Origin of the sequence: Paenibacillus sp. E222 (assembly GCF_013401555.1) — a bacterium.
In the GTDB taxonomy this organism is placed as follows: domain Bacteria; phylum Bacillota; class Bacilli; order Paenibacillales; family Paenibacillaceae; genus Paenibacillus.
In genome coordinates, this window is sequence record NZ_CP058552.1 from 3,402,448 (window position 1) to 3,517,790 (window position 115,343).

At 46.6% G+C, this 115,343-nt stretch carries 121 protein-coding genes, 3 tRNA genes and 1 other annotated feature (1 of these 125 running past the window's edge); of the genes, 115 read left to right on the top strand and 9 right to left on the bottom strand.

What is annotated here, in order from left to right:
- The first annotated feature begins 154 nt into the window (after nt 1-154).
- From HW560_RS15185 to HW560_RS15365, 37 genes are all read left to right on the top strand, one after another.
- Nucleotides 155-805: an RsfA family transcriptional regulator gene (locus HW560_RS15185; RefSeq protein WP_063567002.1), complete on the top strand. Its 651-nt coding sequence runs from the start codon at nt 155-157 to the stop codon at nt 803-805.
- A gap of 141 nt (nt 806-946) precedes the next feature.
- Complete coding sequence (locus HW560_RS15190; protein WP_090901535.1) at nt 947-1,909, top strand: ketopantoate reductase family protein; 963 nt, start codon at nt 947-949, stop codon at nt 1,907-1,909.
- Nucleotides 1,909-2,283 (top strand): DUF3397 domain-containing protein, encoded by a 375-nt coding sequence (locus HW560_RS15195; RefSeq protein WP_090901531.1) that lies wholly within the window; start codon nt 1,909-1,911, stop codon nt 2,281-2,283. The genes HW560_RS15190 and HW560_RS15195 overlap by 1 nt, the downstream gene beginning before the upstream one ends.
- Before the next feature lie 151 nt (nt 2,284-2,434).
- The gene (locus HW560_RS15200) at nt 2,435-4,132 is read left to right on the top strand and encodes a peptide ABC transporter substrate-binding protein (RefSeq protein ID WP_090901528.1); all 1,698 of its coding nucleotides are present in this window, start codon (nt 2,435-2,437) and stop codon (nt 4,130-4,132) included.
- A 189-nt stretch (nt 4,133-4,321) separates the two neighbouring features.
- Nucleotides 4,322-5,254: an ABC transporter permease gene (locus HW560_RS15205; protein ID WP_090901526.1), complete on the top strand. Its 933-nt coding sequence runs from the start codon at nt 4,322-4,324 to the stop codon at nt 5,252-5,254.
- Nucleotides 5,255-5,301: 47 nt separating this feature from the next.
- Nucleotides 5,302-6,183: an ABC transporter permease gene (locus HW560_RS15210; RefSeq protein ID WP_371121656.1), complete on the top strand. Its 882-nt coding sequence runs from the start codon at nt 5,302-5,304 to the stop codon at nt 6,181-6,183.
- A gap of 17 nt (nt 6,184-6,200) precedes the next feature.
- Nucleotides 6,201-7,964, top strand: a complete 1,764-nt coding sequence (locus tag HW560_RS15215) for an ABC transporter ATP-binding protein (RefSeq protein WP_090901523.1) — start codon at nt 6,201-6,203, stop codon at nt 7,962-7,964.
- Nucleotides 7,965-8,119: 155 nt separating this feature from the next.
- Nucleotides 8,120-9,751: a bacillithiol biosynthesis cysteine-adding enzyme BshC gene (gene bshC, locus HW560_RS15220; protein ID WP_179263754.1), complete on the top strand. Its 1,632-nt coding sequence runs from the start codon at nt 8,120-8,122 to the stop codon at nt 9,749-9,751.
- A gap of 45 nt (nt 9,752-9,796) precedes the next feature.
- Nucleotides 9,797-11,062 (top strand): adenosylhomocysteinase, encoded by a 1,266-nt coding sequence (locus HW560_RS15225; protein WP_076288121.1) that lies wholly within the window; start codon nt 9,797-9,799, stop codon nt 11,060-11,062.
- A gap of 276 nt (nt 11,063-11,338) precedes the next feature.
- A complete protein-coding gene (gene mraZ, locus HW560_RS15230) occupies nt 11,339-11,776 on the top strand; it encodes a division/cell wall cluster transcriptional repressor MraZ (RefSeq protein ID WP_017687291.1) in 438 nt (145 codons plus the stop codon).
- A gap of 18 nt (nt 11,777-11,794) precedes the next feature.
- A complete protein-coding gene (rsmH, locus tag HW560_RS15235; protein ID WP_090901516.1) occupies nt 11,795-12,745 on the top strand; it encodes a 16S rRNA (cytosine(1402)-N(4))-methyltransferase RsmH in 951 nt (316 codons plus the stop codon).
- 27 nt (nt 12,746-12,772) lie between these two features.
- A complete protein-coding gene (locus tag HW560_RS15240) occupies nt 12,773-13,201 on the top strand; it encodes a hypothetical protein (protein WP_090901513.1) in 429 nt (142 codons plus the stop codon).
- A 50-nt stretch (nt 13,202-13,251) separates the two neighbouring features.
- Nucleotides 13,252-15,582, top strand: a complete 2,331-nt coding sequence (locus HW560_RS15245; protein WP_179263755.1) for a penicillin-binding transpeptidase domain-containing protein — start codon at nt 13,252-13,254, stop codon at nt 15,580-15,582.
- Between the two features lie 93 nt (nt 15,583-15,675).
- On the top strand, nt 15,676-17,640 hold the full coding sequence (locus HW560_RS15250) for a stage V sporulation protein D (protein ID WP_179263756.1): 1,965 nt from the start codon (nt 15,676-15,678) through the stop codon (nt 17,638-17,640).
- Between the two features lie 130 nt (nt 17,641-17,770).
- A complete protein-coding gene (locus HW560_RS15255) occupies nt 17,771-19,258 on the top strand; it encodes a UDP-N-acetylmuramoyl-L-alanyl-D-glutamate--2,6-diaminopimelate ligase (RefSeq protein ID WP_090901505.1) in 1,488 nt (495 codons plus the stop codon).
- Nucleotides 19,258-20,670: a UDP-N-acetylmuramoyl-tripeptide--D-alanyl-D-alanine ligase gene (gene murF, locus HW560_RS15260; RefSeq protein ID WP_306459245.1), complete on the top strand. Its 1,413-nt coding sequence runs from the start codon at nt 19,258-19,260 to the stop codon at nt 20,668-20,670. The genes HW560_RS15255 and murF overlap by 1 nt, the downstream gene beginning before the upstream one ends.
- 12 nt (nt 20,671-20,682) lie before the next feature.
- Nucleotides 20,683-21,651, top strand: a complete 969-nt coding sequence (gene mraY, locus HW560_RS15265) for a phospho-N-acetylmuramoyl-pentapeptide-transferase (RefSeq protein ID WP_063566988.1) — start codon at nt 20,683-20,685, stop codon at nt 21,649-21,651.
- Nucleotides 21,652-21,654: 3 nt separating this feature from the next.
- The gene (gene murD / locus HW560_RS15270) at nt 21,655-23,076 is read left to right on the top strand and encodes a UDP-N-acetylmuramoyl-L-alanine--D-glutamate ligase (protein WP_179263758.1); all 1,422 of its coding nucleotides are present in this window, start codon (nt 21,655-21,657) and stop codon (nt 23,074-23,076) included.
- 48 nt (nt 23,077-23,124) lie between these two features.
- Complete coding sequence (gene spoVE / locus HW560_RS15275; protein WP_090901499.1) at nt 23,125-24,222, top strand: stage V sporulation protein E; 1,098 nt, start codon at nt 23,125-23,127, stop codon at nt 24,220-24,222.
- Nucleotides 24,223-24,229: 7 nt separating this feature from the next.
- Nucleotides 24,230-25,339, top strand: a complete 1,110-nt coding sequence (gene murG, locus HW560_RS15280) for an undecaprenyldiphospho-muramoylpentapeptide beta-N-acetylglucosaminyltransferase (protein WP_090901497.1) — start codon at nt 24,230-24,232, stop codon at nt 25,337-25,339.
- A gap of 148 nt (nt 25,340-25,487) precedes the next feature.
- Entirely contained in the window at nt 25,488-26,393 is a 906-nt protein-coding gene (murB, locus tag HW560_RS15285; RefSeq protein WP_090901494.1) for a UDP-N-acetylmuramate dehydrogenase, read from the top strand.
- A 17-nt stretch (nt 26,394-26,410) separates the two neighbouring features.
- Nucleotides 26,411-27,694, top strand: a complete 1,284-nt coding sequence (gene murA, locus HW560_RS15290; protein ID WP_090901491.1) for a UDP-N-acetylglucosamine 1-carboxyvinyltransferase — start codon at nt 26,411-26,413, stop codon at nt 27,692-27,694.
- 58 nt (nt 27,695-27,752) lie between these two features.
- Nucleotides 27,753-28,520: a cell division protein FtsQ/DivIB gene (locus HW560_RS15295; protein ID WP_090901489.1), complete on the top strand. Its 768-nt coding sequence runs from the start codon at nt 27,753-27,755 to the stop codon at nt 28,518-28,520.
- 293 nt (nt 28,521-28,813) lie between these two features.
- Complete coding sequence (gene ftsA, locus HW560_RS15300) at nt 28,814-30,097, top strand: cell division protein FtsA (protein WP_090901486.1); 1,284 nt, start codon at nt 28,814-28,816, stop codon at nt 30,095-30,097.
- 149 nt (nt 30,098-30,246) lie between these two features.
- Nucleotides 30,247-31,359 carry a cell division protein FtsZ gene (ftsZ, locus tag HW560_RS15305; RefSeq protein WP_063566980.1) on the top strand — a complete coding sequence of 371 codons (1,113 nt, stop codon included), beginning with the start codon at nt 30,247-30,249 and terminating at the stop codon, nt 31,357-31,359.
- 253 nt (nt 31,360-31,612) lie between these two features.
- Nucleotides 31,613-32,593 (top strand): sigma-E processing peptidase SpoIIGA, encoded by a 981-nt coding sequence (gene spoIIGA, locus HW560_RS15310; RefSeq protein ID WP_179265826.1) that lies wholly within the window; start codon nt 31,613-31,615, stop codon nt 32,591-32,593.
- Between the two features lie 11 nt (nt 32,594-32,604).
- Nucleotides 32,605-33,327: an RNA polymerase sporulation sigma factor SigE gene (gene sigE / locus HW560_RS15315; protein WP_017687308.1), complete on the top strand. Its 723-nt coding sequence runs from the start codon at nt 32,605-32,607 to the stop codon at nt 33,325-33,327.
- Nucleotides 33,328-33,438: 111 nt separating this feature from the next.
- Nucleotides 33,439-34,221 carry an RNA polymerase sporulation sigma factor SigG gene (gene sigG / locus HW560_RS15320; protein ID WP_063566979.1) on the top strand — a complete coding sequence of 261 codons (783 nt, stop codon included), beginning with the start codon at nt 33,439-33,441 and terminating at the stop codon, nt 34,219-34,221.
- A gap of 200 nt (nt 34,222-34,421) precedes the next feature.
- On the top strand, nt 34,422-34,811 hold the full coding sequence (locus HW560_RS15325; protein ID WP_371129143.1) for a YlmC/YmxH family sporulation protein: 390 nt from the start codon (nt 34,422-34,424) through the stop codon (nt 34,809-34,811).
- 51 nt (nt 34,812-34,862) lie between these two features.
- Nucleotides 34,863-35,756 (top strand): peptidoglycan editing factor PgeF, encoded by an 894-nt coding sequence (gene pgeF, locus HW560_RS15330; RefSeq protein WP_090901483.1) that lies wholly within the window; start codon nt 34,863-34,865, stop codon nt 35,754-35,756.
- A gap of 6 nt (nt 35,757-35,762) precedes the next feature.
- Nucleotides 35,763-36,464, top strand: a complete 702-nt coding sequence (locus HW560_RS15335) for a YggS family pyridoxal phosphate-dependent enzyme (RefSeq protein WP_179263759.1) — start codon at nt 35,763-35,765, stop codon at nt 36,462-36,464.
- On the top strand, nt 36,455-36,922 hold the full coding sequence (locus tag HW560_RS15340; RefSeq protein ID WP_063566976.1) for a cell division protein SepF: 468 nt from the start codon (nt 36,455-36,457) through the stop codon (nt 36,920-36,922). The genes HW560_RS15335 and HW560_RS15340 overlap by 10 nt, the downstream gene beginning before the upstream one ends.
- Before the next feature lie 7 nt (nt 36,923-36,929).
- Nucleotides 36,930-37,199: a YggT family protein gene (locus HW560_RS15345; RefSeq protein WP_373564987.1), complete on the top strand. Its 270-nt coding sequence runs from the start codon at nt 36,930-36,932 to the stop codon at nt 37,197-37,199.
- Between the two features lie 16 nt (nt 37,200-37,215).
- A complete protein-coding gene (locus HW560_RS15350; protein ID WP_090901477.1) occupies nt 37,216-37,998 on the top strand; it encodes a YlmH family RNA-binding protein in 783 nt (260 codons plus the stop codon).
- Between the two features lie 241 nt (nt 37,999-38,239).
- On the top strand, nt 38,240-38,749 hold the full coding sequence (locus tag HW560_RS15355; protein ID WP_063566974.1) for a DivIVA domain-containing protein: 510 nt from the start codon (nt 38,240-38,242) through the stop codon (nt 38,747-38,749).
- Between the two features lie 58 nt (nt 38,750-38,807).
- Nucleotides 38,808-39,099: a binding site (T-box leader), on the top strand.
- Nucleotides 39,100-39,783: 684 nt separating this feature from the next.
- On the top strand, nt 39,784-42,882 hold the full coding sequence (gene ileS / locus HW560_RS15360) for an isoleucine--tRNA ligase (protein WP_090901471.1): 3,099 nt from the start codon (nt 39,784-39,786) through the stop codon (nt 42,880-42,882).
- 237 nt (nt 42,883-43,119) lie between these two features.
- Complete coding sequence (locus HW560_RS15365) at nt 43,120-43,476, top strand: DUF5665 domain-containing protein (RefSeq protein ID WP_063567857.1); 357 nt, start codon at nt 43,120-43,122, stop codon at nt 43,474-43,476.
- A 13-nt stretch (nt 43,477-43,489) separates the two neighbouring features.
- On the opposite strand, the gene HW560_RS15370 is transcribed toward HW560_RS15365, so the two are convergent.
- The gene (locus tag HW560_RS15370; protein WP_179265828.1) at nt 43,490-44,227 is read right to left on the bottom strand and encodes a TraR/DksA C4-type zinc finger protein; all 738 of its coding nucleotides are present in this window, start codon (nt 44,225-44,227) and stop codon (nt 43,490-43,492) included.
- Between the two features lie 220 nt (nt 44,228-44,447).
- Here HW560_RS15370 and lspA point away from each other — a divergent pair, with 220 nt between their 5' ends.
- From lspA to HW560_RS15410, 8 genes are all read left to right on the top strand, one after another.
- The gene (gene lspA / locus HW560_RS15375) at nt 44,448-44,942 is read left to right on the top strand and encodes a signal peptidase II (protein WP_090901464.1); all 495 of its coding nucleotides are present in this window, start codon (nt 44,448-44,450) and stop codon (nt 44,940-44,942) included.
- Nucleotides 44,935-45,918: an RluA family pseudouridine synthase gene (locus HW560_RS15380; RefSeq protein ID WP_179263760.1), complete on the top strand. Its 984-nt coding sequence runs from the start codon at nt 44,935-44,937 to the stop codon at nt 45,916-45,918. Before lspA ends, HW560_RS15380 begins: the two co-directional genes overlap by 8 nt.
- A gap of 109 nt (nt 45,919-46,027) precedes the next feature.
- Nucleotides 46,028-47,281 (top strand): LL-diaminopimelate aminotransferase, encoded by a 1,254-nt coding sequence (locus HW560_RS15385; protein ID WP_113053859.1) that lies wholly within the window; start codon nt 46,028-46,030, stop codon nt 47,279-47,281.
- A 186-nt stretch (nt 47,282-47,467) separates the two neighbouring features.
- Complete coding sequence (locus tag HW560_RS15390; protein WP_371129142.1) at nt 47,468-48,382, top strand: decaprenyl-phosphate phosphoribosyltransferase; 915 nt, start codon at nt 47,468-47,470, stop codon at nt 48,380-48,382.
- 33 nt (nt 48,383-48,415) lie between these two features.
- On the top strand, nt 48,416-49,048 hold the full coding sequence (locus HW560_RS15395) for an HAD family hydrolase (protein ID WP_179263761.1): 633 nt from the start codon (nt 48,416-48,418) through the stop codon (nt 49,046-49,048).
- Nucleotides 49,049-49,074: 26 nt separating this feature from the next.
- Nucleotides 49,075-49,365 carry an EamA family transporter gene (locus tag HW560_RS15400; protein ID WP_090810048.1) on the top strand — a complete coding sequence of 97 codons (291 nt, stop codon included), beginning with the start codon at nt 49,075-49,077 and terminating at the stop codon, nt 49,363-49,365.
- The gene (locus HW560_RS15405; RefSeq protein ID WP_257031937.1) at nt 49,352-49,672 is read left to right on the top strand and encodes a DMT family transporter; all 321 of its coding nucleotides are present in this window, start codon (nt 49,352-49,354) and stop codon (nt 49,670-49,672) included. The genes HW560_RS15400 and HW560_RS15405 overlap by 14 nt, the downstream gene beginning before the upstream one ends.
- Before the next feature lie 25 nt (nt 49,673-49,697).
- Nucleotides 49,698-50,999, top strand: a complete 1,302-nt coding sequence (locus tag HW560_RS15410; RefSeq protein WP_179263763.1) for a DUF6080 domain-containing protein — start codon at nt 49,698-49,700, stop codon at nt 50,997-50,999.
- A gap of 154 nt (nt 51,000-51,153) precedes the next feature.
- Here the strand turns inward: HW560_RS15410 and HW560_RS15415 are convergent, their stop codons facing one another.
- Nucleotides 51,154-53,829, bottom strand: a complete 2,676-nt coding sequence (locus tag HW560_RS15415; protein ID WP_179263765.1) for a YhgE/Pip domain-containing protein — start codon at nt 53,827-53,829, stop codon at nt 51,154-51,156.
- 705 nt (nt 53,830-54,534) lie between these two features.
- Between HW560_RS15415 and pyrR the strand changes: the two genes are divergently transcribed.
- The 21 genes from pyrR to HW560_RS15515 all read left to right on the top strand — a co-directional run bounded on the left by pyrR (nt 54,535) and on the right by HW560_RS15515 (nt 76,347).
- Entirely contained in the window at nt 54,535-55,098 is a 564-nt protein-coding gene (gene pyrR / locus HW560_RS15420; RefSeq protein ID WP_090901445.1) for a bifunctional pyr operon transcriptional regulator/uracil phosphoribosyltransferase PyrR, read from the top strand.
- A complete protein-coding gene (locus HW560_RS15425; protein WP_090902574.1) occupies nt 55,098-56,009 on the top strand; it encodes an aspartate carbamoyltransferase catalytic subunit in 912 nt (303 codons plus the stop codon). The genes pyrR and HW560_RS15425 overlap by 1 nt, the downstream gene beginning before the upstream one ends.
- A gap of 126 nt (nt 56,010-56,135) precedes the next feature.
- Entirely contained in the window at nt 56,136-57,440 is a 1,305-nt protein-coding gene (locus HW560_RS15430) for a dihydroorotase (protein WP_090901442.1), read from the top strand.
- A 401-nt stretch (nt 57,441-57,841) separates the two neighbouring features.
- The gene (carA, locus tag HW560_RS15435) at nt 57,842-58,984 is read left to right on the top strand and encodes a glutamine-hydrolyzing carbamoyl-phosphate synthase small subunit (protein ID WP_090901439.1); all 1,143 of its coding nucleotides are present in this window, start codon (nt 57,842-57,844) and stop codon (nt 58,982-58,984) included.
- 1 nt (nt 58,985) lies between these two features.
- A complete protein-coding gene (carB, locus tag HW560_RS15440) occupies nt 58,986-62,204 on the top strand; it encodes a carbamoyl-phosphate synthase large subunit (RefSeq protein WP_179263767.1) in 3,219 nt (1,072 codons plus the stop codon).
- A 111-nt stretch (nt 62,205-62,315) separates the two neighbouring features.
- Complete coding sequence (gene pyrF / locus HW560_RS15445) at nt 62,316-63,056, top strand: orotidine-5'-phosphate decarboxylase (RefSeq protein ID WP_090901433.1); 741 nt, start codon at nt 62,316-62,318, stop codon at nt 63,054-63,056.
- Nucleotides 63,053-63,694 carry an orotate phosphoribosyltransferase gene (gene pyrE / locus HW560_RS15450; RefSeq protein WP_090901429.1) on the top strand — a complete coding sequence of 214 codons (642 nt, stop codon included), beginning with the start codon at nt 63,053-63,055 and terminating at the stop codon, nt 63,692-63,694. The genes pyrF and pyrE overlap by 4 nt, the downstream gene beginning before the upstream one ends.
- Before the next feature lie 271 nt (nt 63,695-63,965).
- Complete coding sequence (locus HW560_RS15455; RefSeq protein WP_257031938.1) at nt 63,966-64,904, top strand: ABC transporter ATP-binding protein; 939 nt, start codon at nt 63,966-63,968, stop codon at nt 64,902-64,904.
- Nucleotides 64,867-65,988: an efflux RND transporter periplasmic adaptor subunit gene (locus HW560_RS15460; protein ID WP_090998248.1), complete on the top strand. Its 1,122-nt coding sequence runs from the start codon at nt 64,867-64,869 to the stop codon at nt 65,986-65,988. Before HW560_RS15455 ends, HW560_RS15460 begins: the two co-directional genes overlap by 38 nt.
- Nucleotides 65,988-68,897 carry an ABC transporter permease gene (locus HW560_RS15465; protein WP_179263769.1) on the top strand — a complete coding sequence of 970 codons (2,910 nt, stop codon included), beginning with the start codon at nt 65,988-65,990 and terminating at the stop codon, nt 68,895-68,897. The genes HW560_RS15460 and HW560_RS15465 overlap by 1 nt, the downstream gene beginning before the upstream one ends.
- 2 nt (nt 68,898-68,899) lie before the next feature.
- On the top strand, nt 68,900-69,763 hold the full coding sequence (locus HW560_RS15470; RefSeq protein ID WP_063567873.1) for an ABC transporter ATP-binding protein: 864 nt from the start codon (nt 68,900-68,902) through the stop codon (nt 69,761-69,763).
- 21 nt (nt 69,764-69,784) lie between these two features.
- Nucleotides 69,785-71,239 carry an ABC transporter substrate-binding protein gene (locus tag HW560_RS15475; protein ID WP_090901415.1) on the top strand — a complete coding sequence of 485 codons (1,455 nt, stop codon included), beginning with the start codon at nt 69,785-69,787 and terminating at the stop codon, nt 71,237-71,239.
- Between the two features lie 369 nt (nt 71,240-71,608).
- Nucleotides 71,609-71,682 (top strand) — tRNA-Met (locus HW560_RS15480).
- A gap of 56 nt (nt 71,683-71,738) precedes the next feature.
- Nucleotides 71,739-71,812, top strand: a tRNA-Ile gene (locus tag HW560_RS15485).
- A gap of 86 nt (nt 71,813-71,898) precedes the next feature.
- Nucleotides 71,899-72,096 (top strand): hypothetical protein, encoded by a 198-nt coding sequence (locus HW560_RS15490; protein ID WP_090901412.1) that lies wholly within the window; start codon nt 71,899-71,901, stop codon nt 72,094-72,096.
- Nucleotides 72,097-72,321: 225 nt separating this feature from the next.
- Nucleotides 72,322-72,744 carry a hypothetical protein gene (locus HW560_RS15495; protein WP_090901409.1) on the top strand — a complete coding sequence of 141 codons (423 nt, stop codon included), beginning with the start codon at nt 72,322-72,324 and terminating at the stop codon, nt 72,742-72,744.
- Between the two features lie 205 nt (nt 72,745-72,949).
- Nucleotides 72,950-74,506 (top strand): tetratricopeptide repeat protein, encoded by a 1,557-nt coding sequence (locus HW560_RS15500; protein WP_179263771.1) that lies wholly within the window; start codon nt 72,950-72,952, stop codon nt 74,504-74,506.
- Nucleotides 74,507-74,589: 83 nt separating this feature from the next.
- Nucleotides 74,590-74,760 (top strand): hypothetical protein, encoded by a 171-nt coding sequence (locus tag HW560_RS15505; RefSeq protein WP_177185770.1) that lies wholly within the window; start codon nt 74,590-74,592, stop codon nt 74,758-74,760.
- A gap of 171 nt (nt 74,761-74,931) precedes the next feature.
- Nucleotides 74,932-75,606 (top strand): carbon-nitrogen hydrolase family protein, encoded by a 675-nt coding sequence (locus tag HW560_RS15510; protein WP_256222179.1) that lies wholly within the window; start codon nt 74,932-74,934, stop codon nt 75,604-75,606.
- A gap of 117 nt (nt 75,607-75,723) precedes the next feature.
- Complete coding sequence (locus HW560_RS33860) at nt 75,724-75,846, top strand: hypothetical protein (protein WP_256222178.1); 123 nt, start codon at nt 75,724-75,726, stop codon at nt 75,844-75,846.
- A 171-nt stretch (nt 75,847-76,017) separates the two neighbouring features.
- The gene (locus HW560_RS15515) at nt 76,018-76,347 is read left to right on the top strand and encodes a DUF1904 family protein (protein ID WP_179263773.1); all 330 of its coding nucleotides are present in this window, start codon (nt 76,018-76,020) and stop codon (nt 76,345-76,347) included.
- Between the two features lie 81 nt (nt 76,348-76,428).
- Here HW560_RS15515 and HW560_RS15520 read toward each other — a convergent pair whose 3' ends face one another.
- Entirely contained in the window at nt 76,429-77,622 is a 1,194-nt protein-coding gene (locus tag HW560_RS15520; RefSeq protein ID WP_179263775.1) for an MFS transporter, read from the bottom strand.
- Between the two features lie 145 nt (nt 77,623-77,767).
- Entirely contained in the window at nt 77,768-77,956 is a 189-nt protein-coding gene (locus tag HW560_RS15525; protein WP_090901397.1) for a DUF6199 family natural product biosynthesis protein, read from the bottom strand.
- A 298-nt stretch (nt 77,957-78,254) separates the two neighbouring features.
- Here HW560_RS15525 and HW560_RS15530 point away from each other — a divergent pair, with 298 nt between their 5' ends.
- Both HW560_RS15530 and HW560_RS15535 read left to right on the top strand, forming a co-directional pair.
- On the top strand, nt 78,255-79,403 hold the full coding sequence (locus HW560_RS15530) for a sensor histidine kinase (protein ID WP_179263777.1): 1,149 nt from the start codon (nt 78,255-78,257) through the stop codon (nt 79,401-79,403).
- 107 nt (nt 79,404-79,510) lie between these two features.
- The gene (locus HW560_RS15535; protein WP_244192757.1) at nt 79,511-79,993 is read left to right on the top strand and encodes a NucA/NucB deoxyribonuclease domain-containing protein; all 483 of its coding nucleotides are present in this window, start codon (nt 79,511-79,513) and stop codon (nt 79,991-79,993) included.
- Between the two features lie 178 nt (nt 79,994-80,171).
- On the opposite strand, the gene HW560_RS15540 is transcribed toward HW560_RS15535, so the two are convergent.
- Nucleotides 80,172-80,408: a hypothetical protein gene (locus HW560_RS15540; RefSeq protein WP_099858489.1), complete on the bottom strand. Its 237-nt coding sequence runs from the start codon at nt 80,406-80,408 to the stop codon at nt 80,172-80,174.
- A 207-nt stretch (nt 80,409-80,615) separates the two neighbouring features.
- On the opposite strand from HW560_RS15540, the gene HW560_RS15545 reads away from it, so the two are divergent.
- Together HW560_RS15545 and HW560_RS15550 are read left to right on the top strand one after the other, a co-directional pair.
- Nucleotides 80,616-81,065: a general stress protein gene (locus HW560_RS15545; protein ID WP_090901387.1), complete on the top strand. Its 450-nt coding sequence runs from the start codon at nt 80,616-80,618 to the stop codon at nt 81,063-81,065.
- 239 nt (nt 81,066-81,304) lie between these two features.
- Nucleotides 81,305-81,390: transfer RNA gene (locus HW560_RS15550), tRNA-Leu, on the top strand.
- 76 nt (nt 81,391-81,466) lie between these two features.
- Here HW560_RS15550 and HW560_RS15555 read toward each other — a convergent pair.
- The 3 genes from HW560_RS15555 to HW560_RS15565 form a co-directional block, all read right to left on the bottom strand.
- On the bottom strand, nt 81,467-82,747 hold the full coding sequence (locus tag HW560_RS15555; protein WP_179263780.1) for a site-specific integrase: 1,281 nt from the start codon (nt 82,745-82,747) through the stop codon (nt 81,467-81,469).
- A gap of 74 nt (nt 82,748-82,821) precedes the next feature.
- The gene (locus HW560_RS15560; RefSeq protein ID WP_179263782.1) at nt 82,822-83,232 is read right to left on the bottom strand and encodes an ImmA/IrrE family metallo-endopeptidase; all 411 of its coding nucleotides are present in this window, start codon (nt 83,230-83,232) and stop codon (nt 82,822-82,824) included.
- 9 nt (nt 83,233-83,241) lie between these two features.
- Nucleotides 83,242-83,655 carry a helix-turn-helix domain-containing protein gene (locus tag HW560_RS15565; protein WP_179263784.1) on the bottom strand — a complete coding sequence of 138 codons (414 nt, stop codon included), beginning with the start codon at nt 83,653-83,655 and terminating at the stop codon, nt 83,242-83,244.
- Between the two features lie 190 nt (nt 83,656-83,845).
- Between HW560_RS15565 and HW560_RS15570 the strand changes: the two genes are divergently transcribed.
- The 3 genes from HW560_RS15570 to HW560_RS15580 all read left to right on the top strand — a co-directional run bounded on the left by HW560_RS15570 (nt 83,846) and on the right by HW560_RS15580 (nt 84,772).
- Nucleotides 83,846-84,052 carry a helix-turn-helix domain-containing protein gene (locus HW560_RS15570; protein WP_179263786.1) on the top strand — a complete coding sequence of 69 codons (207 nt, stop codon included), beginning with the start codon at nt 83,846-83,848 and terminating at the stop codon, nt 84,050-84,052.
- Nucleotides 84,053-84,087: 35 nt separating this feature from the next.
- Nucleotides 84,088-84,408, top strand: a complete 321-nt coding sequence (locus HW560_RS15575; protein ID WP_257031940.1) for a helix-turn-helix domain-containing protein — start codon at nt 84,088-84,090, stop codon at nt 84,406-84,408.
- A gap of 226 nt (nt 84,409-84,634) precedes the next feature.
- On the top strand, nt 84,635-84,772 hold the full coding sequence (locus HW560_RS15580; protein ID WP_179263788.1) for a hypothetical protein: 138 nt from the start codon (nt 84,635-84,637) through the stop codon (nt 84,770-84,772).
- Between the two features lie 61 nt (nt 84,773-84,833).
- On the opposite strand, the gene HW560_RS34425 is transcribed toward HW560_RS15580, so the two are convergent.
- Nucleotides 84,834-85,019, bottom strand: a complete 186-nt coding sequence (locus HW560_RS34425) for a helix-turn-helix domain-containing protein (protein WP_373565000.1) — start codon at nt 85,017-85,019, stop codon at nt 84,834-84,836.
- 209 nt (nt 85,020-85,228) lie between these two features.
- On the opposite strand from HW560_RS34425, the gene HW560_RS15590 reads away from it, so the two are divergent.
- The 42 genes from HW560_RS15590 to HW560_RS15790 all read left to right on the top strand — a co-directional run.
- The gene (locus HW560_RS15590; RefSeq protein ID WP_179263792.1) at nt 85,229-85,537 is read left to right on the top strand and encodes a hypothetical protein; all 309 of its coding nucleotides are present in this window, start codon (nt 85,229-85,231) and stop codon (nt 85,535-85,537) included.
- Between the two features lie 94 nt (nt 85,538-85,631).
- Complete coding sequence (locus HW560_RS15595) at nt 85,632-86,081, top strand: hypothetical protein (RefSeq protein WP_179263794.1); 450 nt, start codon at nt 85,632-85,634, stop codon at nt 86,079-86,081.
- Nucleotides 86,074-86,457 carry a hypothetical protein gene (locus tag HW560_RS15600; RefSeq protein WP_179263796.1) on the top strand — a complete coding sequence of 128 codons (384 nt, stop codon included), beginning with the start codon at nt 86,074-86,076 and terminating at the stop codon, nt 86,455-86,457. The genes HW560_RS15595 and HW560_RS15600 overlap by 8 nt, the downstream gene beginning before the upstream one ends.
- Before the next feature lie 23 nt (nt 86,458-86,480).
- Nucleotides 86,481-87,638 (top strand): hypothetical protein, encoded by a 1,158-nt coding sequence (locus HW560_RS15605; RefSeq protein WP_179263798.1) that lies wholly within the window; start codon nt 86,481-86,483, stop codon nt 87,636-87,638.
- The gene (locus tag HW560_RS15610; RefSeq protein ID WP_179263799.1) at nt 87,638-88,495 is read left to right on the top strand and encodes a Cas9 inhibitor AcrIIA9 family protein; all 858 of its coding nucleotides are present in this window, start codon (nt 87,638-87,640) and stop codon (nt 88,493-88,495) included. Before HW560_RS15605 ends, HW560_RS15610 begins: the two co-directional genes overlap by 1 nt.
- 12 nt (nt 88,496-88,507) lie before the next feature.
- Nucleotides 88,508-90,076, top strand: coding sequence for a PcfJ domain-containing protein (locus tag HW560_RS15615; protein ID WP_179263800.1), 1,569 nt, complete (start codon nt 88,508-88,510; stop codon nt 90,074-90,076).
- Nucleotides 90,073-91,023 (top strand): DUF3102 domain-containing protein, encoded by a 951-nt coding sequence (locus tag HW560_RS15620; RefSeq protein ID WP_179263801.1) that lies wholly within the window; start codon nt 90,073-90,075, stop codon nt 91,021-91,023. Before HW560_RS15615 ends, HW560_RS15620 begins: the two co-directional genes overlap by 4 nt.
- Before the next feature lie 290 nt (nt 91,024-91,313).
- Nucleotides 91,314-91,613: a hypothetical protein gene (locus HW560_RS15625; protein WP_179263802.1), complete on the top strand. Its 300-nt coding sequence runs from the start codon at nt 91,314-91,316 to the stop codon at nt 91,611-91,613.
- 9 nt (nt 91,614-91,622) lie between these two features.
- Nucleotides 91,623-91,790: a hypothetical protein gene (locus HW560_RS15630; RefSeq protein ID WP_179263803.1), complete on the top strand. Its 168-nt coding sequence runs from the start codon at nt 91,623-91,625 to the stop codon at nt 91,788-91,790.
- Nucleotides 91,768-91,956 carry a hypothetical protein gene (locus HW560_RS15635; protein WP_179263804.1) on the top strand — a complete coding sequence of 63 codons (189 nt, stop codon included), beginning with the start codon at nt 91,768-91,770 and terminating at the stop codon, nt 91,954-91,956. Before HW560_RS15630 ends, HW560_RS15635 begins: the two co-directional genes overlap by 23 nt.
- Nucleotides 91,953-92,300 carry a hypothetical protein gene (locus HW560_RS15640; protein WP_179263806.1) on the top strand — a complete coding sequence of 116 codons (348 nt, stop codon included), beginning with the start codon at nt 91,953-91,955 and terminating at the stop codon, nt 92,298-92,300. Before HW560_RS15635 ends, HW560_RS15640 begins: the two co-directional genes overlap by 4 nt.
- Entirely contained in the window at nt 92,257-92,631 is a 375-nt protein-coding gene (locus HW560_RS15645; RefSeq protein ID WP_179263808.1) for a hypothetical protein, read from the top strand. Before HW560_RS15640 ends, HW560_RS15645 begins: the two co-directional genes overlap by 44 nt.
- Nucleotides 92,632-93,647: 1,016 nt before the next feature.
- A complete protein-coding gene (locus tag HW560_RS15650; protein WP_179263810.1) occupies nt 93,648-93,818 on the top strand; it encodes a hypothetical protein in 171 nt (56 codons plus the stop codon).
- Between the two features lie 146 nt (nt 93,819-93,964).
- A complete protein-coding gene (locus HW560_RS15655) occupies nt 93,965-94,189 on the top strand; it encodes a hypothetical protein (RefSeq protein ID WP_179263813.1) in 225 nt (74 codons plus the stop codon).
- Nucleotides 94,190-94,289: 100 nt separating this feature from the next.
- On the top strand, nt 94,290-94,418 hold the full coding sequence (locus HW560_RS33865) for a hypothetical protein (protein ID WP_257031942.1): 129 nt from the start codon (nt 94,290-94,292) through the stop codon (nt 94,416-94,418).
- 1,025 nt (nt 94,419-95,443) lie between these two features.
- The gene (locus tag HW560_RS15660) at nt 95,444-95,980 is read left to right on the top strand and encodes a hypothetical protein (RefSeq protein ID WP_179263815.1); all 537 of its coding nucleotides are present in this window, start codon (nt 95,444-95,446) and stop codon (nt 95,978-95,980) included.
- Nucleotides 95,943-97,775 (top strand): phage terminase large subunit family protein, encoded by a 1,833-nt coding sequence (locus tag HW560_RS15665; protein ID WP_257031943.1) that lies wholly within the window; start codon nt 95,943-95,945, stop codon nt 97,773-97,775. Before HW560_RS15660 ends, HW560_RS15665 begins: the two co-directional genes overlap by 38 nt.
- A complete protein-coding gene (locus tag HW560_RS15670) occupies nt 97,772-97,999 on the top strand; it encodes a hypothetical protein (protein ID WP_179263817.1) in 228 nt (75 codons plus the stop codon). The genes HW560_RS15665 and HW560_RS15670 overlap by 4 nt, the downstream gene beginning before the upstream one ends.
- On the top strand, nt 97,996-99,516 hold the full coding sequence (locus HW560_RS15675; RefSeq protein WP_179263819.1) for a phage portal protein: 1,521 nt from the start codon (nt 97,996-97,998) through the stop codon (nt 99,514-99,516). The genes HW560_RS15670 and HW560_RS15675 overlap by 4 nt, the downstream gene beginning before the upstream one ends.
- On the top strand, nt 99,470-101,485 hold the full coding sequence (locus HW560_RS15680) for a prohead protease/major capsid protein fusion protein (RefSeq protein WP_257032017.1): 2,016 nt from the start codon (nt 99,470-99,472) through the stop codon (nt 101,483-101,485). Before HW560_RS15675 ends, HW560_RS15680 begins: the two co-directional genes overlap by 47 nt.
- Nucleotides 101,486-101,498: 13 nt before the next feature.
- The gene (locus tag HW560_RS15685; RefSeq protein ID WP_179263821.1) at nt 101,499-101,852 is read left to right on the top strand and encodes a hypothetical protein; all 354 of its coding nucleotides are present in this window, start codon (nt 101,499-101,501) and stop codon (nt 101,850-101,852) included.
- Nucleotides 101,839-102,186, top strand: a complete 348-nt coding sequence (locus HW560_RS15690; protein ID WP_179263823.1) for a hypothetical protein — start codon at nt 101,839-101,841, stop codon at nt 102,184-102,186. Before HW560_RS15685 ends, HW560_RS15690 begins: the two co-directional genes overlap by 14 nt.
- Nucleotides 102,183-102,749 carry a phage tail protein gene (locus HW560_RS15695; protein WP_179263825.1) on the top strand — a complete coding sequence of 189 codons (567 nt, stop codon included), beginning with the start codon at nt 102,183-102,185 and terminating at the stop codon, nt 102,747-102,749. The genes HW560_RS15690 and HW560_RS15695 overlap by 4 nt, the downstream gene beginning before the upstream one ends.
- Nucleotides 102,746-103,231, top strand: coding sequence for a hypothetical protein (locus HW560_RS15700; protein WP_179263827.1), 486 nt, complete (start codon nt 102,746-102,748; stop codon nt 103,229-103,231). The genes HW560_RS15695 and HW560_RS15700 overlap by 4 nt, the downstream gene beginning before the upstream one ends.
- The gene (locus HW560_RS15705) at nt 103,221-103,538 is read left to right on the top strand and encodes a hypothetical protein (RefSeq protein ID WP_179263829.1); all 318 of its coding nucleotides are present in this window, start codon (nt 103,221-103,223) and stop codon (nt 103,536-103,538) included. The genes HW560_RS15700 and HW560_RS15705 overlap by 11 nt, the downstream gene beginning before the upstream one ends.
- A 3-nt stretch (nt 103,539-103,541) precedes the next feature.
- Nucleotides 103,542-104,981: a phage tail sheath family protein gene (locus tag HW560_RS15710; protein ID WP_179263830.1), complete on the top strand. Its 1,440-nt coding sequence runs from the start codon at nt 103,542-103,544 to the stop codon at nt 104,979-104,981.
- A gap of 15 nt (nt 104,982-104,996) precedes the next feature.
- Complete coding sequence (locus HW560_RS15715) at nt 104,997-105,518, top strand: phage major tail tube protein (protein WP_179263831.1); 522 nt, start codon at nt 104,997-104,999, stop codon at nt 105,516-105,518.
- An 18-nt stretch (nt 105,519-105,536) separates the two neighbouring features.
- Nucleotides 105,537-105,887 (top strand): phage tail assembly protein, encoded by a 351-nt coding sequence (locus HW560_RS15720; protein ID WP_179263832.1) that lies wholly within the window; start codon nt 105,537-105,539, stop codon nt 105,885-105,887.
- Between the two features lie 165 nt (nt 105,888-106,052).
- Nucleotides 106,053-108,950 (top strand): phage tail tape measure protein, encoded by a 2,898-nt coding sequence (locus tag HW560_RS15725; protein WP_179263833.1) that lies wholly within the window; start codon nt 106,053-106,055, stop codon nt 108,948-108,950.
- Nucleotides 108,947-109,156, top strand: a complete 210-nt coding sequence (locus HW560_RS15730; RefSeq protein WP_179263834.1) for a tail protein X — start codon at nt 108,947-108,949, stop codon at nt 109,154-109,156. Before HW560_RS15725 ends, HW560_RS15730 begins: the two co-directional genes overlap by 4 nt.
- A complete protein-coding gene (locus tag HW560_RS15735; protein ID WP_179263835.1) occupies nt 109,149-110,198 on the top strand; it encodes a phage late control D family protein in 1,050 nt (349 codons plus the stop codon). The genes HW560_RS15730 and HW560_RS15735 overlap by 8 nt, the downstream gene beginning before the upstream one ends.
- Before the next feature lies 1 nt (nt 110,199).
- A complete protein-coding gene (locus HW560_RS15740; RefSeq protein ID WP_179263836.1) occupies nt 110,200-110,637 on the top strand; it encodes a hypothetical protein in 438 nt (145 codons plus the stop codon).
- Nucleotides 110,638-110,641: 4 nt separating this feature from the next.
- The gene (locus tag HW560_RS15745; RefSeq protein WP_179263837.1) at nt 110,642-111,049 is read left to right on the top strand and encodes a phage tail protein; all 408 of its coding nucleotides are present in this window, start codon (nt 110,642-110,644) and stop codon (nt 111,047-111,049) included.
- Nucleotides 111,046-111,357 carry a GPW/gp25 family protein gene (locus HW560_RS15750; protein ID WP_179263838.1) on the top strand — a complete coding sequence of 104 codons (312 nt, stop codon included), beginning with the start codon at nt 111,046-111,048 and terminating at the stop codon, nt 111,355-111,357. The genes HW560_RS15745 and HW560_RS15750 overlap by 4 nt, the downstream gene beginning before the upstream one ends.
- A gap of 2 nt (nt 111,358-111,359) precedes the next feature.
- Entirely contained in the window at nt 111,360-112,469 is a 1,110-nt protein-coding gene (locus HW560_RS15755; RefSeq protein WP_179263839.1) for a baseplate assembly protein, read from the top strand.
- Nucleotides 112,462-113,019, top strand: coding sequence for a phage tail protein I (locus tag HW560_RS15760; protein WP_179263840.1), 558 nt, complete (start codon nt 112,462-112,464; stop codon nt 113,017-113,019). Before HW560_RS15755 ends, HW560_RS15760 begins: the two co-directional genes overlap by 8 nt.
- Nucleotides 113,020-113,029: 10 nt before the next feature.
- Nucleotides 113,030-113,971, top strand: coding sequence for a tail fiber protein (locus HW560_RS15765; RefSeq protein ID WP_179263841.1), 942 nt, complete (start codon nt 113,030-113,032; stop codon nt 113,969-113,971).
- Nucleotides 113,972-114,292: a hypothetical protein gene (locus HW560_RS15770; protein WP_179263843.1), complete on the top strand. Its 321-nt coding sequence runs from the start codon at nt 113,972-113,974 to the stop codon at nt 114,290-114,292.
- Entirely contained in the window at nt 114,292-114,681 is a 390-nt protein-coding gene (locus tag HW560_RS15775; RefSeq protein ID WP_179263845.1) for a hypothetical protein, read from the top strand. Before HW560_RS15770 ends, HW560_RS15775 begins: the two co-directional genes overlap by 1 nt.
- A gap of 73 nt (nt 114,682-114,754) precedes the next feature.
- Nucleotides 114,755-115,042, top strand: coding sequence for a hypothetical protein (locus HW560_RS15780; RefSeq protein WP_179263847.1), 288 nt, complete (start codon nt 114,755-114,757; stop codon nt 115,040-115,042).
- A complete protein-coding gene (locus HW560_RS15785; RefSeq protein ID WP_179263849.1) occupies nt 115,042-115,200 on the top strand; it encodes a hypothetical protein in 159 nt (52 codons plus the stop codon). Before HW560_RS15780 ends, HW560_RS15785 begins: the two co-directional genes overlap by 1 nt.
- An 83-nt stretch (nt 115,201-115,283) precedes the next feature.
- Nucleotides 115,284-115,343 carry the 5' portion of a phage holin family protein gene (locus HW560_RS15790; protein WP_179263851.1) on the top strand. 405 nt of this gene lie beyond the right edge of the window, so 60 of the gene's 465 nt are visible here — the first part of the coding sequence; the start codon lies at nt 115,284-115,286; its stop codon lies off the right edge, out of view.

Genomic DNA, 115,343 nt, shown 5'->3' on the forward strand with positions numbered 1-115,343 from the left:
ATAAATGTGGAAATACATTTTAGTATGAAATCAATTCTATGAACTCTATGAGAGGCATAAGAATGAATGAAGCAGCTTTTATACCTAATTCACATACCGGGAAATCGGTTATGCGGACGGTTATTTTAGGATGTTGTTAGGAGGGTATTATAGCATGACTGCAGTGAGACAGGATGCTTGGAGTACAGAGGACGATTTGATTTTGGCTGAGGTTACTTTGCGTCATATTCGGGAAGGAAGTACACAACTGGCCGCTTTTGAAGAGGTTGGCGAAAAAATAGGCAGAACTTCTGCCGCTTGCGGTTTTCGCTGGAACAGCTGTGTACGTAAGAAGTATGAGTCTGCTATTAGCAATGCTAAGGCTCAACGACAAAAACGAAGTTATCTCCGCAAACAACCGGCTTTGCTCGGACCACAGGTAGCAGCTTTGTCCACACTGGATACAGAAGAAAATCTGTACAAAGCGGATGGGATTTCGGAAGACTCTCTATCCATTGATGCAGTTATACGATTCTTGCGGCAATGGAAGGGAACTGTACAGGAAAATGGTCGCCAGCTTAAAATGCTTGAGAAAGAGCTTCGTGAAAAAGAGGATGAACTTCATGAACTGCGTTGCGAGAATGATCGTCTGTCTAAGGAAGTAAATGAAGTACAGACCGATTATCGTGTTGTAAACGACGATTATAAAGCTTTGATTCAGATTATGGATCGTGCTCGCAGACTCGCATTTCTGACAGAAGAAGAAGAGGAACTCAAAACGAGATTCAAAATGGACGCCAACGGGAATCTGGAACGAATTGAATAACAAAATGTGTTTGATGTTAAGCATTAGATAAGGGCCCGTCACACCTCCGTTACATAACGGCGGGTATGACGGGTTTTTTGTTTGCCGTTTTTGTTCTATTATAAGTAAAAGCAACTATTGGAGTAGAGGTAGGGATGCAGCATGATCATTGACGTTGTAGGATCAGGGTCACTGGGTCTTTTGTATGGAGGAAAGCTTCAGGACGCAGGCAACGAGGTTCGATTTTGGACCAGAACAGCTGAGCAGGCAAATAAACTGAGTTTAGAAGGATTTAAGGTCATTGAACGAGAGAAAACCATCCAGATATCATCTGAGCATATCCAGGTAAAACCGATTACGGAGTTAACCCGAGTGTGGGAACACTCGCCTGGAGATTGGCTACTATTAATGGTGAAACAGACAGCGATACAGGATGTTATACGTGAACTTGGTCCATTGGAGGCGCGAGTGATGAACATCGCATGTTTCCAAAATGGGGTTGGACATCTGGATTATGTGCAATCCAATATGCCGCATTCCAATGTATATAGCGTCATAACGACAGAAGGGGCGAAACGTCAGCAAGATGGAGTCATCCGTGCGGGTATAGGAGAGACCTGGTTGGGCAAAAGTGCAGATGTACGTATCTCATCTCTAACGCCGATGGATCAAAATGAACCCATTCGTTTACAGGGGCTTTTGCAGCAGGCAGGATTTGGCTGTACAGTGTCGAATGAAATCGATAAGCTGATTTATAGGAAGTTGTTAATCAATGCTGTTATTAACCCTCTTACCGCAATATGGCGTATTCCTAACGGTGAGTTAATCACAAGGGAAGAGCGAATTAGGTTCATGCGTCAGCTGTATGATGAGGCATTGGCAGTATATGAAGGCAGCGGAATACTTATTGATGGGGATGTATGGGAACAAATTCTCTCCGTCTGTCGTTCTACAGCCTCGAATACATCCTCCATGCTGTCGGATGTTTTGCATGGACAACAAACGGAGGTGCAATCCATTAACGGGCAAATCGTAAGTATGGCGTGTCGGTGTGGCCTGTTTGCTCCGACGCATGAAGTACTGCTTCATCTGATTGAAGGTATGCAACCGGAAGGAGTGAGTTAATGGGATTTTTTATTGTACTGAGCATACTGCCGTTCTTTCCGTTTATTCTTGTGTATTGGATCATGTACGGATGGAAGAAAGATAAGCGTGTGGCGTTGAGTTCGGCGATGGATGTAACAACCTTATTTCTTATTTTCTCAGTATCGGCGTTATTCAACTTAACATTTGATTCGAATTTTGGATTTTATTTAACACTTATACTCATACTAATAGCGCTTGGATTCATCGGAGGAGCACAAAATAGGCTCAAAGGTAAGGTCGATGGGGGTAGAATGTTCCGGGCCGTTTGGCGCATGGCTTTTGTCATAATGAGTTTTGGGTATGTTTTGTTTACTATATTTGGATTATTTAGATACTTCATGAAACAGATGTGAGGATACATAACGCAAAAAGGCTAAAAAATGTGTCGATTTTGTCGAAAACTGAAAAAAACATTACTTTCTGAAAAAGTAATGTAGATTTTTTTGACCGGTGGTTGTATAATCTATAAACATATACCACATCAATTTAGGGGGAAAGTGTTAGATGAAAAGGAAAAGTCTATTAGTCCTTTTGACGCTGATTTTGGCGTTCGGTACCGTACTTGCAGCGTGCGGATCGAAAAACGAAGGCACAGGTAACACCGATACTGGTTCTGCAACCGAAGGAAATGGTCTTGCTAAAGATCAAGTCCTGAAAATTAACCTGTCAGCTGAACCTCCTACGTTAGACCCGGCTCAAGCAAAAGACAGCCAAACCAACACTGTTCTGAAATTCTTGTATGAAGGTCTTGTGCGTATCGACGCTGATGGTAAAGAAGCTCCAGGCGTTGCTAAAGACTGGACAATCTCCGAAGATGGTTTGAAATATGTTTTCAACCTGAACCCGGATGCAAAATGGAGCAACGGTGATGCAATCACTGCCGAAGACTTTGTACGTTCTTGGGAACGTGCGTTGAAACCGGAAACAGCTTCTCCATATGCTTACCAATTGTATTACATCAAAGGTGCTGAGGGTTACAACCTGAGCAAAGACGAAACATATAAAGGTACTAAAATCACAGACTTCTCTCAAGTAGGTGTTAAAGCTACTGATGAGCACACGCTGGAAGTAACGTTGGAAAACCCAACACCTTACTTCTTGGGTCTGACAGCATTCTACACGTACTACCCAGTACACAAGTCTGCTGACACGAATGACAAATTCTTCACAGACTACAAAAACATGATCGTTAACGGACCATTCACAATGGATCAATACGCTAAAGGTCAAAAAATCGTCGTGAAGAAAAACGAAGGCTACCATGCAGCTTCCGATATCAAATTGTCTGAAATCAACATGTCCCTGACAAACAGCAGTGCTTCTGAACTGCAAGCTTACAAATCAGGACAATTGGACTACACAGGCGCACCTAACGGTGAAATTCCTTCCGACCAAATTCCTTCTGTAAAAGCGGAATTGCCGGACGAGTTTAAAGCTACTGGTATTGCTAGTACGTACTACTACCAGTTCAACGTTAATGAAGCTCCATTTAACAACGTTAAAATCCGTAAAGCTTTTGCAATGGCTATTGAACGTCAATTGATTGTTGACAAAGTAACACAAGGTGGACAAATTCCAGCTTTCGGCTTTGTACCTCCAGGTATCCGCGGTGAAAACGGCGAATTCCGTGATGAGCACAAAGATGACTACTTCACTGAAAACGTAGAAGAAGCTAAGAAATTGCTTGCTGAAGGTATGAAAGAAGAAGGCTACACAACATTGCCTGCAGTAACATTGATCTATAACACTAGTGACGGTCACGCGAAAATCGCTCTTGCTGTTGCTGATATGTGGAAGAAAAACCTTGGTGTTGACGTGAAAACGGAAAACCAAGAGTGGGGCGTATTCCTTGAGAACCGTCAAAACCAAAACTTCCAAGTGGCTCGTGCAGGTTGGTCTGCGGACTACAACGATCCGTACAACTTCTTGGAAATGTGGACAACAGGCAACACAAACAACGATGCTAAATTCAGCAACGAACAGTTTGACAAAGATGTTAAAGAAACTGTAAAATCGGCTGATCCTGCTACACGTATGGCTGCTTTTGCTGATGCAGAGAAAGTCCTGATTCAAGATGAAATGGCAGTAATGCCAATCTATTACTACACTAATGTATCTTTGACTAAGCCTTACCTGAAAGGCGTACAACTTGATTTCAGTGGAGCGATTGACTTCACTCGTGCATATCTGGAAGAGAAATAAGTTGTTCTGAAGTCTATATGATTACTTCGGGATATATATGTGGAATTCCATATATATCCCGATTTTTTTGTATGTGCACCGATTTTCCTTATAATTCTTGAAATTTCCGATAAATGGATTGGACATTATTCTTGTCTAATTCTACAATCGATTTGTATACAAAATATTGTTTGTGGAGGTGTGCAAGGGTTGGTTAAGTACGTGCTGAAAAAACTGCTATTTATGCTGCTATCGCTTTTCATACTCGCATCAGCAACCTTCTTCCTGATGAAGGCCATTCCGGGTGACCCTTTTACATCCGAGAAAAAAGTATCACCTGAAATCCGGGCACTTTTGGAAGTGAAGTATGGTTTGGACAAACCGATGTATGAACAATACCTGAAGTATATGGGTGGAATCATTCAGGGTGATTTCGGGGTTTCTATGAAATACCTGAATCAGGATGTAACCGGTATGATCACTCAAACGTTTACAGCATCGCTGAAGTTAGGTATCTTTGCGATTATTATCTCAATTGTTGTTGGTGTGTTGTTAGGGCTTATTGCCGCAGTTTACCATCGCAAGCTGATTGATGATATTACGATGATCCTCGCTGTTATCGGGATTGCTGTACCAAGTTTCTTGCTCGCATCCCTGGTGCAGTATGTTTTTGCATTCAAACTCGGCTGGTTTAACGTTATGGGCTTCGATGGCCCACTCGACTATGTGCTTCCGGTTGCAGCACTGTCGGCATCGCCAATTGCCTTTATCGCTCGTTTGACGCGTTCAAGCATGTTGGAAGTATTGCATGCCGATTACATCAAGACAGCCAAGGCCAAAGGTTTAAAATGGCCTGCTATTATGTTTAGACACGTTTTACGGAACGGTATTTTGCCAGTTGTTACTTATGTTGGTCCGATGACAGCAAATATTATCACAGGTTCCGTTGTTATTGAGCAAATCTTTAACATTGGTGGAATTGGTAAAGTGTTCGTAGAGAGTATTACGAATCGTGATTACACGATGATCATGGGAATTACAATCTTCTATGGTATTCTCTTGATGCTTGCGCGTTTCCTGACAGATATTGCTTACGTGTTGATTGATCCTAGAATTAAGCTAGAAAGCCGGAAGGGGGCATAACGTTGTCTGGCACGAATAACAACAATAATGAAACGGCGAACACAGGCCTGGATAGTCAGGCAGCGTTGAAATCGCAAGAGAGTGTATCGCTATTCAAAGACGCTATGTACAGACTTGCAACCAACAAGGCCGCTATGATTAGTTTGGCTGTTCTAGTCCTTGTTGTCATTTTCTCTATGATTGGTCCAACTTCGTTGTTCTCAAGCTATAATTATTATTCCAATGATTTGTTGAATGCCAATGCTGCACCGAGTGCAGAACACTGGTTTGGAACAGATGAACTGGGTCGCGATGTATGGGTAAGAACCTGGGTAGGTGCACGTGTGTCTCTTACTGTAGGTTTGGCGGCTGCTTTGATTGACCTTGTTATCGGGGTCATTTATGGAGCCATTATGGGCTTCTACGGTGGACGTGTTGATGGCATCATGAACAAGTTCTCTGAGATCCTGTACTCCCTGCCTTACATGCTCGTTGTTATCTTGTTGCTGGTTGTATTGGAGCCAAGTCTGACAACGATTATCATTGCACTTACCATCACAGGCTGGATCAGTATGTCTTGGATTGTGCGTGGTGAGATTATGCAGCTCAAAAACAGAGACTTTATCCTTGCTGCTCGTTCGATGGGCGCAAGCACTGGACGTCAACTGTTCCGTCATTTGTTGCCAAATGCTGTCGGACCAATTCTCGTTACATTGACGTTGTCCATCCCAAATGCGATCTTCGCAGAAGCATTTTTGAGCTTCCTCGGATTGGGTGTATCTGCACCTAAGTCCTCTCTTGGATCTATGATCAATGATGCACTTACAGGCTGGACGCTGTATCCTTGGCGGATGTGGTTCCCTGCAGGTTTGATGGTTATGACAATGCTTGCATTTAACTTGCTTGGTGACGGTTTGCGCGACGCGCTTGATCCGAAATTACGTAAATAGAAATAGGAGGTGGGATTATGGAGCCGATTTTAACAGTCAAAGACCTGAGTGTGTCATTTACGACGCGTTCTGGTGAGTTTGATGCCGTTAAAAATGTGAGTTTTGAACTTGGCAAAGGAGAGACGCTGGGGATCGTAGGTGAATCCGGTAGTGGTAAGAGTGTTACTGCCCAAACCATCATGAAATTGATTCCCTCCCCGCCTTCGAAGGTCAAAAGCGGAGAAATTACTTTTCACGGGCAGGACCTGCTGAATAAGACAGATAAACAGATGGAAGCCATCCGTGGTAAAGATATCGGCATGATCTTCCAGGATCCAATGACTTCTTTGAATCCTACCATCAAAATTGGTAAGCAAATTACCGAGGTACTGCGCAAGCATCAGAATATGTCCAAAAAAGACGCTGAAAAAAGCGCATTGGAAATGCTCGAACTTGTAGGCATCAAAAATGCGGAAGTGCGTATGAACCATTATCCGCACCAATTTTCCGGTGGTATGCGCCAGCGTGCTATGATTGCGATTGCCTTGGCATGTCGTCCATCCCTTCTGATTGCGGATGAACCAACAACTGCACTCGACGTAACGATTCAGGCACAAATCCTGGATGTTATGAAGGACATGCAACAAAAACTTGGAACTTCGATCATGCTTATCACACATGACCTTGGAGTAGTCGCAGGAATGTGTGATCGTGTTGTCGTTATGAAGGAAGGCGAAGTTGTCGAAACAGGAACAACTGCTGAAATCTTCAGTAATCCTCAACATCCATACACAATTAAATTGCTGAATGCTCTTCCTCGTCTGGACGAGCCTAAAAAAGAAAAGCCTACTCCAGTTGGTATTATCAAAGGTGCCAACAAGCCGCTGGTTCAAGTGAAGAACCTCAAACAATACTTCAATTTGGGCAAAGGGAATATTCTCAAAGCGGTTAATGATGTTAGCTTTGATATTTTTGAAGGCGAAACACTTGGAGTTGTAGGGGAGTCTGGATGTGGTAAATCCACAACGGGCCGTACAATTCTGCGCCTTTATGAGCCAACAGGCGGAAATGTTAACTTTAATGGAACTGACATCTACAAGCTGTCTCCGCGCAAGATGAAAGAAATGCGTAAAGATATGCAGATGATTTTCCAGGATCCTTATGCATCTTTGAACCCACGTTTCAACGTTATGGATATCATCGGTGAATCTCTTGATATTCACGGTCTGGCATCGAGTAAGGCAGAGCGGAAGAGACGCGTTGAAGAACTGCTGGATCTTGTAGGCCTGAATCCTAGCCATGCACTCCGTTATCCACATGAATTCTCAGGTGGTCAAAGACAACGGATCGGGATTGCCCGTGCATTGGCCGTAGACCCTAAATTCATCATCTGTGATGAGCCGTTGTCTGCATTGGACGTGTCCATTCAGGCTCAGGTCGTTAATTTGCTTGAAGAACTTCAGCAACGCCTCGGTCTGACATACCTGTTCATTGCGCATGACTTGTCCATGGTTAAACATATCAGTGACCGTGTAGCTGTAATGTACATGGGTAAAGTGGTGGAGTTGGCAGAAAGTGAAGAACTTTATGCGAATCCGATTCACCCTTACACCAAAACATTGCTGTCTGCGATCCCTGTACCTGATCCGGAAGTAGAAGCGAGCAAACGTCGCATTTTGCTTCCAGAAGAACAAGCACTTAAGAATGGATCTGGTGGTCCTGTAAATGATCCATACAACCTGCAGAACGCTCAATTGATTGAGGTATCCAAAGGTCACTGGGTTGCAGAACCTTACGTATAAAAAGTACAAATTTCATTTGGACTTATCCATGAATATCAAACCGCCGACTTTGTTCGGCGGTTTTTTATTTTTTGATGCACTTTCTTTTGACGAAGAGGGCTCTCATTCGGTACAATCAAGAAAGGCTCTTTGAAGCAGAATAGGAGGCAGACCTCATGAAAGGTATTACCGAGGCACTCCGCAGCGGAACGCGACTTGCAGAAGACTATGTCTGTTCAAGGGATGCTGCGCGTGGCCTTTACGAGTATGACATTCGCTGGGAATCGGGGCTTCATGCGCGTGCCGAGTGGCTGGACCAATCGGAGAACACACGTATTCCTCGTCAACGTCTGGCAGAGTATCTACGTATATATAATAAACGTGTGAACGATCATGGTGCAGTCCATGAATCCATCACACGTCTCGCGGAACAGGATGCGTTGGTTGTTACGGGAGGACAGCAAAGCGGCCTGCTTACAGGTCCGTTGTTTGTAATTTACAAAGCAGCAAGTGTAGTTGCAGCTGCGCGGGAAGCGGAGAACAGGCTACAACGGCCGGTCGTTCCCGTTTTTTGGATTGCAGGTGAAGACCATGACTGGGATGAAGTCAACCACACATATTTGCCTGACGCCAGCGGTGATATGACGAAGATCAAGTTACAAGGGCGGTTTGCAGGCAGGGATTCTGTGAGTAATGTCCATGTGGAAACAGAGCATTGGATGACTGTGCTGGAGCAGGTGGAACATCTGTTACCGGATACGGTGCACAAACCAGGTTTGATGAAGCTGGTTACGGAAATCCATCAGGCGAGTTCGAACCTGAGTGATGCGTTTGCTCGGTTTATCTCAGCGTTATTTGGCAGCAGTGGACTTATTCTGTTGGATGCTGCGGATCCAGACTTGCGCAGACTAGAGCAGCCTGTATTTGAACGCTTGATTCGTGAAAATGGGACATTACGCCAAGCCTATGCACAGGGGGCCTCCGCATTGGAACAAGCCGGATATGCCATGCCTGCTGAAGTTGCAGAAGATGGGGCCAATCTGTTTTACATACATGAAGGGGCACGATTGCTTCTGATGTTGAAAGACGGCTTGTACAGCGACCGTAAAGGTCTGGTTTCATTTACAGAAGAGCGACTGCTTCAGGAACTGGCTGAACATCCCGAGCGGTTTAGTAACAATGTATTGACCAGGCCATTAATGCAGGATTCCATTTTACCTGTAGCGGCTGTTATTTTGGGTCAAGGTGAAATCGCGTATTGGGGATTGACGCGTGAAGCGTTTGGCCGTTTCGGGCTGCAGATGCCTATCTTGCTTCCACGTCTGTCCTTTACCATCATGGAAGATGTTCATCACAAACATATGGTGCAGTACGGTCTTTCTTTCCAGGACGTTCAATATCATATGGAAGAAAAGAAGGAACAATGGCTGGCACAGCAGGAGACCTTCCAGGTCGATGAACAGTTCGAGCGCGTTCAGCAAGCATTTGCCGATCTATATCGTCCATTGCTTGATCAGATTGCAGAGATCCACCCTGGTCTGGACCGAATTGGAGATACCAATGTAGGCAAGATCAGCGCACAGATGCAATATCTGCAACAGCAGACCCACAAAGCCATTAAAGATAAACACAATGTGAGTCTAAGACACTGGAACGGGATGCAAAACTCACTCTTTCCCATGAACAAACCACAGGAACGAGTACATAACGTACTCTTTTACCTGAACCGTTATGGAACCGAGTGGATCGGACAACTGATTGAAAGTCAGAACGAATTCCGTGGACAACACCAAGTGATCACATTGTAGTGACCTTTTATAATAGAAGGAATAGATAATCTAGGAGGATGAGGAATGACTACCCCTGCATTGCAAAACAGTATCGTTAAGGATATGGGTCTCGCTTCGGAAGGTCATCTGAAAATTGATTGGGTAGAAGCGCATATGCCGGTGTTAAACCGCATTCGGCGCCAATTTGAACAGGATCTTCCGTTTAAAGGGTTGAAAGTAGCCATTTGCCTTCACCTTGAGGCCAAAACAGCTTACCTGGCGAAAGTCATTCAAGCTGGTGGTGCAGAAGTGACGATTACACACAGCAATCCATTGTCAACGCAGGACGACGTTTGTGCTGCTCTGGTGGAAGACGGCGTTACGGTGTATGCCAAACATAATCCAGACCCTGTAGAGTTCAAAGAACTGCAGCTCCGTGCACTTGAAGTGAAACCTGATCTGATTATTGATGACGGTGGAGACTTTGCCACTATTATTGCATCTGAACGTCCTGATCTAGCTGCGACGATTCGTGGCGGAGCAGAGGAAACGACAACGGGCATCATTCGTCTGAAAGCTTTGGCGAAAGAAGGACAATTGCGTTTCCCAATGGTTGCAGTCAATGACGCTTATTGCAAATACTTGTTTGATAACCGTTACGGTACAGGTCAGTCTGCATTCGATGGCATCATCCGTACAACCAATCTGGTCGTTGCAGGAAAGAACGTAGTTGTAGCGGGTTATGGATGGTGTGGTAAAGGTGTAGCGATGCGTGCCAAAGGGCTTGGAGCAAATGTTATCGTAACTGAAATCGATCCTATTAAAGCCGTAGAAGCACATATGGACGGATTTCGTGTCATGACGATGGTGGAAGCTGCCAAATTGGGTGATTTCTTCATCGCTGTTACCGGCAATAAAGACGTGATCACTGGAGAGCATTACGATGTGATGAAAGATGGAGCAATTCTTAGCAATGCGGGTCACTTTGACGTGGAAGTAAACAAACCTGAACTTGCTAAACGTTCCGATTCGATTCGTACCGTACGCCGCAACATTGAAGAATATCGCTTCAAAGATGGCCGTAAGATGTATTTGCTGGCTGAAGGACGTCTCGTAAACCTGGGTGCAGCCGATGGACACCCTGCCGAGATTATGGATACAACGTTTGCTTTGCAAGCGCTGGGTCTGCGTTATGTGAGTGAAAACTATGCGGAACTGGGTAAAACCGTTGTTAATGTACCTTATGACATCGATCAACAGGTTGCCAGCTACAAACTGGAAAGCTTGAATATTGCCATTGACTCCCTGTCCGCCGAGCAGGAAAAATATCTGGACAGCTGGAAATTCTAATAGTCATCCATTAATTACAAGCTGATTAAGTGCTACAAAGGGTTTAAAATAGTTTATTAATGATATGGCTCATATGCGGGTGTACGTACGATTGCCCGTAAGCGGGAAACGTCTTTGATCCTGAGTGACAGGATCAAAGACGTTTTTTTGCGGTTATTAAATTAAAAAAAAGTAAAGCCCGTAAGAAGGGTTTTGATTTTTTTGTGCGAATCTATTATGCTTAGGTGGTGGAAAGTGGGGCAAAGTGGGAGAAACGGGTGAGGAGTGAGTGGGCCAATGTTTATGGGGGAGTTCCAACATAGCATTGATGACAAGGGTCGGGTTATTATTCCGGCTAAATTCCGCGAATCTCTGGGACCGTCTTTCGTTGTCACACGGGGTTTGGACCAGTGTCTTTTCGTGTACCCCATGGAGGAGTGGGGGGTCATGGAACAGAAGCTCAAAGCACTGCCATTGATGAAATCCGATGCTCGTGCGTTTACCCGGTTTTTTTTCTCGGGTGCCACCGAATGTGAATTGGACAAACAGGGCAGGGTAAATTTGCCGGGCAATCTTAGAGAGTATGCCAAGCTGGACAAGGATTGCGTTGTTCTTGGCGTGTCGAACCGGGTGGAGATTTGGAGCAAAGGCATATGGGAGAGTTATTTCAATCAATCCGAAGAAGCATTCAACGACATTGCCGAAAAGCTGGTCGATTTTAATTTTGATCTATAAAGTCAGGAGGGGTGCAGGTTGTTTCACCACATAACCGTACTCAAAGAAGAGGCAACAGAGGGTTTAAACATCAAGCAGGACGGTATATACGTGGACTGCACTTTAGGCGGTGGCGGACACAGCTCCGTGATTGCATCCAAGCTCGGTCCAGGGGGACGTCTGATCGCACTGGATCAGGATGATTGGGCTTTGGATAATGCGCGTGAAAAATTGGCTCCATACGGAGAGCGGATTACATTGGTCAAAACCAATTTCCGTGATCTGGAGCAGGTATTGAAAGAACTGGATGTACCGATGAAAGATGGCGTGCCACAGGTAGATGGAATTTTGTACGATTTGGGGGTATCATCGCCGCAATTCGACGAAGGCGAACGTGGATTTAGCTACAACCACGATGCTCCGTTGGATATGCGTATGGATCAGGACGCGTCTCTTACCGCCAAAGAGATTGTTAACGAATGGCCGGAAGAGGAGATTGCCCGCATTTTGTATCGCTATGGTGAAGAGAAATTCTCTAGAAGAATTGCTCGTGTCATTGTTGAAAAACGAAAGCAGTCCACAATTGAGACTACTGGCGAACTGGTGGAATTGATCAAAGAAGGGATTCCGGCGGCGGCGCGTCGTACCGGAGGACATCCTGCAAAACGCAGCTTTCAGGCATTGCGAATTGCCGTTAATGATGAGCTGGGCGCGTTCGAAGAAGCGTTACATCAGGCCGTTCGGTGCTTGGCACCAGGCGGACGTGTATCTGTTATTACTTTTCACTCACTTGAGGACCGAATTTGCAAACAGATTTTTAGCAGTTATCTGGAGAAATGTACTTGCCCTCCCGATTTCCCGTTATGTGTTTGCGGCGGTAAGGGTGTCTTGCGTTTAGTGAACAGAAAGCCGCTGATTCCAACGGAAACGGAACTGGCCGAAAACTCCCGTGCTCGTTCAGCAAAGCTGCGCGTAGCCGAGAAACTGTAAATCAAGAGCAGAGGAGAGAATCGGAGTATGGCATATACACGTGGTAATCTGGCAGTGAAAGAAAAAGCGTCCCAAGAACGTGTGACCCAGCAGCGGTACAAGGAAACTACCAAAGTGGTGACCCGTCGTACCGGTCTTCCGGCACGCGAGAAATTTTTGTATCTGATTACTCTGTTTGCAGTAATTGTTGTGGGTGGTTTAATGATGTCGCGTTACGCTCAAATCTATGATCTGAATAAGCAGGCACAGACGACGCTGTCTGACGTGAGAGAAGCAGAGAAAACGATTGCAGATCTGCAAGTGGAAAAAGAAAAACTGAACAATCTGGTCATCGAGAATGCTCGCAAACTTGGTTACGTTGAGGCTTCCGGCAAGGATGTCATTTTTGTACCTCGCTCAACAAGTACAACGAACTCGACAGGGACTGAATCGTCCTCGGATACAGCAAATAAGTAGAACATTTTGTATCAAGCTATACAAAGTGCTGAAGCAAAAGAGGTGTACCGATGGTAAAAAGAATAAAGATGCGCACACTGCTTATAGGGGGATGTATTACCCTCTTTTTTCTTGTATTAATAACCCGCATCTTTTTTATTCAGGTTGTTAATGGCGGTATTTGGCAGGAGCGAGCGGCTGGTTTGGTTGAACGCGAACAAACCATCAAGGCCAGTCGTGGGACAATCACAGACCGCAATGGTAACATTTTGGCGACGGATGCGCCTGCTTACACGGTGTCTGTAAACCCAGAGATGATTAACAAGCTTGGAATTGAAGATGTGATTATTGACAAATTATCGAGTTTATTGGGTAAAAGTGAGAGTGAAATGCGAGCACTTGTAACAGCTAAAAAGGAAGATGGGACATTCTTTCAACAACGTGAAGTGCGCAGTGAAGGGTATAAAATTAGCCCAGAACTCGCTGCTAAGGTAGACGAATTTCGCGAAAAACTTCAGGATGACTACAAGGCTAAAAACGCGATTGTCATGACACAGGAGTCGAAGCGATATTATCCGGAAGAAACGCTTGCCTCTCATTTGCTGGGATACATGAGCCGTGATGGCAAAGCGGTTAACGGACTTGAAGTCTCCTATGATGAACAGCTTACAGGTACAGATGGTTATCTGAACTATCAGAAGGACGCCAAAGGGTACAAGCTGCCTGATTCCCAGGACAACTATCTTCCACCGCAGAATGGAAGTAACTTGAAGCTGACGATTGATGATACAATTCAGTACTACATCGAAGATGCAATGAAAGAAGCAGTGGCCCAGTACAATCCACTGAGCATGACTGTTATTGCAGCAGATCCAAACACAATGGAAATCTTAGGAATGGCCAATTGGCCGACCTTTAATCCTAATACGTATGCGGAAACGCCGGATCAGAAAAATTTTATCAACCATGCGATACAATCCATCTATGAACCAGGGTCTACTTTTAAAATTGTTACTCTGGCGGGTGCAGTTGAAGAGAAGTTGTTTGATCCGAATGCTACGTTCGAATCCAAGCGAATCTATATCGGTGGCTATCCCATCAGTGATAACGGTCACGCCTATGGCCGGATTTCCTACTTGGAAGGTGTTAAACGTTCAAGTAACATTGCGTTTGTTAATCTGGGTTATAACATGCTTGGCGGTGAACGTTTGCGTCATTACATAGACCAATTCGGTTTTGGTAAAAAGACGGGTATTGATCTGCCGAGTGAATCAGCATCACCAATCAAGCCGCTGGTTTATAAATCGGAAATTGCCACAGCAGCATATGGCCATGGTCTTGTACAGGTAACTCCAATCCAGCAGGTAGCAGCCGTTTCGGCCATTGCCAACGGTGGGAAACTCATGGAGCCGCACTTGGTGAAGGAGATTATCAATCCAAATGACGGTTCATCCGAAGTGATCAAGCCTAAAGTCGTTCGTCAGGTCATTTCCAAAGAATCTTCCAAACTGGTGAGCGGGTACCTCGAGCAGGTTGTTGCAGATCAGACGATTGGTACAGGACGTAATGCTTACATTGAAGGGTATCGTGTGGCTGGTAAAACCGGTACGGCCAGAAAAGTTGTCAACGGGGATTACAGTAAATCCAAAGACGTCGTTTCGTTTATCGGATTTGCACCCGTAAATAATCCTAAAATTGCGATCCTGGTTGTGATTGACCAGCCGGACGGTGCCAATATTGGCGGGGGGACAGCCGCCGCACCGGTATTTAAAAAGATTGCCAGTCAAGCTCTTCAATATATGGGAGTGCCGAAAGATACGGTGAAAACCACTGACAAAAAGTCTAAAACAACTCCGGTCGTTCAAGCCAAAGCTCCTGATCTGTCAGGTAAGACAGCGAAACAGGCCAGAAGCCAGCTTTTGAACGCAGGAATTGCCTATGAGACACTTGGTCAGGGTGAAAATGTCATTCGCCAATATCCTGTGGCGGGTGCAGCCATGAATCCTGGCCAACGAATCTACCTGTTGACCGAAGAGAGCAGCAAGATGAAGATCCCTGATCTGTCTGGCGAATCTCTCCGGGATGCACTTGAAGTGCTCTCCCTCATGAAAGTGGGCGTGACCGTTAAAGGTGAAGGATATGTGGTGAAGCAAACGGAGCAGGTGGCAGGCGAACAGAGAACGGTTGAGCTTGTGCTGCAGACGGCCAAAGCGGCAGTTACCGGTATAGCAGATGAAGCTCCCGAGTCTTCTGATCCAGCATCAGGAGACGAGACTAACAGTCAGGGGACAGCTGATGGATCGGGGAACACCGAAGAAACGGGCAAAACGGATACTACAAATCCACCTTCAAATGAGACAAAATCGTCTGATAACACATCAGACGAGGCTTCGCTTCCATAGAGATCACAGACAGCTTGTTCTAACCCCCGGTTGTCCTGAATATTCATGAATGGAACACAATCATGATTTTGGGACGAGTGGGGGGATCTTTTCGTGAAGGGGTCAAGCGTAAATCTGCGCCGCAGGTTGTTATGGAGTTTAGTGATTTTAGTTCTGTTATTCTCAGCCTTGGTGATCAGGCTTGCTTATGTACAGTTAGGGAAAGGACCGGAACTATCTGCGAAAGCGGAAGAGTCTTGGCGGCGGAATATTCCTTATTCAGCCAAACGAGGAGAGATCCTGGATCGAAATGGAACCTCTCTCGCCTACAATATAACTACACCAACCATTATGGCGATTCCTGCCCAGGTGAAGGAAGCGGAGACCACAGCAAGAGCACTGGCTCCTTTGCTGGGTATGACCGAAGAGAAAGTGCTGGCAACCATCAAGAAAAGAGAACTAATTGTACGACTACAACCCGGTGGCCGCAAAATTACGATGGAGAAGGCTCAGCACATCCGTGATTTGAAGCTTCCGGGTATCGTTGTTGCTGAGGATAATAAACGCTTTTATCCTTATGATGATCTGGCGGCTCATATTCTTGGTTTTACGGGCATTGATAATCAGGGATTAACGGGTGTAGAGAAAAAGTATGATGATAAACTGAACGGTTTGAATGGCAGTGTGTCCTACTTGTCCGATGCGGCCGGAAGGCTTATGCCGGGCTCATCTGAGAAGTATGTGGAACCAAAGGATGGTCTGAACCTGAAGCTGACTATTGATAAATCGATTCAGTCCATCATGGAGCGGGAGCTGGATCAGGCTATGGTCAAGTTCCAGGCCAACTCGGCGCTTGCCATTGCAATGAACCCTAAGACGGGTGAAATTCTTGGCATGGCCAGTAGACCCGGATATGAACCAGCCGATTATCAGCAATATCCGGCCGAAGTATACAACCGGAATTTACCGATCTGGATGACGTACGAACCAGGTTCAACGTTTAAAATTATTACGCTCGCAGCAGCGCTTGAAGAGAAAAAAGTAAATCTGACGCAGGATCAGTTCTATGATCCCGGATTTGTTGAAGTTGGTGGCGCTCGCCTGCGCTGCTGGAAAAAGGGCGGCCATGGAAGTCAGACCTTCCTGCAAGTTGTGGAGAACTCTTGCAACCCTGGATTTGTTGCACTGGGTCAGAGACTGGGCAAAGAATCATTATTCTCCTATATTAAAGACTTCGGATTCGGTACCAAAACAGGCATCGATCTGAGTGGTGAGGCAAGCGGAATTCTGTTCAAACTGTCACGGGTCGGACCTGTGGAGCTTGCGACCACTGCTTTTGGTCAAGGGGTATCCGTTACGCCGATTCAGCAAGTAGCGGCTGTGTCAGCAGCTATTAATGGTGGTAAACTATACAAGCCATATGTTACAAAGGCTTGGGTTCATCCCGAAACGGGTGAAGTGATGGAAGAGGCCAAGCCGGAACTGGTTCGACAAGTCATCTCGGAAGATACGTCCAAGCAAGTACGTGAAGCACTTGAGAGTGTTGTTGCCAAGGGTACGGGACGTCCGGCGTTTATTGATGGATACCGGGTTGGCGGCAAAACGGGTACAGCCCAGAAAGTAATCAATGGACGTTATTCCTCAACTGAGCATATTGTATCCTTTATCGGTTTTGCTCCGGCGGATGACCCGCAGATTGTGGTGTATACGGCGGTGGATAACCCGAAGGGAATTCAGTTCGGCGGCGTGGTTGCCGCACCGATCGTACAGAACATTCTGGAGGATGCGCTGCATTATATGAATGTTCCGGTTAGGAAGGATCAGGTAGCCAAAGAATACAAGTATGGAGAAACCAAAATCGTGACGGTTCCCGATCTGACAGGAGCTACGGTCGAAGACCTGTATGAGGATCTGAATATGAACTTTATGCTTGTCAAATCCGGTAGCGGAAAATATGTCATTAACCAGGCTCCAAAACCAGGAGCTAGGGTTGATCAGGGTTCTACCATACGCATCTATATGGGTAATGTTCTGAATGATATTCATGATCACACCAAGGAGGAAGGACAAGAGCCCTGATGGGGCTCTTGATCCCCACCGCAACAAAATGCACTGAGTTGCGTTTCATTAATTGGCTGTGTTGACGATATTAGTGATTACAGAGAACTGTTGAAATTGAAGTAAACTTGGAAAAAGTGAGGTTATTCATGTGCTTTTAAAACAACTTTCATCAATGCTGACAACCGCCCGTATCATTGGCGAACCAAATACAGAATGTCAAAACCTACAGACAGATTCTCGCCAGGTACAACCGGGAGATCTGTTTATCTGTCTTCCAGGGCATACGGTTGACGGACATGACTATGCTGAGAAGGCCGTAAATGCTGGAGCTGTCGCTCTGGTTGTGGAACGAGAGCTTGATCTGCCTGTTCCGCAGCTGCTCGTAAAAGACAGCCGTTTCGCTATGGCTGTACTGGCGGATTCCTTTTTTGACTCACCAAGCCGCAAGATGAATATGATTGGTGTAACGGGAACCAACGGAAAAACAACGACTACCTATTTAATTGAAAAAATCATGAGTGACTTTGGTCAAAAAACAGGATTAATCGGAACTATTCAAATGCGCTACGATGGGCGCACGTACCCGATGTCAGGCACTACACCGGAAGCACTTGATCTACAGCGCAGTCTGAACGACATGGTCCAAGCGGGCACGGACTGTTGTGTTATGGAAGTTTCCTCCCACGCTTTGGAGCAAGGTCGGGTGAAGGGAACGGAATTCCGTACGGCTGTATTTACCAATTTGACGCAGGATCATCTGGATTATCATCATTCCATGGAGGAATATCGGGGAGCCAAAGGACTGTTCTTTGCACGGTTGGGTAACGGATATACCACGGATGCTTCTAAGCGCAAATTTGCAGTGATCAACGCAGATGATCCCGCTGCTGCTTATTTTATATCTGTAACGGCAGCTGAAGTCATTACATATGGCATGGAGGAAAATGCGGATGTACGCGCATCCCAAATTTCAATTACCTCGCAAGGTACTTCTTTCCATGTAGATACTTTCAGAGGCAGCACGGATATTCGTTTACGCATGGTAGGCAAATTCAATGTGTACAACGCAATGGCTGCCATAGCTGCTGCTCTGGTAGAAGACATTCCGCTGGAGGAGATCAAACGTAGCTTGGAGACGGTACCCGGCGTAGATGGACGTGTTGAGGCTGTTGACGAAGGACAGTCGTTTGCTGTCATTGTTGACTACGCTCATACTCCAGATGGCTTGGAGAATGTATTGCGGACTGTGAAAGAATTTGCTGAAGGACGTGTGATCTGCGTATTTGGATGTGGTGGTGACCGAGATCGCACGAAGCGGCCTCTAATGGGCAAAATTGCAGCGAAGTATAGCGATATCGTATTTGTTACTTCCGACAATCCGCGGACAGAAGATCCCGATCTGATTCTCAAGGATATTGAACAAGGCCTGATTGAAGATGCCATTCAACCTGATCGTTATACGATGATCGTGGATCGGCGCCAGGCGATTCATGAAGCTATTGAAATGGCAAGCCCTGCCGATGTAGTATTGATTGCGGGCAAGGGGCATGAGACCTATCAAATTATCGGCACAACCAAGACGGACTTTGACGATCGGATCATAGCGAAAGAAGCGATAAGGGGCAAATCCAATTGATAAAAAGAACATTGGCACAAGTGGCCGAGATGTGTGGAGGAACACTAACTGACGTTGCTGCTTATGGTGATGTTGGTGTTGAAGGTGTATTTACAGATTCGCGTAAGCCCGTTCTAGGCAGTCTCTTTATCCCGCTTGTTGGCGAAAGGTTTGACGGACATGAATTTGTGCAAACCTGTGTAGAGAAGGGCGCTGCTGGGGCATTATGGCAAAATGATCATGGAACTGCACCTCAAGGTGCTGTGATTATTGTGGAGGATACCCTGGTTGCATTACAGGAGCTTGCGTCCTCCTATTTAAGAGAAAATAAGGCCTCCGTTGTAGGCATTACTGGCAGCAATGGTAAAACAACAACAAAGGACATTGTGGATGCCATACTGTCTACTACGTTCAAAGTGCATAAGACCCAAGGCAACTTCAATAATCATATTGGTTTGCCGCTTACCGTACTTAGTATGGAACCGGACACAGAGATCGTAATTCTGGAGATGGGCATGAGCGGCCGACGGGAGATTGAAGAATTATCTCTAATCGCCCAGCCGGATGTCGCAATCATCACGAATATTGGTGAATCCCATCTACTTCAACTGGGCTCCCGATTGGAGATCGCTAGGGCAAAAGTTGAAATTGCTGCTGGCATGAAACCAGGCGGATTGTTGATATACAACGGCGACGAACCGTTGATTGAGCAGGTTCTGGCAGAGCCAGAGACTAAGCTGCCTGAAAGACTTCAGCGGTATACATTTGGCTTACAGACGGATAACGATGATTATCCTACTGGAATGATGAATGCAAAGAGCGGGGTCGCGTTTACCACCAAGCAGTCTGGAGAGGGCGCTCTTACACTGCCATTATTGGGTACACATAATGTGGTCAACTGTCTTGCTGCATTAGCGGTTGCCCGTCATTTTGGAGTGGCTGCTGAACAGATTGCAGCAGGACTGTCACGTCTGAAATTAACCGGCATGCGCATCGAGATTATTAACGGTGTCAGTGGTTTGACCATGCTCAATGATGCTTACAACGCTAGTCCAACCTCCATGAGAGCCGCTGTGGATGTACTGGAGGGCCTCAAAGGGTACCGGATCAAAGTAGCCGTGCTCGGTGATATGCTAGAACTGGGTCCTCAGGAGCATGAGCTCCATCGGGAAATCGGTGAATATATCACACCCGACAAAATGAATATGGTGCTGGCTTATGGCCCTTTATCTGCGAGTATCGCAGAAGGAGCAAGACAAAACATGCCAGCAGAAGCCGTACACACTTTTGAGAGCAAGGAAGAATTGACCCGATATCTACTGGAGCATCTCCATTCCAGAGATGTTGTCTTGTTTAAGGCCTCCCGGGGCATGAAGCTGGAGGATGTGGTCGAAGCGCTAAAAATAGCTCCATTACAGAATAGAGTAGACTAGAGGGGTGAACCCATGGATTTTCAGGTATTACTGTTAACAATCGGTGTTTCATTTATTTTGGCGGTGATTGCTGCACCGCTCTTGATTCCGTTGCTGCGTCGAATGAAGTTCGGACAGCAGGTTCGGGAAGATGGGCCACAGAGCCATCTGAAAAAAAGCGGAACACCTACAATGGGCGGAGTAGTTATTTTACTCGCGTTCACATTGGCCTTTTTGAAATTTTCAGCTGTCAAAAATACGGACTTCTACGTCCTGCTGGTGGCTACACTCGGCTTCGGCCTGATCGGTTTTCTGGATGACTACATCAAGATTGTATTCAAACGTTCACTGGGGCTGACAGCTAGACAAAAGATGATTGGTCAGTTGTTCTTCAGTGCCGTGATGTGTTACTTGCTGATCCAGAATGGACACAGCACAGCCATATCGATTCCAGGTACATCAGTCTCCTTCGACTGGACGGGATGGTTCTACTATCCGTTTGTAGTTTTCATGATGCTTGCCATCACGAATGCAGTTAACTTTACCGACGGTCTGGACGGCTTGCTGTCCGGCGTGAGCGCCATCGCATTTGGAGCATTTGCCATTGTAGCGATGCAGGCAACATCCATGCCAGCAGCGGTATGTGCGGCGGCGATGATTGGTGCGGTACTGGGATTCCTGGTATATAACGCACACCCGGCCAAAGTATTTATGGGAGATACAGGCTCACTCGGCATTGGTGGTGCGATTGGTGCCGTTGCTATTGTGACGAAGACAGAACTTCTTTTTGTCATCATTGGCGGTATTTTCGTCATCGAAATCCTGTCCGTCATTATTCAAGTGGTATCATTCAAAACTCGTGGCAAACGCGTATTCAAAATGAGCCCGATTCATCATCACTTTGAATTGAGTGGCTGGTCGGAATGGCGAGTTGTCATTACTTTTTGGGCGGTAGGTGCCATTTTGGCCGCTCTTGGACTTTATCTCAACAAGGGGTTGTAAAAAATGAATCATCCTGAATCATATCGTGGGCAACAAGTGGTCGTGCTTGGACTGGCCAAGAGCGGCGTGCAGGTCGCCAAAGTGCTGGATCGTGCCGGCGCAATCGTTACAGTTAATGATAAAAAAGAGAGAGAACAGTGTCCCGAAGCATCCGAATTGGAGGCTTTGGGAATTTCTGTTGTATGCGGGGGACATCCGGACGATCTGATTCATCGTGATGTGAAGCTTGTAGTCAAAAATCCGGGCATACCTTATCAGGCGCCTCCTGTGCAGCAGGCACTCGCCTTAGGCATAGAAGTGGTGACTGAGGTGGAAGTGGCATATCATCTATGCGCTGCACCTATGATCGGGATTACTGGCTCTAACGGAAAAACGACCACAACAACGTGGGTAGGCAACATGTTGGAGCTTGCCGGTTTGAAACCTATCGTTGCCGGTAATATTGGAACGCCTTTGTGTGAGGCGGCAGAGCAGGCTTCTGCGGATAACTGGATGGTGGTGGAGCTTAGCAGTTTCCAACTGAAAGGCACATCCGATTTCCGTCCGCGCATTGCCAGTTTGCTAAATGTGGCGGAGACTCATTTGGATTACCATGGGGACATGGATGATTATGTGGCTTCCAAAGCAAAAATATTCTCCAACCAGCAACCGGAGGATGTCGCTATCCTGAACTGGGATGATCCGGTATGCCGCGGACTGGTTCCTTATATTAAAGCAAGACTGCTCCCATTCTCACTGACAGAGAAGCTTGAAGCAGGAGTATACGCTGATCCTCCATACGTGGATGGGCAAGAGGATGATGTGAAGCGCCAGGTGATCTATGCAGACGATCAGGGTAACCGTCACGTCATTATTGATGTGGAAGACATCGGAATCCCAGGACGGTTCAATGTGGGAAATGCATTGGCAGCAGTAGCTATTGCTGTGTCCGCTGGAGCCGACCCCTCTGTGCTTGCTGCGCCTCTGGCTGACTTCAAGGGGGTTGAACACCGGCTTGAGTATGTACTTGAACATAATGGAGCGGGCTATTACAACAATTCCAAAGCGACGAACTCCAAAGCAACTGTAATGGCATTAAACTCCTTCAAGGAACCGGTGGTGCTCATTGCGGGCGGACTGGATCGTGGTTCAGATATGATGGAATTGCTGCCGTTGTTCCAGGAGCGGGTGAAAGCTGTGGTTGCTCTTGGAGAGACACGAGAGAAAATTGCCAAGGTCGCGGAACTGGCGGGATTAAAGCAAATTAAGGTCGTCGATAATGAGGAGGACGCTGCCCGAACGTTAACCGCTGCCGTGCAGGAAGCTTCACAGTTTGCAGCTCCAGGTGATGTGGTTTTGTTATCACCGGCGTGTGCAAGCTGGGACATGTTTGCTTCCTATGAAGAGCGGGGACGCATTTTTAAAGAGGCGGCGCATAACTTGTAAGTAGGGGGGTGGAAAAGCCCCTACTTCCATGCAAGGGGTGGCCTCCTGATGAAACAGACGCGACCGGCGCCGGATCTCTGGCTCCTAATTTGTATTCTGGCATTGCTTGCCATCGGCATTATTATGGTATACAGTGCGGGCTCGGTGCTTGCTTTTCATGACTACGGTGATTCATTTTACTTTGTCAAAAGACAGCTGCTGTTCGCCGGACTTGGACTTGCTGCCATGTTTGTTACGGCAAATGTGGACTACCGGGTCTGGAGAAAGTATGCCAAGCCTATACTGATCGCCTGTTTTATCATGCTGATTGCGGTGCTGATTCCTGGCATCGGAGTGGTTCGTGGAGGGGCACGAAGCTGGTTGGGTATTGGCTCATTCGGCATACAACCTTCAGAATTCATGAAACTGGGCATGATCCTGTTTCTGGCTCACTGGTTAAGCAAGGAACCCGGCAAAATCAAAACGTTCACGACGGGGCTTCTGCCACCGCTCGGCTTGATTGGTTTGGCCTTTGGCATTATTATGCTTCAGCCCGATTTAGGGACAGGCACAGTAATGCTGGGTGCATCAATGCTGATTATTTTCACAGCAGGAGCACGGATGAAGCATCTCTTGCTTCTTGCTCTAGGCGGTGTAGCGGGATTTGCCGCGTTGATTGCGGCAGCTCCTTACAGATTGCAGCGAATAACGGCTTTTTTGGACCCGTGGTCTGATCCGCTTGGTGCCGGATATCAAATTATTCAATCTTTATATGCGATCGGCCCGGGAGGACTTGCAGGCTTGGGGCTGGGTATGAGTCGACAAAAATACAGCTACGTACCCGAGCCGCAAACAGATTTTATTTTTTCCATTTTGGCAGAAGAGCTTGGCTTCATTGGTGGAATGATTGTATTATTGCTGTTCCTGGTCCTGGTGTGGAGAGGGATGCGCGTAGCGATGACGGTACCGGATGCTTTTGGCAGCCTTCTGGGCGTAGGCATTGTGGGTATGGTGGCTGTGCAGGTCATTATCAACATTGGCGTCGTGATTGGGCTTATGCCGGTTACGGGGATTACACTCCCACTCATCAGTTATGGTGGTTCATCTCTGACCTTGATGTTGACAGCGTTAGGCATATTATTGAACTTATCCCGTTATGCGAGGTGAATGTACGATGCGAGTCGTTCTAAGCGGTGGCGGTACCGGTGGACATATTTATCCGGCCGTTGCTATAGCAAGACAATGTGAGGCGGAGAACCCCGACTCGACATTTTTATATATTGGTGGTACCCGTGGACTGGAAAGCAAACTGGTGCCACAAGAGAATATTCCGTTTCAATCGATTGATATTACAGGTTTTCGCCGGAAATTGTCCTTTGACAACGTGAAGACTGTGATGAGATTTCTGCAAGGTGTGCGCAAAGCTAAGAAAATGCTCAAGGAATTCAAACCCGATGTTGTCATCGGTACGGGGGGCTATGTGTGTGGGCCTGTTGTATATGCAGCAGCCAAACTTGGTATTCCAAGCGTTATTCATGAGCAGAATGCCATTCCCGGGTTAACGAACAAGTTCCTTACCCGGTATGTAGATACGGTAGCGGTTAGTTTTGAGGGTTCGGAGAAAGCATTCTCTGGAGCCAAAAAAGTCGTGTATACCGGTAATCCAAGAGCTACAACGGTAGCTCAAGCCAGCCGCGATCGTGGATTTGCGACATTGGGTGTGCCCATGGACAGCCGAGTAGTTCTTGTGGTTGGTGGCAGCCGTGGTGCGAAAGCCATTAATAAAGCCATGGTGGATATGGCACCGATGCTGGCCAAGCTTGAAGATGTGCACGTGGTCTACGTGACTGGTGATTCTTATTTTGATGAAACGCGTGAAGCGATCCGCAGTTCCCTTGGAACGATGCCAAATCATCTGCATGTGCTGCCTTACGTACACAACATGCCTGAGGTTCTTGCATGCACGTCGCTGATCGTAAATCGTGCAGGGGCATCATTCCTTGCCGAGATTACATCTCTCGGTATTCCATCTATCCTGATTCCGTCACCTAACGTGACGAATAATCATCAGGAGGCGAATGCTCGTACACTTGAGGGTGGCGGTGCATCCCTTACGATGCTGGAGAAGGATCTGACAGGCCAGGCGCTATATCAAGCGATTGCTGGAATTATGAATGACGAAGCGGCTCGTAAAAGGATGGCTGAAGCCTCCCGGAAACTGGGGAAACCCGATGCAGCCGAGGTGCTTGTGAGCGAGATTCGGCGTCTTGCTGTAGGGCGTTAAAGTGCGTTTTGGGCGATTGTCACACACACGGCGGGACTGACATAAGATACCCTATAAATCGTGACAATCGTTCCATGGCGCCGCAACACGGCCTGCAGCAACCAAAACTGCAGTGCTCATCGGTTTTGAAGTAAAGGAGGATGTTAATATGCAGCAGTGGATATCGTTACTATCCCAGAACAATGTCGGCAAAGTTCTTGAAAACGAGCCGCTAGCCAAATACACCACATGGAAGATCGGCGGTCCTGCAGATGCGCTGATCATACCGGAAAACAAGGAGCAGATGGTCAATCTCATCCAATTGCTGCACAAGCATCAGATCCCATGGATGCAGCTTGGACGGGGTTCAAACATGCTGGTCGCTGACAAGGGAATACGTGGAGTTGTCGTGAAACCGGGAGAAGGCTTTGATTATGCCGAGTTTCACGAGGGCGGGGTAACCGCCGGAGCAGCACATTCCTTTGTTAAACTCAGCGTTGTTGCTGCAAAGAAAGAGTGGACCGGTTTGGAATTTGGCAGCGGCATCCCCGGAACGGTCGGCGGAGCCGTATATATGAATGCTGGTGCCCATGGATCGGATGTGTCACGGATATTTCAATCCGCTGAGATTGTACTGGAGACAGGGGAATTGGTACGTTACAGCAAGGAGGACATGGAATTTGCCTATCGCCACTCTGTTCTGCATGACCGGAGAGGCATCGTGCTGGAAGCTACATTTGCACTCCAGCAAGGAGAACGCAAAGTCATTTCGGAATCGATGGCGGCTTATAAAGACCGTAGACGCCGTACACAGCCACTGCAGATGGCGTGTGCTGGCAGCGTGTTCCGGAATCCACCTGGTGATCATGCCGCCCGCCTGATTGAAGCAGCGGGGTTAAAGGGTATGACACAGGGAGGTGCACAGGTATCCACCATGCATGCCAATTTCATTGTCAATACAGGCCAAGCAACAGCAGAGGACGTTATCACCCTAATGCAGCAGATTCAGAACACTATATCATCTCAAAACGGTATTAACCTGGTACCGGAAGTCTTCGTAGTGGGTGAACGGTAAACCCCGGAGGTGATACATTGGACAAATTGGTGATTGAAGGCGGGAAACCCCTCTCAGGATCCATACGCATCCATGGAGCAAAAAATGCCGCTTTACCGATCATGGCCGCAAGTTTGTTGGCAGACGGAGAAGTTACGCTGCATAACGTTCCACACTTGCTGGACATTGAAGTGATGCTGTATATCCTGGAACGACTTGGATGCACGTGTCGGCATGAACAGGGAACAGTGACGATTGATACGTCGTCCATCCGGTCATATGATGTGCCTGAGGATCTCATGAAGCAGATGCGTTCTTCCATTTTTTTGATGGGTCCATTGCTGGCTAAGTTTGGGCAAGTATCCGTGTACCAGCCAGGTGGCTGTGCCATTGGGGAACGTAAAATTGATCTTCACCTTCGGGGCCTGGAGGCGCTCGGAGCTTCGATTGAAGAACTGGATCAGCAGATCATATGCCGCGGGCGCAAGCTGGTGGGTACAGACATTCATCTGGACTTCCCAAGTGTAGGAGCCACAGAAAATATTATGATGGCTGCTGTTACGGCTGAAGGTACAACTACAATATTTAATGCAGCCAGAGAACCAGAGATACAGGATCTGCAACATTTTCTGAATGCAATGGGTGCACGAATTATCGGTGCTGGAACGGACACGATTACCATTAATGGTGTGGAGAAACTCAAGCCTTGCTCTTATGAAATTATACCTGATCGGATCGTTGCAGGAACGGTGATGATTGCAGCCGCAGCAACGAGAGGGAATGTAACGCTTACACACTGCAATCCGGCCCATCTTACTTCCCTTATACATGTGTTGAAGCGTACTGGTGTTCAAATCACAGTCTGCAATGATATAATGACGGTGAGTTGTATGAGCCGTCCCAAATCAGTAGACCGCATTGTGACTTCTCCGTATCCTTCATTTCCAACAGACCTACAGTCTCAGATTATGGTGCTGCTCAGTCTGGCAGACGGTTTCAGTGTGATGAAGGAAACAGTATTCGAGGGTCGGTTCAAACATGTGGATGAGCTGAATGTCATGGGAGCCGATATTTCGGTTGACATGAATGCAGCATTTATCCGTGGCGTTCCCCGTTTGTACGGGGCTACAGTGGAAGCAACCGATCTGCGTGCAGGTGCAGCACTAGTCATTGCTGGCCTTGCTGCCCAGGGAAAAACGGTTGTGGAGCAAGTGCATCATATTGATAGAGGGTATGATCGTATCGAGAAGCTCTTTCAGAGCCTTGGAGCTTCGGTTGAGCGACAGTCCCCCGTTTCGAAGCAGCTGGATTTTGCCAATTAACGTCCTTTGAGTCCCCTTCTTAAGGGAAGGGGGCCGAAGGCTTTGTGGAGCGCGACCTATGCCTAAAAGTCAAATTCCGGTTCTGAAGCAGAATCGGCCCAAACGAAACACAAGCCGTAAAATTGTTTTTATTCTCTTATTTCTTTTTATTGTATTACTTGCTGTACTTTTTTTTCGTTCTTCGATGAGTCGGATTTCGGCAATTGAGATTACGGGTAATGTATACACAACAACTTCGGAGCTGCTGGAGAAAAGCGGTCTGAAGGAGGGCGAACAGTTTTTTGGGACAACCTCTGCTGATGTGATTGAGCGACTGAAAACGATCAAGGCTATATCAACCGTAACTGTGGATAAACAATTCCCCGGCACTATTCTTATCAAGGTGCAGGAATATCCAACGGTTGCGTATGAACTTGGTTCTGACGGTACGCTAAAAGCCATACTGGCAAGCGGGACAAGCTTAACGGTTCCTGCTACCATTGGAGTTGCGGTTGAGAAACCGATTCTGACCCAATGGAAGGCGGATGATCCGCTCAAGGCAAAGCTGAGTGAAGTGTTGGCCAAGATTCCGAATGAACTAACGACGGATATATCGGAGATTATTCCGAATCCTACACCTTCATTCCCGGATCAGATTCGGATGTATACCAAGTCACAGTTTGAAGTGATTACAACCGTTTCTCTATTGTCCGATAAAGTAGAGTATCTCAATCAGGTCATTGAGACCGAACGTCCAGGGAAAATCACGATGCTGGAGGCCGATACGTACGTGCCTTTCATTCCGGATAACCCTGAAGAAGATGCTGAGCCAGGAGCAACTCCCTGATTTCCGCCTTTATTCGGTTGAGCATTATTCAAAACCAGGCGGGATCGGGGTTTAGCCCCTTATATCCAGAGAAAGTTGTTCTTTCTGAGACGAAGAAAAAATGATACACTTGAACTTATGGCACCTGAGTTGCCTCCTTCTTTTTTCTTCAAGGTTTTATGTCTCGCAACCAGATCTTGGCACCCAAAAAAATTGTAGAAAAAAGAGGGAAAGCCTTAAGTGTGTTGAATATGTTTTAAGAGTGTTTAAACCCGAACGTATTTTACTATTTGGAGTCAGGAGGTGCCACAGACTTGAGCAACAATGACATCATTGTTAGTTTGGACATCGGTACATCCAAAATTCGCGCTATTATTGGGGAAATGAATAATGGAACCTTTAATATTATTGGAGTTGGATCTGCCGACTCGGAGGGAATTCGCAAAGGTGTAATCGTAGATATCGATCAGACGGTGCAATCGATCCGCAATGCAGTGGATCATGCAGAACGTATGGTGGGTATTCAAATATCCGAAGTATATGTTGGAATCTCGGGAAATCATATCGGACTGATGAGCAGTCACGGCGTCGTGGCAGTATCTAACGAGGATCGTGAAATCGGAGAAGAAGACATGGAGCGGGTGTTGAAAGCAGCCGAAGTAATTGCGGTTCCACCGGAACGGGAAATTATTGATGTTGTAGCCAAGCAGTACGTTGTTGATGGCTTGGAAGGCATACAGGACCCCCGTGGTATGATTGGTGTTCGTCTGGAAGTGGAGGCGACCATCATTACGGGTGCAAAAACCGCGATACATAATCTTTTGCGCTGCGTGGAAAAAGCGGGTCTGAAAGTAAGTGATTTGGTACTCATGTCACTTGGAGCAGGTCAGCTGGCATTGTCCAAGGATGAAAAAACGATGGGTTCCGTGCTTGTTGATATCGGAGCCGGGGCTACAACCATTGCCATCTTCGAAGAAGACAGTCTCGTTGCCACTTCAACGCTGCCTATCGGCGGGGAGTTCGTAACGAATGACATTGCCTATGGTCTGCGCACATTAACAGATCAAGCCGAAAAGGTTAAACTGAAATATGGCTGCGCATGGCTGGATGATGCTGCTGCGGACGTCATGTTCAAAGTAACACGGATCGGCAGCAACGTAGACAAGGAATTCTCTCAAGAGGATCTGGCGGCTATTATCGAACCGAGGGTTCAGGAAATATTCCAGATGATTTCTCAAGAAGTGAAGCGTCTTGGTTACAATGATCTTCCTGGAGGTTATATACTAACGGGAGGTACGGTCTCTATGCCGGGTGTCCTGCAGGTCGCTCAGCATGAGCTTGCTGCTTCGGTACGAGTCGCGGTGCCGGATTATATCGGTGTACGTGACCCTGGCTTTACGAGCGGAGTCGGCATTTTGCACAGTGTAATCCGCAGTTTGCGTATTCGTCCCTCGATCAACAACGGCGGTGGAAACAACAACAATAATAATAACAACAAAAAACCGACCAACCGTCCTAAGCCGAATCCGGCTCAGGAATCGGAGCAGAAACCAGGTCTGTTCGAACGGCTGAAAAATATGTTCAGCGAATTTATATAAAAGGTTGAATCCATTTCATACAATTCTGAAGCCGTTTGAATGCGCTGGTTCTAAAATAAACGCTTTCGTTCGTCGATATATGAAATTGATTCGGTTCAATCACAAATTGGACGGGCCATCCATGCACATTGAGGGGGAGATGGAATAATATGTTGGAATTTGATTTCGAGATGGAGAGCTTGGCTCAAATTAAAGTCATCGGTGTAGGCGGCGGCGGAAGCAATGCAGTCAACCGAATGATTGAAAATGGTGTACAAGGTGTTGAATTTATTACGGTGAATACGGATGCACAGGCACTACACCTGGCGAAATCCGAGCACAAGTTGCAAATCGGTGATAAATTAACCCGTGGTCTTGGTGCAGGGGCCAACCCGGATGTAGGTAAAAAAGCAGCGGAAGAATCCCGTGATTTGATCATGAACACCTTGAAAGGTGCAGACATGGTATTTGTTACAGCAGGTATGGGCGGCGGTACAGGTACAGGTGCAGCTCCGGTTATTGCCGAAATTGCCAAAGAGTGCGGCGCACTTACCGTGGGTGTAGTTACTCGCCCGTTCACATTTGAAGGACGTAAACGTTCCAGCCATGCAGAGCAAGGTATCGAAGCTCTCAAGGAAAAAGTGGACACGCTAATCGTCATTCCAAATGATCGTTTGCTTGAGATTGTAGACAAAAAGACCCCAATGCTTGAAGCATTCCGTCAAGCAGATAATGTACTTCGTCAAGCCGTACAAGGTATCTCTGACTTGATCGCTGTACCGGGTCTGATCAACCTTGACTTTGCAGACGTCAAAACGATCATGCATGAGCGTGGATCTGCGCTAATGGGTATCGGTGAATCGACTGGCGAGAACCGTGCAGCAGAAGCGGCACGCAAAGCCATCATGAGTCCTTTGCTGGAAACTTCCATCGAAGGTGCACGTGGTGTCATCATGAACATTACGGGCGGCATTAACCTGTCCCTGTATGAAGTCAATGAAGCAGCTGAGATCGTTACGTCAGCTTCCGATCCGGAAGTGAACATGATCTTTGGTGCCATCATTGATGAGGATCTGAAGGAGGAAATCAAAGTGACGGTCATTGCGACTGGCTTTGAAGATAAACCTGCTTCCCCACCACCAGGACGTAAACCGGCTCCAGCAAGTGAGCCTGCGGATAACCGTTCGCCGAATCTGCGTCCGTTCGGAAATCAGCCGAGCAATGATCAGCTGGATATTCCGACATTTTTACGCAATCGTTCACGCAATAATAACAACGATTAATACTCCAATAGATTTCAATGAAGACCCGGTACTCCTGATAGGAGTACCGGGTCTTTTTGTTTTTTTATTATCCTATCACATTGTATTGAACAAATTCTGAACAACGGGTCTGAGCAATTCCGACAAAAAAAGTTGGAACGCTCCCCCCATGATTAGACAGACTTTGAAAAGTGAGCTCCTTATACTTGTGAATATGCTCATGAATATCGGGATAACGTTATTTCGATATGCTGCGCGCAGGCAGGTGAAGAATGTGATTGTATATGTGGATCTTATTTTTTTGACGAACCTGTGTATTGACGGTGCACTCATCGGACTGACGGCCTGGATGCGCAAAACGAAGCTGGTCTGGTGGCGATGGTTGCTGTCCGCAATCGTGGGTGCGCTGTATGTCGTCATGATGTTTGTACCGGAGTTTGATTTTATGTTCACCTTTTTGATCAAGTTTGGATTGTCTCTGGTGATGCTGAGTATTGCATTTGGGTTTAAGGGTCTTCAGGCATTTATGAGGACCTTGGGCACCTTCTATGTAATCAATTTTGTCGCCGCAGGGGGAATTCTGGGTGTTCACTACATGCTGCAGAGCTCTGGGGAATTGTTTAACGGCATTTGGTTTACGGCATCGGGTGGAATGTCTTTTGATTTGAAAATTGCCTTCTGGTTCACGTTTGTCGTCTTTTTTGCCGTGCTTTTTCTATTCAAAGCTGTGCAGAGCTCCAAACGAAAAACAGACCGAATGACAACGTACTTGGGTAAAGTGGAGGTTTTTATTGACGAGGTGACTATTTCTTGTACAGGCCTTCTGGATACAGGAAATCAACTCACAGACCCCCTTTCACGAATGCCCGTCATGGTAATGGAGGTATCATTATGGCAAGACATGCTGCCTGCTGCATGGAAGGGCAGGTTGAAGGATGAGGCGCCGGACAACCTTATCATGGAGCTCGATCAGGAGGATTTTCACTGGCAGGATCGTTTAAGGCTGGTACCTTATCGAGGCATTAACAAAGGAACTGCGTTTATGCTGGCGATGAAGCCAGACCGGGTGAAGGTAACGATGGATGAGATGTGTTTTGATACGACAAAAGTATTAATAGGGTTGGACGGGGGCGTACTGTCATCCGATGGAAAATACCAGGCCGTGATTCACCCTGAGCTTGTGCAAGACGCTGCTTCTGCGCAGTCTACGGCTATCTCTGCGGGAGCAACAGAAAAGCCGCTGAATGTGGTATAGGAGGAACGTACATGCTTGTAAAATGGAAACTGGTGGCGCAGCTGCAGTACTATCGTTTATTATTTCTGCTTGGTTTGAAAAGTGAAGAGATTTATTATATCGGAGGCAGTGAGGCGCTACCGCCCCCCTTAACACGTGAAGAAGAAGAATTTTTGTTGCAAAAGTTGTCTTCAGGGGATTCCGCGATCCGTGCCATGCTGATTGAACGGAACCTTCGACTGGTGGTATACATTGCACGCAAATTCGAAAATACAGGTATCAATATCGAGGATCTGGTCTCCATCGGTGCGATCGGGTTAATTAAAGCCGTTAATACGTTTGACCCGGAAAAGAAAATTAAGCTGGCCACCTATGCTTCCCGTTGTATCGAAAATGAAATTTTGATGTACCTGAGACGTAACAGTAAAATTCGTACAGAAGTTTCTTTTGATGAACCACTCAATATTGATTGGGATGGAAATGAACTATTATTATCGGATGTACTCGGTACGGAGAACGATACAATCTATCGGAATATCGAAGAACAGGTAGACCGGAAGCTTTTGCATAAAGCATTGGAAAAATTAACCGAGCGGGAGCGAATGATTATGGAGCTTCGCTTTGGCTTAACGGATGGGGAAGAAAAGACACAAAAAGATGTCGCCGATCTGCTTGGAATCTCCCAATCCTATATCTCTCGTCTCGAAAAAAGAATCATTAAAAGACTCCGCAAGGAGTTCAACAAGATGGTCTGAACAGGAGCATTTTCTATAATGGGTATTAATGGCAAGGATGCCAAGTGCGAATAAAATAGCCTGCCCCGGAGATAATGTACATTAATGTTTCTCCTTGGGAGGTAAGTCACGATGACCCGAAACAAAGTCGAGATTTGTGGCGTGGACACCGCAAAATTGCCTGTCCTCACCAACATAGAAATGCGGGAATTGTTTCATTCCCTACAGCAACACCATGATCGCTCAGCAAGAGAGAAATTAGTGAATGGCAACCTGCGCCTGGTGCTCAGTGTCATTCAGCGCTTTAACAATCGGGGAGAGTTTGTCGATGATCTGTTCCAGGTTGGATGTATCGGCCTGATGAAAGCCATTGATAATTTTGATTTATCCCAGAATGTCAAATTTTCAACCTACGCGGTGCCGATGATTATCGGTGAAATCCGTCGATACTTGCGCGATAATAACCCCATTCGGGTATCTCGTTCCTTGCGGGACATTGCTTATAAAGCACTTCAGGTGCGTGACAGCCTGACGAATAAAAATTCCCGTGAACCGACGATATTCGAAATTTCTGAGGTACTGAATGTGCCGAAGGAAGATGTGGTTTTTGCATTGGATGCCATTCAAGACCCGGTTTCACTCTTCGAACCGATCTATCATGATGGTGGAGATCCGATCTATGTGATGGATCAGATCAGTGATGACAAAAACAAGGATGTGTCCTGGATTGAGGAAATTGCACTGCGTGAAGCGATGCACCGTCTCGGTCAAAGGGAGAAAATGATTCTGTCGATGCGGTTTTTCGAAGGGAAAACCCAGATGGAAGTGGCTGATGAAATTGGCATTTCCCAGGCGCAGGTATCCCGTCTGGAGAAATCAGCGATACAACAAATGCAGAAACATGTGAAGTCGTAACAAGGGGTTAGCCAGAAGGCGATCAAAGGGTAAAGATATTCCTTTGATCGCCTTTTTGTTTTTTTGATTTCGACATCAGAGGCATTATGAATTGTTCCCTTGCCTTTCGTTCGAAAAAGAGGACATTTTTCGCGTATGAAACATATATTGTATAGAAGCGGAGAACGGGCAGAAGCGGATGAATCGGGGGGCGGGAGCAAATGAAAGTGAGTACAGGTGAACCAGTGGGTAGCGGGATGAAAATTTCGGATTTTCAAACCAAAGATGTAATTAACATTACGGATGGCAAACGTCTGGGTCAGATTAGCGATTTGGAGCTGGATCTGAAGCAGGGACGAATTGAGGCAATTGTTGTGCCAGGTTACAGTCGTTTTATGGGGCTGTTCGGCGGTGGAACGGATCTAGTCATCCCTTGGAGAAACATTGTGAAGATCGGTTCGGATGTGATTTTGGTTAAAATGGATGAAATAAAGGAAAATAACTACGATGAGCGTGACCGTGAAGCCCGCTTGTATGACGAACAGAACGGCCGGATGGACCGGGTGGAACGTATTGAACGGTTGGATCGGAACCAGCGCCGAACGATATAACCGAGACAGAACGGGGTTCATTTGGTACACTGGAAGTTGTGAGGTGAGAAGATGGAACCGTTTATTTTGGATAAGGAAATACGGTCGGGAAGCCAGAACTCAAATGAGGGTCCTGACCCGTTGTTACTATATGTAGAGCCGTGGAAATTGCAGTTTAAGCATATGAAAGCCGGTTTTACGACAAGGCAGGGTGGTGTCGGAAGCACACCTTACGCCAGTCTCAACTGTGCCTATCATGTGGGTGATGATCCGGCTGACGTGCTGAATAATCGCAAACTTGTGGCTGAAAAGCTGGGTTTCCCTTTGGAATCCTGGACATGTGGAGAACAGGTACATGGTAAACATGTCGCTGTAATCACGGCTGAAGATCGGGGTAAAGGTTTGCTGGATCGACAGTCTGCGTTACAGGATACGGATGGGTTAGTCACTAATGTACCTGGTGTGCTGCTGACTTCCTTTTATGCAGATTGTGTACCCCTTTATTTCTATGACCCCGTACAACAAGCGGTGGGGCTTGCTCATGCCGGATGGAAAGGTACAGTTGCTGGTATAGCCGAATCGATGGTCGAAAAGATGGAGCAGGAATATGGAAGTCGCAGACAGGATATCCATGCTGCAATAGGTCCCTCCATTGGGGATTGCTGTTATGAAGTGGATGAAGCGGTTATGCAGCATGTACGGGTTTGGCTGGACCACTCCTCGGGTAATGATGAATACAAGAACTCTGCATCTAATTCAGTATATCGACCTGCCGGAAATGGCAAAACGATGTTAAACTTGAAAGAATGCAATCGACACATTATGATGAAAGCAGGAATATTGCCGGATCATATCGAATGTACAACTTGGTGTACAAGCTGCAATCCCGAGCTATTTTTCTCTTATCGTAAAGAAAATGGCATTACCGGGAGAATGGCGAGCTGGATTGGGCTGGAAGAGAGGTGACCCTCTGTGTCATTGGAGGAGCGTATACAACTGGTAAATCAGAAGATCGAAGCAGCGTGTCAGCGCAGTGGCCGTCAACGTGAAGATGTGAATGTGATTGCTGTCACGAAATACGTCTCACTTGAAACAACTGGAGCTGTGCTGGACCACGGTCTTGAGCATATTGGCGAAAACCGCTGGCAGGATGCACAAGCGAAATGGGAAGCATTCGGTCAGCAGGGAACCTGGCATTTTATCGGTCATTTACAGACGAATAAGGTGAAGGACGTCATCGGTAAATTCCGTTACATACATTCACTGGATCGTTTGTCCCTGGCCAAGGAGTTGGATAAAAAGGCGGCGTCTCTTGGCATCCAGGTGGAAACACTATTGCAGGTGAATATTTCGGGTGAAGAGAGCAAGTTTGGCTTGCAGCCTGAACAGGCGAGTTCCTTTTTGCGCGAAATCAGTTCGTTCAACAACCTGAAGGTCATCGGCCTGATGACCATGGCACCCCATGAGGAAGATCCGGAGCTTACACGTCCCGTATTCCGCGGACTGGGTGAGCTTAGAGACCATTTGAATGGACAAGCTTTGACAGCGGAGCCATTGACCGAGTTGTCGATGGGCATGTCCAATGATTTTGAAGTGGCGATTGAAGAAGGGGCAACCTGGGTTCGGCTTGGATCGATTCTCGTAGGAAAAGAGGAGGGTTCGCAATGGGCGTAATGAATAAGTTTATGAATTTCCTCGGACTTCAGGAAGAGGAAGAGATTGTGGAACGTGAGCGTATGGCGGCACAAGAGGAACATGATCCTGATCAACAGGAAGCTGAAACCTCAAGTCTCGATAAACGTAGAAACCAAAGGGGTAATAATGTGGTGAGCATTCATTCCCAGAAAAATGTTAAAGTCGTCCTTTATGAACCGCGTTCTTATGACGAAGCACAGGAGATTGCTGATCATCTGCGCTCCCATCGTACCGTTGTCGTTAACCTGCAGAGGGTGCGTCAGGATCAGGCACTGCGCGTCATTGATTTCTTGAGTGGCACAGTGTATGCACTGGGCGGCGGTATTTCAAAAATTGGCGGCAACATTTTTCTCTGTACGCCAGACACGGTTGAAATTCAGGGTTCAATTACGGAAATACTGGCTGACAGCGAGCAAGATTATAACAGAATGAGGTGAGCCACTTTTGTATCAGATTGAAAGCGTGTTGTACACGGTATACCAGATTTACTTTTACATGGTCATTGTCTACATATTGATGTCATGGCTTCCCAACGCACGGGAGAGCTTCATCGGTGAATGGCTAGGTAAGTTTGTGGAACCATATTTAAGACCTTTCCGCCGATTTATTCCGCCTTTGTTCGGTGTGTTGGATATTTCACCGATTGTGGCGCTGATCGTTCTTCAACTTGCGCTTAATGGGCTGATCTCCATCCTCCGATACTTTGTTTATTAAGGTAGGGTGAACATAGATGAGCGGTGAAATTTACGAGCATTTTAGTCATGATGAGCGGGATTTTGTGGATAAAGCCTCAGACTGGGTTGAACGGGCAAGTAAGTATCATGACATAAAGCTAACTGACTTTCTTGATCCCAGACAGGTCTTTATTTTACAAACACTTGTGAACCGTCGAGATGATGTACAGATTCGTCTGGATGGTGGTTATGAAGCAGCTGAACGTAAGCGTGCGCTGATTGCACCGGATTATCGATATCTGGACGATGAAGATATGGGTATGCAGGTGATGAGCATTACGTCTGACGATCAGAAAATCAAAGAGCTGGAGCATGGGGACTATATGGGTGCCCTGCTCGGGCTTGGCATGAAGCGTGGCAAGATCGGTGATATTCAAGTGCTGGAGGACGGGTGCCATACGGTGGTGGCGTCGGAAACCGGCGCTTTTTTATCGCTTCAACTGAATCAGGTGCACCGGGTACATGTGTTTACGGAGCTGTTGGCACTGGATCAGCTGAAATGGTCCGAGAGCAAACTGGAGACGATGGACATTACTGTGGCTTCCCTGCGTTTGGATGGCATCTGTGCAGATGTGTATCGGCTTAGTCGCAGTAAAGTTCTCGTTCCGATCAAGGCTGGCCGCTGTCGTGTGAATTGGAAGGTGGAGGAAGATCCGTCCAAAGCGCTGAAGGCGGGAGATGTGGTATCCATTCAAGGATTTGGTCGATTCAAGGTGATGGAACAGGATGGGTTGACCAAAAAGGGACGCTGCCGCGTAAAAATCGGCAAATTTGCCTAAGTGTGTTGCAGGAAAACCCGCTTTCTTGTCGAAATGTTTAAGGTAAAGGTGCAAAAAACATTCGGTGTTTCCGATATACATTAAAGTGCAAAGGTTGATATGACCGCCAAAGGATCAAAGTCTGATCCTGCATTCCGTATTCTTGCCAGGATTGGGCATCACAAATACGGCCCCTTGGGTGGAACCCATATGCTGCAAACCTTCTCAGTCCGGGAAGGAACTTTAACAGGAGGTGGACAGCATGCCATTAACGCCGCTGGACATACACAACAAGGAATTTTCCCGACGCTTGCGCGGGTATGACGAGGATGAGGTCAATGAATTCCTGGATCAAGTCATCAAAGATTACGAAGGCGTCATTCGCGAAAACAAAGAGCTGAGCAATCAGTTGCTGTCCGTTCAGGAGAAGCTTGATCATTTTGCAACGATTGAAGAGACGCTGAGCAAAACGATCATCATTGCGCAGGAAGCTGCGGATGATGTGAAGAACAATGCGAAAAAAGAAGCACAGTTGATCGTGAAGGAAGCCGAGAAAAATGCGGACCGGATCGTAAACGAATCTTTGTCTAAATCACGCAAAATTGCTTTGGAAGTCGAAGAGCTGAAAAAGCAGGCGTCCATCTATCGTGCCCGTTTCCGTACACTTGTGGAAGCACAGCTTGAATTGTTGACTCAGGATGGTTGGGAAGCGCTGGAGAGCCGGGAGCAGGAAGTCCGTGACCGTGAGCGGGAAATGAAGGAAATTTATTAGTCTATCCGCCTGGTTGACTTTTGCCTGTAAAGAGGCTATAACTATATTCATAATGAATAGTGATTCCATGACGGGTTCAGTACGTTATGATCTCATCCCTCAGAGAGTTGGCGTCTGGTGCAAGCCAATGGATGAGTTATAGCCGAATATCTCCCCGGAGAAGTGACGCTGAAGCGGTGAAGGATTGGCCGTGTGTAAGCGAAACCGTGAGCCGAACGTTATATCGGCACCCTGCTGTAGTTAAGCGGGGCATAAGCGCTGTTGATGACAGAGCATACCCAATTTACATTGGATGTGGTTTGTGATGAACAGAATTAGGGTGGTAACGCGAGCATAACCTCGTCCCTTTCCAGGGATGAGGTTTTTTTGTGTCCAAAAAAAGCAGCAAACGTACATGAGGCCCGAAGGTGCCTCAAGGAGAGAGCCCGATGCCGGAGGAGCGAAAGCGTCCGGCACCGGGGTTTCGCTAAGGCGAACGTACATGAGGCCCGAAGGGACCTCAAGGAGAGAGCCCGCCGCCGGAGGAGCGAAAGCGTCCGGCACCGGGGTTTCGCTAAGGCGAACGTACATGAGGCCCGAAGGGACCTCAAGGAGAGAGCCCGCCGCCGGAGGAGCGAAGCGCCCGGCACCGGGTTTCGCTAAGGCGAACGTGCATGAGGCCCGAAGGACCTCAAGGAGAGAGCCCAGCGCCGGAGGAGCGAAGCGCCCGGCACCGGGTTTCGCTAAGGCGAACGTACATGAGGCCCGAAGGGACCTCAAGGAGAGAGCCCGCCGCCGGAGGAGCGAAGCGTGCGGCAACTCCCTTCTCGCGGTAAGGCCCTGCGGCGTTCCCGAAGGGGACAGCCGCAAGAGGGCCGACTCCACCATACACACCCTCGCCAACGCCGCCGCAGTGCCCGCCAAAGACAACCCATTCCGGGTGTCCAGAGGGCGGAGCGCCTATGGGGTCCCCCTTGGTAAGGGGGATTTAGGGGGATTGAAACGCTTTTTGTGGACGGTCCACAATTTAACCAAAGAAAGGGAAGATGATCATCATGCAACGAGTTGACGTCAAAGAGAAAGCACGCGCCAGAGAACTACGCGTGTTAAACAAATGGAAAACGGAGAATACATTCAAAAGATCCATCGAAAACCGCGAAGGCAAGCCAAACTTTGTATTTTACGAGGGACCGCCTACAGCCAACGGTAAACCGCATATCGGTCACGTACTGGGCCGAGTAATCAAGGATTTCGTGGGACGTTATAACACGATGAAAGGTTACCGCGTTGTTCGTAAAGCAGGCTGGGATACACATGGTCTGCCTGTAGAATTGGGTGTTCAGAAAAAGCTGGGCATCTCCCACAAGTGGGAAATCGAAGATTATGGCGTAGAGAAATTCATTAACGAATGTAAAGCGAGCGTGTTCGAATACGAACAACAATGGCGCGATCTGACCGAAGGTATTGGTTACTGGACAGACATGAATAATCCGTATATCACACTCGACAACAATTACATCGAAAGTGTGTGGAACATTCTGGCGACGATTCATGAAAAGGGTCTGCTGTATCGTGGTCACCGTGTGAGTCCGTACTGTCCGTCTTGTCAGACTACACTTAGCTCCCATGAGGTAGCGCAAGGGTACAAAGACGTGAAAGACCTCAGTGCTACAGCCAAATTCAAGCTGGATGACAGCGGCGAATTCGTGCTTGCCTGGACAACAACGCCTTGGACATTGCCTTCACATGTTGCGCTTGCCGTGAACCCGGATATGGACTACTCCCGCGTTCGTCAGGACAACGAAGTATATATCATGGCGACTAATCTTGTTGAGAAAGTCATGAAGGACGCCAAAGGTGAATATGAAGTCATCGGTGCCCTGAAAGGTTCTGACCTGGTTGGCAAAACGTATGATCCTCCGTTCAACTACGTGCAGGCTGAGAAAGCAAACATCATCCTGGGCGCAGGCTTTGTAACTGATGCAAGTGGTACAGGGATTGTACACATGGCACCTGCACATGGTGAAGATGACTATCGTGTATGTCGTGAGAATGGCATCAGCTTTGTGAATATGGTGGACTTGGAAGGCAAGTTTGTGCCGCAGGTAACTGATTTTGCCGGACGTTTTGTTAAGGATTGCGATATTGATATCGTAAGATACCTGTCGGAAAAAGGGCGTTTGTTCAGCAAAGAAAAATATGAGCACAGCTACCCATTCTGCTGGCGTTGTGATACACCACTTCTGTACTATGCAATGGACAGCTGGTTTATCCAAACAACAGCAATCAAGGATCAGCTGATCGCCAATAACAGTGAAGTAGACTGGTACCCGGGCCACGTCCGTGATGGGCGTTTCGGGAAGTTCCTTGAAGATCTCGTGGACTGGAATATCAGCCGTGACCGTTATTGGGGAACGCCACTGAACATCTGGGTATGTGAAGAGACGGGTGAACAATTTGCTCCGCATAGCATCGCTGAACTGCGTGCTCGTGCCATTGGCGACGTGCCTGAGAATCTGGAGCTGCATAAGCCCTATGTAGATGACGTCAAAGTCATGAGCTCTTGTGGTAAATATGAAATGAAACGTACTCCGGAAGTGATCGATGTCTGGTTCGACAGCGGCTCCATGCCGTTTGCCCAGCAGCACTATCCATTTGAAAATAAAGAAATATTTGAACAGCAATATCCGGCAGACATGATCTGTGAAGGAATTGACCAGACGCGCGGCTGGTTCTACAGCTTGCTGGCTGTATCTACACTTTTGACAGGCAAAGCACCTTACAAAGCGGTTATGGCAACAGGCCACGTTCTCGATGAGAACGGACAGAAGATGTCGAAATCCAAAGGTAACGTTATCGATCCTTGGGAAGTTATTGAAGAATACGGTACAGATGCATTCCGGTGGGCTTTGCTGTCTGACAGCGCACCATGGAACAGCAAACGTTTCTCCAAAGGCATCGTGGGCGAAGCGAAATCCAAAATGGTGGATACGCTGGTTAACACCCATGCATTCCTGACGCTGTATGCTACGATTGATGGATTTGATCCACAGGAGCATCCGTTCAAATTGTCTTCACACAATCTGGACCGCTGGATTTTGTCAAGACTGAACAGCCTGATTCTCGTTGTAGAAAAAGCGCTGGCTGTTAACGACTATCTGAACTCTTCCAAAGCCATTGAAGCGTTTGTAGATGAGCTCAGTAACTGGTACATCCGTCGTTCCCGTGACCGTTTCTGGGGCAGCGGATTGACAGAAGACAAACTGGACGCTTACCGTACACTTACCGAGGTGCTGGTGACTACTGCCAAGCTCGTGGCTCCATTCACACCAATGCTTGCAGAAGATATCTATCTGAACCTGACTACTGGTGAGAGTGTGCATATGGATGATTATCCGGCTGCCAATGAAACGCTGATTGACTTGAATCTGGAGCAGGATATGGAGACAGCACGCCGAATCGTGGAACTTGCCCGTAATGTCCGTAACGAAACAGGAATCAAGACACGTCAACCGTTGTCCGAACTGATCGTTTCTCTGGATAAAGGCTTCGATCTGGCAAGTTATGAAGAGATCATCAAGGATGAGATCAATGTCAAAACGATTCGTACCGAGCATGATGATGCAGATTTCGTTGATTTCACTTTGAAGCTGAACCTGAAAGTAGCGGGTAAAAAATACGGTAAAAACGTAGGCTTCCTGCAGAACTTCTTCAAGGGAATGTCAGCAGACGAGACGCGTAAAGTAGTGACAGAAAATCTTCTGAACGTCGTTTCTCCGGAAGGTGAAGAGCTGCAAGTGACGGGTGAAGAACTGCTGGTTGAGAAACAAGCCAAATCCGGTTTTGCCTCGGCATCCGGCTATGGTCTGACGGTAGCCCTCAATACGGAGATCACAACAGAACTCGAACAGGAAGGCTGGGTCCGCGAAGTCATTCGTGCAGTTCAAGACACACGGAAGAAGCTGGATCTGCCGATTGAGAAAAGAGTACGTTTGACGCTGGATGTGGACGCTGCTTTACAAGAAGCGATTCAGGCCTTCGATCATGTGCTGCGTGAGAATGTGCTCGTTACCGAAGTGACCTTCGGTACGAATGATTCGATGCAACGTATTGAAGCCGGAGGTAAAGCCATCGGTGTATATATCGAGGGGTAATACAGTAATTCTCTAATTCTCACGTAAGGCGTTCCTGAAGAAAGGATTGCTTTGTCTGACTTTAACGGGGACAGAGTAACTCTATTTCAAATAGGACAGTATATAGAGACAGACATGCCAACGAGCCTCAGATGCAGGAGAACAATCCTGTGTCCTGGCTCGTTTGGTTTTTCAGCAAATGGGCAATGATTTCTATTGTGCAGACATTCTATATACATCAAAGGAACTGAGTAAATTATGAACGAACAGGATACCCAATCGCCATCAAATTCAGAATCCACAACGCATTCCAAAAATGCGGAGGACAAGATTGAAGAACTTCACAAGCTCACTAACCGGCTCGCCAATGAACTCGAACGTTCACGAATCGCACAGTATACGGAATTATTGAACCGGCCATGGAAGCTGATCGGACTTAATCTGTTGTCTGGCGCCGCAAGGGGCGTGGGGATCGCCATCGGTTTTACTTTTTTTGCAGCAACGATCATTTACGTGTTACAAGTGCTAGGTGCGCTTAATCTGCCCATCGTGGGTGATTACATCGCAGATATTGTACGGATTGTGCAGCGACAGCTGGAATTAAACACTTATTAGGTTACCTGCAGGTTTAATACGAGTCGTCTGATTCGATATCCGGTTCTAACAGGCCATCGCCTTCACGGTTCTCCAGATACTGTCGATATTGCCGATTGCGTACGATGGAGACGTCATGACCGTAGATATCGGTTGCGACAAAGCTCTCATATGCCTCAACGCAGCCCTCCACTTCGTCAGAGGCTTCAATCGCCATAACGTCGTAACTGTCGATGTCCCGTCCCTCAGCCATGGCCGGAGTATTGGAGGTGCCCCAACTTTCAACAATCTGCCATGCGTCTTCACCGTCGAAGCCGTTCTGGTCATCACGTTCATCCAGGCTTGTGCGGCCAAAGGCAGGGGCGAGGAATTCTTCCTCGACAGGGCGATTTTCAGAGACAACGGTTTCCGGTTGATGCTTTTTGCAGTATTTGGTGTAAGGAACAGCTTGCATGCGTTCATAGGGGATAGGTTGCTGACACACGGCGCAAGTTCCATAATGACCTTCTTCGATGGAATGCAGGGCAGAGTCGATGCGCTCCAGTTGAAATTCATCATGCTCCAGCAGGGAAATATCCTTTTCGCGATCATACATCTCAGTAGCTACATCACCCGGATGGTTGTCAATCGGTGATAATTCGCCTGTCTGAAGCTTCATGGAGTCACCAAGACCATAATGTTCGTTCTGCTCCAGTCTATGTTCAATATCACGCTTTTCGGTTATCAGTTGGGAACGTAACGATTGCAGTTGTTTGGCAGTGAAATGTGTCATCATTTTCCCCTTTCTGTTCCGTATGGACTCCGGATTTTGACTCTGTTGTAGGATGTGTCATTTCGTGCAGAATTACAGAAGGGAAATGTTATCGTTTTTGCCATCCGGGCTGCGGCTAACCGCGTCGTGGACGATTTCCAAACAGCTGTGCTACAATGAACAAGTCTGGCGTAAAGCCTGGTATCGTTTGGAAAAGACAAGAACGGAGTGACAAACAAACGTGGTGTATTATATCCTCGCTTTTATCGTATTTTTAATCGATCAGGGAACAAAGTTCCTAATTGCAACCCGGATGGAACTTAGAGATGAAATTCCGGTGATTGGCAACTTCTTTGTCATCACATCACATCGTAACTCAGGTGCAGCTTTTGGTATTTTACAGGATCAACGCTGGTTCTTTATCGTGGTTACACTGGTTGTCGTGGTGGCTTTGGTTTGGTATTTGCAAAAGGTAAAAGATACTCCGCACAAATTGCTGCCCGTAGCGCTTAGTTTGGTGCTTGGGGGAGCTATCGGGAACTTCCTAGATCGGGCTTTGACCGGAGAAGTTGTCGATTTTATCCAGCTTAATTTTGGTAGCTATACGTTTCCCATTTTCAACATAGCCGACTCGGCGATCTGTATCGGTGTGGTACTGATTATTGTGGAAACATTGCTTGAAGGACGGCGCGAGAAAGCAGCCGCAAAGGTCGAAGGGAATGAACATCATGAGTAAATCGCAAAATGAAGAACAGACTAACGGAGACACGTCAACGTATGATGATGAACTCTTGAATGGCAATGATCGTATGGAATGGACGGTTGCCGCTGAACATAATAAAGAACGAATTGACAAATATATTACAGAATCCATGGATAACGTATCGCGCTCCCAAGTTCAATTGTGGATTGGAGACGGATTCGTAACGGTGAACGGGGCTAAAGTCAAAGCTAACACCAAATTATCTCAAGGCGATCTGGTAGAGCTTCTGATCCCTGAGCCAACGACTGTCGAGATTATTGCTGAAGATATTCCACTTGAAGTGGTATATGAGGATAGCGATTTGATCGTTATTAACAAACAGCGCGGCCTTGTTGTTCATCCAGCACCAGGACATACGTCGGGAACACTTGTTAATGCGCTGATGTATCATTGTAAAGATCTGTCAGGCATTAACGGCGAGCTGCGTCCCGGTATTGTGCATCGGATTGATAAGGACACATCAGGTCTAATCATGGCAGCCAAAAATGATCGTGCTCACGCCTCGCTGGCCGCTCAGCTCAAAGAGCATAGTGTGAATAGAAGATATATTGCACTCGTTCATGGGCATCTTAGCCATGATCAAGGTACGATTGATGCACCGATTGGTCGAGATACCAATGATCGCAAAATGTACACCGTTACAGAGCGTAACAGTAAACATGCGGTCACGCATTTTACCGTTAAGGAGCGTATTAACGACTACACGTTGTTGGAACTGAAACTGGAGACCGGGCGAACCCACCAGATTCGTGTTCATATGAAATTTATCGGTCATCCGCTTGTAGGAGATCCGACGTATGGTCGTAACAAAGGGATCAAAATGCAGGGACAGGCCCTGCATGCCGCCATTCTTGGTTTTGTACATCCAACGACCGGAGAATACCTTGAATTTACAGCACCGATTCCGCAGGATATGGAAGAAGTGCTTGCCTCCTTGCGCAGCCGCTGACAGCTCGAGAAAGTACAAATGTTCGGATAATTTGTCCATGGTTTTGAACGCGCAAATGCTTCATATTAAAGTGTAGAAATTTGCGTCAAATGAGGAGATGAACAAAATCATGAGTATTGATAAATATCAGGAAACGTACATTCAGACTAATTTTGCCGACCGTATTGGCGGCTCCAACTATGGTAAAGACACTAACATCTATAAATTCGAGAAAATCAAACGTGCCAAAGCTTCGGCTAAAAAAGATTTTCCCAATGTAGAACTGATTGACCTCGGTGTAGGTGAACCGGACGAAATGGCAGATGCAGGCATCGTAGCTGCATTGGCGGAGCAAGCCTCCAAACCCGAAAACCGTGGTTACGCGGATAACGGTATTCCTGAATTCAAGGAAGCGGCAGCTGCTTACCTGAAAAATGTATTTAATGTTGAAGGTATCGATGCATCAACTGAAATCGTGCATTCCATCGGCTCCAAGCCAGCTTTGGCGATGATGCCTTCTTGCTTCATCAATCCAGGTGATGTAACGATTATGACGGTGCCAGGGTATCCGGTTATGGGTACACACACCAAATACCTGGGTGGCGAAGTGTTCAACATCCAGTTGACCAAGGAGAACAACTTCCTGCCAGATCTGTCGGCTATTCCAGAAGATATTGCGAAACGTGCGAAGTTGCTCTATCTGAACTACCCGAATAACCCGACGGGCGCGAGTGCTACCGTGGAGTTCTTTACGGAAGTGGTTGAATGGGCGAAGAAATACAGCGTAGTCGTTGTGCATGATGCTCCGTACGCAGCACTGACATATGACGGCAAAAAACCGTTCAGCTTCCTGTCTGTACCTGGTGCGAAGGATGTGGGCGTGGAATTGCACTCCCTGTCCAAGTCTTACAACATGACAGGCTGGAGAATTGGTTTTGTTGCAGGTAACCCGCTTGTAGTTAAAGCATTCAGCGACGTAAAAGACAACAATGACTCCGGTCAGTTCATCGCGATCCAGAAGGCTGCTGCCTATGGATTGAACCACCCGGAAATCACGGAAAAAATCGCCGAGAAATATTCCCGTCGTCACGACCTGCTGGTAGCTGCACTGAACGAGCTGGGCTTCCAGGCTGAGAAACCTAAAGGTTCCTTCTTCCTGTATGTTGAAGCTCCAAAAGGTATTGCCGGAGGCCGCCGCTTTGAATCAGGCGAAGACTTCTCCCAGTTCCTGATCCGTGAAAAACTGATCTCTTCGGTGCCTTGGGATGATGCTGGTAACTTTGTTCGTTTCTCCGTTACCTTTGAAGCTAAAGGAGAAGAGGAAGAGAAACGTGTTATTGCTGAAATTAAACGCCGCCTGAGCGACGTGCAATTCGAATTTTAATTAATTCACATCATCATTATGATGTAACGTAAAAGAAAGAAGAGACCGGAAACGGTCTCTTTTTTTTATGCAAAAAAATATAAATTTTCCCTGTAATCCCTTTACAAAATAATACAAGCAACATATGATTAGATCTTTACGTTATTTATATAAGTCAGAAGTTGCTTTTGAAGGGAGTTATGGAAATTGTTATCATCACGTACCAATACTGTGTCCACACCTGCTGCAGGGACAGGCAATACCGTTTCAGGATTGCTTAAATTATTGAGACCCAAACAATGGACCAAAAATTTGTTGTTATTTGCCGCGCTGCTTTTTTCTTTTGAGGAAATTCGGACGGAGACCATTCTATCGACTTTGCTAGGTTTTATTTTATTTAGCCTGGTTGCAGGCTGCGTTTATATTTTAAACGATTATGTAGATCGCGACAGAGATCGTCAGCATCCTGTGAAGATGTTCCGTCCTCTTGCTTCTGGACAGGTCAATCCGGCTCACGCCTTGCTGTTTGGAATTCTGCTGTTGATTCTTTCCGTCGGGACAGCCTTTGTGATGAACTCGTTATTCGGAGTGTTATGTATAGTTTATTTCCTTTTGAATGTGTCGTACTCATTTGTTCTGAAACATCTCGTTATTTTGGATATGATGACCATTGCGGCTGGATTTGTGCTTCGTGCGATTGCGGGCGGTGTGCTGATCCATGTACCATTTACGCCGTGGTTTCTCATCTGTACGATGCTGCTGTCCCTGTTCCTGGCCATTGGCAAACGTAGGAATGAACTTACTCTGCTTGAGGGAAATACCGGTTCACATCGTAAAGTATTGGATAACTACTCGATTACGTTATTGGATCAGTTCAATACCATTGTCACAACCGCGACCATTATCAGCTATTCGCTATTTACCTTCACATCCGATCGCACCATTCATTTAATGTGGACGATTCCTTTGGTCATATACGGCATGTTCCGTTATCTGTATCTGATTCATATGAAGAACCAAGGTGGTTCACCTGATCGAGTTTTGTTTGAGGACAAGCCCGTCTTGATCACGGTCATTTTGTATGTCATAAGTGTTATTTTGATTTTTGCTATTTTTGAATAAACGTTAGAGTCTGGAAGGCAGAGGGGGATCAGGGTGAAAAGCACGAAAGTCGCCATCTTTGATATTGATAAAACGATTATACGCAGAGATTCCATGTTTCAGTTTGTACATTACGGCGTTCGGCGTTATCCATGGCAGGTATGGAGATTGCCTGTAATTGCATTTCATACCGCGCTGTTCAAGGCAGGTCTGATGACCGTTGAGCGTGTCAAACGTTCCTACTTCAAGAGTATTGAGCGCATGTCTGAAAAAGATCTGGAGCATTTTTTTGATACACGATTGCGTACTGCCATTTTTGCGGAGGCAAGTGTAGAGATGCAGCATCGTAAGGAAGAAGGCTATCATGTATTGCTGGTGACCGCATCTCCACATGCTTATATGAAATATTTTAAAAACTTTCCCTGGGTGGATCATGTCATCGGTACCGATCTGGTTCGTCACTCGAATGGCTATACCTGTAGGATTGAAGGCAGCAATTGCAAGGGGGATGAGAAGGTTCGCCGAATCCAGGCCTATCTGGATGAGAAAAAGATGGTGATTGATTATGATCAATCCTGCTCCTACTCTGACTCCTTATCCGATCTTCCAGTGATGCAGTTGGTGAGTCAGCGATACTTTATTAACAAGCGCGTCCCAGAGATGGAGGCATTGTCGTGGGGGAGATAAAAGGGCGCCATACAGGCAAGTTGTTGATGCTGGTCTCCGCTTTTCTTACAGCGACGGGCCAACTGTTCTGGAAGTGGGGGCTGACCGAGTGGATCTACCTGGGCATCGGCTTTCTGTGTTATGGACTGGGTGCCATTTTGATGATCAAGGCGTTTGCTTTGGAAAAGCTGTCTGTGGCCTATCCTTTGATGTGTGCCAGCTATGTGTTTGCGCTGATCTATGGATACTTTTTGTTAGGAGAAGAAATTACGGTGCAGAAGTTGGCCGCTGTTGTGCTGCTTGGAATCGGGGTGACGTTGACCAGTGTTGATCGATAGCTGGATGATTGCTGTATTAATTGCAATGACCCTGTGTGGAGCGATGGGAGGAGCGGGTTTGAAAGCCTACGCCACCAGTCGCAAAAAGCTGCATGTTCTAATGGGACTTGGATTCTATGGTACAGGTGCGATGCTGAACATTGTATTGTTGAAATTTCTTCCCTTAACGGTTGTGCTGCCTGCCAATGCGTTAACGTATGTGTGGACGCTCATTATAGCGCGCTTTGCCTTTAAGGAAGCAGTGGGTCCTTTGCGCTGGATCGGTGTCGCTTGTATTATGGGCGGGTTGTTTTTATTGGTTTTCTAGAATAATTGAAACTGGATGTGAGCGCATGAAATTTTTGGACTACATATTTTATAATCGCAGAACCAATTGGACGGCATTTGGCCTGTTTGCGGGTTTTGCTCTTTTTTACGGTCTCATGAATGGACCTTACGTAACGTACATAGCAAATCACGCAGAGCTTCTTGGGTCATACACGCCATTTAGTACGACGCAGTTTCCACTTAATTTATTTAATTTCGATCCTTCCATGTATTATGGAGACAACAGTTCTTCGGTGATTCATCCGTTAATTTCCTTCCTTGCGGTTACGCTTGAAGCAGGTGCTCAGCTGCTGGGCGGGAATTGGTTCTTTCTAGTCCTGCAATCACTCGTGAATGCAGGTTCGGTTGTGTTGGTATTTCTGTTTTTGAGTCAAAAAGACAAACAAATCACTACACCGTTACTTTTCGCTGTACTGTTCGGTTTCAGCTCCTATCTGATGTTTACCGCGTTGATTCCGGATTCGTATCCATATGTGCAGTTTGTTATCCTGTTCTCTGTGTTGTATATGCAGTACACCCGTGAGCGCAAAGATATCCGTTATATCCCGAATGCGCTGCTGGCATCCATCAACTTCGGACTGACGTCGACCAACATTGTGCCGTTTGCGGCCGCCATGTTTTTCAATATGCGTACGTGGCGTAACAAGTCTGGTTGGAAAAAGTATATCGGGATTATGGCACTCGCCGTTGCCTTTATCGTAGTATTGACAGGCATCCAATACATCGCGTTTGGCGGTCGAAGTTGGGTAAGTAATTGGCTGCTTGGTATTCAAAATGGGGGAACAAGCTATGCCACTCCATTCCAGTTCGCAGCTCATTGGAAGGCCCTAAGCCTGCTAACGATTAATCCGATGCTGTCACCGAAAGTGCATTTGCTGGACCCGGGCATGGTCGCGTTTGTAACGGATCTGTCCCGTTCCAATCCGATCTATGTTCAGCTCACGGGTATTTTTATCCTGCTGCTGGCGCTCACGGGGTTTATCAAGGGAATCCGTGAACGGGAAGTGTGGACTCTTGTGCCATACATTCTGTTTGCCTTTTTACTTCATATCGTTGTTGGTTTCGGGTTGGCGGTATTTCAATACGATATGTACCTGTATGCAGGACACTATCTGTTTGCGTTTTTCCTCCTCGGTGGGGGCTTCGTCATCAGTCTGCGTCCGGGGATGGGTAAAAAAGTGCTAATAGGCTTGATTATGCTATCTATTCTCGTTACCGCAGGGAACAACATCTATCGTCATGTAGAAACATTAACAACCATCAAGCAGTCCTATGATCAGTTAGAACAGGAACGTACAGTGAAATAATCAGAGGTTTTATTTATCTATATAATGAGACAGGGCCATTGGACTGTAGATCCAATGGCCCTGTCTTGTTTGGCATGATTCATTCGATATGTGCATGTTGGTTTCAAACAAAAGACCCACTGCGTTCATTACGCAGAGGGTCTCAGGGACGCTTTTAAGCAATAATTTTGGTCTTCTTGGCATTCTCGGCTGAACGTTTGGTGAGACTGCTGAGTGGACGTTTCAAAGCAAGTGCAACGATGAGACTCAACGCGATGAACATGCACAACCACAGAATATCCTTAATGGCAGTGGACCACAGGATGCCCCCGACCGACTCACGCAGCAGGCTGATCGCATACGTGAAGGGCATGAACGGATTCAATGCCTGGAAAAAGGACGATGTCATGCTGATCGGGAACGTACCGCCCGAGCTGGAGAACTGGAACACCATGAAGATGATCGCGATCCCTTTTCCAATATTCCCAAAAACGGACAGCAGGGTGTACGTTATGGTGACAAATACGGCACTCACCAGCATGGCAAACAGGACAAACCACAGTTTATCTGCGACATAGGTGCCGAGAATCAAAATATCTCCCAAGCTGACACAGATCGCTTGAAGCAATCCAATCGTTAGAAAAGTGGCAAGACGTCCAAGATACAACTCGTATCCCCTGAACTTGCCGTCTGGATTCTCAGCTTCGGCACGAAGCAGGGAAATCAGCAGCGTTGAGCCGACCCACAAGGACAGCACGCCATAAAATGGTGACATGGCCGATCCATAATTAGGAATCGGGTAAAGCTGCTGTTCCTTGATTTGCACCGGACTTGCTAGGAAAGCACTCTCTTCTTCAATGTCGCCGCGCAAAAGCTTGGCGAGCTCGGCAAACTGGTTATTGCCTTCGACTTCTCTAAGTTTGTCTGCTGCCTTGCTGATGGCATTTTCCAGCGCTGGCAGATCATCACGTACCAGCGTGGCAACACGATGTACTCCTTGTTCGACCTCCGGTAGCTGATTTTGTACAAAATCGGATGCCTTGCTTATCTGTTTCTCGGCATTGGGCAGATCGTTCCGAACAAAATCAGCCGCTTCATTCAGCTTGGTCCCCAGCTTGGGCAGATCGTTTCGTATTAATGAAGACACTGTGTTTAAAGCTTGGATAAAGCCTTCACTTTTATTTGCGAGCGTCTCCGATATCTCATGAATCTTAGATTGTATTTGGGGCAGTTCACTCTGGATTTTGGTCAATTCAGTCTGCCCAAACGTAATCCCTTCTTTGGCTGACGCAAGAATGTCCGCGATATCCGGAATTCGATCTCTTGCTCCCTGTAGTGTATCTGCTGAAGTGGAAAGGATAGACCTCAGCTTATCCGCACCAGCCGCAAGAGCCGGCGATATTTCGCTCTCGTAGGTGTTCATGATATTGCCAATGCCGCTGCTAATGTCCTTGGAGAGAGCATTTAACTGGGCGATGACGTCTGCGGGCGGAGTTGTATTGCGACGCAGAGCATTACTGATAATTCCAGCCAAGCGGACTTGCAACTGAAGTTTATCTGAAATGGTGTTCAGCTGCGTAATTTTATTAGCAAGTGGATGGCTTGGAAGCAAGTTGTCGATTTTGCCCAGTAGTTCTGCCATACTGTCGACGAGTTTTACCGCAATCCCCAAGCGGGCAGCGATCCGGTCCAGATCTTCTGCTGTCGGCAGTTTAGTAAGATCCGTATTCTGCAATTGCCCAAATACGTCTGACGCAGCGTTTGCGATTTGCTGCACCAGCAGCAGGTTTTGCCGGATCACCGGGCCTATAGCCTGAAACGCTTCTTCACTGGAATCCACAAACTGATTCAAGCCTTCGGCCAGCTCAATCCCGTTACCAGCGATTTGGGATACTTTGTCCAGATCTTGCTCTGCGTCCGTTACGATAGAGAGAGCCTTGTCGGTTTTATCCAGGGCCGTTTGGATGACACCTGATACCTGACCAAAGTTTGCATCCACTTCGTGAATGCGTTCTACGGCTTTTTGAATATCGGGAATCCGCCCCTGAATAGCCAACACCTCGGATGCTGCGTCATTAATTTGTGGCCAATACTCCTGCACCTTGAGCACATACTGTGCGGCTTCATTGATTTCCGGCAGCTTTTTTTCGATCTCTACGATCTTTTGAGCATCTTTTACGATACCAGGCATGGCTTTTTCTACTTCCAGTACCTTTTGACCTGCAGCTTGTATCGCCGGAAGATTTTTCTCCAGCGTGAAAATGCCATTCTCCATTTTGCGCAAAGTAGGAAGCTGGGCATTGATCTCAACTCCGGCTTCCTTCAATTTGGTTAGAACAGCCTCACTGACGGCTTCCGTGAAATTTTCATTAATTTGTGTTGTAATCGCAGATACACCAGAGCCTGTGATTTTTGGAGCGATGGCATTAACCTTCTCGTTAACGGTATAGATTACCTCTGGGCGCTCCAGCTTCCCGTCAACGATACCTGTAATTTTGGTTGAAAAGTCCCCGGGAATGAGGAGGCTTGCATAATACTCTCCTGTTTGCACACCACGATCAGCCTCAGCCTGGTCCACAAAAGTCCATCCTAGCTTTTCGTTGTGTTTCAGACTGGACACCAGTTCGTCTCCAATATTAACGTTAGTTCCTGCAACAGTAGCACCCTTGTCCTCGGTTGTCACCGCAATTTTGATCCCTTGGGTATTACTGTACGGGTCCCATACGGATTTCACGTTGACCCAGTCATATACTCCGGGCAGTAAAATAATAGCTACAATTAGAAATATACCTGTGGGAACCTTCAAAATATGTAACCAGTCTGTTTTGTAAACTTGCCAAATGTGACGCATAACTTCCTCCTAAATGTAAATAAATGTAGGTCTTATCTTATTTCTATGTCGCGTATTTGTAAATCCTTATGTATATCGGCTTTATTGAAGCATCAATGAATTGTTTCATGTTTATAAACTTTACCCATTTCACTAGGTACTAATGCAGAGCCTTCATGTATTTCATGTTTCTGGACGTTGAACTCTATAATTAGACTCTGTTCCAACGTTGAATATAGGCAGAGGATTATTTTGGCTGTAAGATTCTCCGCAATTTCCTATGGATAAATATGCAGAATTATTGTATAATTATGAATAACGAATGAAATGTGATGTGTTTGGATGTTTTTCAGCCGAACTGCTGATTCTAAGGGGAATACAGTAGGGGAATTTCGCCTGTGATGTTGAGGTGTTGACAGAGGGTTGTCTTTCTGTCATAATTCATGAAGACAAACGGACATATTGAGTATAGAACCCTGTGAGGTCCTTCAATATGAACGACATGAATAGCACCTTTAAATCAGTCCCGTGAGACTGGCAAGGTAACGTGAACGATACATCGTTTTTTTGCTGCGGCAAATGAAGCGATGCATCCCGAGAGTAAACTTTCTTCAGAGCGGTCTGAAGTTCGGAGACTCCTTGCCAATAAACACGGCAAGGAGTCTTTTTTGTTCTCCTCGTCACGGGGCCATGATCTGAAAGGTAAATCCTGAGGAGGCTGAACGCATGAGCACAGAGACACATGTCATTATGGATGAAACCGCGATCCGCCGCGCATTAACACGGATTGCCCATGAGATTTTGGAGAAAAACAAAGGCATTGAGGGCTGTGTACTGATCGGCATTCGAACACGGGGTGTATACCTCGCAGAACGGATCGCTGCCAAGATTGAAGAAATCGAAGGTACACCGATCCCTTGGGGAGAGCTCGATGTGACCCCTTATCGCGATGATCGCTTGGATGAGAACAAAGCGAATCGCAAGGAACTGTTGACGATGACACCTGAATCACTTTCGATTCATAACAAAAAAGTGATTTTGTTCGATGATGTGCTCTATACCGGACGGACGATTCGCGCAGCGATGGATGCCCTGATGGACTGTGGAAGACCACAGAACATTCAACTGGCGGTTCTCGCAGATCGCGGACACCGGGAACTTCCGATTCGACCTGATTTTATCGGCAAAAATGTGCCGACTTCCAAATCAGAGGAGATCGAGGTTGCACTGATGGAAACGGACGGACAGGACGAAGTCAAGATCATCCAGAACCGGGGGGAACAAGCATGATGATTACACAACCAGCATTGAAGGACCGGAGCTTGCTTGGCCTTAAGGACCTTAGTCGAGATGAGATCGAATCCATTCTGAACAGAGCAGCACACTGGGAAGCGCAGAAGGAGAAACTGGTTCCTGTACTGGAATCCCACTTCGTAGCTAACATGTTCTTCGAGAACAGCACGCGTACTCGCTTCTCATTTGAGATGGCGGAAAAACGTCTGGGTGCACAAGTGCTAAACTTCACGGCGGCTGCATCAAGCGTGGAGAAAGGTGAATCCATCTATGATACGGTACGCACACTGGAGTCCATGGGCATTGACGCAGGGGTGATCCGGTTGAAACCTTCCGGTGTTCTGCAACAACTGGCTCAGAAAGTGAATGTTCCACTAGTGAACGCCGGAGACGGGAATAACGAGCATCCTACACAGGCGCTGCTGGATCTCTACACGATGCGGAAGGCTTTCGGTGAGCTGAAAGGTTTGCGAGTGTCGATCATTGGAGATATCCTGCACAGCCGTGTAGCTCGCTCGAATCTGTGGGCACTGCAAAAGTTTGGTGCAGATGTGCGCTTCTGCGCACCGCAAACGATGCAGGCACCGGAGCTGGCAGAACACGCACCTTATGTAGGTCTGGAAGAAGCACTCAATGCGGATGTAGTCATGATGCTCCGAGTTCAACTGGAACGTCATAAACACGGCCTGATTACTTCGGCTGAGGATTATCGCGAACACTACGGATTGACGGAAGAACGGGCGTCACGCCTGAAACCAAGCACAATCATTATGCACCCTGCTCCTGTGAACCGAAATGTCGAGGTGGATGACGCGGTAGTGGAGAGCGCAGCATCGCGGATCTTCCCGCAGATGGCAAACGGTGTTCCAATCCGCATGGCGGTCATGGAACGTGCGATGAAACTGTAACAGGGTCTGGCTGTGGGTCATAGGCTGACGGGACGGAAGTTCTTATAGAGCAATGTGAGGGTACACGATAAAGAAAATCATCCGGCTTGCCCGGCAAGCCGGACAGAACCGAAGCGGAGGGCAATTATGCTACAGATTATAAAGAACGCGAACATCTTGAATCAACAAGGGGAACTTGAACGGAAAACGATCATTATAGATGAAGGAAAAATTCAAAAGATCGCTGGAGTGGAAGACGAAGCGGTATTGAAAGCAGAGCAATCAGCGCATAGCGTAACGGATGCTTCAGGCAAACTGGTCATTCCCGGTTTGATTGATATGCACGTGCATCTGCGTGAACCTGGATTCGAGCATAAAGAGACGATCGAGACGGGTGCCCGTTCGGCAGCACAAGGCGGTTTTACAACGATTGCATGTATGCCGAACACAAGACCGGTAACCGACAGCGCGGATGTCGTTAAGCTGGTTTTGGATAAAGCCAAAGAAGCCGACCTGGTAAAAGTACTGCCTTATGCAGCTATTACGAAGAACGAGCTTGGACGTGAGCTTACGGATTTCGCCGCATTGAAAGAAGCGGGTGCGATTGGATTCACGGATGATGGTGTGGGCGTTCAAAACGCTCAAATGATGAAAGATGCCATGAGCCTCGCAGCAAGCATGGATATGCCAGTCATCGCTCACTGCGAAGACGACTCATTGGTAGTTGGCGGATATGTGACAGAAGGCGAGTTTTCGAAGCGTCAGGGTATCAAAGGTATCCCGAATGAATCCGAGGCCATCCACGTAGGCCGGGATATCCTGCTTGCAGAAGCAACGGGAGTTCACTACCATGTCTGCCACGTAAGTACGGAGCAGTCGGTTCGCTTGATTCGCCTGGCAAAGTCCATCGGTATTAAAGTAACTGCTGAGGTATGTCCGCACCATCTGGTATTGTCGGATGAAGATATTCCGGGCATGGATGCCAACTGGAAGATGAACCCGCCTCTTCGCTCACCACGCGATGTGCAAGCTTGTATCGAAGGTTTGCTGGACGGAACGCTGGACATGATCGTTACCGATCACGCCCCGCATAGCGAAGAAGAGAAAGCAAAAGGCATGGAGCTGGCACCATTCGGCATCGTTGGATTCGAAACAGCCTTCCCGCTGCTGTACACGAAGTTTGTGGAAACAGGGCTTTGGAGCCTGGACTTCCTCGTGAAACGCATGACAGCTGATCCGGCTCGGGTATTCCGGCTGGATACTGGCAAGCTGGAAGAGGGAGCACCAGCGGATATCACGATGATTGACCTGAACGAGGAAAAAGCGGTTGATCCTGCAACGTTCGCAACCAAAGGAAGAAACACTCCATTCACAGGCTGGAAGTTAAAAGGATGGCCGGTACAGACATGGGTGGACGGGAAAAGCGTGTGGAACAACACGGTACAACAGTAAATCAGTAACTTATTAGATCAATAAATCAATAAACTTTACCTCTTTAATTCTTTTAAAACAACAAGGCTTTATAACTCTAAATCTACAACCTATGCAAAACAACATCTTTAAAACTAACTCGAGGCAAACCATGCCGAGAGTCAAACATACGAAACAAAGAAAAGTTGAATAATGCTTTTGAACATGGACACCAACGTAACTGTGGAGTGGGCAGAAAGAACCCGAAGAAGCAAAGCGTTCGCCTTTATCACCGGATTACTCCATTTGAAGAATGGGATCAAAGTAATCCGGGGATAACAGCGATCAAAGGGTTTTCTGCCCACGGAGCCGCACCAAACGTAACGTCCCCCATGTTCAACTCAAAGTATTCAACGTTGATAAACACAGAGGAGTGAAATGGGATGCAGGCACAGGCAAGATTATTGTTGGAAGACGGCACACTGTTCACCGGGAAAGCATTCGGTGCTGAAGGTGAAACAACAGGTGAGGTCGTTTTTAATACGGGAATTACAGGCTATCAAGAGGTGCTTTCGGATCCTTCTTATTGCGGTCAAATCGTAACCATGACGTATCCACTGATTGGTAACTACGGCATTACGCGTGACGACTTCGAGTCGATTCGTCCGTTCGTACACGGTTTTGTGGTACGTCGTCATGAGCCGACGCCAAGTAACTGGCGTGCGGAATACAGCGTAGACGATTTGCTTAAAGAGTATGGCATCGTAGGGATCAGCGAGATTGATACACGGATGCTGACTCGCCGGATTCGTCACCACGGCACAATGAAAGGAATTCTCACAACAGGATCGAAACCTGTGGAAGAGTTGCTGGAGATGATGGGAGACACCAGCATCGCTGAGCTGCGTAACCAGGTTCCTATGACTTCTACTCAACATGTTTACAACAGCCCGGGAACGGCTGAACGCATTGTATTGGTTGACTACGGTGCAAAAACAGGGATTTTGCGTGAACTCAGCAAACGTAACTGTGACGTTGTCGTAGTTCCGCATGATGTAACAGCGGACGAAATCCGCCGCATGAACCCGGATGGTATTCAGCTGTCCAACGGCCCTGGGGACCCGAAAGACGTTCCTCACGCAGTTAAAATGATCAGTGAACTGCTCGGCGAATTTCCGATCTTCGGAATCTGCCTGGGTCACCAACTGTTCGCACTTGCAGCAGGAGCCGATACAGAGAAACTCAAGTTTGGACACCGCGGCGGAAACCACCCGGTTAAAGAACTGGAGAGCGGACGTTGCTTCATCACATCCCAGAACCACGGTTACACTGTTAATGAAGAATCCGTGAAAAATACGGACCTTGAAGTGACACATATCAACAATAATGATAAGACCATCGAAGGTCTGAAACATAAAACATTCCCGGCGTTTTCGGTTCAGTACCACCCGGAAGCAGCGCCAGGACCATATGATAACAGCTATCTGTTCGACCGCTTTATCGAGATGATTCGGGAGCACAAGATTACTCACCCGCAACAGCCGCGTCAAGCCGTACTGGCAGCCGCAGTGAAAGGAGCACAATAACATGCCGATTAACAAAGATCTCAAAAAAATCCTGGTGATTGGTTCAGGTCCAATCGTCATCGGTCAAGCGGCCGAGTTCGACTATGCCGGTACACAAGCATGCCAGGCACTGAAAGAAGAAGGCGTGGAAGTTGTACTCATCAACAGCAACCCGGCTACGATTATGACGGATACCAACATGGCTGACAAAGTATATATCGAGCCAATCACACTGGATTTTGTAACGCAAATTATTCGCCAGGAACGTCCAGACGGTTTGCTGCCTACCCTTGGCGGTCAAACGGGTCTGAACATGGCTGTAGAACTGGCACGTGCCGGCGTCCTTGAACGTGAGAATGTCAAATTGCTTGGAACACAGCTCACATCCATTGAGAAAGCGGAAGACCGTGACTTGTTCCGTGATCTGATGCGCGAACTGGAGCAGCCTGTGCCTGAGAGTGTCATCGTAACAACACTTGAGGAATCACTTGATTTTGCGAATGAGATTGGTTATCCAATCATCGTCCGTCCAGCCTACACGCTCGGCGGAACAGGCGGCGGGATCTGTGCCAACGAAGAAGAGCTGCGCGAGACAGTTGTAGCAGGTATTCGTTATAGCCCGATCGGTCAATGTTTGGTCGAGAAGAGCATCGCAGGCATGAAGGAAGTCGAGTATGAGGTTATGCGTGACAAAAACGATAACTGTATCGTAGTCTGCAACATGGAAAACTTTGACCCGGTAGGTGTTCATACAGGTGACAGTATCGTTGTGGCACCAAGCCAGACGTTGTCTGACCGTGAATATCAAATGCTGCGCTCAGCTTCCCTGAAAATCATCCGTGCCCTCAACATCGAAGGTGGATGTAACGTACAGTTTGCGCTTGATCCACACAGCTTCCAATACTATGTTATCGAAGTTAACCCACGGGTAAGCCGCTCTTCGGCACTAGCTTCCAAAGCAACGGGCTATCCAATTGCCAAGATGGCTGCCAAAATTGCCATGGGTTACACACTGGACGAAATCGTGAACCCGGTAACGGGCCAAACGTATGCATGCTTTGAGCCAACACTGGACTATATCGTGTGCAAAATCCCACGCTGGCCGTTCGACAAGTTTATCTCGGCAAACCGCAAACTGGGTACACAGATGAAAGCGACAGGCGAAGTTATGGCGATTGGCCGGACATTCGAAGAGTCGATTCATAAAGCTGTACGTTCCCTGGAAATCGGCGTACACCGTCTGTATCTGAAAGATGCCGAAACACTGGATGAAGAAACGCTGAACGAGCGTTTGGTCAAAGCCGACGATGAGCGTATCTTCCTGCTTGCTGAAGCCTTCCGTAGAGGTTATACATTGCAACAGCTTCAGGATCTGACGAAGATTGACTGGTGGTTCCTGGATAAACTCGAAGGGCTGATTCGCTTCGAAGATCGCATTCGCGAGGAATCCGAATTGTCCTCCGAAACTCTCTATCAAGCGAAGCGTCTTGGCTTCACAGACCGTGCTATTGCTGAGCTGCGTGCTGAAGGTCAACCAGGAGGTACGCTAACGAAAGAAGCTGAAGTCAGAGCACGTCGTGAAGAGGAAAACCTTCGCCCAGTCTACAAAATGGTAGATACATGCGCAGCTGAATTTGAAGCAACAACGCCATATTACTACTCTACTTACGAAACTGAGAATGAAGTCATTCCTTCAGATAAGAAAAAAGTAGTTGTACTTGGTTCGGGTCCAATCCGGATCGGTCAAGGGATTGAGTTTGACTACTCGACAGTACACGCAGTATGGGCTCTGCAAAAAGCAGGCTATGAAGCAGTTATCATCAATAACAACCCGGAGACCGTGTCTACGGACTTTAATACATCGGATCGCTTGTACTTTGAACCTCTGTTCTTCGAAGATGTCATGAACGTTATCGAACAAGAACAGCCTGTAGGGGTTATCGTACAGTTTGGTGGTCAAACGGCAATCAACCTGGCAGCACCACTGCGTGCCGCTGGTGTAACGATTCTCGGAACAGATCTGGAAAACATTGATGAGGCAGAGGATCGCAAGAAGTTCGAGCATTTGCTCTCCCGTCTGGAAATTGCACAACCAAAAGGCAAAACAGTCATTTCGGTAGATGATGCAGTTGAAACGGCTCAAAGTCTGGGCTACCCGGTACTGGTTCGTCCTTCCTATGTACTCGGCGGTCGTGCGATGGAGATTGTATACTCCGATGCAGAATTGCTGACATATATGGAGCAGGCGGTTAAAATCAATCCGGAGCATCCGGTCCTGATCGATCGTTACATGATGGGTAAAGAGGTTGAGGTTGACGCGATCTGTGATGGTGAAACGGTATTGATTCCGGGCATCATGGAGCATATCGAGCGCGCAGGTGTTCACTCCGGTGACTCCATCGCGGTTTATCCGCCACAGCACCTGTCCCAGGATCTGAAAGAGAAAATTGTAGAGATTACAATCAAGATTGCAAAAGAACTGAAAACGATCGGTTTGGTTAACATCCAGTTTGTTATCCATGAGGGTCAAGTGTACATCATCGAGGTGAACCCGCGTTCATCCCGTACAGTTCCTTTCTTGAGCAAAGTAACCAACATTCCGATGGCGAACCTGGCAACACAAGCCATTCTGGGTGTGAAGCTGAAAGACCTCGGATATGTCGACGGTCTATGGCCTGAATCGGATCATGTTTCCGTCAAAGTTCCGGTCTTCTCCTTCGCGAAGCTGCGTCGTGTGGAACCAACGCTTGGACCTGAGATGAAATCCACAGGTGAGGTTATGGGTCGTGACCCGAATTACGCCAAAGCGTTGTTCAAAGGTCTTATCGGTGCAGGCATGAAGATCCCGGCCACCGGAGCAATCGTGGTAACGGTAGCGGACAAAGACAAAGAGGAAGCTGTTCCACTGCTTGAAGGTTTCTATAGACTGGGATACAAAATCATGGCTACCGGAGGCACGGCAGCTGCGCTTGAAGCAGCGAACATTCCGGTGACGACGGTGAACAAATTAAGTGAAGGTTCGCCGAACATTCTCGATATGATTCGCAGCGGCGAAGCAAACTTTGTGTTCAACACGCTGACCAAAGGCAAAACTCCGCAGCGTGACGGATTCCGTATTCGTCGTGAGGCGGTAGAGAACGGTATTGTATGTATGACTTCACTGGATACGATCCGTGCCCTGTTGATCATGCTGCAAACGATCAACTTCTCCTCTGAGGCTATGCCAGCACTTGTAAAATAAATAAGACGATTTGTCACTGATCAAGGACATCAGTCAGCCTTCGGGCTGGCGGGATGTCCTTTATATCGGGCAAAAACGGAAAAATCAAGCTTTTGGAAGGAGCGCTGGAATATGAATCACCCGAATTTCAACGAAATGGCTGGCCGTCTGATGGTGGCACTCGATTATCCCGGAGCAGAGCAAGCACAGAAATTGGTACAAGCCTTAGAAGGCATTCCATGTTATCTGAAGGTGGGCATGCAGCTCTTTTACGCCGCTGGCCCGGACTTCATTCGCGAGCTGAAATCGAAGGGATACTCGGTATTCCTTGATGTGAAAATGCATGATATTCCAAACACGGTCCGTGGGGGTGCTGAAAGCATCACCCGATTGGGTGTGGACATGTTTAATGTGCATGCAGCTGGAGGTACAAGCATGATGCGTGCCGCCCGTGAAGGTGCAGAGGCGGCTCTGGCTGCTGATCCTTCTCTTCGCAGACCTGAGATTATTGCGGTTACCCAGCTGACCAGTACAAGTCAGGAAACGATGAATACCGAGATCGGCATCCAGGGCAGCGTTGAGGCAGCAGTAGTCCGTTATGCAGGACTGGCTCGTGAGGCAGGTCTCGATGGCGTCGTTGCTTCCCCGCTGGAAGTACCGGCAATCCGCGCAGCCTGTGGCAGTGATTTTCACACGGTCACACCCGGCATCCGCCCAGCAGGAAGCGGCCTGGGAGACCAGACTCGTGTCCTGACGCCGGGTGAAGCTATTGCCAGAGGCAGCCATTACATCGTTGTAGGTAGACCAATTACAGGCGCTCCCCATCCGCGTGAAGCGGCAGAAACCATTTTGAAGGAGATGTTGAACGCATGATCGAACTTAATGAGATTCCTAACCATATTGCTTCCCAACTGTTGAAAATAAAAGCGGTGGCGCTGCGTCCGCAGCAGCCATTCACCTGGACATCCGGCATCAAATCACCAATCTATTGTGATAACCGTCTAACGATGTCTTATCCTGAGATTCGTAACGACATTGCTGAAGCTTTTGCAGCGATCATTCGTGATCAATACCCCGATGCAGAGGTCATCGCAGGTACTGCAACCGCAGGTATCCCGCATGCTGCCTGGGTGGCGCAAAAGCTGAATTTGCCGATGGCTTACATTCGTGATAAAGCCAAAGGACATGGCAAAGAGAACCTGATTGAAGGTCTGATTACCGAGGGGCAGAAGGTTGTTGTCATTGAAGACCTGATCTCAACAGGTGGCAGTTCAATCAAAGCCGCTGAAGCAGTACGCGTAGCCGGGGCGACTCCACTGGCAGTACTGGCGATTTTCAGTTATCAGCTGGACAAAGGCATTAAAGCTTTTGAAGAAGCGGGAATTCCATTGCAAACCCTGTCCAATTACACAGCTCTGATGGATGTGGCTTTGGCTGAGGGGACAATCCAGGAGAGTGATTTTGAACTGCTCAAATCCTGGCGTGAAGATCCTTCTTCATTTGGTAAATAATATCATTCAAACCGGATTGGACGGTTTGCTTGTGAACGGTATCAAAATTGTAATGATTGCCGCCATAGAGGCAAATTCAGCGAATATTCAAGAGGCATCCCACTCGTTGGGGTGCTTTTTTCGTTTGTTCATCAAAATATTAACTTTTTCACGGGAACGTTGTAAAAAGCTTGTAACTTTTAGTTGTGATCCGTCGTTTATAATGCAGGGTAGTATGGAATAGATTTCTATTTTTAGTGTCTTGATGAAATGAATGGGATATGAAGAAAGGATGATCGTGATTGCTGGCATGAAGAAATTATTTTCCAAAATCAGACCTGCCAAGAGCCAGTCAGGCGAGGACAGTGCAGTCGGACACACGGAGCAGCAGGAACCAGTCGGGCAGGAGGAATCTGCATACATAAGTGAACCACAGAATACATCCATCGACCCGCACGACATAACCAGTGAAACAAGCCAGGAGGAAGTTGCGGTTGCAGCAGCTGAACCTGAAGTGAAGTCCAAGCCCTCCAAGAAGGATCTGTTGCCTCCATATGACGGGCCTGTGCTGGAGGTTCGCAATGTTCATCGCAGTTTCCAGACGGGTAGCCGTATTATTCATGTGCTCAAAGGCATCGATATGGAAGTGAACCCGCAGCAGCTGGTGATGTTAAAAGGGCGGTCAGGCTCAGGGAAAACGACGCTGCTCAATATGCTGGGCGGGCTGGATCAGCCATCCAGTGGAGACATTCTGTTCTCCGGTCAGCCTCTTCAGGATTGGGGTGACCGGCGGCGGACCGCATTGCGGCGCAGAGAAATCGGTTTTATTTTTCAGGCGTATGCGCTGATGCCCTTGTTGTCTGCCTGGGAAAATGTAGAGCTGTCGCTGCGCATGGCGGACGTGCCGCGTTCGGAATGGAAGGACCGTGTAGGTCATTGTCTGGATCTGGTCGGACTAACCAAACGGGTCAAGCACCGTCCATTCGAGATGTCCGGGGGAGAGCAGCAGCGGGTGGCCATCGCCAAGGCGATAGCCCACAGACCGAGATTATTGCTCGCGGATGAGCCGACAGCTGAACTCGATTCCAAAATGGGAGCACAGGTTATGGCTGTATTTCGCAATATTATTGAAGTTGAACAAGTAACGATCTGTATGACTACACACGATCCTACGATTTTGGAGGTTGCGGACCATGTTTATGAAATGGCGGACGGCAGATTTATCAAGTAAAGGGGCCGCTCCGAAGAGGGGGAAACGCGCAGCGCTTATTGTGCTTAGTGCGATAGTGGCTGCAACGATGTCCGGCTGCTCTTTGCTGCCGGCTGAGACAGAGGAAGAAGTACTTCCGCCGATTACACCGCCAACGATCTCCAAGAAGCCGGAATATGAAGTTCGGACGGAGACGCTGGAGAAGAAAGTAAGCGGAAGCGGCAAGATGATGAGCCAGAGGGAAGAAAAGGTGTATTTTACGCTGGACGGTATGCATATCAAAGAGTTGAATGTAAAACCAGGTGATAAAGTGAAAAAAGGTCAACTCCTCGCTGTTCTGGATGTAGAGAGCGTTGAGAAGGAAATTCGGGCCAAAAACCTACAGATTCGCAAATCGGAAGTGCAAATGAAGGAAACGCTTCGTAAACGGGATGAGATGGACCCGGTGGAGTTCGAAGAGTCCACGATTGCCTTTGAAGAGCTTCGTCAGGAACTCGCCGATCTGGAGGATCAATTGGGTAAAGCTACTTTGACCGCTCCATTCGGTGGAACAATCATTGCTGTGCAGGTGGAGAAGGGCGCGGCTGTCAAAGCTTATGACCCGATTGCAACCATAGCAGATACATCCAATCTGGTTGTCGCAGCTACGTTTGCCAAGGAAGATCTGGAGAAGTTCTCGGCTGGCATGAAGGCAGATGTGGATATTAATGGCGCAGGCAAAGTGGCTGGCAAAGTTAAAGTGATGCCTGTAGCCCAAGCGTCGGGAAGTGGAAGTGGAAGTGGTAACGGCGGAGGTTCGGGGGAAGGCGGAACGCCTCCAGCGAAAGAAAGCCTGGATCAATATGTTATCGTCTCGCTGGCGAAAATGCCCAAAGGGGTTGAACGCGGTACACCTCTAACGGTATCGATTGTCACGCAGCGTACAGAGAACGCGATTGTCATTCCTGTATCCGCACTGCGCTCCATCGGTTCAAGAACGTACGTGCAAGTGGTGGAGAGTGATGGAAGCAAGCGTGAAGTGGATGTAGAAGTCGGGCAGCAAACATCCACGGATGTGGAGATTCTGAAAGGTCTGACCGTTGGACAGAAAGTAGTGGGCCGCTAATGGGGCTGCCATTGCTTCGACTGTTGTTCCGCAAAATGTGGAACACTCGCTGGATGACGTTCAGCACACTGATCGGACTGATTGTGGCGGTAGCGTTCACCGTTAGTATTCCGATGTATGCCGATGGTGCGCTGAAGCGGGTCGTGGCCCAGACGCTGCAGGATAACAGTGAGGGACTGCCAGCCGGCTCGTTGCTCATGAGTTACCAGGCACCTGGTGGTGTGAAGACAGACACACGTGGTCTGGAAGAGGTGGATCGATATATTCGCGAGGATGTGCCCCGCGACATCGGTTTTCCTTATCATACGTATGTGAACTCCCGTTCCATCCGCAGCACAGAGGTAAACCCGGAAGACCCAACCAAAGTGGATGCCAGCCGGGTCCGCAGCATGAGTCTGGGTACGATGACAGGCCTGGATGCACAGGTTAATTATTCTGCGGGAGTGAAGCCGGGCAACCAGGTCAAGGACGATACGATTGAAGCGGTCATGCTGGAAGAGGGTATGTATCGTAACGATCTGCATATCGGAGATGTTCTGGAATATCCGATTTACAGCGGTCTCGATATTACGTTGCGTGTGAAGATTATAGGTTCCTTCAAAGCCGATGACCCTAACAGCCCGTATTGGGTACAGGGATTTGACGGGATGATGAACGGACTATATGTGGATGAATCGGTATTTAATAATGTTTTGTTAAAGGAAAAAGGGATCCCTCTTCAGAATTCACGTTGGTATTATGCATTTGATCTGAAAGAGATTCAAACGAGCCAGCTCTCGGGACTGACCTCTGTGCTGGAAAGGCTGGATATCGATCTGTATCAGCGGTTGAAGGATACGAAAGTGGACATCACCTTCGGGGATCTGCTGAAACAATTCCGCAGTCAGAGTCTGCAATTGCAGACCATGCTGTTCACATTGGCAGCACCGATGATTGCGATGGTCTTTTATTTTATTGCCATGAATGCTAGACAGTCGTTACAAAAGCAGGAAAGTGACATCGCAGTTCTGCGCAGTCGCGGAGCTTCTGCGAGGCAGATATTCTCTCTTTATCTGCTTGAAGGGATATTCCTGGGAGCGATTGCTCTTGTCATCGGACCGTTTCTTGGATGGTTTATGGCGAAAAGCATCGGTTCAGCGAGCGGATTTCTGTCGTTCGTGGATCGGAAATCCATTCCAATCGGAATATCCAAAGAAGCCATCCTGCTTGGCCTTATCGCCGTATTGGTGGCCATCATAGCCTCGCTCATTCCGGCAATAACCTATGCGCGTGCGACGATTGTATCGGCCAAGCGTAGGCAGGCACGTACGGACCGAGCGCCGGTATGGCAGCGCTGGTTCCTGGATATTGCGCTGCTGGGGCTCGCTGGATATGGATACTACCTGTTCTATGAACGGCAAATGTTGACGTTCCAGACCGGAATGACGACAGATCAGCTTCAGGTACAGCCGTTTCTGTTCTTTGTACCGGCACTCGCCATCTTTGCACTGGGACTGTTCTTCCTACGGTTGTTCCCGTGGATTTTGAAGCTCATCCAGCTGATCGGGCGCAAGCTTCTCCCGGTTCCACTGTATCTGACACTGACGCAGCTTTCGCGTTCATCATCTTCTTATTATCCTTTGATGATCCTGCTTGTATTGACACTCGGACTTGGTGTGTATAACTCGGCAGCGGCTCGTACGATTGATCTGAACTCGACCGAGCGCACGTTATACCGCTATGGTTCGGATGTTATTATGCAGACGGTATGGGAAGGCACACCTGAAGTTAAGCCAACGGGTTCCGGACAAAATGGAGGTTCAGGCGGCGGACAGCAGGGTGGAGGAAGCGGTAGTGGTGGTGCTGGAGGCGGAGGTAACGGCGGTGGAGGTGGCTCAGGTGGGGGCGGTGGTACTTCACAACCCACGAAGATGATCTATTCCGAGCCACCTTTTGAAGTGTTCCGCAGCCTGAATGGTGTCGAACATGCAGCGAGAGTTTTGCAAACGAAAGGCAACATTATTGTCTCTGGCAAATCAGGCGGACAGGGAATGCTGGTGGGGATCGACAATGTGGATTTTGCCCAAGTGGCGTGGTTCCGCAACGATCTGTTCCCGGCTCATCCTTATAAGTACCTTGACTTGCTTGGAAAATATGAAGGGGCCGTATTGATCTCTTCCAAATTTGCAGACAAATTCAAGCTCAAAACCGGAGACCTCGTCTCCATTGGTGTACAGGGCCAGGCGATTGAATTTGTGGTGTTTGGCATTATCCCTTACTGGCCTGCCCAGTACCCGGATCAGATGCCGTTTTTCATCGCCAATCTGGATTACATCTATGATCAGGTGCCTCTGATTCCATATGAGGTCTGGTTGAAGATGGAGCCGGATGCCAAAGTCGCTCCTTTGATGGAGAAACTTGCAGCAGAAGGCATTGAGTTATCGTCTGTACGCGATGTGCGTACAGAGCTGGTATCCCAGGGCAAACATCCGTCAAGAGGCGGGGTGTTCGGCATACTGAGTCTCGGATTCCTTGTGTCGGTGATTATTTCCCTGATCGGATACATTCTGTATTGGTTCTTTAATCTATCCGGGCGTGTAGTACAGTTCGGTGTTCTGCGGGCAATGGGGTTATCCCGCGCACAATTGAGCGGTATGTTGCTGTTGGAGCAGGTGTTCACCGCGGGGTTATCCATCATTCTGGGTATTGGCATTGGTCAGGTATCCAGTCGTCTGTTCCTGCCCTTCCTGCAAACGACAGATAATGTGTCCGCACAGGTACCTCCGTTCCGAATTGTATTTGAAGAGAAAGATATGCTGCAACTGTATGGTGTGACCGTGGTCATGCTGATCATTGGAGCAACGATGCTGCTGTGGCAAATCCGCAGGCTGCGGGTTCACCAGGCAGTCAAAATGGGAGAGGAGAGGTAAACGTGATCCAATGCGAAGGACTTGTCAAAATTTTTAAATCCAGCGATGTGGAAGTCGTTGCCCTTCAAGGTCTCAATCTGACTGTCAATCAAGGTGAAATGATGGCCATTATCGGCAACAGTGGGAGTGGTAAATCCACATTGCTCAACATTCTGGGTGGACTTGATCGTCCAACAGCCGGTACAGCCGTTGTCGGGGATTGGGATTTGCTGAAAATGACAGACGCCCAATTGGTCGAGTACAAACGTCATACCGTAGGGTTCATATGGCAAAATAACGGCCGTAACTTGCTACCATATCTCACAGCACTGGAAAATGTGGAAACGCCCATGATTTTGGGAGGCAAGCGAGATCGTGCCTATGCCATGCAGCTGCTGGAGTGGGTTGGACTGAAGGATCGGATGCACAACAAGCTGCATCAATTGTCCGGTGGGGAGCAGCAGCGGGTGGCGATTGCCATCTCGCTATCGAATCGCCCCAAGCTGCTGCTTGCCGATGAGCCGACAGGATCGGTGGATTCGGAGACATGTGATACCATCATGGGTATTTTTCGCAAAATGAACAAGGAGCTCGGGGTCACGATTGTAATTGTTACCCATGACTTAACCCTTGCTGGCAAAGTGGACCGGATCGTTGCGATTCGGGACGGCTTGACCAGCACCGAGTTTGTGAAGCGTAATCCGAATCTGGATGACGAGCATGGCTTGTCGGAGGCAGGAGCCCCGGATATTCATGAAGCTTTTGTCATTATTGACCGGGCGGGACGGCTTCAGGTGCCCAAGGAGTATCTGGAGGCGCTGTCCATCGATAATCGTGCGACATTGGAATTTGACGGTGAACGTATTGTCATTACACCGCCAAGATAATTTTAGAGGGGGAATTGGGAGATGAAGAACAGGTTTTGGGGAAAACGGGTGTTGGCCGTGTTGGCTACAGCCAGTCTGGCATTGCCGCTGATTGCGGGTTGTACAGCGAGTGAGTCCAAGGATAACGAGCAGCGTGTATTGCGTGTAGCGACGTTGTGGGGGGGCCAGGATGACAGCTATTTCCGTCAGCAGTTTACCGATGCTTTTGAATTGACACATCCAAATATAACGATTGAAGTTGTACCTGCGGTAGATCAGGGCAGCATGTATGGGTATGGTAACCAGGAAGAGCAGAAGGACGTTCCGGATACGATGGAGAGCTTGAAGAAGATAATGACAGGGGATAATCCGGTAGACGTCATCGTGGCGGATACGGCGACAGTCAAGTCGTTAATTCAGGAAAACATGGTGAAACAACTGGACCCACTGATGCAGGAAGACAAGTTTGACACATCGGATATTGTGCCGAGTGTTCTCGAAGGAATCAAGGATTTGGGAGATCAGAGCATCTACGCTTTGACGCCAACGTTCTCCTCTTCAGCTTTGTTCTATAACAAGGGTATGTTTGAAAAAGCAGGCGTGGAGCCTCCAACGGATAACATGACTTGGGATGATATTTTCAACTTGGGTACACGCCTTACCAAAGGTGAAGGAAAAGACCATGTATTTGGTTTCTCTTTCAGTACCTATCAAGGCGGTTCTCCATACTATACGATGTCGCAGTATTATAACTCTTTGCAGCTGAAAATTTTTGATGACAAAGCGGAGAAAATGACTGTAGATTCTCCTCAGTGGGAGAAAGTATGGAGCACGATAAGCAAACTCGCCTTAGATAAAGTCATCCCTAAAGGAGACGAACCGCAGGATAATCAGGATGAGAGTGGACGTTATAATCCGCTTCAGGGTGATCTGTTCCTGAGTAGCAAAACAGCCATGGTGATTGGAGATTACAGTTACATTAATCAATTGATTGATGCCAATAAAAATGCGGATAAAATGAAAGACTTTACGAAGGTAGACTGGGATGTTGTCACTCCTCCAGTTCATCCGGAGGCTCCTGAAATTGGAGGCAATATTTATCTGAGTAACCTCATGGCCATTAATAGTTCAGCTCAGAACCCTGATGATGCATGGGAATTGATCAAGTATATGAACAGTGAAGACTGGGCGAAAATCAAAGCTCGCAGCAGTTATGAGATGGTTTCCCGTAAGAGCTTCATTAAACCGAAGGATGGTTTGGATTACAACATCCAGGCGTTCTATACACTGAAACCTATACCTCCAACCAATACGAACTTGGATAAGATGTATCAAAAAATGCCGAACCTGTGGCAAGTAAGTGATAAGGGTATGGAATACTTCAATCAAGTTCTTGAGAACAAAAAAACACCAAAAGAAGCGCTTGGTGAATGGGCAGCCAAAGGGAACGAGATGTTGGAGAAGTTGAAAAAGAATCCTAAAGCCACGTTCCAATAAGGTTAGATGATTTTGTGATCAAATCATTTAGAAGCAGCCGCTGGAGATTTATATCTTCGGCGGCTATTTTTATGAAATTGGGGTATTCTACAAAAGCAGGGATAAATGATGACTTCAAGAAAGGACGAGTGGAATGCACTGGGTATATTTCAGCAAATTGTATGCAACTAAATTTCAGGCAGGGTGTCTTGCAAAACGGATGGAGCAGGATGGGTGGATTTACGGCCATAACGAGCCAGCTGAAGTGGAAGTATATCGTTCAAAAAAGGGGCGATATGGCGTACGTTTTATTCCCTAACATTACCCCTTGACTTATATAGTTGGAATGGTGTATATTAATTAAGTCGCTGTTTTAATATTTCTTACTGACGCGGGGTGGAGCAGCCCGGTAGCTCGTCGGGCTCATAACCCGAAGGCCGCAGGTTCAAATCCTGCCCCCGCAATTTAGTTTTACTGGATGATTCACAGCCATCATCTGAACGTTATACATTTTTGTTCAGGGCCCTTAGCTCAGTTGGTTAGAGCGGTCGGCTCATAACCGATTGGTCACAGGTTCGAGTCCTGTAGGGCCCATTCTCTCAAAACCCTTGCGTAGCAAGGGTTTTTTTCTGTCTTCATGTAGGATGGAGATAGAGAAGGAAGGATGACAACTTAAAATTATGAATGGTGCTAGTGCTGTTGGTTTTGCAGGGATTTTAACTATATTTATTTTCATTGGTCTGGTAGGTCTGATTTTATATGCTGTGTTTTCGATGGCCATAAAAAGATCTGGTTTAAGGGGGGAAATCTCAGGTTTGAAGCAAGAGGTTCGATTATTAAAAGAGAAAATGGAGAAAAACGATCATAACTTCGATTAAGAAATTCTAAAAAGAAAAATAATTCAAAGTTGAAGATTGTATATTTCAATCAGAATGAAACAGCTAATTTTGCAAAATTTGAAAGCTAAACGAAAGAGGCGCTGCCTTAACAATACGGGCAGTGTCTTTTTCATATGCCCTTTTTTCTAAACATCAGTGTCTGTCCAGGCCATATCTCAAATCTCACATATACTATCCTATCCCCGACAGAAGGAGGTAGATTCCATGAGTCAATTTCTCGATGCTAGAACCTCGCAGAATGCGAGTTTGGCTAACTCTATTGCGATCCCAATCCTCGTAATCAATACACCTCAACTGTTTGGTCAGATTGGTCTGCAAACAGCCGGTGCTGGTGCAAACCCACGGGTACAATTCAAAGGAACTGTTTCAGTGCAGCTTCCATTAGCCCTCGTAGGTGTAACGATAACAATTGTCAGAGGAACCTTGGCAACGGACCCTGTCATCTATTCTGCTACGTCCACATTCAGCTTGAGTGTTCTGGCTCCTCAGGTCATTACGTTCTCTGCGGATGATTTCAATCCACCAATAACACCTCAGTTGACGTACACTGCATTTATCAGCTCTAACTTGCTGGGTACGATCCGTGTAGGTCCTGAGAACTTTGATGGAGCGGTATATTCGGACTAACGTTGAGCGCCCTTGCCAACTGTTCGTTATAGATGGATCGTAAATGTATTAATGAGCAATGCCTGCCTTGATGAAGGCAGGTTTTTTTTATTTCACAAGAGTGTGGTTTAGCACTTCAATGGATCAGGCATCGTTTATGATATAATGCGTTAGAGATTAAGGGAACGGTCGATGAAATTATGAATGGAAAGCAGGTTTTCAACCAATGATGCAAAATGAAGGACAACGATTCCGCTTCAGTGAAGCTCCGGTATGGGACTGGCAGCGGGCATATTATGAACAGAAAGGGCTGCACGCTTGGACAGACAATCAGGTTCCGCAATATATTACAAGTAACCCTATGATTGCAATGGCGTATGCTGAGATGATTTTTGGTTTTCTACAAGATCTCGCCAGCAAAGGAAAGACGGCCGAGATGGTGACCATTCTCGAGCTTGGGGCGGGTGTAGGCCGCTTGGCGCACCAAATTCTGCTCAAACTGATAGAGTTGAAAGATTTTGCAGGCGTGGAGCTGCCTGCTTTTCGATATGTAATGACCGATCTGGTCGAAGATAATGTGTTGGGCTGGAGAGAGCATCCGTCCATGCAATCCTTTATTGAGCAAGGAATACTGGATTTTGCACGTTTTGACGCGATACAGGATACCGAGTTGAATCTGGTGGTGGCGGGTACAGTTATTCGACCAGGCGATCTGAAACAACCCTTGCTGTTGATTGCCAATTACTTTTTTGACAGCATTCCACAGGAATTAATTTATGTCGGTGAGGGTGAGGTATATGAGTGTGACGTACTCGTCCAATCTCCAGAGCATTCTATTCATTCCGAACCAGCTGAGTTACTGGAAAACATGACACTGAGTTATGAATACCGCCGTGCACCTGAGTACAGTGCGGAGAACTATCCGTATCAGGAACTTATCGCATTGTACAAGGAAGAGTTGGAGGATTCGCACATTCTGTTCCCGGCAATCGGTTTGTCCTGCCTCGAACGATTGAACAGGTTATCAGATTCAGGGTATGTGTTGATTACTGCGGACAAAGGGGACCATCGACTGGACAATTGGAAGTTTGCCGAGCCGCCTGAATTCGTACTCCATGGAAGTTTTTCTTTAACGGCGAACTATCATGCCATTCAATATGTAATGGAACAGCAAGGAGCCCACACTCGTTTTACAACACATCATTATAAGGATCTAAACGTGGGATGTATGTTGATGGTGGACGAACCGTTAGGGTACGTGAACACACGGCTGGCGTATCACCGATTTGTTGAACGTTTCGGACCCGATGACTTCTTCAGTATGAAGGAATGGATGGATCATCAGGTAGAGCGGATGGAACTGAAGCAGATTTTACCGTTCTGGCGTCTCGGCGGATATGATGCTGAGTTTTTGATTCATAGTGCCAACCGAATTTCGAACCTGCTACCGGATGCAAGCGATGAGGAAATGCTTGATATTCAGTCTGGAATCCACATCATGTGGTCTTCATATTATGTAATGGAGCGGCTAGGAGATGTAGCGTTTCTTGCAGGTCAGTTGTTATATGGGATGTATATGTATGAGGATGCCAAGCGGTTTCTGGAGCTGTCGTTAGGTGCTGATTCGAAAAAACAGAATTCAGCGGTGCTGTACGATTTGGCTGTGTGCTGTTATGAACTTGAACTGGAAGAAGAAACACTGGCTTACACGCGGAAAGTACTGGCTTTGGAACCTGATCATGAAGAGGCAATGGATTTGCTGAAAAGCTTCGAATGTCTATAAAGATTGAAACTTACTTCCCTTATCATCGTATTATTAGGATGACCACACAAAAATTTCCTGTATACGGAAGAGGAGATGAGTACATGAAAAAGGTTCTGACCATTTTGCTTTATCCACTTGCAGCGGTTGTGGGGGCGTTAGGTGCAAATTCAGCTGCGACTGGTAATTTGGTACTTTTTGCGAAAGATATAGCTACAGATCGAGGTTATGATGGGCAGGAGATTTATGATAGAATTGAACATAGAAACTCCTAACTACATATCATTTAAACTGTAAAAGTAATTGTTGGACGGAGCGATATGCCAAAGAGAATTACTCTTGAAGTGAAGTGTGATGAGCAGGAAGCCTGCCTCTACAACCTTTAAGCCGGTTTCGTACCTGATACAGGTATGAACCGGCTTTTATTCATGAATGGGGGATAAACGTTGAAGATTATTATTGGACAACCCAGGTTGGAACAACAATTGCTGCAGCTCGAAGCTGAATTGAAGCAACATCCTGAAGCGGATATATTGCTCTTTCCTGAAGGTTATCTGAATCAGAACGTGGAAGAGGCCAGTCGTCTGGCTGCTGCATATGGAACGATGATTGTATCAGGTCATCGCAGGTTGGATGAACGTCCCAAGGATCGTTCAATTATCATTAACAAGGCTGGGAAGATTGTGCTGGAGAAAGCGAAGTATACCCCTGCTGAGATCGTTAAGGAACAGGACTGGGTCATAAGCACCTTGTTATGTGATGAGTTGGTGCTGCAAGGTTTTCGCAACGAGAATATTGGCAGTGTGGATATCGTTATGCATTCCATTGGTGTGGGGATGTTCAGTGAAGAGCAGTATACAGAATGGGTTGAAGAAGCACGGCAGATAGCGATACAACATCAATGCATTGTAATGGGGACCAGCCATGCGGACGGTTCATATCGTGACAGTGAAATTTCAATTCCAATCGCCTATTGTATTGCCCCGGATGGTCAAGTAGTTTTGGTGTCCAGAAACGATACGCGTACTCGTTTGATTGTCCTGGATAAGCGAAATACAGCAGACTTTTATCGTGAAGTATCAGGAAATGATGTGAACATTCAAGTCATTCCTTCAGCATAATTCAACTGACAGAATAACATAATGATTGGGCCGGTTAGCTTGCCGTATAGCCCGGTCACTCATGTTCGAATCGACATATATTATGGCATACCTTGAAATTCAAAGGAGGCCAATCAAATGAGTGAAGTTGGATACGGTTGTGGCGGCAGTGTTGGTGGATTTGGCGGATGGACTTCCACAAGCGCAATTCTCGTACTCTTCATCCTGCTCGTAATCATCACTAAATCTTTCTGGGTGTAAGCCACAATAGAACAAGTTGAGGCCCTGGTTTCGTGTATGCTCCGTTGAGACTTCAGCGGGGCTTTTCTGCGTCTCTATGAAAAAAATGATATGATGAAAGAGATTTGACAACCGAAAACAATGTGCTTAAAATCACATAAGAGACTATTAATAGAGATTGAAGGGATAGCAATGCCGTTTATTCGTTTTAAAGGATTCACAGGGCCCCAACTGGAGGAAGTTGTACCCCGTATCACGGAGCAATTTGCTTTGATTACCAAAATTCCGCGGGAGAGAATGAAGGCAGAGCGTCATGACGTACAAGCCCTTACTCCTTCTCCGGCTTCAGTAGAGATTCTGATGTTCCAACGTGATCAGGAGATTCATAATCGGATTGCTTCCTCAATGCAGGCTATTTTGGAAGAAGCGGATTTGCCTGATGTGCATATTTTCTTCAATATACTGTCACCAGCGCTGTATTATAAACAAGGCAAGCCGTTGACAGATTACCGATTGGATTGAGAATAAAAGGGCTGCTCCGATATTGGTCGGAAGCAGCGGAGACGAGCAGATGTGTGCTCGTCTTTTTTTGATGCAATCATTTTACTTTTTGATCCGATTTAACCGGAAAGAGCACAAGGAGGATACAATGAATAAGGCACCGCCAATCAAATACACCAGCCGAACCCCCATTTGATCAGCAACCAGACCGAAGATTATCGTAGATATGCTCATTGCAGTGGAAAGAACAATCCCATGCGCTACGTATACCTTGGACAGGGATTCGACGGGCACACTGCTCTGAAAAGCGGTTTGCTGAGCAACATCGCGGATCTGATAAGCGGGACCCATAAGCACACATAATACCAGAGCAAGCCAAGGAAGGCTGTTTAAACCGTAAGCGATGGTCAGCAAGCTGAAAACCAGAGAGCCTATCTCCATACTGGAAATCAGGTGCTTCTGTATACGTGAGGCCAGGGCGATGGCCAGAATTCCCCCAAGAATAGTGCCGGCAGAATAGCTGGAGTTGATAAGTCCCCACCAACCTTCTTCTTGGCCCAAAGCTTTTTTTACAAAAGCAAGTGTGATAGCGCCGATCCAGATGGAGCCAGCAAGACCCTCAACCAGATCCATGAACGTTATCAGGCGTAACGACCGATTTTTCCACAGGATAAGCCAACCTTCCCTTAGTACATCCCATCTGGAAGTGGATTTCTCGACTTGTTCCTCCTTTTCGCGGGTAAGTGAGCTGATCGTAATCATTAGAAGCAGGACAGCCCAGGTTAAGCTTGTAGCCGCCCAGAATGTTTGTGAAGCCCCCCAGTGCATAACGATGAATCCTGTCATCGCATATCCAATGATCGTCACGGTCTGAGTAGAGAATGAGAGAAAACTATTCGCCTTCACCAGATCTTCTCCTTGAACCAATCGTGGAGTTAATGTGTTTATTAATGGAGATTCCCATCCGTCCAGGAACGAGAGGATCGCTATTCCCACAAGCAGAAGAGGAATGTGAGCAGTTAGATCGGTAAATGCGATGGCAATTCCGGTAATCATCAATGTTTTGGCTAAAGGAATACTAACAATCAGCCTGGAGAATGCGAAACGGTTCACAAGTAATGGTGCAGTAAAGCCTGCGACTATACGCGCTGACATTTGAATGAATGGAAACAGCGCAGCGTAAAGGACAGACCCGGTCTGACCGTAAATAAACGTCGTAATAACCATGATATATATAACATTAATGAGAGAAAGCAGCGTTTTTGCAGCCCAATATGGATAAAATGCGATGTTCATGCTAAGGTGTCCTTTCCACAACGATAATTATATATTACGGGTATCGTTGCAAACGCACCACAAACAAAGTTGTCATTTTCCCGTCATTGAAGCAGCAAAAAAAGCAGCTGTCCCAAGGAACAGCTGTCTTTCTGGTTTCTATTATTCAAGCCACAACGAGCGAAAAAGCGATAAGCAGCATCAACAGACTGGTCATTCTGGTCATCGCCATATAAGGTCTGCTGGGCTCAGCCTCTCCCCGGGAAATCCAGCCATAACGCAAGTACCAGCCAAATTTCGGGAAGCACAGATTGATGATACAAAGTGTCATGAATATAAAAAAGAGGGTTCTCATACCCGATCTTCCTTCCTCATTTTACATGACCGGCTCAAAATTAACGTTTACGTCTTGTGAAAAAGAAAACAAGCAAAATAATAATAATAACGATTAATAAAAATTTCATGAGTGACCTCCTGATGACTTGATAAGTATTTTGAATGTATTTATCAGATATTACCCAAGGAACACATGACTTGAATAACTATGTTACAATTAATTATATTGTTTTTTATATAATCACATACCATTGGTTTATCGATAGCTTCATCAGGAGCGTGAATACAATAAAGTTTGGTGAAATGAAGGAGGAAGCATGACTAAATACAATCAACTCGCTATACAATGGGAATTTATTATCTCTAAGATTAAATCTTCCGTGACCGTAGTCGATGCTACTTTGCCTGATTTCCCGCTAATGTATGTAAATGAATATTTTACCCAATTGACTGGATACAGTGCGGACGAGTCAATTGGACAGAATTGTCGTTTCCTGCAAGGGCCCGATACGGACCCGGAAACCGTACAGAAAATTCGCGAAGCGTTGAAGAAAAAGCAGTCGATCAAGACGGAGATTCTGAACTATACGAAGCGTGGACAGAAGTTCTGGAATGAACTGAATATTGATCCTATTTTCGATGATTCAGGGGAATGTCTGTTTTTTGTAGGGATTCAATACGATATTTCGGAGCGGAAATATGCCGAGCAGCAGTTGCGGATGGCAGCTTCGATGACGGAAATGAACAGTAGGGGACAGCTGGAGTTCATTGGGAAGCTGAACCATGAACTTCGCACGCCGCTGAACGGGATTATGGGCATGATCGAACTTGTCGGCATGGGGGATAACAGTGAGGAGCAGAAAGAGTATCTGGAGCTTGCGCGCCAGTCAGGGGAGGCTCTTCTGAACATTATCAACAATAGTCTTGATATGGCCAAGCTCGGCAGAGGGAAAATGAAAGTGGAGCAAATCGAATTTCAGCCGTTGAAGCTGATTCAACAGATTATTAAAACGCATGAACCCGCGGCGCAGAATAAACGAATTCGCTTGCTCTGTCATGCGGATCTGGCTATTCCTGATGTACTCACGGGTGATCCTCTGCGTCTCCGACAAGTGCTGGATAACCTGCTCAGTAACGCCATTAAATTTACGGAACAAGGTGAAGTGCAATTACAGATAGATGTTGAGGAGCAGCGAGGGGATATCGTTATCCTTGTATTCACTGTTCATGATACGGGAATCGGCATTCCGGATAATAAAATTAATCAATTGTTTGAAGCATTCACGCAGACGGACGTCTCCCACGCACGCAAATTTGGCGGCAGCGGACTTGGACTCAGCATCTGTAAAGAGCTGCTCGAATTGATGAATGGTCAAATTTCGGTGGAGAGTATCGAGGGGAAAGGAACGAAGTTTGAGGTTACCTTGCCTTTACTTCGACAACAGGCGATTCCTAACGTGGGGTAGTCTATACAGAACAGCCGAGCATGTCGGCTGTTTTTTTATGTTTTTTTATATTGTTTAGCGAACTGGCGTTCTGGTATAATTCAAGTGTTGAATGGGGGAGAAACAGCATGAGTAAAAGACGCAGAAGCAGAAAGAGCAAGGGCAAGCAACGATTTAAAAAGCAGATATTGACGCTGGTGGCCATGTTAATGGTAGCTCTCTATGCATGGGTTGGAGGAGAGTGGTCTCTGGATATACCGTCCCAATTCGGGGGAAGCAAAGGGAACGTAGATCATACCATCACATTCCCGGCAGAGCGCTATCCCGAGACGGCCAATCATATCAAGACGGCCATCAAGGCAGGGCATTCGGATGTATGCACCATTGATCGCAGTGGAGCTGAGGGTAATCGGGATTTGTCACTCAAAGGTGTTCCGGTCAAAAAGGGGAAAGATCGGGATGAATGGCCAATGGCGATGTGTGCGGAAGGCGGAGCGGGTGCGGATATCCAATATATTAGCCCCAAAGATAATCGTGGTGCAGGCTCATGGGTGGGAAACCAACTAAGTACATATCCGGATGGAACACGAGTAAAGTTTGTGGTGAAATAACGACAGGCTATGAACGAGAAAGCACTTGATACAGAAGTGTCTTGAGGCTTTGAAAGAGTGTGGTACAAAGTATGGGGCAAAAATAAAACCAGACGTCGATGCGTCTGGTTTTATTTTATGAAGGGCGAAATAAAGATGTCTAATTCACGTATAAATACATGAAATACTTGTTCCCTGTTTACAGATCAGCCGTGCACAACTGCATCCCGCTTAAATGATGAGAGCGGATAGTTAACAAACGAGTGACTTGTTCGACTTCGTCGAATGGAATCCACAGGCTTCCGTGAACTGTCCGTAAGGAAAGAATGGAAGCATCGGCTGTACGTTCCGGAAATCCAGTTACCGTTTGCCCACTTGTATTACGGACGATAATTTGTTGTTTGCGCCGAATGGCAATTTCTACCTCTTTTTTCATATGTCATTGCTCCTGGTTATGGAATAGTAATTCGATATGTCAATAATTTCAATGGTTAATTTGTCTTCTTTATCTAGTCTATCAGAACTAGGTATAGATTTCCAGATCAGAAATTATATTTTACATAGGTGAAAGGACTTATTACATGTGATCCGTTTTTGAAGAAGCAACCAGGGGTTATATAAGGGTAAAAGGAGGGGACGTATAATGACACAATTGCTGATCGGACTTGTACGCACAGAGAATGAAGCCATTATCATGCTGAATAAATTAAAAGAGGAAGGCATAGCAGATAAATATTTGGGCGCGGTAGCCAAAGAACAGGTCAATCTCGAATTGGTAAGCGAGAAGACTGGTTTGCCGATGCCCCTGAAGGGCGCAGGAACAGATGGCGCTTTAGGCGTACTTAAAGGGGTACTTGCTGGTCTGGGCAAACGGATGGATCAGACGATGTCCATCGGAAAAGCGGTACGCAAGCTCGCAGGCAACGAGATTGGAAATGAGACGGATGATCTGGTGCTTACCTTAACAGAAGCAGGGGTCTCCGAAGAAGATGCGAATTACTATGAAGATTGGCTGCTGCAAGGGCATATCCTGGTGGTGGTGGAATGCAGCGAGGAAGAGGCAGACCGAATTGCACCTATTCTTCTTTTTTAGTTTAATTTAAGCCTGATTTTAGGTTTTTTTAATGTTGGGGAGGTATTCTTATTTCACACCTCCCTTAATATAGATGGTTCAAAGAAAGTTCGGGACCGCAACTCGAACTTTCTAGGCACTGCTCGCTAACGCTGGCAGTGCCTGTTTTATTTTTTTTTTGGATAATTTTATCTTAAGGTATTGCAAAGTTATAAATTTCATGGTAAGATATTTCTTGTCGCCAAGAAATACATACCCATGCCGGGGTGGCGGAATTGGCAGACGCACAGGACTTAAAATCCTGCGGTAGGTGACTACCGTACCGGTTCGATCCCGGTCCTCGGCATTATAAACAACCCTGAAATCCCTTGTCTCATAAGGGATTTTTCTTTTTTTTATGGATTTGAAATAGCATGCCTAATTCAAAGGGAACGAGTGGATTTTTCCTCTTTGGGGACGGATTGGGGACGAACTTTAGGATCGAATACATCGAGGTGTGCTGTTGTTTTTCGACTTAACTTCTTGGTGACATGAGCATATGTGTCTGTGGTCACCTGAGATGTCGAGTGTCGCAATCGATGTTGGATCTCCTTTATAGATGCTCCCTGACCTAGCAAATAGGTTGCATTCGTATGACGCAGCCCATGTAGAGACACGTTTCGGAATCCGTTCCGATCACACCATATTTTCCACTGTTGAGATGGTGAAGTGTGGTAATAGGGTTTTCCTGTCCCTGAATGGAACACAAAGTTCCTATCTCCGCCTTTCCATTTCCCCTGTGCCTTTGCCTCAAAACGTAATTTGCGCATGGCTTTGAGATGAACAGCGAGTTGATCCATATACCATTGTGGCATATCTACATAATCGTCGGACGCTTCGTTTTTTGTGTCTGTAATGTCTGCCTGTCCATTCTGGGTATGCGAAATACTCTCATCGATGCGCAAACGGTTATTTACAAAGTCGCAGTCGTCCTCATCCAGCGCAATTAATTCACCACGCCTGAAACCTCCAATAATGGCTCCAAGGAAATAAAGTTTCCAGTGAGTATCGCTATTGATCAATGTATCAATAACCTCAGTGGCTTCCTCTTCTTCGAAAAAGTTCTTCCTGTCCTTTCGGGCTTTCTTGTCTTCCTTACTTACCTGCGGACGCTGAATACCGTCCAAGGGATTCTCATTTAGGACTTTCCATTCTACAGCTCTTTTGAATATGCTCATGGTTACATCATAAATGTATTGAATTGTGCGAGAACTAATGGTCTCTTTACCGCCTCGTTTGTCAATTCGGGCACCAGGCTTCCTTAAATCATTGAAAAGCGTTACGAGCCTCATTGTGGTGATCTCATCAATCCTTAAATGTCCGATGACTGGTAATACATGATTCTCAATTTTAGAACAGTGTGATAAGAACGTCGTCCGCTTTAATCGTGGTTCGGCGTCTTTGGGTTTCCATTCGTTTTCGTAGAACTCTTTGAATGTGAGCTTTGAGGGTGCGATGTAACTGCCGCTAAGAACTTCTTGCTTAAACTTGGCAAGCTCATCATCTAAATAATCTTTGAGCTTTTTAGTTGTTTTCAGTAGTGCCTTGTCTTCGACAGTTATAGTCTTACGTGGGCGATTACGGCTGCCATCATTGTTTAGCCCCAAGTCTACTGTGAGTCGCCACTTGTTTTCCCCTCGTTTTTCTATACTTCCTTTTGCCACTTCTTTCCCTCCGTTTCGAACATCAGTTCTGTTTTTGTGTATGGTAAACAGCCTTGCGGCTGGAAAGCGCAAAGTTACATTTCCAAGTTATGCAGTTGCTTTGGTACGCCGCATCTTAATAAGTAAGCCTCTCGTGTTTCTCCTGATTGGCGCTCAATAGAATGAGTTAGAAGTTTCACTGCAAATATATTGGCTTGTCGTTCATATTTCCCAAGGTTGAAAAATGTATGCTCATCAATCCAGAATTGGCTCATGCCTGAATGGAGTCGATCATGTCCAAGCTCGTGGGCACATACTACACGTTGCCACTCCTCAGACAGGCCATTATGAATAACAATAAACCGCCTTCGTAACCGCTTGTAGTAAAACCCCCTAGTACCAGGATCAAACTCAGCATGTCGGACTAATATGTTCAGACCTTTGGCGATTACAAAAGGATCGTTTGTTTTGAATCTACGAACAAGCTTGTGAATGATGTCATCCAACAGAGTCACCTACTCTTCGTCTTTAGGCTTGTTCTTGCGACCATAAGTTTTCTTGTTTAGTTCTTTAGCTTCCCAAAGCAATCCAGTAAGGATATCCATGGCTCTTTGTCGTTTTTCTTCTGTGATTGGCACGCCATCAAACAAGACGGGTTGATCTTCTTCAAGAATTTTCTTAATGTCCGCTAGATCTTTAGGAGTAGCCCAATCAGGAGACGGCTGCTCTTCTTCCTGATCCATAAAGTAATCGAGTGGTTTACTGAAAAAATTTGCAATTGCTTGAAGTGAATCAATTTGAGGGTGCTTTGTTTGTCCGGAAAGAATCTTAGTAAGACCTGTATAGGAGACACCAGTTTCTTTAGAGAGTCGGTATTTAGTGATACCTTGTTCATCCATTAGTTCTAATATCTTTTCTGCTAAATCCACCTAAAATGCCTCCTATATATGACTCTAATGTGTTATAACTCTATGAAGTTATAATAAAACAGAAAAGGGAGATAAGTCAAGCGATTCAAAGTAAACGGGAGAGAATGTCGGATTTTGTAACTCTTTCGGGTTATAACGCCGATTGTATATAACACCATAGAGTTATAGTATGTGTTCAGGAGGTGATCACATGGGGTTGGAAATCGAAGCAAATATTAAAAGGATGATTGATAAGAAGGAATGGACAATCTACCGCCTATCCAAAGAAAGCGGAGTTGCCGTGTCGGCCCTTTACAACATTGGAAAGAAAAAACAAGGACCATACGCGGAGACATTAGTAAAACTGTCTAATGCCCTGGGATGTACCGTTGATGATTTGGTAAGAGGTCATATCTAAAGTGCATTATAGCACACTTGGAAAGGAGAGTTCTTATGGATAAAATGCTAGGCGCTCTTGAAGATGCTATCAGGTCTATCGTGAATGAGCAAGTGGCCATAGCTGAGAAAAGGCTCAAAGCAGAGTTTTCTGGGCTAATAGACAAAACGCTTGACGTAATCGAAGCAGCAAAGCACATAGGTGTTTCCGAAAAACTGATTTATCGTATGTGCCAGGAAGGAAGAATACCCCATGAACGTTACGGGGCAACCGGTTCAAGAAGACCCTCAATAAAATTCCGTCTTGCTGATTTGGAAACTTGGAGAGCTGAGCAGAGGGCGGCTAATTACTTCAGAAAAGAAGAAAGAGTCCAATAGCAGCATAAGAAACGATGTATTGTGCCAGTAACGATGTGTTGGAACGTGTATGAACTGAAGAAAGGGGTCCAATGAATGGAAACGATCAATTGGTTTGCATGGGTCCACCTAGAAAGCCTGATGCAGTTCCGCGAAAGTGGGTTCGCGATGGATGCAGGCAACTGCTGGTTGGACAAAGAAATATCCGATCTCAAGTTTGATCTTGGAATAGAGGAGGGGGAGAGAGTTGCCGAATCATCAACAGTTGCAACGGCGCATCAGTTTCCTGCAGCAGATGCAAGCTGCCGATCCGGAAACATCGAGTTGGTTCGATGAATCTATCAAGCACCTGATCAATGAAGAATTTAATAAAGAATCTGATTAAGGGGAAATAGTAGTCGCCCTGAAGTCGTATCAAGACAGAACCCCCCGGGCTAAGTATTAAATCAGGTTCTGCCTAACAGGTAATCCCCGGATACATCAAGTGCGTCCGTTAACCGTACAAGATTCTTATGTCTGGGTTCAAACTTTCCGTTCAACCAGCGCTTCACTGTGTGGGGTGATACGTTGGCAATCATGGCTAAGGCTACATGGTCTAAATTGCGATCTTCCATAGCGGCGGCTAACCGTATGGAGAAATCAGAGTTGAAAAAGAAGAAAAAGAAGAAGACACATCACGCTCCATTCGCCCGGAGGGTTCTGCCTTGATACGACGACGATAGGACACTAACAGTTTAGCATATTTTAGGAAGTTGATAGACAAGCAACATTGTACTGGAACATTAATGAAACGGTATGTTGGAACAGTTGGGAAATAGAACTTTGACAAGGAGGTGCAGAGGTGAATAATCAGCGGCGGGAATTACGTAAGCGGCATAACGAAATCTGTAGGAAAATCCTCGACGAAACAGACTTTTATCGGATTAAGGAACTTCAAGTAGTGCGGAAGGAAATAGAAGTAGAGCTTCAGCGTACTGAAGGCGAGCCACCTATAAAAGAGAAAAAGCAAAAGCCGAAACGTCATATTGGGAATTGTCCTTTATGCTTCCGGCGGATCGAGTATGGAGAAAGTTATGTTCAAGTTGGCAAGTTGACTTATTGCAATGATCGACATCTTAAGGAGTACAAAGCTCTTATAAATGAAAAATGACCACGCCTGGACCGCGTAGTCATTGGTTAAACACTTTGGAAAAATTCTACGGCAATCATATCAAATTTCAAATAACAACACAAGGAGGTAAGCGGTGGATATAAACGATTATCTCCGTGAACTGAATACGTCACGTACCAGTGCGGATCAAATGGGCGAGTACGTTAGGCAGATTAAGCGTCTCCGCGAGGAAGCTGATCAGTACGACGAATACTCTCCTGGCGGAATGGTAGAGAAAATCCGTCTGCTTACTGATGCCCACATGATTATGGGTCGTGTTTCGGCTCAGAAGGATGGAGATTACGCCAAGATACACGTATTGCGTGACAACGTTGATGCTGAGGCAAGAGCGACAGCCAAACGCGGTGAGAAGGAAGTAGCTGCTGCACGTGCTACTGCTGATCTTCGAATGATCGAAGCTGATGCGCTGGAACAAAAGGCTTATTGGAAGAACGAGCTTAATTCGGTGAAGGAAAAGATTTATGAGCTGCGCCTACGGGTGCGGATTGAAATGCATATAACAGGAGGCGGAGTACATGGCTGAGTTCGGATATAACCCTGCGCCTAAACCAAAATTTAAGCGCCGTAAGCCCACTCAGGGCCAACACACGGCCATTACGGTCAAAGTGGATAAGGAAGTATACAGACGTTCCAGTGAGGCGGGATACACGAAATGTGAGCGTTGTGGTTGCAGTGTACCGCGTTACCGTTTTGAACGTGCGCACATGATTAATGCAAGCCAGTACGGTACGGGACGTTCACCGTGGAACATCGTCGTCCTATGTGGTCCGAAAACGGCCACGGGAACTTGCCATAACTGGGTGGATGAAACCGCCGATGGTCGGGCGTGGAAAGTGGACAAGCAGGCAGAGCTTTACATTTATTACACAGTCGGAGACGGCAAGCAATTTTGGAAGTAGGACATGCATAGGATGTCCGCAAGATGTCCAACGGACATCCACTGGACAGTGTGCGGATGTCCTGCCCATGTCGGATTGAAGGCGGTGGAAAATTAAAAATGTTATGGATAAAAAGCTACGTAGCGACAGACAGAGACCCCAAAACAGGCAAGTTTTGCCGCCGTACAGGTATGGATAGACCGACTGCGGTGGGGTCATTACACATGTTTTGGTGGTGGGCCGTTGACTGGGCACCAGATGGTAACATCAGCGAAATTGAAGCTGAAGACATTGCCGATGCAATGCATTTTAAAGGCGATCCAAGTGACCTTGTATCTGCTCTATTCTACGCCGGGTATATTGAGGAAACCGAGGAGGGACGCGGGATTGTTAACTGGATGGAGATAGGCGGGAAGCTTATTCAGAACCGTGAAAAAGACGCTGCGCGGAAGGCTGACAAGCGCGAAGAGGAAAAAAAAGCAAAAGCTTCTTCGCCTCCTGTCCAAAAGAAGTCCGACGGAAGTCCAACGGACATCCAACAGAAATCCGGTGCAGAGATAGAGAAAGAGATAGAGATTAAGAAAGATATAAAAGATAAAGATATACCCCCAGATCAAGAAAAAGAGCCAAACCAAGATCAAGATCAAAACCCGAAACCCGAACAGTCCGACAACAGCTCGGCAGCGCCGGATTCGCAAACTGGCAAAACCCCGAAAAAAGGTTCCAAAAAAAAGGAAAAACGGGTGTACGAAGAAGACAGCACGTTTCTGAAAATGGCGAACTATCTGAAAGAAAAAATTGATGGATTCGCGGAAGCAGAAGGTGTTTTGCACTTGACGAAACGCTCGAACATGCAGACATGGGCGGATGATTTCCGGCTGTTGGTCGAAGTTGACGGCCAGGAAGACAAGAATCTCATTCGTGATGTGATGGACTGGCTACCGAAAAGCGTGTTTTGGCGGAAAAATGTCCTATCTGGCAGTAAATTCAGGGAAAAGTTCGGTACTTTGGTTTTGGAGATGCGTTCGGATAAGGCAAAAGGCGGAAAGGGTTCCGGCGGCGCGGGCGGCAAAAGCGGAAAAACACCGATTCCTATCGTTCAAAGTGATACAAACCCTAATTCTGGACCAAGTGATGAAGAGTTTGAGGCACTGATGCGAGCTGCGGAGGCAAATCAGGCGGCAAAGGCGGGTGAACGCTGATGAATCACCGATGGTTGAACCGTCAGGAGGTTGCAAATTGCGGCATTCCCGTATTTGTTCCGAAAGAGGAAGAGATCAACGGTGAATGGGTTATGGGCGGACGCTGGAATTTGCCCCGGCCAATCGGTGACATTCTGCTACCGTATAGCCGTTGCGCGGCACTGGGTTCGCCTGTTCCGGATTTTGAAGAGCCTGCGGGGTATATCTACAACGGCAAGGCCAAGGATCAGTACCGATATGTTCCCTTGTTTTCAAGGGCCATGGAGGAATTGGACTTGGACAAGATAACCCCCCTTGAAAAGAGATCCATAGAGGTGCGGCAGACATACGCCGGTTATGGGTTGCGGCGGGTGATCAAGCCGGGGGCTGTGCTGATCTGTCTGAGCTGCGGCCAGGACATGACCAAATTTATTAATTCACATCACACATGCCCGTACTGCGGATTGGGTGCGGAGCAGTTGACTATATCGCAACGGATCCAAGTTAATTACGAATTGAGAGGGGATACGAACGTGGAGCAAGCAATTGCAAAGTTGAAAGCTGAAATGGATGGAACCGGGACGAACGCCTATATCAAGTTGATTGGAGATTTCCTGATTAAACACATCCAGACGAACCCTGATTCCGCTGAACAGGTGATAGCTGCTGATAAAACAATTGCCAAAAGTTTGTTTGCAATGCAGGCAGAAGCCAAGAAAAAGGCAGTTGGCGGCATGGCTATGCTGACGGACGAAGAAGGTTACGCGGTTGTACTGAAGTATTTCAGCATAGAGGGTGAAGTCGTGGTCGAGAAACAAGAACCGGCAGCGAAACAACCTGATCGTAAATTTGATGTGTCGCTTGACGAACTTTTGTGAGGAGTGATGAACATGGAATACGAGAAATTTATAAGCCATTTTCCTGAAATGATCAGTAAAGCTCTTGTTAGTTATGTGACCGATACGGTTTTGACACAGAGTAGGTATCTATTCATTCGAACTTCAAAAGTTGCAAAAGGGATTCAATCGGCATATTGCACCCATTGTCAGAAGCAGCATTTTCCGGATATCAAGCTGAAGCACAAACAGGATGCAAAGGTAAAGTGTCCACACTGCAAATCTATGTGTGAGGTAAGGGCAGCGGGTTTGGGAAGAAGTCGTATGGTTGATAAGGCTGTTTTGGTCTGGTATGAAAAGTCAATCATAGACCCCCAAGCTATCACCGCTCGTGTTATTGATGTGAGAAGAGACTACAGCGGGAGCTATCTGGATGTGAAAACAGAGTATTGTTCCTCGCATCAATATCTTTTTCTTCCAGGAAGCAGCACGTTCTTCACATATGGTAAGCAAGCGAAGTCAGTCCATTCAGCATTCGATAGATACTTTTCTGGCTACGGTAATTATCCGAAATTTATGTCAACTGCCAACATCCGGAGAGCCGTTAAAGGTACTCCGTTCCAGTATTCAACTTGGGAGACATATACAAAGTATAAAAACCACCGTTATGTTACTGACATGACAGAGTTTTTCGATATGGCTGCACGATATCCTTGTGTTGAGTACTTGACTAAATCAGGCTTCGATAATCTTGTATGGGCGAAACTCTACAAAGATGCTACCTATGGGGCTGTGAATTGGAGAGGAAAGAATCTTCAAAAGGTTCTGCGTTTGGATAAGGCAGAATTGAAGGAGCTTCGTCAGAGCGGCCTTCGTTTGACGGCCTTACAGTTGAGATTTTACCAACGTTTCAGATCAAAGGGGTTACCTGTCAGTTTAGAGGACGCGAAGCTTCTCGGAGATTTACATGTTGGACAGGAGAATTATCTATACAAAACCGCCTGCGAGTTTGCACCTGAAGCTACTGTTCTTAAATATCTTCTAAAGCAGTTGCAAAAGGAACATTATACTTCTGAATACCGAGGATTATATAGCGTTCTGAATGACTGGAGAGATTACCGGGGCCAGTGTGAACAGTTAGGAATGAGTTTGAAAGAGGATCGTTATCTCTTACCTAATGACCTTCATAGGGAACATGCGAAGCTCACCAAGAGAATTAGGATTAAACGAGACGAGGAAGTTGATCGTCAAATCAAATCAAGGTTGGCCAAATTGAAAAAATACGAGTTTCATCACAATGGTCTCCTAATCCGCGCAGCTGAATCATCGGAAGAATTGTTTGAAGAAGGTAAGGCGCTTAAACATTGTGTAGGGGGATACGCAAATAGATATGCTGCAGGTGAAATGTTATTGCTAGTGATCAGACGGGCCAGCGATCCGGATAAGCCATTTTACACGATGGAAGTTAGAGAACATAAAGTCATGCAGTGTAGAGGGTTGAACAATAAGTCTATGACCACCGAAGTTAATGAATTTGTTGATCAATTCATAGCTAAGAAGCTTTTAAATAAAAAGCGCACTCGCGTTGAAGTTACACAATTACATGAGGGGGTAGCAGTATGAGCCAATTAGCCATCCGCACTATCGAGACAATCGCCATTGAGATTAACAGCATTAAGGACCACACCAAACAGATTATGCTTCACAGCTCCATTGAGATTGGGAGAAGACTCACTGAGGCAAAAGAGATGATGCAGCACGGTGAGTGGATGAACTGGTTGGCTGATTCTGTTGATTACAAACAGTCTACGGCCAACAACCTGATGAAGATTTTTAAGGAATACGGATCCGATCAGCTTTCTTTGTTTGGGGATAACGCAAACTCTCAAGCGCTTGGAAATTTGAATTACACTCAGGCAATTGCATTATTGGGAATTCCGGCTGATGAACGCGAGGAGTTTGTTCAGGAGAATGATGTAGACAGCATGTCCACTCGTCAATTAGCCGAAGCAGTGAAAGCCCGTAAAGAGGCAGAGAAGGCCCAGAAGGCAGCAGAGAAAGAATTGAAAAAAGCTCAAGAGGCAATGGAGAAGGAACGAAAGGTACGGGAGAAGCTAGAGATTCAGCAGGCGGACCATGCTCAGATCGTTGAAAACCTGAAAGCAAAAGCGGAAGCTGCTGCAGCTAAGGCAGAAGCTGGTGAGGATGATGGACAAGCTGCTGCGCTCCAAGAAGCTCTTGAGGAAGCGAAACAGCAACATGCTGCATCATTGGCACAGATTAAGCAGCTCGAACAGGAGCTGAAAGCTAAGCCTATTGATGTTCCTGCGATTGTTGAGAAGGTTCCGGCAGAGATCGAGTCTGAATTGGCTGAACTCCGGAAGAAGGTTGCCCAGGGTACGGGGGAAGAGGCTGCTATATTCAAAACAAGCTTCAAGACTCTTGGGGATGCATTCGATAATTTGTTGAATGCACTTGATGTAGTTCAGAAAACAGATGCAGACATGCATGAGAAGTACAAGGGTGCTGTTAAGAAGCTAATAGCAAGAATGGATGAACAATTGGCCTGAAAGGACCCATCCTCCGCTGAGGTAGTGAAGATAGAACGGGCATTAATCCCCTTGATCAGATCAGGATGTGAGGTAGAGCGGATCAAACTTGTTGTCTCTGTTGAAACAGACATTGCACATCACAGGGAGATCCGAACAGCCTGCGGGATGCTGAGGGTGGCCCCTGACGTTTTCGTACCCAAAGGGGTGTCATATCTGATAGAGGAATCATGGAGGCGTACACGTGGGTTTGCGTGGGTCTCTCGAAATACTAAACCATTGCCTACCGAATCATATAAGGGGTGATATACATGATCAAAGCAATAGCATTCAAGGCGAAGGGCAAGGCAGGACGGTACCTGTGTGACGGTATGGATTGCGGTGATTGGTCTGATGTGGATCTGGATACAGAAGTCTTGTCTGATGCCATGATGATCATCCGTCCGGATCTTGCTGAGCCAGGGGAGCAGGACATTGAGGACTTCTTTAGTTTAATCACTCACTTGCCACTCAATAACGATGTCCAGTCAATCAAGGATAATTACGAGCCGGTATCTGTGATACTGACACAAGCTGAGTTGAATAAAGTTAGAGCACGGAATGAATGGTGAGGTGCTGTTATGCCTACAGAGTTTGAATTGGGGGATACAGTAGAATGCCCGGTATGTTGCCGGGTGTTCACCATAACCCGCATCGATGACGAAGAGCTGGATGACTCGGATTTGTATTTTGAACATGTAACAATGTGTGATGGAGGGGAACACCATGGCGAGAATCAGATATTTTAAAAGTGAGTTGGCGGGGGAACTGGTTGAGCTGTTCGAAAGCAGCCATCCAGCCCGAGCTATTGCCGACATATCGGAAAAGAAGCGCATCCGTCCGAAAGCAATCATATCTCAGATTCCCGAGAACGTGTACAGGGAATTGAAGAAGTCTGAGGCGGTGGCAAAATGACCCAACCGACATTAGAAGCCGCACAGGCTAAAATAGACGGTCTGGCGAGGGAGTACTTCAGTGATTCAGACTATGAACTGTTTTGCGCGGTTCTCCTACAACTTGATAAGTACAAAGCACTGGCCGACAGCAACAGAGAGGCTATGTTTATTCAAGACAAGGAGTTTTCCCAACATGCGGAGATCCAGCAAGCAGAAATAGACTCACTTCGCCGTAGTGTTGATTACTGGCAGAGGAAATGCACTCTATTGTTTGTTGAGAATGATCGGCTAGTAAAAGAATCGGAGGAAGGTGCAGAGCATGGAGGCGGTAATACAAATGGAGCTGTTTCCAAATGCAAGTGAGCAAGATATCTTAATGGCTAAAAGATTACTTCAGAGATTTACTCGAATGAAGAGTATAATCCTGGAATTGGCTAAGAAAGATAATCTCACTGAAAAGGAAAATCAAGTGTTAATAGAGTATCGACAAAAGACTACATGTATTGAAATGGCTGTGAGTTTAATTGTTGACGATGCTGTACGTAGAGTGATGGAATTTCGATTCATTAGAGGAAACCCAAGATGGGGAACAATTAAAAGATTTAGCAGTGTGACAGATAGGTCTATAGATCGTCAAATTGTTAGAGGAATTGAGTCAGTTGCAGAGACTCTGAAAATAATTGGAGTGTTGTAAAAAACCTAAATTAAGTATTAAAAAAAGAGGATTGATCAGATCCTCTTTTTTCTTCCCAAAGCTATGAGATTGTTATAATTTCTTATGTAAGAAGTACAACAGCATCCAGCATAGCGAAGCCCACACAAATCCTATTGTCGAGGCATAAAACCCCAACGCAAATAGTGCAAACTCCAGGCAGTTTTTGGTAGTATCTTTCCAACTACTTCTCATAATAACTTCCTCCTTATTTTTACAAGGGCTCCCGCCCAGGTCTGGGGATAGGCTGTCAGCCCTCCCCAGAGTTCAAAGGAAGTCGAATCGAAGTTTGGAACTATGATTACCACGCAAGAACTAATGAGCCTTATGGGATAAAGTGTGAGATACCAATCAAGTCAAGTCACATAGAGAAGAGTTGGCGGTTTACCCTACCAAAAGTAAACCCTTTATGGCGATTCTAAAGTTTGTTACTCAGGACAATCATGCGTTTGGTCAGCCAGTCGAACTGTTACCGAATTTTGAAAAGAAACGCTTGTTATTTTCATATGAGAATCACCTACTTCCTTTCTAGAGAGAGCTTGATTGGTTTCACGCTCATAATTATATTATTATCCAATATCCAAATCAAGGAATTTTAATGGCGAATTACCTCAATCGTGTCTGTAACGCGTCCGTAGTTCGTCGACACAATGTCTGTGGTTCAGACTTAGACTAGGCACATAGGGAAGGAAACTTCTTCCCCGGTGTGCCTGCCCGTTATCGCAGCGTACTCGGCTGCGCTGTGGGAAGGCGTTCCTTAGACGTGGATCGTCAAGGGTGCAGTGTGGGGATGGGGTTAGATTCCCCGCAGCCGCTCCATCCGGGCGGGATATAAATACGGATACTATTATGGCCTACAGGCAGCAGCTGGCGTTCGAGTCCCGGCAGGGCCAACTACGGTGTTTTCTTCATATCCTTTTTGAAAGCCATCCAACAGCGGGTGGCTTATTTTTTTGTGTAATCCCAAGCGCTTGTAAATATGAAGGGAGGGAATGAAGATGCCGGAATATAAAGCGAGTGAGCTTATCGGTGCAACTGGTTCAGTTACTCGTAGGATTGATATTGTTGATGCTAAGCAAGCGGCAGACGGAACAATCCAAATTCGTGTCGAGGATAGCATGGGTAACGCCTACTGGACCGAACTGGACGGTGACATCTCCATTGATTAGAAGTCCACGATTCGTAGCAATCAAGGAACCGCCAATACCGTACATATCTAAGTTGCAACCTGAGAGGTGCAGAGGTTGCGTCTGGGGTGAATGGGCGGGATCAGTTCAGATGTGCAAGTGGCCACGATGTCAGAAGGAGGTTCAGTATGACAAAGAATCGTAGATGGCTTACATGGTTAACGCCAAAAGGAGTGCGGTCATTAACTGCTGAGCGAGACGAGATACTGAACGTGAAGCTTCTGGCAGTAAGACAAGGGACGTTTTATGTGGAGGAGGAGCGTAAGCGGGAGGTCCGTTCATTGCTTAAACGTGTGCTGGTTCTTAACCAGATGCTCCATTATAACGGCAATAAAGCCACATCGAAGCATTGAAGATTGGATGGAATAATGGAGGAATGAAGTTTGAGGACCATCAGCTAGTTAGTCAATTATATGGTTGGTCTATCCTACTTTAATAGAGGGGGTGAATACTATGCGAGAAGATATTAAAACATCTGAAGGTGTGGCCATCACTCCGGAAGACTTCCAGCGCATTCTTGACAATGCACCAGAAGTTGACCTGAGAGTGGAAGAGGCTGTGCCAGAATCGTTATTGCCTTAAAGAGTATAGCGTTTGAAAGGAATTCGGCTCGGACTTATGTTAGCTAAGAAGTTTACAATGTCTTTTCTTCCGCTATAAGTAGGAATACCGCGTGCGTCCTGTGCCATGAGGATTATTGGCATGGGACCGAATGCGCGTGTCCCGAAAGAACGCATCTGGTCGGCTGTAGACGATATGCTAAGCACGTGAGGCTTAACAACAACGATGCCGAATGTTATTCCTTGCTCTTTAATTACAGCACCTTCAAACTGCATATTCTCACCACCTTTGCTATGAACTGTTACGCATTATCATTCTACACTGTAAGGAATTATCTGGGAAGATGGAAGTTTAATAGGGCTGTTGTTATGAGAACCGTGGTACTGAAATAACTCTTAAGGTGGCATGACGATGTTTAATAAACTACGAGATGCAATATCCCCACGAGACATGTTTCATTGTGGACATTGCAATAAGAAAACACCAGGCCAGTGGTGCCTGCGTTGTACTGATAAGCTACCGAAAGGAACTTACTGGGATAAGGATGGTTATCCATGTAAACCCACTGCAAGGAAGCCTCCGGTTGCTTATGCTCAAGGTGGCATTGTAGAAGGCGCGAGTGCGATAGGCAATGAAGGATCAGAAACAATTGTTCCTCCTTCAATGCTTAGACCACCGAACGGAGGTAGTTCGATCAGTAAACCCCAGGCTTCCGAATGCGAGAAGGAACAGCAGTTGTTCAACAATCGCATGGAGATACTGAACGCTTTGCTTAGAGCCCGATCTACAGGCAACACGGGAAGGTTTAGGAATGGGTTCGACACTCAGATCGAGGAAGTATTGAGCGTCTTGCTCCTTCAAGTTGGCATCATAAGCTCTAAATCACCTGTTTTGGAGCCTGGGGGCATCTTGGGAGAGTGAGGGACGGCGTTTTGGGTCCTTCCCGGGCCGGGGGCGGGGTGCGGGTACGAATGACCCCGATTTACGGCTGTTTTTATTAAAAAAAAATCACTGTGCATTGTGCATTTTGAGGGGGTGTTTGGGGCGTGGAAAATGATGTGAGAATGATCGAAGAAACCTTATGTATCAGTGCTTCATATGCTGCCGAGCTTTTTGGCGTCCATCGGAACACACTTGCACAGTGGGTGAAGTTGGGAATGCCCAAAATCAAGAACGGTTGGTACCCATTAAAAGACTGTCATGATTGGGTCATGGATTACAAGTTAGGCGGCGATGAAGAGGGAGACGAAGAGGGGGAACCCAAGACAGACGCAGCTAAAAAACTAAAACATGAAGCTAGGCTAAAGGAGCAACAGGCCGAAGCTGCTGCATTAAAAAATGCTGTTGCTAGAGGCGAATACGTAAAGCGCGAAGTGGTCATTACCGAACTTCAGCGCTTTTTTACTACGCTGAAACGGTCAATGACTGGTTACAGTCGCCGTGTAGCGATGGAGGTCGCACCTTTTGTTGATCCTGAGACAGTCCGAATAGTGGAACAAAATATAGCGGATTCAACAACTGCAGTTTTGCAGCAGATGTCAGTCCGTGGTGTTTACAGTGCCAAGAAGTCCAGCAAAAAGTAAATGGCCTGACTGGCTAACGGAGGCTTTCCAAGTTCTGCGACCACCTGAAAAGCTGACTGTAGCAGAGTGGGCAGACCGATACAGGGTATTGGATAGCAAAACTTCTGCCGAGCCTGGTCAATGGTCAACAGATAGAACGCCATATCTGCGCGGGATCATGGATGCGTTCACTGATCCGCGAATAGAGGAAATCATTTTCTTGAAACCGACTCAGGTCGGTGGAACGGAATGTCTGAATAACATGTTGGCCTATGTGGTTGCACAAGATCCATCGCCCAGCATGGTCATGTATCCAAATAAAGAGCTGGCACAGTTCACCTCAGAAAATCGTCTACAGCCCATGATGGATTTAAGTCCAGAACTACGACAAAGGTTCAGGCCGGAGGCATCGAAAGACGCAGAGCTTCAGTTTGACGGGATGTACTGCGTCATTGTCGGCGCAAACAGTCCTGCTCAGGTGTCGAGCCGTCCAATTCGGTATCTGTTTATGGATGAGGTGGACAAATACCCGAAATCAGCGGGTAAAGAAGCTGACCCACGTTCACTTGCTAAAGAGCGGACGAAGACATTCCCATTCAACAAGAAGATCATGCAGACATCTACGCCAACAGTTCGAACGGGTCCAATTTGGAAAGCGTGGGAAAGTGCAGACGTCCAGTTGATGTTTTATGTGCCGTGTCCTCACTGCGGCCAGTTCCAGACGTTCAACTTTAAACAGGTGAAATTCGATAAATCACAGGATGTCGAAGTGATTCGGGGTGCGGCTCATTATGAGTGTGAACACTGTAAAGGAATTATTCGCGATGCTCATAAGCCTGCTATGCTTCGTGCAGGACAATGGCGAGATAAAAACGGATCAACCAAATTAAAGCGGCGTACAGGTTTTGGTTTAAATGCGATATACAGCCCTTGGATTCGGTTCGGTGATGTCGCGGCAGAATTCATGACCTCAAAAAGTTCTCCTGAAGAGCTAATGAACTTTGTTAACTCTTGGCTTGCTGAGTGTTGGGAAAATACTCAGATCAAATTAAACAGTGACAAAGTGCTGGAGAAACAGAGTGGTTATGAGGAAGGTATTGTTCCTGATAAAACTATTTTGCTAACTGGCGGTGTCGATGTACAGAAAGATCGTTTTTATTACACAATTCGAGCCTGGAGCGAAGGTATGACAAGCCATAACATCCGGCACGGTGTCCTTGAAACTTGGGCGCAAGTTGAAGAGGTTATGAATATTTCATACTGCACCAGTGATGGTGATGAATATTTCGTGAATTTGTGTGCGATCGACTCAGGTTTCAACACGGATGAAGTATATGATTTTTGCGCCAAAAATAGCGAATGGGCTGTTGCGGTGAAGGGTTCAAGCACGCCACTGCCCAGTAAGTACAAATTATCGCTAATAGATCGTGTTGACAAAGGCGAGTATGGTCTGAGACTTTACAATGTTGATGGAGGCTTTTTCAAGGACTTCATATCCAATCGACTGGTGCGAAAGTCGGATGAAATTGGCGGCTGGTTTGTGTATAACGGTTGCGATCTTGATTATGCCGAGCAAGTCACGGCAGAAGAGAAAGTGATTGAAAAACGAGGTAAGAACGAGGTGGAGGTATGGCGACCTAAAACGTCACATGCTGATAACCATTATCTTGATACAGAAGTGTACGCCGCTTTTGCTGCGGACTGCTTGGGTATCAGGTATATGCGTTATGAAGCGCCGCCTGAGCCGATGCCTGAACCGGAAAAGAAAAAAACGGCGCAAAAATCTTGGATTCAAGGGGGTGAAACTTGGACATGACGAACGAAGAACGATTGATAGAACTGCAAGCGGAACTGGATGAAACAAAAAAAGCTATCCGGGTTATCTTGGGCGGGGCTCAAGAATATCGTATTGGCAGCCGTACGGTGAAGAAGCCGGATATAGGGTTGTTGTATGAAGAACGAACGCGTCTCGAAAGGGAAATCCAGTCGCTTATTGAGGGCAATGGCATCTTCCGGACAGTTTATTTTGAGGGGAGGTGAACAATTTGAATTGGATTGATCGATCGATAGCTACGATTAGCCCGAGATGGGCTTACAAGCGTGCAGCTTGGCGAAGTGGGATGAGTGTATTTGACTCAGGAAGTCGAGGGCGTCTGAATCACGGGTGGAATCCCTCGGGTTCGCCAAACGAGCAGCAGAAACGCGGAGAACGTGCGTTGATTCGTGCCAGAGCTCAGGACTTGGAGCACAACAGCGATATTGTTGGAGGGATTCTGAACGCGTTTGAGCGGAATGTGATTGGAACTGGCATTATGCTGCAAGCGAAGATACCACATGATGTATCTGGTAATGCATCAGGTGAATTGAATCAGGAGATTGAAAGACTCTGGAAAGAATTTTGTAAGCCCGAGAATATAGATATTACAGGAACGCAATCCATGGAAGAAATGACGGAAATGCTTTTGCGTCGTTATAACGTGGATGGCGGTATTTGTGCTGTGAAAGTGTATGTCAATGATTCAGAGTTTCCTTTCAAAATTCAACTACGGTCCGTAGATGAACTAAATACATTGTTGGTTCCTGGTGAGGGTAAGCGGATTGTGGAAGGTATCGAGCTTGATGATTTCAACCGACCAGTCGCGTATCATTTCAAAAAGGCAAGCGATGGTTATTTCCATAATCCAGCTGAATCCGTGCGAATTCCTGCTGAGGACGTTATTTTTCTATTTGACAAGAAAGATCCGCGACAAGTGAGAGAAATTTCAAGACTTGCCACTGCGATGAACCGTATTAAGGATGCCAATCAATACATCGAAGCCATTTCTATTAAAGAGAGGGTTTTAGCATGCATGTCGGTGTTCATTAAAAAAAGCACTCCGACTGGTAGTGTTGGCCGAGGCGTACGCGGGGGTGGAGGTTCAGAAGTCGATTACAGCGGTTTATCCCTCGCACCTGGTATGGTTGGTGAGTTAAACCCAGGCGATGAGGTTCAGACGGTAATTCCAACGGGACAAGCTTCAAACACCCGTGATTTCTTATCGACGTTAGTCCGGATGATAGCTGCTGGGCTCGGGCTTAGTTATGAGGCCGTTTCGCGTGACTTATCTCAGGTCAATTATTCATCAGCTCGGCAAGGATTGATTGAGGATCGGAAACTGTATAAGAAAATGCAAAACATGATCATTAATCGTTTTTTGCGACCGATCTACCTTGAGTTTCTAGAATCTATGTATCTGACAGGTAAGATCGATCTACCGCTACTTGCAGAGAATAAGAAAAAGTATACCGCTCATGTATGGGTTCCGCCGGGAAGCACTTGGATTGACCCACTAAAAGAGGCTAAGGCGAATGAAACGGCATTGAGCTCCAATCAAGATACGCTTGCGCGAATTTGTGCGGAGCGAGGAGAAGATTGGCGGGATGTTGTGATTCAGCGTGCCGCTGAAATAAATCTAATCAATGAATTAATTGGTGAAAAGTCTGGAAAGGGGGCAGGACATAGTGAGCAAGATGAATCCGATGATGATGCGGATGAAGATGCCGATGACGCTGCATAGAAACGGCACCCAGCCGGATGAGAAACAATTTGCGCGTTCGCTGACATTTAGTAGGGATACGCTAGATGAAGATAATCGAACCGTGGAGCTGTCGTTTTCCTCCGAGGCACCTTATGAACGGTATTTTGGTAGTGAAGTATTAAGCCATGACCCCGCTGCGGTTGACCTTACACGGTTGAACGAAGTCGGGGTTTTATTATTTGCTCATGGCCGCGATCAGAACTATGGGCGTATGCCGATCGGAATCATTCAAAAGGTGTGGCTTGATGATTCGGAACGGAAAGCCAGGGCGCTGGTTCAGTTTGATGACGATGCTGATTCTGACAAGGTGTGGCAAAAGGTCAAGAAAGGCATTATCAAAGGGGTATCCGTGGGTTATTCCGTGTCGTCCTGGGAGGAAGTTAAGGCAGGGAAAACATCTGCCAATGGACGTCACACCGGACCGGCATACGTGGCCCTGAAGTGGCAACCGTTTGAAATCAGTATCGAACCGACACCAGCAGATCCATCGGTAGGTGTGGGACGCAGTTTTAATCAAAATGAAGGTGAGGATGACAAGATGAAGGGTTTGAAAATGTTGGCTTTGGCCGCACAAGGATTGGTACACGCACCGGATACAGGTACGGAGCTGGGAGGAACGTCAACTCCTCCAGCAGATAACGGACAACGTGGTAATGCGCCACCAGCAATTGATCCAGCTCAAGCGACACAACAAGGGATTGTTGCTGAACGGGCTCGGGTTACAGAAATTAACACGCTCTGCCGTGATTTTGGCATGGATGCTTCAACATTCATTAATGATGGCAGTACAGTTGCGGTTGTGAAGGATGCCATCCTGCAAAAACAAATTGCGGATAAAGCTCCACAACGTTCATCAGTTCATGTGGGAGCAGAAGACAGTGACAAGTTCCGCGCAGCTGCTTCTGATGCACTTTTGATGCGTGCGGGACGTTCACCTGAAAAGCCAGCTGCAGGAGCTCCAGAGCTCCGGTCCATGCGTATGCGGGATTTGGCAGTGGAATGCTTGCAACGCTCGGGTATTGAGGGGGCTCACCGGATGAGAGATGAGGAACTGTTGAAACGCGCATTGTCTCCAGATACCACATTCCAATCCATCCTCTCAAATGCAGCCAATAAAACTCTGTCTCAGGCATACGCAGAAGCACCAACGACTTTCCAATACTGGACGGGCAAAGGTTCAAACTCAGACTTTAAAGCAGCGGAACACTATCGAATCTCTGAAGCGGGCGAACTGCAACGCACAGCTCAAAATGGGCTCATTCAGTATGACGATGCAATGAAAGATGAAAAAGTAACCAAAGCGGTGCTGACGTATGCAGAGCGCTGGGGTTTTACTCGCGAGGCGTTTATCAATGATGACCTGAGCGTGTTGAGTCGTGTGCCTGCGGCTTATGTTATTGCTGCCAAACGTGGTATTAACAAACTGGTGTACAAGATGATTGCCTCTAATCCGCTTATTTTTGATGGCAAGGCTATGTTTAGTGCTGATCATAATAACCTGGGTACTGCGGGTGGTATTAATACTACTACTATGAGTGAAGGTCGTAAAAAAATGCGGACGCAGAAGGGTATTCGGAATGAAGCAACTTTAAATATTGCTCCAAAATATCTCATTGTTCCAGCTGAACAAGAAACAGCAGCAACTCAATATATTCGTAGTGAAGCCGATCCTGAAGGCAAGCACAGCGGTGTAACAAACGTATTCCGTAACTCTATGGATATCGTAGTGGATGCTGAACTGGATCAGTACTCCGAATTTGCTTGGTACTTGGCTGCTGATCCTAATATCGCTGACACCGTAGAGGTTACTTATCTTCGTGGCCAAGAGGAGCCGACACTTGAAACAGACATTCCTTTTGACCGTTTGGGAATGGATTTCCGGATTTACTTTGATTACGGTGTTACGTTGCTGGATTCCAGAGGTATGTTCATGAATCCAGGACAATAAGGGGGCGCTCCAAATGACGAAGCAAAAGATCCTAAAACAACCTTTAAATTTTGGCGGGCGACTATTTGAGACAGGCGAAAATATCCAGGGGCATATCCCTTTGGATATGGTCGAACTGCTTCAGGGACAAGGCGTACTTGAAGAAATCGAGGAAGCGCAAGAGGAACCAGATGCTACCTCAGACATTACGGATACAACAGAAAAATTCAAAACTGTTGAAGAGTTAGCCGAGCATGTTAAGACGCTGGATGATGCTGAATCTGTTCAAGCCCTGTTGGCCGAAGAACAAGGCAAAGAGAAACCACGAGCGGGAGCAATTAAGCTGCTGGAAGCTCGATTGAAAGAGATTCAAGATGAGCGCGTTTAAGGACATGATTGCAGACGATATCAGCATTTTCATGAATTTGGATGAGAATGCTGAATTGCATACCATATCAACGATAAATAAAGATAACGTCCGAACAGATCGGGAAATTCCAATCATCATTGATATGTATGACATCGACGGCCGTCCTTCCAAGTCGAGCGAGGGAGTATCAGCGCACACGACAATTATTTACGTTGAGGCCAAAGCATTATGGTTTGTTCCTCGTGTGGATCAACTGTTGTTTCTTAATCTCAACCAATACATGATCATTGACGCGTCTCCAGAAGGAGGCATTTGGCGTCTGACGCTGAAGAAAAACGGTATGAGGCCATGAGCGGATTCGTTCATGTGAAAGACAATTTCAAGCAAGTGAATCGGTCATTGAAACAAATGGATAGAGCAGTCAAACAGGCTGTTTTATCCAGCATGAACCGCGCCTCGCAGCGTGCTAAAACGGAAACTGGTCGGAAGGTCAGACAACGTTACATTGTCAAACAAGGTGAAGTTATGCAAACTATCCGATTGCAGAAAGCTTCAGGAGGCAATTTGACGGCTGTTTTAGTGTCAAAAGGCAATAGTATTCCCTTGATCAATTTTAGCGTCAGTCCAAAGAAGAGGCTAAAACGAGCGCCTAAATCTTTAAAAGCAGCTGTATTGCGCGGCGGTGCAAAAAAAGCGATTCCTGGGGCGTTTGTTGCTCGTGCAGGGAATCATGTCGGGGTCTTTGAGCGTGTTGGTACCAAACGGCTACCTATCAAACAGATGCGTGGGCCGGCAGTGCCGTCCATGATCAACCACCCTGAAGTGAGGGAGCATGTGAATGATGTGTACGGAACTGAAATGGTTAAAAGATTGCCGCATGAGCTGGATCGTGCGTTGGGGAGGCTTAAAACGTGACACCAGTTAGTTTGATGGAGAAAATAAAGGTATTTCTCGAAGAGCAGACCAAGGAAATGATGTTCAGTCCTGCACGTCTGAGACCGAATGTGCACTTAGTGGACTTGCCTCCACGCGCGGCGGGGGATTATGAAGAAATTACGGACATCCCTGCTAATCCAATGGATATAGACGAACGTTGGCCGTTTATCATCGTAACTTGGGGGGAGTCCGAAGAAGACGCAACGAGGGAATCACAAATTGGGTTGGTTTTTGGTTGTCACGGTTCAGGGCAGGCCGGATACATGGATCTATTGCATTTGATGGAAACGGTGCGAATTGCTTTATTGCGTGAGACGTATAATGGCTGGCCGTGCAAAATTGAACGTCCATTATCCATGGGGCTGCATGACGAACAGGCTGATCCATATTGGACAGGCTGGATGACAACGACATGGGTTACGCCAACTATTGAAGAGGAGGTATGGAAGGATGTCTACTGAAGAGAACAAAGAAAAAAACGAAGGTGCTAAAGAACAGGCACCAGCGAAAAGAGTAGCAACGGCACGATCCAAAGAGCCGGAACAGTTGATTTATATTGGTCCGTCCATTCGAAAAGATGGAGCATCTGTCCGAACGAATCAAACGTTTATTGGAGGACGCCCGGCATTTTTGCAGGCGTTGTATGATCAAAATCCATTAATGGTTCATTTGTTTGTCCCTGTCAATGAACTTGCAGAATCCACAAAAAAATTAAAGCAGATCGGGAGCATGGTTAATACCGCATATCGATCTATGGGAGAGGTGTAATCAATGACACACGGTGTAAAAACAAGGGAAGAGTTTAACCAGGCTGCACCATCGGGCGCACAGGCTAACACATTACCTGTATATATCGGTGCGGCTCCAGTCCATTTAGCTGCCGATCCTTATGGGGCTACCAATCGCGTGATTTTGGCTTTTAACATGCAAGATTACAAGCGCAAATTGGGGTACGTGGATGATTGGGAGGAATTCCCGCTTTGCGAAGCGGCTTTTGCTCATTTCGACGATGAACAGCAAGGTCCTATTGCATTCGTGAATGTGTTAGATCCGACAAAAGACGTGACGGTTACGGCTCCAGCTTTAGCCACATTGGTTGATGGAGTGTATACGATTGCTGCTGACGGTGTATTGAAAGATAAAGTGCTAGTTACATCTTCAGACAGTGCCACTACGTATGTGCTCAATACGGATTACACACTCACGTTTAACGCACTAGGGCGTCTGATTCTAGCTGTCATTCCAGGTGGAGCGATTACAGGCTCAGATATTTGTGTTGGGTACACAGCACTGAATCCATCTGCTGTTACGGCTAGCCGGATCATTGGAGGTACTGACGTCACAACAGGTGTGCGCACAGGTCTGGAATTGATTGAAGAAGTGTTCCAAGTAACGAAACTCGTTCCGAATCTAATCCTTGCTCCAGGTTACTCAGATGATCCGGTCATTGCAGCAATCATGGAAGCCAAAGCCAGGGACGTTAACGGACTATTCGAGGCGTACGCCGTGACAGACTTGGATGCTAGTCAAAAATACATGGATATTGCCGAGTGGAAGAAGGAAAACGGGTATGACTCCATGTTGAACATCAATACCTATCCGTTATTCACGAATAAAGGGCGCACGTTTCATTCCTCAACCATTGCAGCAGTGCGAATGTTGACAACGGATGGAGCAAATAACGGATTCCCTGTACAAACGCCTTCTAACCAGTCAATCAATGTAGATGGGATGGTTTATAAAGATGGAACGCCTGTCTTCATGCCATATGACCAAGCAAATATGCTTAACGATAATGGCATTGTTACGGCTATTAACTGGCAGGATGGTTATCGGTTATGGGGTAACAAAACAGGTGCATATCCTGAGTTTAAGGATGCCCAGCGGTCATTCATTCCCGTGCGGCGGATGTTCTCATACGTTAAAAACAACTTGGTTCTGAATTATTGGAGCAAGGTAGATAATCCATTAAATAAAAGGTTGGTTGAATCCGTTTTGGATGATGCAAACATTTGGATTAATGGTCTAGTAGGGGCGAATTTGCTAGTCGGTGGTCGAGTTGAATTCAATGGTTCAGATAATCCAGCGGAACAGTTAAGTGCTGGTAGAATGGTCTACCGAGTAATTTTCACGCCACCAGGACCTGCCGAAGAAATTGAATTTATCGTATCTTACGATTCTTCATATTATGCCGCGATGTTTGCAGCGTAAAGAAAGGGGAAACACATGAAAAACATTCCAATCAAGCTAGCGGGTATGACACTGTTTCTGGATGACAACAAAGATAGCTTCGCTACGGGAGATATCACACTTCCATCCCTAACGCCAATGACCACAACTGTATCGGGAATGGGCATCTTAGGAGAAATCGATTTGCCGGATGCAGGACATTATGGTGCAATCCAGATCGGCATTGCTTGGCGAACAATTAATAAAGACGCATTCGCGCTCGTTAGTTCCAGCGTGAAAAAGCTGGAGATTAGAGGGGCCTTCAAGGAATACGATGTGACAGGAACTAAATTTGTAACTAAATCCATCAAGATTGTTATTAAGGGAGTAGGCAAAGGGATTGATTTGGGAACACTTGCTCAAAATGCTGAAACCGGAACGAGCAATACAGTCGAAGTGTTGTATATCAAGATATTCATTGACGGAGACGAAGTTTTTGAGTTGGACAAGTTGGCTTATATCAGTAAAACAAACGGTGTAGACGATCAAGAAGACGTGCGCAAGGCTCTTGGGCTGTAACTATAAGGAGGAATTATCATGGTAGAGCAAGAGAAGAAATTGGAAGATTTGACCGAAGTACAGCAGGCTGGGGTGGTTGTCAAACTATCCCGGCCTATTTTATGGGAAGGTGTAGAATATACGGAACTGCACTTAAATTTCGATGAACTCTCAGGTGACGATATCATTGACGTCGAGGGGGAATTCATCGACTTTATCGCAGGCAAGAAGAACGTTCTTGTATCTATGAAAGATGAACACCCTGCATATCATGCAGTTCTTGCTGCAAAGGCTGCTGGAGTACATCCTAACTTTATGAAAAAACTTAAGGCTCCAGAATTCGTGAAAGTCACAGGTGCTTCAAAGCGTTTTTTGAATCGTATGGGTTAAGGGAAAGTGCAATTAAAAGCGTCATGAAATGGTCAATACGACTATCCCGAGTGGGCGGCGATCCAGCATATTGGATGAGCCGTCCTCTTTGGTTATTAGCGAAATGGATCAGAGCAAACAGTGAATTGTACGAAGAAGAACAAGCGCGTCGGGAGGCGGAAGGTAATGGCCAAACAGTATGAAGTCCGGTTTGAGCTGAATGGTGACATTGATCCTCGCCTGTCGAGGACGTTTGACTCCATCACCAAAGACGTGACAGCTCTGGGTCTGGATTTGGCGGGTCTGCAAAGAACTAAAGGGCTTGTTAAGATAACCAGGGATGCGAACGAGGCTAAAGGTGCATTTCATGAATTGCGCCAAGATGCGAAAGAGTTTGGTGAAGTCTTTGAACGAACGTTACAGTTCACGGGTGCCAAAGCCATTATTGATTCGGCCAGCGGCATGATTGGCGGCATGATTAGTCAGATTGGTTCATTGGATGATGCCGTTCATCAGATGGGAGCTGCAACGGGCGCAACGGCTCAGGACATGGCACAATACAAAGACATTATTCAGGGTATCTATAATTCAAACATTGGAGAAGGGTTCCAAGATATTGGTGATGCACTGGTAAATGTTCGCCAGGTTACCGACTTGGCGGGAGCTGCTTTGGATGATGCAACCAAAAAGGCATTGATCATGAAAGATACTTTTGGTTATGAAGTCAACGAATCTGTCCGTACAGTTGATGCCTTGATGAGAAATATGGGATTAACAGCAGACGAGGCGTTTAACTTAATCGCCCAAGGAACCCAGAAGGGTTTGAACCGTTATGACGATTTGCTCGACACGCTTAATGAATATTCTGTCCAATTTGCGGATGCAGGCTATAATTCTGAAGAATTTTTCTCTGTTTTAGAGTCAGGGGCAAAACGAGGCCTTTGGAATCTAGACAAAATGGGCGATATTCTCAAAGAGTTTAATATTCGGTTGTATAGTGGTGACGACAAGGTGGTTGAATCCCTTCAGCTCCTTTTTGCACCTGAAGGCGTTGAGGAATACATTTACGCCTTGAAGCAGGGCGGTACCAAAACGAAGGAATACGGCGAACTCCTCAAATACGTAAGTAAAGACACGGCTACAGAGTTAGTCAAAAATCTTCAAGGCAATGCACGCAGCTATAAAGTGGCGTCTCAAGCAATCATGGGCATGATGGGCGATAGTGACCAACTGATGGCTGGTCTGTCTGACGGATCAATCAAGGCAAAAGACGCAGTTGTGGACGTTATTGCGGCGCTTGATCGTATTGACGACATCCAAGAACGTAACCAACTCTCCGTTGAATTGTTTGGTACCCAGTATGAGGACTTGCGTAGCACTGCGGTAGAGGCGTTGCAGGACACCAATGGTGAGTTTGATAAGACGCTCGATACCATGAAGGAAATTGAAGAAGTTAAATACAGCAGCTTGACCAAAGAAATTCAAGGGCTCGGCCGAGAATTGATGACTGAACTTGTCATCCCAATCGGTGAAGACCTGATGCCGACATTGCGGGATTTGACCAATTGGGCAAAAGAAAATAAAGATGTTATCAAAATTATTGCCCTTGGTGTACCTACCGCATTACTTGCCAAAAATGCAGTTTCCATAGGTCGGGATTTTGGCAAAGTCGGAAAGACTCTGTTCGACACTACACAAGGTGCTAGCAAATTCAGTACAGCAATCGGTTTTATGACTAACCCTGTCGGCTTAGCTATTGGGGCCGTTGGTGCGCTCACGCTTGGTGTGATGGCATATAAGAAGCACCAGGAAGAAGCACGTCAGGAACTCATTCATATGGGCGATGCATTGAAAGATAGTATGCGTAGTTATGATGAGGTGGCCGATAAAGCTAAGACCACCAATGATTTGGTATGGGAATACAAACACCTGAGCGAAGTTATCGAGGCCAACACGGGGAAATCTAGTGATTTAACGTATCAGAAAGAAAAACTGGTTGAAGTAACCGAAAGGCTTCAAGAACTATACCCACAGACCATTTCCCAATACGATATTGAGAACGGGAAACTGGACGAGAAGGTTAATCTGCTGCTTCGCGCAAGTGATGCGGAGAAAGACCGGATGAAACTGCAGCTTGAACTACAAGCTGCTGAAGGTCGAAGAGATATGGGTGATATGGAAGAACAGATTACTTCCTTGGAATCCCAGACATCTAGCTTGAGAGAGCAAAAAGACGCTTTGGATATTGCTCGTGCCGCTTTTTCTGAATACGAAACGCAGTATATGCGTCTCATGGAAAACGATCCTTCGGAAGAAAGGACTCGTAAGCTTCAGGAATTGCTAGATAAAGCAAACGATGTCGGCGAAACTATTGGGTATTCATTTGGTCATCTCGACCTAATTAGAGGCGTAACCGATGAGATTGACGGTAGGTTAATTAATACACTAGATGAACTCCAAACCAAGTCTGAAGAGTTAAGTTCTGCTAAAGATAGCTATCAGGCTATCTACGATGCTCAGAAAATGTTAATTGAATTGAACCTGGGCGGGACAATCGATGAACAGTCACAGAAATACAAGACATTGTCCGATGACGGAAAGGCCGCTTTTGATAGAGCAGCGAATGCAGTAAAAGATTTGAATGCTCAAATGGATCTGATTCCATCCGAGAAAAAAATAAATATTGTTGCCACCTATCAGACTATCGGCAAACTTCCTACGACGCAAGATATCGTAACCAAATTAAACGGCACACCGATGAAGCAGTATGCAGACGGTGGTATTGCAAAGGAACCGTCTATTTTTGGTGAAGCTGGTCCGGAAATTGCGATTCCACTGAATAACAAACCTCGTTCGCAGGGCTTGCTTGATGAAGCAAACCGGATTATGGGAAGAGATAGCGGGGCGCTTGCTGGATCTTCTAATATTTCGATTGCATTTTCACCAAGTTACTCTATTTCTGGTGGTGATCGTGATCAAGTGAAGGCTCAGGTTGTACAAGCTCAGACCATGGGGATTAACGAGCTGGAAAGTATGCTACGCCAATTGGATCGAAGAAATCAGAGGAGGAGTTTGGTAGGATGACGACTTACAGAACCATCCAAGGGGATACCTGGGACGGAATCGCTTATAAACTTACAGGCAGTTATGATGCCATGCCTGCTCTGATGTATGCCAATCTCGATCATATCCAAACAGTGGTATTTACAGCAGGTGTTGTCCTGGCCGTTCCTGAACTTCAGGCGCAGGAATCAAGCACCCTGCCTTCATGGAGGACGGCCGATGAGTAACCTGGTACAAAAGGGACGCTATGCTGCTGTGTCTCTCTTATTCAACGGGAAAGACGTGGACAAGGACATTGCACCATACTTAATGGACTTTACGTATAACGATGGCTATTCCGGCCAAGGCGACGATATTACTATCCAACTGGATGATCGGGATAGGAAATGGATTAAAGAGTGGGTCCCACATGATGGAGACGAAATTAAAGCAGACATTCTCACTTATCATTGGGACAAGCAGGGAGAAAAGTTGAAGCTTCCATGCGGGAAATTCTATCTCAAGTCGTTCACTTATGGTGGTATGCCAGACACCATCACGATGGAAGCAAGTGCACTGCCTGTCGAGGGGAACAAGTCTAAACAGGAGCAGCGTTCGAAATCATGGGAAAAAGTTCAGCTGAAGACTGTGGCCGCTGAAATTGCCAAACGTGCAAAGCTTTCGCTCGTTTATGAGGCTTCGTCCAATCCATCCTATGAACGCCTGGATCAGACTGAACAAACAGACTTTGAATTTTTGCTTGGTATTGCTGTCAAAGAGGGAATCACCCTTAAAGTCAGCGGTGCCAAGCTTGTTTTGTTTAATGAAGAGAAGTTCGAGAAGGCAGCGGCTGCTTTTGATATCGTTTATGGGAAAGATGATGTCCTGTCATATGATTTTGAGTCCAACAGTGAGAATGCGGCATATGGAAGCTGCGAAGTGGTATACACCATACCCAAAAGCAAGAAAGAGCCAGCAAAAACGGTCAAGGGTATATACAAGCTTCCCAAAGCAGGCAGCTTGCCTGTGCTTCGGGTTAACAAAAGTGTGGAAACGGTGGCTGAGGCCAATAGACTGGCAAAAAACAGCCTACGTGAGCAGAACAAAAAGGCGGGACGCGCTCGCCTGACTTTATCCGGCCATACACGGTATGCGGCAGGCTTGACCGTAAATATTAAAGGTTGGGGCTATTTTGATGGTAAATACATCATCGAGGCCGTTAATCATCGGATCAGTGCCGCAGCTCCATACACCGTGGATCTGGATATCAGAAAAGTATTGGGGTGGTAAGATGATCAGTGCATTAATCAAAGTAGGCGAATGCTCGACCGTGGATTTTGAGTCAGGGACAATTACAGTCACATTTCCGGATAGGGAGGATGTTGTCAGTCGTAGTTTGCCTTTGGTGATTCCGGCCGGATCTGGTCTGTGGAATGGGGTTCCACGTCCTAAGGACATGGTGCTGTGCCTGATGCTCGGTAATGGAGTGAGTAACGGTTTCTGTGCTGGCCGTGTGCCTGATACCTGGTTGGGCAGTCCTGGTCAGGAAGGTTTATTTTTCGAAGACGGGAGCCAAGTTTTCTATGATCTGAATACTGGAGCCTATCACATTAAGGCTAAAAACGTGATCGTAGAGGCTGAAACCGTTTCTATCAAGGCGACAACCGTAAACATTGAGGGAAATCTGGTAGTGACGGGTACTGTTACAGCAGCAAACATAGGGGGTTGATAGCATGGCTTTACCTGATGGGGTTGCTGTTCTTGGAGATATCGTTTTTATTGTCACCAAATATAAAGTACGCACGTTCAGCGATTTTACAAGGACCAGTAACGACCGATGGGCAAACAATGAAATCCTATTGAAAAAACCGCGTTCTCAGTTTTTGGGACCTGGATTGGATACATTCGACTTGAGCGTTTTGGTTGATGCCCGTTTAGGATTAAATCCAAGAAAAGAAGTGGACAAGTTGGTTGCTTATAGTCGTGACGGGAAGATTATGAAATTCAGTATCGGTGGAAAAGGCATGGGCGTAGACAAAGTGAAGATCACAAGTCTCGTCCAGAATTGGCAAAAGCTCGACAATCGCGGGAATCTAATAAGTGCCACATATAACCTGAGTTTGGAGGAGTACATTTCATGAGCGTGTATAACGTTACAGTGGATGACGCTCCGCTCCAATTTGGGTTATCTGGGGTTGAGGAAGTCAAACAGAATATCCGTACCATTATCAAGACAATTATGGGAACTTGCCCGATGCATCGTGACTTTGGTATTGATCCGATCGTTATCGACATGCCCACGCCTGCGGCAGCGGCTTTGCTGGAGGTAGCGGCATTGTCTGCCATAGAGAATTTTGAACCGAGAGTCCTGGTAACGGACATCACGGTTAACATAGATGAAAACAGCCTAGTGCCCATTGTGTACTTTACGTTAAGAGAGGAGGAATAGACATGGTGCTCAAGCTGGTTGAAGATGATCCACAGGTTATTCTAAGTAACATTTTGAGCAAGCACGAGGAAATCACCAAACGAAAAATGCAACCTTCAGATCCTGAGTATCTGAATCTGAGCGCCTTGGCGGCCATTATCGTTCAAGAGCGTGTCCAGATTAACGCAACGTTTAGTCAAAACATGTTGAGATATGCACGCCAGAACGTACTTGATGAGTTCGGGTTAAATAATAGAACGCCTAGGCTACCAGCGGAACCAGCTCGAACCACACTGAGGTTCACGCTTTCTGCACCTCAGACATCAGCAATCATCATCCCTGCTGGAACACGGGTCACTCCGGATGGTAGCGGCGGTGAAATCTACTTCACAACCGAGTCTGTGCTACAGATTTCGATAGGGTCGATTTCTGGCGATGTCGGCGCTGTTTGTTCGGTTTCAGGAACAAGCGGCAATGGATTTATCCCTGGACAGATTAATGCACTCATGGATCCAATTGCTTTTATACAAAGCACGGTAAATGTGACGGAAAGCTCAGGCGGTGCAGATGAAGAAAAGGACGATGCTTATAGAGGACGTATACGCAGCGCTCCAGAATCATACAGCGTAGCGGGTCCAGATGGGGCATATGAATATTGGGCTAAAACAGCAAGTGCGGCCATAATTGACGTTAGTGTGGAATCACCGGCGCCAGTTGAGATATTGCTCACACCGTTGCTTGTGGGCGGTGAGCTGCCAACACAAGATTTACTGGATGCGGTATATGATGCGGTATCAGCTCGTGACGTTCGTCCATTGACGGATCTGGTAAGTGTTCAAGCTCCACAAGTTGTAACGTACAATATCGGCCTGACATACTACATCGCAGTTGAACGGGCTACAGAGGCAGCAACTATTCAAGAGGCAGTGAATGATGCGGTGAATAGTTTTGTCACATGGCAGAAATCAAAGCTCGGGAGGGGCATTAACCCATCTGAGCTTATTTCTCGTGTTATGGCAGCAGGAGCACAGCGTGTTGCTGTTACTGAACCCATATTCACCGAATTGAATAGGACGCAAGTTGCGCGAGAAGGAGCTGTAAATCTGGTTTTTGGAGGTTTGGCCGATGAATGATATTGCGACAGTTGGATTGATTGGAATATTACCACCCAACCTTCAAAGCGATCCGTCATATCGTGCGGCTGCATTGGCAATTCAAGAGGAATTGGAAATCACTAACGCAGCAGTGAAAAGGATGTCAGTGTTTGACCGGATTGATACCCTGAATGATGCTGAAGCTGATGAAATGGCTTGGCAATTACATGTCGATTTCTACGATGTGAGGTTGCCGATACAACAAAAACGGAGCCTGGTAAAGAATGCATATCTATTCCACTTCGCCAAAGGTACACCGGGAGCCGTAGAGGATCTGGTAGCGATCCTTTTTGGTTCTGGTCAAGTAGAGGAGTGGTTTGAGTATGACGGTGAGCGAGGTTATTTCCGGGTACGCACATCCGATCCAAGCGCAACAAACGATAAGGCAGAGGAGTTTATCAAGGCGGTAAATTCGGTGAAGCGAAAAAGCGCTTGGCTAGAGGCGGTAGTCATTGAAGAGACGGTACATGCGAACGATTTATACTATGGAATTGCCGTACACATTGGCGAAACCATAACGATAGGATAGGAGGGTCAGCATGTCATCATGGATTTATGTATTAACTAATAAAGGACGTCAGTTACAGGCAAAGGCTCAGACAGGCGTTAAACTCGAATATACTCGGATGGCAGTTGGCAGCGGAACGCTAGCAGGACAAGCCCTGGCTGCTATGACAGCCCTGATTACGCCAGTAAAGAACTTACCTATTATCAGGCTAAAACATCCACCTGGGGCAACGAGAGCCGTTGTGGGGGCTACCTTAACCAATGCAGATGTACAGACGGGATTCTATTTCCGGGAGATTGGTATTTTTGCAACCGATCCAGACGAGGGTGAAATCTTGTATATGTATGCTAACGCTGGATCTACAGCCGATTACATTGCACCTATTGGTGACGGGGTTATTGAGAAAGACGTCAATATGAACGTGATTGTAGGCTCTGCCACCAACGTTACAGCGATCATTAATGAATCTCTGGTTTACGTCACTTATGACGAACTGGAGGAAGCGTTGGGAAACATCGTTGTTGATGTAAAGGATGCATCAATTACGGAAAAAGGGATCGTGCAACTGTCAAACAAAATTGACGGAGATTCGGAAAAACTTGCACCTACTGAAAAGGCGTTAAATGATGCAAGATTAGCAGCTCAAAAGTACACAGATGATAAGACGTGGCAAAAGTACCCGTTGACCAAGGATAATGGAAGTGTTAAAGAATTACCGAATGGTTACGACTTGAATGACTTGAGCACTGGTGTTTATGCGGTAACAAATCCAACAAACGGCCCAAGAATTGGTTCATTCTTAATCGAAGATTATCCAGGTGATGCAGTATCAAGCGAGAGAACTAATGTTGTTGTTCAAAGGGCGACATCGTTAGAGAGTAGATCAAGCATTTACACCAGAACCAAAGTGACGACAACATGGTACCCTTGGGTATTACAAACACCTGAAGAAGACTTATGGGGGGCGTTATAGATGGCGGTAGTAGCAAAGAGGCTTGCGAAGGGAAATTTCGGTACAGGTTCTGCGGCAAATATTTATACCGCACCTATTGGCTCAACTGTGCTGATCAAGGCGGTAACAATTTGTAATAAACTCTCACAGGCAATTAGTGTAACTTTGCTATTTGCTGGTACTGAAGTTATTTACCAACACACTGTAAAAGCCAATGACACTATCACGATCCCTTTCGTGGATCAAATTATATATGCAGGAGAGTCAATCTCAGGGTTTGCTGGTACGAGCGGTGGTTCAAACTTCGCTACCTACTACATCAGCGGCAAAGAGGTGACATAATGCCAGGGATAGATTTTTTCTCATTGGATAATTCCGGGTTGGATGGACCAGATGGTGTGAAGTATGCAAGTGGATTGCTTACTAATGATAATATTGTAATGACATTTTACAATCCCCAAGGCGGAACGAATACCCAAAATTCATTGACCGTACCGCTGGATTTTTTGCCGGATGTTATCGTTATTAAAAGGAGCGCCGACGCCACACCCGCCTTTCTAACTTACGTAGACACAAAAAGTCCTATGTCTGGGGGATACACTATCTTTAATATGTTCACTACAGAATTTAGGTTGGATGGAGCCGCTGCTTCTATAAGTAAAACTGGTTTTAGATTGCCAGTGTATGCCGGGAACACAGAATACTTTTGGCAAGCGTTTAAAACGAAATAACGATTATGCATAATTAGTTTTTTTTATTATCAGGGTCACAATATATAGAGATAGGAAAGGAGGTGACGCTAAAATGCAAACAGGTCTGAGGATTATATATGATCAAGACGGGGAAATTGTAGCATCATTCTGGCAAGATAGTGGTGGAATTCCGCTCAAAGAGATTACAAAATTAGGGCACATAGACTTTGTGCATGACGAAATCAATTTTAACACTCATCGTATTGTGAAGATTGATCCTGATACAAAGCTACCAGTGGTGGAAAGGATTTATGCCGAACCAACTGCGGAAGAGAAGATGAAGGAATTGGAAGATCAGATTTTGTTGTTGGCCAATGAAAACACAGGAGGGATTTTGTAATGGTAAACGAAGTGGTTGTAAGGATTGCGGCGGAAAGAATTTTGAACAAGGGACTTAATCCGAAAACTGGTCAAGTGTATTTACTTGATGACATCACAAACGCCGATTATCGGCAAGCAGTCGAAGATTACATCCTGGAGAAAACCGAAGGAATTTAACAAGCGTACCCAAGTGGTGCGCTATTTTTATGCCCTCTGGAGTGGTCAGGGGGCTTTTCATATTGAATTCAGGGGGAAAGAAAGTGGATAAGTGGAAAGCATTTTTTGCAGCAACGGGGGCGGCGGTAGTCCCGGTATTTGAA

What these genes read in the sequence shown, in the direction of transcription:
- HW560_RS15710 (WP_179263830.1), top strand. Translation starts at nt 103,542, where the DNA reads ATGACACACGGTGTAAAAACAAGGGAAGAGTTTAACCAGGCTGCACCA.
- HW560_RS15605 (WP_179263798.1), top strand. Translation starts at nt 86,481, where the DNA reads ATGTCCAACGGACATCCACTGGACAGTGTGCGGATGTCCTGCCCATGT.
- HW560_RS15540 (WP_099858489.1), bottom strand. Translation starts at nt 80,408, where the DNA reads ATGAAAAAAGAGGTAGAAATTGCCATTCGGCGCAAACAACAAATTATC.
- HW560_RS15195 (WP_090901531.1), top strand. Translation starts at nt 1,909, where the DNA reads ATGGGATTTTTTATTGTACTGAGCATACTGCCGTTCTTTCCGTTTATT.
- HW560_RS15490 (WP_090901412.1), top strand. Translation starts at nt 71,899, where the DNA reads ATGAATGGTGCTAGTGCTGTTGGTTTTGCAGGGATTTTAACTATATTT.
- HW560_RS15785 (WP_179263849.1), top strand. Translation starts at nt 115,042, where the DNA reads ATGGTAAACGAAGTGGTTGTAAGGATTGCGGCGGAAAGAATTTTGAAC.
- HW560_RS15630 (WP_179263803.1), top strand. Translation starts at nt 91,623, where the DNA reads ATGCCTACAGAGTTTGAATTGGGGGATACAGTAGAATGCCCGGTATGT.
- carA (WP_090901439.1), top strand. Translation starts at nt 57,842, where the DNA reads ATGCAGGCACAGGCAAGATTATTGTTGGAAGACGGCACACTGTTCACC.
- HW560_RS15615 (WP_179263800.1), top strand. Translation starts at nt 88,508, where the DNA reads ATGGAATACGAGAAATTTATAAGCCATTTTCCTGAAATGATCAGTAAA.
- HW560_RS15570 (WP_179263786.1), top strand. Translation starts at nt 83,846, where the DNA reads ATGGGGTTGGAAATCGAAGCAAATATTAAAAGGATGATTGATAAGAAG.
- HW560_RS15600 (WP_179263796.1), top strand. Translation starts at nt 86,074, where the DNA reads ATGGCTGAGTTCGGATATAACCCTGCGCCTAAACCAAAATTTAAGCGC.
- pyrF (WP_090901433.1), top strand. Translation starts at nt 62,316, where the DNA reads ATGAATCACCCGAATTTCAACGAAATGGCTGGCCGTCTGATGGTGGCA.
- HW560_RS15415 (WP_179263765.1), bottom strand. Translation starts at nt 53,829, where the DNA reads ATGCGTCACATTTGGCAAGTTTACAAAACAGACTGGTTACATATTTTG.
- HW560_RS15240 (WP_090901513.1), top strand. Translation starts at nt 12,773, where the DNA reads ATGGCATATACACGTGGTAATCTGGCAGTGAAAGAAAAAGCGTCCCAA.
- bshC (WP_179263754.1), top strand. Translation starts at nt 8,120, where the DNA reads ATGAAAGGTATTACCGAGGCACTCCGCAGCGGAACGCGACTTGCAGAA.
- HW560_RS15715 (WP_179263831.1), top strand. Translation starts at nt 104,997, where the DNA reads ATGAAAAACATTCCAATCAAGCTAGCGGGTATGACACTGTTTCTGGAT.
- HW560_RS15425 (WP_090902574.1), top strand. Translation starts at nt 55,098, where the DNA reads ATGATTACACAACCAGCATTGAAGGACCGGAGCTTGCTTGGCCTTAAG.
- HW560_RS15690 (WP_179263823.1), top strand. Translation starts at nt 101,839, where the DNA reads ATGAGCGCGTTTAAGGACATGATTGCAGACGATATCAGCATTTTCATG.
- HW560_RS15245 (WP_179263755.1), top strand. Translation starts at nt 13,252, where the DNA reads ATGGTAAAAAGAATAAAGATGCGCACACTGCTTATAGGGGGATGTATT.
- HW560_RS15635 (WP_179263804.1), top strand. Translation starts at nt 91,768, where the DNA reads ATGGCGAGAATCAGATATTTTAAAAGTGAGTTGGCGGGGGAACTGGTT.
- HW560_RS15685 (WP_179263821.1), top strand. Translation starts at nt 101,499, where the DNA reads ATGACGAAGCAAAAGATCCTAAAACAACCTTTAAATTTTGGCGGGCGA.
- HW560_RS15740 (WP_179263836.1), top strand. Translation starts at nt 110,200, where the DNA reads ATGATCAGTGCATTAATCAAAGTAGGCGAATGCTCGACCGTGGATTTT.
- HW560_RS33865 (WP_257031942.1), top strand. Translation starts at nt 94,290, where the DNA reads ATGCGAGAAGATATTAAAACATCTGAAGGTGTGGCCATCACTCCGGAA.
- HW560_RS15460 (WP_090998248.1), top strand. Translation starts at nt 64,867, where the DNA reads ATGTTTATGAAATGGCGGACGGCAGATTTATCAAGTAAAGGGGCCGCT.
- HW560_RS15350 (WP_090901477.1), top strand. Translation starts at nt 37,216, where the DNA reads ATGAGCGGTGAAATTTACGAGCATTTTAGTCATGATGAGCGGGATTTT.
- sigG (WP_063566979.1), top strand. Translation starts at nt 33,439, where the DNA reads ATGACCCGAAACAAAGTCGAGATTTGTGGCGTGGACACCGCAAAATTG.
- HW560_RS15545 (WP_090901387.1), top strand. Translation starts at nt 80,616, where the DNA reads ATGACACAATTGCTGATCGGACTTGTACGCACAGAGAATGAAGCCATT.
- HW560_RS15475 (WP_090901415.1), top strand. Translation starts at nt 69,785, where the DNA reads ATGAAGAACAGGTTTTGGGGAAAACGGGTGTTGGCCGTGTTGGCTACA.
- HW560_RS15225 (WP_076288121.1), top strand. Translation starts at nt 9,797, where the DNA reads ATGACTACCCCTGCATTGCAAAACAGTATCGTTAAGGATATGGGTCTC.
- HW560_RS15765 (WP_179263841.1), top strand. Translation starts at nt 113,030, where the DNA reads ATGTCATCATGGATTTATGTATTAACTAATAAAGGACGTCAGTTACAG.
- HW560_RS15185 (WP_063567002.1), top strand. Translation starts at nt 155, where the DNA reads ATGACTGCAGTGAGACAGGATGCTTGGAGTACAGAGGACGATTTGATT.
- HW560_RS15730 (WP_179263834.1), top strand. Translation starts at nt 108,947, where the DNA reads ATGACGACTTACAGAACCATCCAAGGGGATACCTGGGACGGAATCGCT.
- HW560_RS15705 (WP_179263829.1), top strand. Translation starts at nt 103,221, where the DNA reads ATGTCTACTGAAGAGAACAAAGAAAAAAACGAAGGTGCTAAAGAACAG.
- HW560_RS15720 (WP_179263832.1), top strand. Translation starts at nt 105,537, where the DNA reads ATGGTAGAGCAAGAGAAGAAATTGGAAGATTTGACCGAAGTACAGCAG.
- pgeF (WP_090901483.1), top strand. Translation starts at nt 34,863, where the DNA reads ATGGAACCGTTTATTTTGGATAAGGAAATACGGTCGGGAAGCCAGAAC.
- HW560_RS15670 (WP_179263817.1), top strand. Translation starts at nt 97,772, where the DNA reads ATGACGAACGAAGAACGATTGATAGAACTGCAAGCGGAACTGGATGAA.
- spoVE (WP_090901499.1), top strand. Translation starts at nt 23,125, where the DNA reads ATGAAACAGACGCGACCGGCGCCGGATCTCTGGCTCCTAATTTGTATT.
- HW560_RS15625 (WP_179263802.1), top strand. Translation starts at nt 91,314, where the DNA reads ATGATCAAAGCAATAGCATTCAAGGCGAAGGGCAAGGCAGGACGGTAC.
- HW560_RS15695 (WP_179263825.1), top strand. Translation starts at nt 102,183, where the DNA reads ATGAGCGGATTCGTTCATGTGAAAGACAATTTCAAGCAAGTGAATCGG.
- HW560_RS15355 (WP_063566974.1), top strand. Translation starts at nt 38,240, where the DNA reads ATGCCATTAACGCCGCTGGACATACACAACAAGGAATTTTCCCGACGC.
- HW560_RS15530 (WP_179263777.1), top strand. Translation starts at nt 78,255, where the DNA reads ATGACTAAATACAATCAACTCGCTATACAATGGGAATTTATTATCTCT.
- HW560_RS15385 (WP_113053859.1), top strand. Translation starts at nt 46,028, where the DNA reads ATGAGTATTGATAAATATCAGGAAACGTACATTCAGACTAATTTTGCC.
- HW560_RS15780 (WP_179263847.1), top strand. Translation starts at nt 114,755, where the DNA reads ATGCAAACAGGTCTGAGGATTATATATGATCAAGACGGGGAAATTGTA.
- HW560_RS15215 (WP_090901523.1), top strand. Translation starts at nt 6,201, where the DNA reads ATGGAGCCGATTTTAACAGTCAAAGACCTGAGTGTGTCATTTACGACG.
- sigE (WP_017687308.1), top strand. Translation starts at nt 32,605, where the DNA reads ATGCTTGTAAAATGGAAACTGGTGGCGCAGCTGCAGTACTATCGTTTA.
- HW560_RS15525 (WP_090901397.1), bottom strand. Translation starts at nt 77,956, where the DNA reads ATGAGAACCCTCTTTTTTATATTCATGACACTTTGTATCATCAATCTG.
- HW560_RS15610 (WP_179263799.1), top strand. Translation starts at nt 87,638, where the DNA reads ATGAATCACCGATGGTTGAACCGTCAGGAGGTTGCAAATTGCGGCATT.
- HW560_RS15370 (WP_179265828.1), bottom strand. Translation starts at nt 44,227, where the DNA reads ATGACACATTTCACTGCCAAACAACTGCAATCGTTACGTTCCCAACTG.
- pyrE (WP_090901429.1), top strand. Translation starts at nt 63,053, where the DNA reads ATGATCGAACTTAATGAGATTCCTAACCATATTGCTTCCCAACTGTTG.
- HW560_RS15495 (WP_090901409.1), top strand. Translation starts at nt 72,322, where the DNA reads ATGAGTCAATTTCTCGATGCTAGAACCTCGCAGAATGCGAGTTTGGCT.
- HW560_RS15520 (WP_179263775.1), bottom strand. Translation starts at nt 77,622, where the DNA reads ATGAACATCGCATTTTATCCATATTGGGCTGCAAAAACGCTGCTTTCT.
- HW560_RS15725 (WP_179263833.1), top strand. Translation starts at nt 106,053, where the DNA reads ATGGCCAAACAGTATGAAGTCCGGTTTGAGCTGAATGGTGACATTGAT.
- HW560_RS15505 (WP_177185770.1), top strand. Translation starts at nt 74,590, where the DNA reads ATGAAAAAGGTTCTGACCATTTTGCTTTATCCACTTGCAGCGGTTGTG.
- HW560_RS33860 (WP_256222178.1), top strand. Translation starts at nt 75,724, where the DNA reads ATGAGTGAAGTTGGATACGGTTGTGGCGGCAGTGTTGGTGGATTTGGC.
- mraZ (WP_017687291.1), top strand. Translation starts at nt 11,339, where the DNA reads ATGTTTATGGGGGAGTTCCAACATAGCATTGATGACAAGGGTCGGGTT.
- HW560_RS15750 (WP_179263838.1), top strand. Translation starts at nt 111,046, where the DNA reads ATGAGCGTGTATAACGTTACAGTGGATGACGCTCCGCTCCAATTTGGG.
- HW560_RS15325 (WP_371129143.1), top strand. Translation starts at nt 34,422, where the DNA reads ATGAAAGTGAGTACAGGTGAACCAGTGGGTAGCGGGATGAAAATTTCG.
- HW560_RS15430 (WP_090901442.1), top strand. Translation starts at nt 56,136, where the DNA reads ATGCTACAGATTATAAAGAACGCGAACATCTTGAATCAACAAGGGGAA.
- murB (WP_090901494.1), top strand. Translation starts at nt 25,488, where the DNA reads ATGCAGCAGTGGATATCGTTACTATCCCAGAACAATGTCGGCAAAGTT.
- murD (WP_179263758.1), top strand. Translation starts at nt 21,655, where the DNA reads ATGAATCATCCTGAATCATATCGTGGGCAACAAGTGGTCGTGCTTGGA.
- pyrR (WP_090901445.1), top strand. Translation starts at nt 54,535, where the DNA reads ATGAGCACAGAGACACATGTCATTATGGATGAAACCGCGATCCGCCGC.
- HW560_RS15535 (WP_244192757.1), top strand. Translation starts at nt 79,511, where the DNA reads ATGAGTAAAAGACGCAGAAGCAGAAAGAGCAAGGGCAAGCAACGATTT.
- HW560_RS15455 (WP_257031938.1), top strand. Translation starts at nt 63,966, where the DNA reads ATGATCGTGATTGCTGGCATGAAGAAATTATTTTCCAAAATCAGACCT.
- HW560_RS15380 (WP_179263760.1), top strand. Translation starts at nt 44,935, where the DNA reads ATGAGTAAATCGCAAAATGAAGAACAGACTAACGGAGACACGTCAACG.
- HW560_RS15755 (WP_179263839.1), top strand. Translation starts at nt 111,360, where the DNA reads ATGGTGCTCAAGCTGGTTGAAGATGATCCACAGGTTATTCTAAGTAAC.
- HW560_RS15200 (WP_090901528.1), top strand. Translation starts at nt 2,435, where the DNA reads ATGAAAAGGAAAAGTCTATTAGTCCTTTTGACGCTGATTTTGGCGTTC.
- HW560_RS15365 (WP_063567857.1), top strand. Translation starts at nt 43,120, where the DNA reads ATGAACGAACAGGATACCCAATCGCCATCAAATTCAGAATCCACAACG.
- HW560_RS15735 (WP_179263835.1), top strand. Translation starts at nt 109,149, where the DNA reads ATGAGTAACCTGGTACAAAAGGGACGCTATGCTGCTGTGTCTCTCTTA.
- ftsZ (WP_063566980.1), top strand. Translation starts at nt 30,247, where the DNA reads ATGTTGGAATTTGATTTCGAGATGGAGAGCTTGGCTCAAATTAAAGTC.
- HW560_RS15745 (WP_179263837.1), top strand. Translation starts at nt 110,642, where the DNA reads ATGGCTTTACCTGATGGGGTTGCTGTTCTTGGAGATATCGTTTTTATT.
- HW560_RS15410 (WP_179263763.1), top strand. Translation starts at nt 49,698, where the DNA reads ATGAAATTTTTGGACTACATATTTTATAATCGCAGAACCAATTGGACG.
- HW560_RS15400 (WP_090810048.1), top strand. Translation starts at nt 49,075, where the DNA reads ATGCTGGTCTCCGCTTTTCTTACAGCGACGGGCCAACTGTTCTGGAAG.
- HW560_RS15575 (WP_257031940.1), top strand. Translation starts at nt 84,088, where the DNA reads ATGGATAAAATGCTAGGCGCTCTTGAAGATGCTATCAGGTCTATCGTG.
- murG (WP_090901497.1), top strand. Translation starts at nt 24,230, where the DNA reads ATGCGAGTCGTTCTAAGCGGTGGCGGTACCGGTGGACATATTTATCCG.
- HW560_RS15775 (WP_179263845.1), top strand. Translation starts at nt 114,292, where the DNA reads ATGCCAGGGATAGATTTTTTCTCATTGGATAATTCCGGGTTGGATGGA.
- HW560_RS15340 (WP_063566976.1), top strand. Translation starts at nt 36,455, where the DNA reads ATGGGCGTAATGAATAAGTTTATGAATTTCCTCGGACTTCAGGAAGAG.
- ileS (WP_090901471.1), top strand. Translation starts at nt 39,784, where the DNA reads ATGCAACGAGTTGACGTCAAAGAGAAAGCACGCGCCAGAGAACTACGC.
- carB (WP_179263767.1), top strand. Translation starts at nt 58,986, where the DNA reads ATGCCGATTAACAAAGATCTCAAAAAAATCCTGGTGATTGGTTCAGGT.
- HW560_RS15770 (WP_179263843.1), top strand. Translation starts at nt 113,972, where the DNA reads ATGGCGGTAGTAGCAAAGAGGCTTGCGAAGGGAAATTTCGGTACAGGT.
- HW560_RS15620 (WP_179263801.1), top strand. Translation starts at nt 90,073, where the DNA reads ATGAGCCAATTAGCCATCCGCACTATCGAGACAATCGCCATTGAGATT.
- mraY (WP_063566988.1), top strand. Translation starts at nt 20,683, where the DNA reads ATGGATTTTCAGGTATTACTGTTAACAATCGGTGTTTCATTTATTTTG.
- HW560_RS15680 (WP_257032017.1), top strand. Translation starts at nt 99,470, where the DNA reads ATGAATCCGATGATGATGCGGATGAAGATGCCGATGACGCTGCATAGA.
- HW560_RS15760 (WP_179263840.1), top strand. Translation starts at nt 112,462, where the DNA reads ATGAATGATATTGCGACAGTTGGATTGATTGGAATATTACCACCCAAC.
- HW560_RS15465 (WP_179263769.1), top strand. Translation starts at nt 65,988, where the DNA reads ATGGGGCTGCCATTGCTTCGACTGTTGTTCCGCAAAATGTGGAACACT.
- HW560_RS15640 (WP_179263806.1), top strand. Translation starts at nt 91,953, where the DNA reads ATGACCCAACCGACATTAGAAGCCGCACAGGCTAAAATAGACGGTCTG.
- HW560_RS15295 (WP_090901489.1), top strand. Translation starts at nt 27,753, where the DNA reads ATGCCTAAAAGTCAAATTCCGGTTCTGAAGCAGAATCGGCCCAAACGA.
- HW560_RS15515 (WP_179263773.1), top strand. Translation starts at nt 76,018, where the DNA reads ATGCCGTTTATTCGTTTTAAAGGATTCACAGGGCCCCAACTGGAGGAA.
- HW560_RS15655 (WP_179263813.1), top strand. Translation starts at nt 93,965, where the DNA reads ATGACAAAGAATCGTAGATGGCTTACATGGTTAACGCCAAAAGGAGTG.
- HW560_RS15650 (WP_179263810.1), top strand. Translation starts at nt 93,648, where the DNA reads ATGCCGGAATATAAAGCGAGTGAGCTTATCGGTGCAACTGGTTCAGTT.
- HW560_RS15190 (WP_090901535.1), top strand. Translation starts at nt 947, where the DNA reads ATGATCATTGACGTTGTAGGATCAGGGTCACTGGGTCTTTTGTATGGA.
- HW560_RS15500 (WP_179263771.1), top strand. Translation starts at nt 72,950, where the DNA reads ATGATGCAAAATGAAGGACAACGATTCCGCTTCAGTGAAGCTCCGGTA.
- HW560_RS15645 (WP_179263808.1), top strand. Translation starts at nt 92,257, where the DNA reads ATGGAGGCGGTAATACAAATGGAGCTGTTTCCAAATGCAAGTGAGCAA.